Genomic DNA, 103,751 nt, shown 5'->3' with positions numbered 1-103,751 from the left:
GCCGGGTGCATTCGGAGCCGCCGATCAGGAACGTGGCCTCCTTGTCTTCCCAGCACTCGAAGATGTTGGGGCAGCCGGCCTCCTCACAGACGGTGTGGAGGCCCTCTTTCTTGACGAGGTTCTTGAGCTGGACGAACTCCGGGCCCATCTGGACCTTGGCCTTGATCCACTCCGGCTTGCGCTCCACCGGGGTGGCCGCATTACGCTGCTCAATGCGCAGCATCTTCCGGCCTTCTGGTGCCAGTGTCACAGTAGAACTCCTTCGGGGGTTGCAACTAGGGCGTCTTCATTCTTGCGCAGCTCTTCGATGATCCGCGAAACGAGATCAGCCGGTGCCACGTCGCGGCCGGTCTCCTGGGCAATGGTGGTCACGCCGGCATCGGTGATTCCGCAGGCGATGATCTGGCCGTAAGGGGCGAGGTCGTTGTTGCAGTTGATGGCGAAGCCGTGCATGGTTACGCCCTGGCTGACCCTGATGCCGATCGCCGCGATCTTCCGGGCGGGGCCCTTGTGGTCTTCGTCGATCCACACGCCGGCGCGGCCCCTGATGCGGACGGCCGTAATTCCGAAGTCGGCCAGGACGGCGATGATCACTGCCTCGAGACGCTCGACGTAGTCGCGGATCCCGGCTTTGTTTTTCAGCTTGATGATGGGGTAACCCACCAGCTGGCCGGGTCCGTGCCACGTCAGCTTGCCACCGCGGTCCACGGCTACAACGGGCGTGCCGTCGAAGGGACGCTCGTGGTCCTCGGTGAGCTTGCCGGCGGTGTAGACGGCGGAGTGTTCGAGCAGGAGAACTGTGCTGGGGGCCATGCCGGCCAGGACGTTCTCGTGGATTTCGCGCTGGAGGTCCCAGGCACGCGTGTAATCCACGAGATCCGGGGCAAGACCCAGCTGTGTGAACTCAAGAGTCATGGCATCCAGCTTAGACCCCGGCCGGCGTCCTGCCCGATTGTGTGCCCAAGCTCTCACCCGGCCCGCGGGTCATGTGCCGGCCCCCGCCCCCTGTGGATAACTTCTGCAGGATGTGTCGATTTCCGGTACTCCTTAAGCCATGGACGATGTGAGGCAGGACGCCGACCATTCCGCAGGGCGCGAGCCGAAGGTTCCGGGCTACCAGGTCTGCCGTTGGTTGGGCAGCGGGGCGAGCGCCGCCGTGTGGCTGGTGACGGAAGAGGCTACCGGGCGGAAGCTGGCCCTGAAGTGTTTCGGCGCGGCGTCCGGGAACCACGCCGCGGGGACTGCCGAAGAGGATGTACGCCGGGAGATTCTGATCATGTCCGTCCTTGACCACGGGCATCTGGTCAAGGCGCACGACGTCGTGAGGTTGGGCGAGGCCGCCGAAAGCCCGTTGGGGATCGTGATGGACTACGCACCAGGCGGTTCACTGGGCCAGCTCATCGCCGCCCGGGGCAAGCTGGGCGTGGGGGAGACCGTGACTGTGCTGACGCCCATTGCGCAGGTCCTCGGATACCTCCACGGCAAGGGATTCACCCACTCGGATGTGTCACCGGGAAACGTTCTCTTTTCCGGACACGGAAAGCCTCTGCTCGCTGACCTCGGGGTGGCGCGAATGGTCGGCGATCCCGGCGCCGTTCCCGGCCTCGGGACTGAAGGGTTCAGGGATCCTTCGCCGGTGGACGCCGTACGGGCAGGACTGCAGCCCGGACGCGACGTCTATGCCGCGGCTGCGCTTGGCTGGTACTGCCTCACCGGAGCCCCGCCCCGGCCCACGGCAGACAGGCCACCCCTTTCGCTGTTGGTTCCGGACGTGCCCCGCGAACTTGCCGCCGCCCTGGAGGCAGGCCTGAGTGATGACCGGCGGCGACGGCCGGATGCAGCGGAGCTTGCCACCGCCATCTACCGGAGCGCCGCCGCAGTTCCCGTCGACCTATCTCGCTCTGCGCATCCGACCGTCCTGCCGGAGCTGCTGACACGCAGGCCGGAGCCGCCGTCGTGCGGCAGGCGGCGCGAGCGGATCCGTGCCTGGGGCAGGCGGCTGTCCACGTCCCCGCCCGTCACGGCGTTTCGGCAGCGCAGGACCTCCTACGACCAGGCCTTGCCCGGCCAGACGCTGCCGGACCAGCCGAGGCTGCACTCGCGGCGGGCCGCGACGGCAGCCGCGCCTCGACGTCGTCGTACTGCCGCATGGACCGGGCTTTTCACAGTTCCCGTTCTTGCAAGCGCGTGGCTGCTGCTCGGTGCGCCGGGGACGCCGCTCTGGAACCAGCCTCCGGGCATCGCAGCCACGCTGCCGTCCCTGGTCCGTGGCTTTCCGGGGCCCGGAACCGTTCCGGTTCCGGCGCCGAGGGGGCCGCAGCCGGCAACGGTACTGGATTCCGCGAGGGTTCCGGACGCTGTCCGGAACCAGCTCCGGGCGGGAAATCCCGCCGAGGCTGTCAAAGGGCTGGCCTGGCTGCGCTCGAAGGCCCTGAGTGAGGGCAGGCTGGAATTGCTCGGCGAGGTTAACGCCGGGAACTCCCCGGCCGCGGCCGCGGACCGCAGGATCAGCGCCCGGTTGCAGGACTCCGGGAACATCCTGGCCGGCTTCACCACAAGCCTCACGGCCATCCGGAACATGCCCGAAAGCACTGGGGCGCGGGCCGTGGTCGCCGTGACGGCTTCGACGTCCGGTTACAAGGAGAGATCTGCCGCCGGTGCCGTAGTCGCCACCGGCGCACCTCAGCCAGGCCGCGCTCTGCGGCTGGTCCTGGTTAGAGTGAACGGCAAGTGGCTGATTTCGGACATCCTTCCGGCCCCATGATCGCCCACGTGCCGTCAGGCGCCGCTGACCACCCATGCGGCGGCACGCCGAAGGCTTGGATGCTGCCATTCAAAGCCCGCTTCCTTCAGCAGGGCGGGTTCCACCCGCTGGCTCGCGAGCAGGAGTTCGTCGGCCAGCTTGCCCATGGCCAGCCGCAGCGCTGGCGCCGGAACGCGGAGCAGCGCGGGCCTGTGCAGGGCAGCGGCGAGCTCAGCAACCAGCGTGTTGACGTTGGCGGCTTCGGGGGCGGAGACGATGACGGGGCCGGAGAGCTGGGCCGTCAGGAGGAATCCAAAAGCAGCGGACAGGTCCGGCAACGTGATCCAGGGCCAGTACTGGCGGCCGTTGCCGAGCGGACCGCCAACGCCGAGCCGCAGCAGCGGCAGCAGCCTGCCCAGGGCCCCTCCGGATCTGCTCAGCACCACCGCAGTCCGCGGGGTTACCACCCGGACACCCGGCGGAGCTTCGTGGGCGGCTGCTTCCCACTCAACGCAGATCCGGGCCATGATGCCAGTCCCGGCGGGCGACCCCTCCCGGAGGGCGGCCGACCCGGCGTCGCCGTAGTAGCCGGCTCCGGACTGGCTGATGAAGGTCCTCGGCGGTGTGTCAAGATGCTTCATTGCTGTGGCGAGGGTCCGCGTGGGATCGAGGCGCGAGCGGAACAGCTCATCGATCCGTCGGCGCGTCCATGGCCTGTCGCCGATGCCGGCTCCGGACAGATTGATAACGGCGTCCGCGCCCTCAAGGCAGGCCGGGTCCAGCTGGCCGGCGGACGGATCCCAGCGGACTTCAGCCGGGGAAGCCGGCGTCCTCCTAACCAGCCGCGTGACGTCGTGTCCGTCCGAAACGAGACGGGTGGAAAGATCGGTTCCGATGAGCCCGGAGGCGCCGGCCATGACGATTCGCATGATCCATCTCACCATGTCCCGGCACGGTACGGCACCTCCCAGCCACCCCTGTTGACTTTGACTATGATCGAACGATGACCTCTTCGAGCTACTTCCGATTCCCGCATGTTCACGGCGATCTGGTCACATTTGTGGCCGAGGACGACGTCTGGATCGCGCCTGTCGGCGGCGGCCGCGCCTGGCGGGTTTCCTCCCTGCAACTCCCGGCCCGTAATCCGCGCTTCACGCCTGATGGCAAGAAGCTCGTCTGGACGGTCGTGCAGGGCACGGCGCCCGAGGTTGTCATCGCCGACGTCGACGGCGGCGGATACCGGCAACTGACCTACTTCGGGCACAGCACCACCAAGGTCAAAGGCTTCACTGCCGCGGGCGAAGTAGTGGTCACGAGCGCGTTCCGGCAGGCGGAGAGCCGCCACACGCACGCCTACCGCCTTTCCACCGAGGGTGGCTGGGCCGAGGAACTGCCCTTCGGTCCCGTCGAATCCGTGGCGTTCGGCCCCGAGGTCGGAGACGAGAAGCCCGTAGTCGTGGCCAGCGTCCTGTCCCGCGAACCGGCCTGGTGGAAGCGCTACCGCGGCGGCACTGCCGGCAAACTCTGGATTGACGCCGACGGCAACGGCGAGTTTGAACGGCTGCTCCCGGACCTTGACGGCAACCTGGCGGACCCCATGTGGGTGGACGGACGCATCGCCTTCCTCTCGGACCACGAGGGGTACGGGAACCTGTACTCAGTCCCGCCCAACGGCGGAGACCTCCGCCGCCACACGGACCACGAAGACTTCTACGTCCGCCACGCGTCCACTGACGGGAAGCGTGTCATCTTCGAGTCCGCCGGTGAGCTGTGGATTCTGCATGATCTTGCCTCCGACGCCGTCAGGCTTGAGATCTCGCTCGGCTCGGCCTCCCAGGGCCGCCGCCCGTCGCTGCTGAAGGTTTCCAAGCACCTCGGAGACGTCCGGCCGGACTGCACCGGATCGGCCAGCGCCGTGGAGGCGCACGGGACCATCCACTGGCTGCGGCACAAGGACGGGCCCTCCCGCGTTGTCGAAGGCACTCCGGGTGTCCGGGCAAGACTTCCGCGTCCCCTGACGGATGGCCGCATCGCCTATGTTGCGGACCACGACGGCACGGAGGCCCTGGTTATGGCGGAGATCGCCCCGCGGCTCGAAACCCCGGCTGCCCCGGCAGAGCCCGTCAAGGGACACCAGGAATCCGAGACTCCCGCGGCCCCCCAGCCCAGCCCTGCGCTGCCGAGCCCGGTCTCAGCGGCCGGCCTGGTGGGTCCGGGCGTCGACGTCGCCGTTTCCGACGACTCCCAGGCGGACGTCGCTCCCGCAGCGGGGATAGAGAAACAGCACGGCACGGTGGCGGGCGCGGGGGCTGTCTCGGCACCTGCCGGTTCGGCATCCAGGCGGATCGCCTTCCCGAAGCCGTCGCGCGCCAGCGCCCTGGAGACCAGCCCCGACGGCCGCTGGATCGCCGTCGGCACCGCCTTCGGCGACGTCTACGTGGCCGACACGCGGGACGGAACCATCACGTCGGTGACGAGCATCGGCGAAGGCAGCATCGAAGCCCTGTGCTGGTCGCCGGACTCCGCCTGGCTGGCCTGGTCGGAACCCGTCACGTCCCTCGGCTCCCGCAGCCGCCTGAGGCTGACCCGCGTCCACACGGTGGAGTCCGGGGCAGGGAAGCCAGGCGCCGGGGACCCCGACATCGTCGAGGTGACCGATGGTCGCTTCCGTGACCAGTCGCCGTCGTTCACGCCGGACGGCAAGTTCCTCGCGTTCCTCTCCAACCGCAGCTTCGATCCTGTCTACGACGGGCATTCCTTCGACCTCTCGTTCCCGAGCCCCATCAAGCCGTACCTTGTGGCCTTGGCAGCGGAAACGGCGTCGCCCTTCGGCCCCAACGTGGATCTCTCCGTCGAGACGGAGACGGCGGCAGACCGGGACGCCGACGCCGGACAGCCCGGTAGGCCTGCGCCGGTCCGTGTCGACGCCGAGGGGCTCGCGCACCGGGTCATCAGCGTTCCGGTCCCGCAGGGCAACTATTCCTCGCTGGCCGCGGTCGACGGCGCGCTGCTGTGGCTGGACAGCCCCCTCGCCGGGGTGACCGGCGACGGCAAAGCCAGCTTGGAGGACAAGAACACTGCGCCAACACTGGTCCGGTTTGATCTTGCCAAGCGCAAGGCCGCGACCATTGTGGACGCGCTCGACAGCTACGTCGTGTCCGGTGACGGCAAGAAGGTTGTGCTCGTCCACGACAAACAGGTCCGGGTGGTGCCGTCCGACGCGAAGGCCGACGAGGAATCCGGCCAGCTGGTCAAGGTGGACCTCACACGCATCCGGGTGCTCATGGACCCGCTCAGCGTCTGGGGCCAGGCGTTCGATGAAGCCTGGCGGCTGCAGCGCGATTTCTTCTGGACCGAGGACATGGCCGGCCAGGACTGGGAGTCCATCCACAAGCGCTACCGGCCGCTGGTTGACCGGCTCGGTTCGCACGATGACCTCGTGGACCTGCTGTGGGAACTCCACGGCGAGCTCGGCACGTCCCATGCCTACGTCCGGCCGGCTGCGGCCACCGAGAACGGCAGTAATGGCCAGGGCCGCCTGGGCGCCGACCTGGCATTCACGGGGGAGGGCTGGGAGATCATCCGCATCCTCGCCGGCGAATCCTCCGACCCCCTCGCGACCTCACCGCTGGCCCGCCCCGGCGCCGCCGCCAAGGCCGGGGATGTCCTGCTCGCGGTCGACGGCGTGCCGCTCACCGAGGCCCTGACGCCCGCCATGCAGCTGGTTGGCGCTGCCGGCCGGGCGGTGGAACTGACCATCCGCAACGGTGCCGCCCACGGTCCGGCCGCGGGCGCCCAGCGCCGCATTGCGGTGGTCCCGATCAAGGATGAGGAGCGCCTCCGCTACCAGGACTGGGTGGCCGCTAACCGCCGCACCGTCCGGCAGGCCTCTGAAGGAAGCTTCGGCTACCTGCACGTTCCCGACATGATGGCCAACGGCTGGGCGCAGCTGCACCGTGACCTGGACACCGAAACCGCGCTGGACGGCCTGATCGTTGACGTTCGCCGCAACCGCGGCGGGCACACGTCCCAGCTGGTGGCCGAGCTGATCGGACGCAAGGTGACAGGCTGGAGCATGCCGCGCGGCGAGAAGCCCCGGACCTACCCGCACCACGCACCGCGCGGCCCGGTCATCATCCTCGCCGATGAGTTTGCCGGTTCCGACGGCGACATCATCACCCAGGTCTCGAAGCTTCGGGGAATCGGTCCCGTGATCGGGACCCGGACCTGGGGCGGCGTGGTGGGCATCGACAGCCGTTTCACGCTGGCGGACGGCACCGGGGTTACCCAGCCGCGCTACGCCACCTGGTTCGGCGGCGGCGTGGGCTGGAGCGTCGAAAACCACGGCGTTGCTCCGGACATCGAGGTGACGTTCCCGCCGCACGCCTATGCTGCGGGACGGGACCCGCAGCTGGAGTACGGCATCGGGGCGCTGAAGGAAATGGTTCAGGAGCTTCCCACGGACCGGCCGCCGGCCCGTGAAGGCTACCGCCGACTCCGGCCGGAGCCACTGCCTGCCCGCCGAAACACGGGCGGCTGACCCGGGCTGAGCCTGCGAACCGCTGACCCACAGTCCGGCCCGCGGCAGTCCTGCTCACGGAGAGCCCGGCTCACTGCGCAAAAAGGCCCTGTGCCCCGATGGATCTTCCAGTCCGGGTACAGGGCCTTTTCTGTGTGCCCCTGCTGCGCCGCAGCCGGGGCCAGAAATCAGGAAGCCGCGAGCGTTGCGTCCAGGGTGATGTCGATGCTGGCCAGAGCACCGGAGACAGGGCAGCCGACCTTGGCCTCCGCTGCGATCTTCTGGAACTCGTCTTCGGAGATGCCGGGGACCTTGGCGTTCAGGGTCAGGTGGCTGCCGGTGATGCCCGTGCCCGGCTTAAAGGTGACGTCCGCCTTCGTGTGGACCTCTTCGGGGGTGTGGCCGGCCTGGGCGAGCGCGTGGCTGAAAGCCATGGAGAAACAGGCGGAGTGTGCGGCGGCGATCAGCTCTTCAGGGCTGGTCTTGCCTTCCGAGGCCTCGGTGCGGGCCTTCCAGGTGACCTCATACGTGCCCAGCCCGGAGCTGTCGAGCGTTGTGTTGCCGGCACCCGTCATCAGGTCGCCGTTCCATACCGTGTGTGCGGTGCGTGTTGCTGCCATGTCCACTCCTTAGCTTGGGTTCAGTCAAGGATCCGGCTGACGCCCGATCCTTCCTGCCTAATCCTATGGATTCCCCGTGGTGGACGCACGGGTTGTCCGCTGTCAGAGGATTATGACCGGCCCCCGGAGTGCGCCAGGCAGCCCAACGCAAGAGACGACGACGGCGACGCACCCGCGAGGGGTGCGTCGCCGTCGTCGTTCATTCGATAAGCGGCTCAGTGCCAGATCGTGGCGATGGCAATGTTGATCAGCGCCAGGCCGCCGACACCGTGTGCCAGGCCGGTCGAGATGTCTTCGCCCCTCTTGACCTTGCGCGAGCCGATCACGGCCAGAACGGCAACGGCGAGCCCGATCGCGAACTTAATGCCGAGCTTGAAGTAGTTGGGATCTGAATCCGGCATGAGCGGCAGCAGTCCCATCATCGCAATACCCGTGAGCAGCTGAACGAACGCGCCGTCGCGCTGGCGCGGGTGGATGGTYGGCTGCCTCAGGGTGGCGATCCAGTAACCCACGATCATGGCGGCGCCAACGATGTGCAGGAACAGCAGGATGTCAAAAAGAATTCGCATGGCAACAGTCTAGCCAGATACTTCTACACTCCGTAGTACGAGCGGCCCGCGCGTCCGGCAGGACCCGGTGGTACGAAAAAAGCGGCGGCCACCCCGGGTGCCGGTGGTTATCCACCGACGCCCGGGTTGGCCGCCGCCCTCACAGCGTGCGGAGCCTAGAGTCCCAGGTCCGCTTCGAAGGCGCCCTCTTCGAGGCGGGCCTTGAGCGTCTGCACGAAGCGTCCTGCATCCGCGCCGTCAACCAGGCGGTGATCGTAGGTCAGGGCGAGGTACATCATGGACCGGACGGCGATCGAGTCGTCACCGTTCTCATCGGCCACCACCACGGGGCGCTTGACGATCGCGCCGATGCCGAGGATGCCCACCTGCGGCTGATTGATGATGGGGGTGTCGAACAGCGCACCGACGGAACCGAAGTTGGTGATGCTGAACGTGCCGCCGGAGAGCTCGTCCGGGCCGATCTTGCCGTTGCGGGTGCGGTCAGCGACGTCGGCGATCTTGCCGGCGAGGCCTGCAAGGTTCAGGTTGCCGGCATCGGAGATGACCGGCACCAGCAGGCCCTTGTCCGTGTCCACAGCGATCGCCAGGTGCTCGGCGTTGTGGTACGTGATTTCCTGCTTGTCCTCGTCGTACGCAGCGTTCAGCTTCGGGTGCTGCTTCAGTGCTTCGGCGACAGCTTTGGTGATGAAGGGCAGGAACGTCAGCTTGACGCCGTTCTGGGCCTGGAACGGGTTCTTAGCCTTCAGGCGCAGCTTGGCGATCTTGGTCATGTCCACTTCGTGGACCTGCGTGAGCTGGGTGGAGGTGTCGAGGGACTCGCGCATCCGGCGGGCAATGACCTGGCGGATGCGGGGGGCTTTCTGCACGGTACCGCGCAGGGAGGAAACCGCAGCCGAAGCCGGAGCAGCGGAAGCTGCTGCCGGAGCGGGCTTCGCCTCGGCCGCAGCCAGGACGTCCTGCTTGCGGATGCGGCCGCCAACTCCGGTGCCCGACAGGGAGGAGATGTCCACACCGCGCTGGTTGGCCAGCTTGCGGACCAGGGGAGTAACGTACCCCGACTCGGCGCCGGCAGCCGGTGCCTGTGCTGCGGGAGCCGGTGCAGCGGCGGGGGCCGCCGGTGCCGGAGCTTCTTCTTTGGCCTCGGCCGGAGCAGCCGGTGCTTCTGCCGGCTTCTCCGGGGCAGCAGCCGGCGCGGGGGCAGGAGCCTCGGCCGGCTTCTCGGGAGCCGCGGCAGGTGCCGGCGCGGCAGCGCCGGAGCCGATGACAGCGAGGACGGAACCGACCTCGGCCGTTTCGTCTTCGTTGACGCGGATTTCCTGGAGCGTGCCGGCCACCGGGGACGGGATCTCGGTGTCGACCTTGTCGGTGGAGACCTCGAGGAGCGGCTCATCCACTGCAACGGTGTCGCCAATGGCCTTGAGCCAGCGGGTCACGGTGCCTTCGGTGACGCTCTCGCCCAGGGCGGGGAGAGTGACTTCGTGGCCCTCGCCGGATGCGGCAGGGGCTGCGGCGGGTGTCTCAGCGGCGGGCGCTTCTTCAGCGGGTGCCTCGGCCGCCGGAGCTTCTTCAGCGGGTGCCTCCGCCGCGGGTGCTTCCTCGGCGGGAGCGGCCTCGGGGGCTGATCCTCCACCGGAGCCATCACCGATGCGGACCAGGGGAGCACCAACTTCTGCGGTTTCGTCTTCGGCAACGAGGATTTCCTCGATGACGCCGGCGATCGGAGAGGGGATTTCGGTGTCTACTTTGTCGGTGGAAACTTCGAGCAGCGGCTCGTCCACCTCTACCCGGTCACCTACCTGCTTGAGCCAGCGGGTGACGGTTCCTTCGGTGACGCTCTCACCGAGGGCGGGCAAGTTAACGGATTCAGACATGTCGTCCCCGTTCTCCTTATTGATCTTTTGTGCGGATGATTGCTGGCTTGTTCGAGCTTAGTGCACCCTGCGGATCATGCCGGGTGCACTAAGCCCTGTTGTATTGCGGAGCTGCTTTAGCCGTGGAGGGCTTTGCCCGCGAGGGCGAGATGGGCTTCGCCCAGCGCCTCGTTCTGGGTCGGGTGGGCGTGCACCAGCTGGGCCACATCCTCCGGGTAGGCTTCCCAGTTCACGATCAGCTGGGCTTCGCCGATCTGCTCGCCCATGCGGGAGCCGATCATGTGGACGCCGACGACGGGGCCGTCCTTCTGGCGGACCAGCTTGACGAGGCCGCCGGTGCCCAGGATGGAGCTCTTGCCGTTGCCGGCGAGGTTGTATTCCTGGATCTCGACCTGGTCGTCGCCGAACTTGTCCTTGGCGCCCTTTTCCGTGTAGCCCACAGTGGCGATCTCAGGCTCGGAGTAAGTGACCTTGGGGATGTTGACGTCTTCAACAACGACCGGCTTCAGGCCGGCGATTTCCTCGGCCACGAAAATGCCCTGCTGGTAGCCGCGGTGGGCAAGCTGGACGCCCGGGACGATGTCGCCGACGGCGTAGACGTTGCCGACGCCGGTGTGCAGGCGTTCGTTGGTGATGACGAAACCGCGGTCGATCGTGACGCCGGCCTCTTCGTAGCCAAGGTTGGCCGTGACCGGTCCGCGGCCGACGGCCACGAGGAGAAGGTCGGCTTCGAAGGTCTTGCCGTCCACCAGCGTGACCTTGACGCCGTTCTCGTTCTGCTCGACGCCCTGGAAGAAGACGCCGGTGGAGAACTTGATGCCGCGCTTCTTGAAGGCGCGCTCAAAGTTCTTGACGATCGCGGCGTCCTCGTTCGGGACCAGCGACGGCAGGCCTTCGACGATGGTGACGTCTACGCCGAAGGACTTCCAGACCGAGGCGAACTCGACGCCGATGACGCCGCCGCCCAGGATGATCGCGCTCTTGGGGATGTAGTCCATGGTGAGGGCTTCGTCGGAGGTGATGACCTTGCCGCCGATTTCCAGGCCAGGCAGCGTGCGGGAGTAGGAACCCGTGGCGAGAACGATGTTCTTGCCCTTGTAGGCCGTGCCGTTCACGACGACGGTGTCCGTGCCCTGGAGCTTGCCCTCACCTTCGATGACGGTGATGCCCTTGGACTTGATCAGGCCCTGCAGGCCCTTGAACTTGCCGGCGATGATGCCGTCTTTGTAAGCGTTGACAGCGCTGATGTCGATGCTGTCCAGGGTGACGTTGACGCCGTACTTCGCGGAATCGCGGGCGTGGTCGGCCAGTTCGGCAGAGTGCAGCAGCGCCTTGGTGGGAATACAGCCGTTGTGCAGGCAGGTTCCACCGAGTTTGCCCTTCTCCACGAGGCCGACGGTGAAGCCAAGCTGAACGGCCCGGAGGGCCGTGGCGTATCCGCCGCTGCCGCCACCGAGTACCAGGATGTCGAATTCTTGCGCAGTTGCCTGATCGGCCACTTAGACGCTCCCTCGCGTGAACGATGACACGAGAGTACGCATCATCTGGTCTTGGAACTTGCTCTGCCGTGATTATGCCAGCAGGCCGGTTCCCTTTCATTTGTGACTACCGAGGTTCACCTTAGCGAACCACTTATCCATGCTCCACCTTGCCGCGACTTTTGTGGAGCGCTTGTGTCCAGTGTCACGCGGCAGTGTGGCGGGCGGATCACACCGCCCGCCACACTGCCGCGGCGCCGGTCAGGCTGAGGCCAGGAGATCCTCGACATACGCCACGAGCGTGCGGACCGTGCAGCCAGTGCCCTGCTTGGGCGTGTAGCCGTACGGTGCGCCGTTGTTAAAGGACGGACCTGCAATGTCGATGTGCGCCCAGGGGATCGGCTGGCCGTCCTTGCCGTTGCCCACGAATTCGCGCAGGAACACGGCGGCCGTCATCATGCCGCCGTGACGTTCGCCGATGTTTGCCAGGTCCGCGACCTGCGAGTCCAGGCTCGGCCTCAGCTCCTCGGGCAGGGGCATGGGCCAGACCAGCTCACCGGCGCGGTCCGCGGCGTCCTTGAGCGGCCCCGTCACGCTGTCGGCGCCCATGACGCCCGCGGTGCGGTTGCCGAGCGCGATCAGCTGCGCCCCCGTGAGCGTGGCGACGTCGATGATCGCGTCCGGGAACTCCTGGCTCGCGGCGACGATGCCGTCGGCCATGACCAGACGGCCTTCAGCGTCGGTGTTGAGCACCTCGACGGTCTTTCCACCGAACATCGTCAGGACGTCCGCCGGGCGTGAGGCGGCACCGGACGGCATGTTTTCCGCGATGCAGAGCCAGGCGGTCGCCTTGACCGGCAGGCCCAGGCCCGCCAGGGCGAGCACCGTATTAAGGACGACGGCGGCGCCCGCCATGTCGCTCTTCATGTCGCCCATGCCGAGTGCCGGCTTAATGGAGATGCCGCCCGTGTCGAACGTGATGCCCTTGCCCACGAGTGCGATCTTCTTGGTGGCCTTCGCCGGCGCGTATTCCACCTTTACGAGGCGGGGCTGGCGTGAGGAGCCCTTGCCGACGCCCATGATGCCGCCGAAGCCCTCCTTCTCGAGGCGTTTCTCGTCCCACACTGTCACCTTGACGGGCAGGCCCTTCGACAGTTCCTTGGCGGCATCCGCGAAGGACTCGGGGAACAGGTGGCTCGGCGGCTGGTTCACCAGGGAACGCGTGGCGTTGACGGCCTTGCCAAGCAGGCCTGCGCGCTTCAGGGCCGGCTCAAGTTCCTTGTCGGCGGCAAAGTCCGTGAAGATGACCACGTTGCTGACAGGGTCCTTAAGGCCGTCCTTCGAGGAACGGTATTCCGTAAATGAATAGGAGCCCAGTGCCGCGCCCTCGGCGACGGCGGCGACATCGGCGACGTCCGCCGTCGGGAAGGCCAGCGTTACCGTGGCCAGTCCGGCCAGCTGGCGGACGGCCGAACCGGCGGCGCGGCGCAGCGCCTCGCGGGTCAGCGGCTGGCCGCCGATGACCTTGCCGACGCCAGCCAGCACAATCACGGAGGCGCCGGTTTCGGGAAGTCCGGGGAGGCGGACGGCCTGGTCCGCCGCCCCCGTGATGCCAAGAACCTTCAACGATTCGGCCAGCGCTTCGGCCGACTTGGCCGTCAGCGGGTTCTCGAGGAGGACCGGACCGTTCGCGCCCTGTCCTACACCGATGACGACCGCGTCGCTGGCAGCCTTCTTGAGGTCGCGCGCAATGGCACTAATGTTGATTTCACTATTCTTGACCACGAGGATCAGTCCTCAATTCTCTGTGACGGTTCGGGCAGGAAGTCCATGTGAGGCGCCCTGCCATGGGTACCCGGACGCCGTCCGAATGGGAGGCCGCCGGAAAACACTGGCCCTCAGCAAAGGCCAGTTCCGATCGTAGTCTCTCGGCCGCCGCGCAGCCGGATTAATTGAGAGCCGCGCCACTTCCGTGCAAGGAATGCTGCGGAGATCCACAGCGTTATGGACATTAACCCCGACCACGAAAGGAACTCGCCGTGTTTGAACGGATTTCCGGCTCGCTGCTGGACCCCGATGCGCTCTATGCCAAAAACATTGAGCTGTTCCACAGCCCCGAACTCCGCGGGCTGAATCTGGTGATGGGCTTCACCGGTTTTGCCGACGCCGGCCACGTGGTCAAGCAGATCACGGCCGAACTGCTGGACACGCTCGATTCCGAGCGCGTGGCCGTGTTCGACGCCGACCAGCTGATCGACTACAGGTCCCGGAGGCCGCACGTGTCCTTTGTGGAGGACCACCTGGAGGATTACCAGGCCCCGAGCCTTGCGCTGTACCGGCTGGTCGACGGCCTGGGTAAACCATTTCTCTTCCTCGCAGGATTCGAGCCGGACCTGCAGTGGGAACGCTTCGCCCGCGCCGTGGTGCAGATCGTCGACGCCCTCGACGTCAACCTTGTCACGTGGATCCACTCCATTCCGATGCCCGTGCCGCACACCCGCCCGGTTGGCGTGACGGTGCACGGAAACCGTCCCGAACTGATCGAAGGCATCTCTGCCTGGAAGCCCACCGTCGAAGTGCCGGCAGCCGTGGGCCATGTGTTGGAACTCCGCCTGATGGAAGCGGAGCGCAACGTGGCGGGCTACGTCATCCACGTGCCGCATTACCTGGCCGAGGCCGAATATCCGACGGCGGCCGTCGCCGGGCTGGAGTACCTGGGCGCCGCGACGTCCCTCATGCTTCCCGCCGACAGGCTCCGGGAGTCGGGTCGTGAGGTCGGACGGCAGATCGCCGAACAGATCGAGGCCTCGGCGGATGTCCAGCAGGTGGTTTCGAAGCTGGAGGCCCGCTACGACGAGAAAGCCGAGGGCACCGTCCGGCGGTCCCTGCTGGCCGACGAAAATGACGAACTGCCCGACGGCGATGCCCTGGGTGCCGCTGTTGAGGCCTACTTGGCGCGAGAGACTCCAGGTCAATAATCCTCGTCACTAAACCTGACGATAAAATAGGATTTTTGCTGACGGCGGGCATAATAAAAAGGTGACTGCACCCCGCGCCTGGCTCATTTGGTCCATCGGTATTTTCTCTTACCTGGTGGCTGTGACCCAGCGTACGTCGTTTGGCGTGGTGGGCCTCGAGGCCACCGAGCGGTTCCATGCCAGCGCCTCGGCAATTTCGTTTTTCACGGTGCTGCAGCTGCTGGTCTACGCCTCGCTCCAGATCCCCGTGGGCGTCCTCGTGGACAGGTTCGGGTCCCGGGCCATGATTGCCGGCGGCGCCGTGCTCATGGGGCTCGGCCAGCTCCAGCTCGCCTTCGCGGAAAGCGTCCCTGCCGGCGCGCTCGGCCGGGTGCTGGTGGGCGCCGGCGACGCCATGACGTTCATCTCCGTCATCCGGCTGATCCCGCTCTGGTTTGCCCCAGCCCGGGTGCCGCTGCTGACCCAGCTCACCGGGATGTCGGGGCAACTCGGGCAGCTGCTCAGTGTGGTGCCGTTCGCCTTCATTCTGCATACTGCCGGCTGGAGCCCCGCCTTTCTGTCATTGGCGGGGCTGTCCGGCGTCGCAGTGGTCTTCGTCACTCTGTTGCTGCAGGACGCACCGCCAGGTACTCCCCAGCAGCAGTCAACAAAGGGTCTGCGGGCCACCGGCGTCTCGCTGTCCCGGGCCTGGAAGCAGCCCGGCACCCGGCTTGGCATGTGGAGTCACTTCACTATCCAGTTCAGCGGCACCGTGTTCGCCATGACCTGGGGATATCCCTTCCTGATTTCGGCGCAGGGCCTGGACGCCGGCACCGTGGCCGCGCTCATGTCCCTCTACGTGGCCGGTGCCATCGGCGCCGGGCCGCTGATCGGGCGGTTTGTGTCACGGCACCCCCTCCGGCGCTCCACCATGGTTCTCCTCCTGGTCGCGGCTACGGCCGCGGCCTGGGCGGCGGTGCTCCTCTACCCAGGCCGCTCACCCTTGTGGCTGCTTGCCGGGCTTGTGGTGGTGCTGGCCATCGGAGGGCCAGGGTCCATGATCGGCTTCGATTTCGCCCGCACCTTTAATCCGGCGCACCGCATCGGTACCGCCACCGGCATCGTCAATGTGGGCGGTTTCGTCGCCGCCCTCGTCGCCATCTTCCTGATCGGCGCCGTCCTGGACATCCTGTACTCCACCGGGTTCTCCCACGGGGTGCTGTATGGCCTCGAACCGTTCCGCGTCGCCCTGTCCGTGCACTTCCTGATCCTTGGCATCGGGTCCGTCGCCATGCTGGCGGTCCGCCGCAAGGTGCGCCGGCAGATGGCAGCCCAGGGGGTGGTGGTTCCGCCGCTGCTCCAGGCCATGGCCGAGCAGCGCAGGGCGCGGAACGCCCGGCGCAAGTCCTCGTCTCCCGGCTAGCATTTCGGTCCGCTGCCGGGCGGACCGCCGCCTCGCAGTTCCGCGGCTGACGGCTGACACTATCCCTCCACATCCGGCATTGATCCACATGCCGAAAGCCGGACCTACCGGGCGGTAATGGACTGCTGGAGGCTGGAGGCATGACCGCACCCCAGCACCTGACCATTAACGGCCCCGAAGACATCCTCGGATATGTACCGCACACGCTGGGGTACTGGCCATCCCGCAGCCTTGTGGCCATGACCATGCAGGGAAAGCGGCTTGGGGCCACGCTCCGGGTCGACCTGCCGGAGGCGGCGGCATCCAGGCGCGGACGGGAAGACTTCGCCCGCGCCGTGGCCGACTACCTTCTCGCGGACAACGACGCCGACGGCACGCTGCTGATGTTCTTCACGAACGTCGGCTGGGCGGAGGACGCCGGGCCCCGCGTCAACCGGGCACTGTTGGCAGATCTCGAATCCGCTCTTGGACTGGCCGGAATGCCGGTGCGGGACGCCTGGTACGTAGGCGAGCAGTACTGGCGGAACGTGTACTGCACTGACACCGGCTGCTGCCCCCTGCCGGGACGTCCCGTAGCCGAGATCCGCGACAGCCGCCTCAACGCAGAGATGGTGTATCTGGGCAGCAGCGTCGGGTCGCCGCCCGGAGACGATCCAGCCGGCGGCGGCGCCTCGGGACCGCATCCTGCGGTGCTGGCATCTGAACGGCACTGGGCGGCCGAGCTCTGCACCCGGCGGACCAGCCGTCCCCAGTTCGACAGGGTGCTGGACGCCTGGGAACTGGCGCTGGGTGCCAAATCCGGCGCCGAACTGCCGGACGACCTTGCAGGCTTCCTGCGCGCGACCCTTGGCGTACCCTCCTGGCGCGACGCAGTCCTGGTGATGGCGGCGGCGGGGCGACCTGCAGCCGTGGCCGGTGCCGAGCAATTCGGCATCTTCTCGGGCCGGCCGGGCCCCCCGGCGATGGGTCCGTCATTTGCGGGACTGCCGGAGGCCGAACGGCCTGGAGGACTGGCGGCCTCAGCCCCGGGGGCGTCGGGCGCGGCCGATGATGCGACTTCCGGCGGGAAGCCCGAGCCGGCCACCATTCCCGGCTATGGCGAGGTCCTCTTGGGCCTGAGCCCGGATCTGCCGGACTGGAGCAGGATGAAATGTCTTGAGGATGTGATGCTGCAGCTCGTGTCCTGCGGCCCCGGCGAGGCGCAGGCAGCGGCATGGACCGCCAAGGGGTGGATCGAATGGTGCCGGGGGAGGGGCTCCTTTGCCCACGCCTCGCTGGACCGGGCACTGGAGGCGACCCCCGGATACAGGCTGGCGGAACTTCTTTCCGAGGTGGTCCGCCGGGGAACCATCTGCGGCTGGGCGGCCAGGCGGGAGGCGGCCTGGCAGAAATTCGGAACGGACGCCGCCTAGCGCAGCCGCTCCCGCGGAGGGTTGCCCGTCGGCTGCCCTTACGGTCGCATCGGCCCCTGATTGGGAAAATCATGAGACAATGGTTGCCGAGACCCGGTTGGGTCCGTGAATCAGTGCTTGCAGTGGAACCGGAAACGGGAACATTGCGGCCGCTCCGGCAGTTCTACTTAATGGCTCTGTCGGTCGTGGTTGCACCTGATGTCAATCACGGACTTGACAGGGTCATAGTGGTGTTGCCCGTATGGTGATTCCACAGACCGCCGCTAGAAAGGTTTTCTGTGACCCCGTCTTCCGCGAAGAAGGAACCCGCCGCCCAGGCCGATGTGTCTGCCGAGGACAAGAAGGCGGCAACCAACGCCAAGCGTGCAGCTACCCGTGCCGCCAATAAGGCCGTCAAGGATGCTGCCGTCGCCGGTGGCGACGTAACGTCCGCCGCTAAGCCCGAACCGAAGAAGCGTGGCCCCAAGCCCGGCGCCAAGGCCGCAGCCGAAGCTGCCGGAAGCCGTTCGACATCGGACGATGACGTCGATGAAGCCGACGAAGATCTCGAGGATGCATCGCCTGACGCCGCCGACCTTGTTGAAGAAGGCGACGAGACCGGCAAGGCTGCTGCTGCGCCGACAGGTTCAGGATTTGTCTACTCCGATGCCGACGACGACGACGCTCCTGTCCAGCAGGTCATGTCGGCAGGTGCGACCGCCGACCCCGTCAAGGACTACCTGAAGCAGATCGGCAAGGTTGCACTCCTTAACGCCGAACAGGAGGTTGACCTCGCTCTCCGCATTGAGGCCGGCCTGTTCGCCGAAGAGAAGATCAACGCCGACGACGGCTCCATGGATCCGAAGTTCAAGCGCGAGCTCGAATTCATCATCCACGACGGCAAGCGCGCCAAGAACCACCTCCTCGAAGCCAACCTCCGCCTCGTGGTGTCCCTGGCCAAGCGCTACACCGGCCGCGGCATGCTGTTCCTGGACCTCATCCAGGAAGGCAACCTGGGCCTCATCCGTGCGGTCGAGAAGTTCGACTACACCAAGGGCTTCAAGTTCTCGACCTACGCCACCTGGTGGATCCGCCAGGCCATCACCCGCGCCATGGCGGACCAGGCCCGCACCATCCGCATCCCGGTGCACATGGTGGAAGTCATCAACAAGCTTGCCCGCGTGCAGCGCCAGATGCTGCAGGACCTCGGCCGCGAACCCACGCCGGAGGAGCTGGCCCTTGAGCTGGACATGACCCCCGAAAAGGTTGTCGAAGTCCAGAAGTACGGCCGCGAGCCGATCTCCCTGCACACCCCGCTCGGCGAGGACGGCGACTCCGAGTTCGGCGACCTTATCGAGGACTCCGAAGCCGTGGTTCCGGCCGACGCCGTGAGCTTTACACTGCTGCAGGAACAGCTCCACTCGGTGCTGGATACGCTCTCCGAGCGCGAAGCCGGCGTGGTTGCCATGCGCTTTGGCCTCACGGACGGCCAGCCGAAGACTTTAGACGAAATCGGCAAGGTCTACGGCGTCACCCGTGAGCGCATCCGCCAGATCGAATCCAAGACCATGTCCAAGCTGCGGCACCCGTCGCGGTCCCAGGTCCTGCGGGATTACCTGGACTAGGACATTCTGGACCAGTAGCTCCAAGGCGAGGGCCGCCGCCGGACAAACCGGCGGCGGCCCTGGCTTTCGCTTTTCAGCCGGAGGGCGCTGATCCCGTTCCTGATTCCGGACAGAAAAAAGCCAGGGTCCCTTTCGGGAACCCTGGCTTTTTTGCTTCGAGCTTTTCAGCTGCGTGGTCTAGTCGACTCAGCTGCGTGGTCTAGTCGACCGGTACCGGTGCTTTCTCATGAAGCCGGCCCGTCTCGTCGTGCCAGTCCGAACTCAGCGGCTTGAGCGTCGCTTCGACGGCACGTGAATGGTGAGCGCAGAAGAGCAGCTCACCTCCGGAGGACTCGAGTACAACCCGGACGTATGCCTGTGCACCGCAACGGTCGCACCGGTCAGCTGCGGTGAGTGTGCGGTCGGCAACTGCTGTTGTCATGTCGGCCTCCTTAGTAGATCTGTACATCTATATAACCAGTATTCGGCGCCAAAGCATGGCAAGGATGTGTCACTTTCGCTGTGCGCGTATCACGTCTGCGTAACGAACCAGGGCCGCCGGGTGCTCCGGCGGGAGTGGCAGCCGGGGGCAAAGGGGCCGCGGGACTAGGCTGGAAGGAGTCGTTTTATGCCTTAGCCGGCCCGCCGCTGAAGGAGTGCACCACCTGTGACACCGAGTTCTGATTACACCGCACGCCACCTTTCGGTGCTGGAGGGCCTGGAGGCCGTCCGCAAGCGTCCGGGCATGTACATCGGTTCCACGGACTCCAGGGGCCTCATGCACTGCCTCTGGGAGATTATCGACAACTCGGTGGATGAGGCCCTGGCCGGTTTTGGCCACGACATCAAGATCATCCTTCACGCCGACAACTCCGTGGAGATCCACGACGACGGCCGCGGCATCCCGGTCGACATGGAACCCAAGACCGGCCTGACCGGCGTGGAGGTCGTCTTTACCAAGCTGCACGCCGGCGGCAAGTTCGGCGGCGGCTCGTACACTGCCTCGGGCGGCCTGCACGGCGTGGGCGCGTCGGTGGTCAACGCGCTGTCCGCCCGGCTCGATGTGGAAGTGGACCGCGGAGGAAAGACGTACAAGATGTCCTTCCGACGGGGCGAGCCCGGGCGGTTTAAGGACAGCGGCCCCCGGCCCGATCCGGCGGCCGATTTCACCCCCTTTGTGGACGATTCGGTGCTTGACATCGTAGGCAAGGCCAAGCGCGGCGTCACCGGAACGCGGATCCGGTATTGGGCCGACCGGCAGATCTTCACCACGGACGCCAAGTTCTCCTACGAGGAACTGGCCGCCCGAGCCCGCCAGACCTCCTTCCTGGTTCCTGGTCTGAAGTTGACCGTCCGCGACGAACGCAAAGTTCCCGGTACCCCGGGGGAACACGGTCCCCATGAGGAGGTGTTCCACCACGACGGCGGCATCTCCGAATTCGTGGAATTCCTCGCCATTGACTCGGGGGTCACTGACGTGTGGCGGCTGCACGGGGCCGGCAAGTTCAAGGAAACCGTCCCGGTGCTGGACGACAAAGGCCACAGCAAGCTGGCCGAAGTGGAACGTGACTGTGAGGTGGACGTCGCCCTGCGCTGGGGGATCGGCTACGACACCGCCGTCCGCAGCTTCGTCAACATCATCTCCACCCCCAAGGGAGGCACGCACCAGGCAGGCTTCGAGCAGGCACTGGTCAAGACATTCCGCAAGGCCGTGGAGACCAACGCCAGGAAACTGAAGGCCGGCAACGACAAAATCGAGAAAGACGACATCTTCGCCGGCCTCACCGCCGTCCTGACTGTCAGGCTCGCCGAACCGCAGTTCGAGGGCCAGACCAAGGAAATCCTGGGTACGTCGGCGGTCAAGGCGATCGTGGCCAGGGTGGTGGAGCGGGAGATCTCCGCCAAACTCAACTCCGCAAACCGCAACGACAAGGCGCAGTCAGCGCTGCTGCTTGAGAAGATCGTCAGCGAGATGAAGTCGCGCATCTCGGCCCGCGTCCATAAGGAGACGCAGCGCCGCAAGACCGCGCTTGAGACGTCGTCAATGCCCACCAAGCTGGCGGACTGCCGGACCGACGACGTTGCCCGCTCCGAACTGTTCATCGTTGAGGGCGACTCCGCCCTGGGCACGGCGAAGCTGGCACGGTCCTCCGACTTCCAGGCGCTGCTGCCCATCCGCGGAAAGATCCTCAACGTCCAGAAGGCCTCGGTGGGCGACATGCTGTCCAACGCCGAATGTGCCGCGCTGATCCAGGTGGTCGGGGCGGGCTCGGGCCGCAGCTTCGCGATCGAGGCGGCCCGCTACGGGAAAGTCATCCTGATGACCGACGCCGACGTCGACGGCGCCCACATCCGCACTCTGCTGCTCACGCTGTTCTTCCGCTACATGCGCCCCATGGTAGAGGAGGGCAGAGTCTTCGCAGCCGTGCCGCCGCTGCACCGGGTGGAAGTCATCAACCCCGGCCAGAAGGCCAACGAGATGATCTACACCTACTCGGAGGCCGAGCTTCACACACTGCTGGCCAGGCTCGCCAAGGAGGGCAAGCGGTACAAGGAACCGATCCAGCGCTACAAGGGCCTGGGGGAGATGGACGCAGAACAGCTCGCCGAAACCACCATGGATCCCCGGCACCGGATGCTCCGCAAGGTGAACATCGAGAACGCCCAGCGCGCGGAGGCCACCTTCGACCTGCTGATGGGATCGGACGTGGCGCCGCGGAAGGACTTCATCATAGCGGGGGCAGCCAGCCTGGACCGGGAGCGCATCGACGCCTGACCGCGGCGAAGCGGCCCGGCGGGCCGGCTCAGCCCAGCAGGCCGGGCACTATCAGCAGAGCGGTGGGCATCGCCAGCAGCAGGATGCACACGGCCAGCACCGCAGCCCGGAGGGTACCCGGAAGCGGCGGACGCGGTGAGAGAAGTCGGCTGACGCGGGACGCCGTCGTGCCGGCCGGGCCGGCGCCGCCGGCACCCTCGGGAAACTGCAGGCCGGAATCGGAAAGTCCGGCCGGTCCCATGACCGGGGCCGCCTGCGGGACGGCGGATCCGCTGGCCACGATTGCTATGGCTTTGATCAGCGTGGCTTTGCTCTCCGACTTGAGGGCAACGTCATCCGCGAGCATCTCGATCAGGGAATTGACGGCTTCCTGTGCCAGGCGCGTCGTGGGCAGCCAGGGAAGGGCCTGGCGCCAGGCAGCGAACGCCCACAGCAGGAGGTGGTGCCGCTGGTTCAGGTGGGCGTTCTCATGAATCAGCACCGCCCGCAGTTCGGCGGGTTCCAGGGCCGCCAATAGCCCGTCGGAGAGCACCGTGACGGACCGTGCTCCGCCCGGCAGGCAATAAGCCACGGGAGAATCGTGGTTGATCACCATGGTGCCCGTGCCGTCAGCGGACGGCGAGGCCAACAGTGCCAGCAGTTCGCGGTGCCGCCGGCGCTGCCGCCCGATCTTAAAATACGTCAGCAGCAGCGTGAACACGAGATGCGCCGTCAGCAGCGCCGCCGCCGACAGTGCGAAGAGGTGCCAGAAGCCGAGTGCGGTGGTGGGAGCGTTCTGGAGCACCATTCCGGCCAGTGCCCGCAACCCGGCGATCAGATTGTCGCCGACAGGCTCCAGACCGTACACCAGCATGGCGCCGATCATCGACAGGCCGCCGGCGAGGCCGATGGCCTGCCACAGCAGCATGGCGGTAAACGGATCCCGGGCCGGCCACTGGGCGCGGGAAAGAAGGATAGGTACCGGCCAGGCCAGTACTATCGCCAGGACCGCCAGGAAGTATGAGGTCCAGAACATCGTCCGCTAGCTGTGGCCAAGCAGTTTGCGCAGCGTCTCAGCTTCACTTTCCGTCACGGAACCGATAAACCGGGCAAGTACGGCCTCGCGGTCCGGAGCCGATCCCAGGACTTCGTGCATGAGCTCGGCGGTATGGTCTTCGCGGCTCGACACCGCCTGATACCGGTGGGGCCGTGTGCCGCGTTCGCGTTCAACCAGGCCCTTCTTTTCGAGGCGGGAGAGCACCGTCAGGACCGTGGTGACCGCAAGGTCTTTGCCCACGTGTCCTGCCGCGCCGCCGTGTGCTGCCGTGCTCAGCGCGAGCATGTCGCGCAGAGTGTTGGCAGTCGCTGCTTCCTGGCCAGCCCAGAGCAGGTCCATCACTGCCCGTTCCAGTTCCCCAAGACTTGCCATTTGTACATCCTTCTGACAACGCATCGCCGGCGGCCGGCTGGCCGCCCCGTGCTCCGATTACGATTCTTCACCTCCAAATCTAGCGCGTTTGCGCCGTTCTTTCTACATGAGGTAGAACATCCGGCGCGCCGCTGCTCGTTGCAGGCTGCCGGCGGCGGTGTAACGATGTTTACAGCGTCGGAGCAGTGTTCTACACTCTGTAGAAGTTGATGTTCTACGCTACGTAGAAAACAGCGCTTGAGAGCTTGAGACCTAGCAAAAAAGTAGGGACCGCCTTGGAAGCCTTGGAAATCGCACGCTGGCAATTCGGCATCACCACCGTCTACCACTTCATGATGGTGCCACTGACGATCGGGCTGGGCCTCGTCGTGGCGGTGATCCAGACAATCTGGTTCCGCACGGAGAACCCGGCCTACCTGCGCATGACCAAGTTCTGGGGAAAGCTGTTCCTCATCAACTTCATCATGGGCGTGGCCACCGGAATCGTCCAGGAGTTCCAGTTCGGCATGGCGTGGAGCGAGTACAGCCGCTTTGTGGGGGATGTCTTCGGGGCACCACTGGCACTCGAGGCACTGCTCGCGTTTTTCGTCGAATCCACCTTTCTGGGCCTCTGGATTTTCGGCTGGAAGCAGCTCAAGAAAGGCGTGCACCTGGCCTGCCTCTGGATCGCCGTGATTGGTTCCGTCTTTTCGGCGTACTTCATCATCGTGGCCAACAGCTGGATGCAGCACCCCGTGGGCGTGAGGATGGTCGACGGCAGGCCCCACATGACCGATGCCTGGGCCGTCTTCACCAACAACACGGCCCTCGTGGCCGTCCCGCATACCCTCTTCGGCGCCCTTGCCGTGGCCGGCGGGTTCCTGCTCGGCATTGCGTGGTACCACCTCTGGCGGCGCCGCCGTGACGGCATCGACACCGTCGGGCCTGACGGCCGCGTGATCCCGGGCGAAGCGGCCATTGCCGGGCGTGACCGTGCCGACCACACCGTCTGGATCCGCTCCCTGCGGATCGGGGCCGTCGTCGCCATGATCTCCTTCGCGGGCACCGCCCTTACCGGCGACCTGCAGGGCAAGCTGATGTTCGAGCAGCAGCCCATGAAAATGGCCGCCGCCGAAGCCGCCTGCCATGACGGCACCGGGTTCTCCGTGCTGAGCGTGGGCAACCTCGGCTCGAAGAACTGCGATGAGATCAAAGCCGTGATCGAGGTCCCGGGCATACTCTCGTACCTCGCCAAGGGGGACTTCACCACCGAGGTCAAGGGCGTCAACAGCCTGCTGGAACAGTACAAGGCGGACTACGGCACCACGCTCCCGGACAACCCCATCTACGGCGAACGGGCCGGCCAGGAGATCCAGTACGTTCCGGTCATGGAGGTCACCTACTGGGGCTTCCGTGCCATGATCGGCTTCGGCGGGCTGGCAGCCTTGGCAGCACTCGTGGCATTGTGGCTCACCCGCAAGGGCACCGTCACTGAGTCGCGCTGGCTCATGCGCCTGGCAGTTTTCGGAATCCTCGCCCCGTTCGGTGCCAACGCGACAGGCTGGATCTTCACGGAGATGGGCCGCCAGCCGTTCGTCGTCGCCCCCAACCCTGACCTCAACGGAATTGACCAAGTGTTCATGTTCACCGCCGCCGCGGTCTCCCCGGGCGTCTCCGCCGGTGAACTCCTGACGTCGCTCATTGTCCTTACGGCCGTGTACGCCGTGCTGCTGGTTGTAGAGGTGAAACTGCTCGTCAAGTACATCCGCGGCGGCGTCGTTTCTGCCATGCCGGAACTCGTGCACGCACCCATCGACGAAAACGAGGACGCCACGCCCGGTCCAGGCGGCAAGCCCGGATCCTCCGACGACGTCCTGGCATTCGCCTACTAAGAGCTGAGGATACCGACCATGGAACTTCTGCCCACGATCTGGTTCATCGCCATCGCCGTCCTTTGGACCGGCTACCTGTTCCTTGAGGGTTTCGACCTCGGCGTGGGGATGCTCATGAAGCTCTTCGCCCGCAACAACACCGAGCGCCGGGTGCTGCTCAACACGATCGGGCCAGTGTGGGACGGGAATGAAGTCTGGCTCCTGACCGCGGGCGGCGCCACCTTCGCCGCCTTCCCGTTCTGGTATGCCTCCCTGTTCTCAGCCCTCTATCTGCCGCTGCTCCTCGTCCTGGTGGCACTGATCTTCCGGGCCGTTGCCTTCGAGTACCGGGGCAAGGTGGACACCGACCGGTGGCGCAACACCTGGGACTGGGCCATCGCCGGCGGGTCCTTCCTCGCTGCCTTCGGGGTCGGCGCGGCGCTGGCACTGACCACCACTGGCCTGCCTCTGAACAGCAACGGCGACCGCGACGGCGGCCCCTTCTCCTGGTTCAGCGGGTATGCGCTGCTCGGCGGCTTCGCGGTGGCAGGCTTCGCCCTGCTGCACGCCCTCGCGTTCCTGGCACTGAAGACCGACGGCGACGTCCGCCACCGCGCCCGCCGCTGGTTTGTGCGGCTCCTTCCCGTCCTGCTCCTTCCCATGGCCGGCTGGGCCATCAGCGTGCAGCTCCTGAGCGGGGAGCTGTGGACCGTGGCCATCCTCGCCGTCGCCGTGGGTGCCGCGGCAACCGCCTGGCTCCAGGGGCGAAAGGGCAACGAAGGGCTGGCCTTCCTGGCCGTCGGAGTGTTCCTGCTGTGCGGAGCAGCTTCGATCTTCGGGGCCGTGTTCCCGGTAGTCCTTCCGTCCACTATCGATCCTGCGTTCAGCCTCACCGTCACCAACGCCTCGTCCTCGGACTACACCCTGGGGCTGATGAGCATCGTGGCGTGCGTCGGGCTCCCGCTGGTGATCGCCTACCAGGCTTGGACCTACTGGGTGTTCCGCCGCCGGGTCAGTGCCGCCCATATCCCGGAGGCGCACAGCTTCCTTCCCGCGATCGCCGCCAAGGCCCTGGCCCGGAACGACTGAGGACCCGTGAAACAGCAGTTCCCCGGCGGCCCTTCAACGCGCACCGCCCTTTACGGTCTTGGCCTGCTCGCGGCGTTGAAGGCCCTCGCGCTGGTGCTCATGGGCCAGGCAGTGGCCTCCGTCCTGGCCGGCCTCATAGTGCGGGATCCCGCCTGGGCTGACCAGCTGGGCTGGGGACTGGCCGGTGTTGTCCTCCGGGCGGCTGCTGTCTGGGCCCAGGGTGTCGCTTCCCGCCGGGCCGCCCTCGGCGTCAAGGAGGAGCTCCGCTCGCAGCTCCTGGAGAAAGCCCTGCGGAACGGTGTCCGGTCTGCGGGCCCCGCGGACGGCGGCCTGGCCGTGCTGGCGACCCGGGGCCTCGATGCCCTGGACAGCTACTACACGCAGTTCCTTCCTGCTCTGGTGAACTGCGCGGCCATCCCGCTGCTGCTCGGCGCCCGGATCCTTTTTGCCGACTGGGTCAGTGCGGTGGTGATTGTGCTGACGGTGCCGCTCGTGCCGCTGTTCATGGTGCTGATCGGCCGCTACACGGAAGACAGAGTGCGGGACGCGCAGGCGTCGTTGTCCCGGCTGTCCGGGCACATGCTGGAGCTGGCCAAAGGCCTGCCCGTCCTGGTTGGGCTGGGCCGGGCCTCGGCGCAGCGCCGGGCTCTTGAAGACATCTCCGAGGAGTACCGGTCCCGCACCATGGGAACACTCCGGACCGCGTTCCTCTCTGCCCTGGCACTCGAGCTGATCGCGACGATTTCGGTGGCGGTGGTCGCCGTGTTCATCGGCGTGCGGCTGGTACACGGTGAGATGGCACTGGAAGCCGGACTCCTCGCGCTGATCCTGGCTCCTGACTGCTATCTTCCGCTCCGGGAGCTGGGAACGGCCCACCATGCGAGCGACGACGGCCGCGCGGCCCTCGCCGAAACCACGGCGGTGCTTGATTCACCGGAGCAGCAGCGGCTCGAACCCGGGCCTGCCGCGGCTGGGGGACGGCAGCGGCTTATTGACCTGACAGTCAGCAGACTCTCCGTCAGTTACGCCGGCAGGGAGGGTACCGCCGTCGGGCCCGTCAGCTTTTCCGCGCGGGCCGGCAGCGTGACGGCGCTGGACGGCCCCAGCGGCGCGGGCAAGAGCAGCATTCTCGGTGTCCTCGCGGGCATCATCGGCTCGGGAGGCGGCACCGAAGTCAGCGGCACTGTCGACGGCTTCTCCCCGAATGAGGTGGCGTGGGTGCCACAGCACCCGGTCATGGTTGCGGACACGGTGCGGGAGGAGATGCTGCTGTACCTGTCAGCCCGCCCGTTGACGGGCAGTCGCGTGGATGACGGCCACCGGGCCGGCGCAGTCCAGCGGTGCCTCGCCGCAGCCGGTGCGGCACACCTGGCAGGTAAGCATGCCGCCGAACTGAGTCCCGGGGAACTGCGCCGCGTTGCGCTGGCCCGGGGCCTGGCCCGGATCGAAGCGGGGGCCACCGTGCTGCTGCTCGACGAGCCCACCGCGCACCTGGACCGGGCGTCCGCCGACGTGGTCCACGACGCCATCCGGCACCTCCGTGGCCGGGCGACGGTGATCCTCGTAGCCCACGACCGGCAGACGCGCGAGCTGGCGGACCATATCGTTCCGCTTGCCGGCTCTGCAGACATCCCCGGGGACTCCCACACCGCGGCGGCCCGCGCCGGAACTGCCGTCGCCATCGAGGCGCCCGCGCCGGTGCGAGCCGGGACCGGCACGGACACGCCGCCGGCCATCCCTGCCACGGAGCTGACGGCGTCCACGCAGCACCTGCAGACGGTGCCGCCTGTTGCGGCGCCGCCGACGGCCGGTTTGCTGGCCAGGTTGCTCGCGCCGGTGCGCGGCAGGTTCGCCGGAGCCGGAGTCGTGGGAACCCTGGCTTCGCTCTTTGCCATTGCCCTCTCCGGGCTGTCCGGCTGGCTGATCCTGAGGGCAAGCGAACAGCCTCCCATCCTGTACCTGCTTTCGGCCATCGTGGGCGTCAGGTTCTTCGGAATCGGCCGGGCCGTCCTGCGCTACTGCGAACGGCTGGTGCTCCATGAAGCGGTCTTTGCGTCACTGACCATGCTGCGCGGCCGGCTGTGGGAGTCCCTCAGCCGGCGGGCCCTGTCACTGCGGCGCCTGCTCCAGGGCGGCAACGTCCTCGGAGTGGTCATTGACGACGTCGACACCGTCCGGGACCTGCTGCCGCGGGTGGTCCTTCCGCCCGTTACCGCCGTGGCGGTGGCCGCAGTCGCGGCCGGCACATCGGCCTGGCTGGTGCCGGCTGCCCTGCCTGCGGTCCTGGCCTCGGCGGCCGTCAGCCTTGTCGTGGCGCCCGCGGCTGCGCTGTTTGCCGACCGGATGTCGGCCGGCACAGAACAGCGTCTCCGGTCGGGGGTCCTCCGCCGGGTCGCGGCGGCCCTCGACGCACGGGCGGAACTTCACGCCAACGGTGCGGCAGCGCCGGTGCTCCACGACATCCGCGCCGAGGACCGCGCGGCAACCCGCGCTTCCCAGCGCTCGGCATGGGCCGAGGGGCTCGGCCAGGCCATTACGGTGGCAGCCTGCGGCGCGGGGGCCCTTGCCGGCTCCGTGCTGGCAGCACCACAGGTCCTGGCGGGCGCCGCCGCGGCCCCCACGGTCGCCGTCGTGGTTCTTCTGCAGTTGGCGCTCGTGGAACCTTTTGCCGCCATGACGACGGCGGTACGCCAGTTTCCGGCGCTGCGCGCGGTGCTGCGCCGCGTCAGCGAGTCGGGTGTACTCGGTGCCGGGGGACCGGACACGGACGCACTAGTCCTGCCGGACGCCCGCACGGGCTGCCGTCCGGGCATCGAACTGGCCGGGCTGTCGGCCGCGTGGCCCGGCGGTGCCCCCGTGTTCAGCGACCTGTCCGCAGCGGCGGAACCTGGCCGCTGGCTGGCCGTCACCGGCCCCTCGGGGGCAGGCAAGTCCACGCTGCTGGCGGTCATGCTCGGCTTCCTGCCGGCCCGTGGAGGAAGCATCGCGGTCACGGGGGCCGCGGCCTGGTGCCCTCAGGAGGCACACCTCTTCGACTCGACCATCAGGGGCAATCTGTTGCTGGCACGCCCGGAAAAGCAAGTCTCGGCGGCTGACGCCGAACGGGACATGCGCGAGGCGGTCGCGGCAGTGGGCCTGGACCCGCTGCTGGGCCGGCTGGACGCCGGCCTCGACACCAGGATCGGACCGGGTGGCGCGTTTCTCAGCGGCGGCGAACGGCAGCGGCTGGCCGTGGCCCGCACCCTGATGACCAAAGCCGAGGTAATCCTGCTGGATGAGCCCACGGCCCACCTCGACGCCGAATCCGGCCGTGCGCTGATGGCTGACCTCCGCGCCGGGCTCCGTTCCCGCACGGTGGTGCTGGTGACACACAACCCCGCCGACATCAGTCCCGGGGACGCACTCCTGGCCCTTCGCCAGAGCGGCAATTCCACCGATGCTGAGGTGATGGCGCCGTCGCTGGCGTCCGGCTAGCCTGTTCCCATGACGCGATCAGACGTAGCCGCCGGCTGCACCGTTGACTTTCCAGGGCTGCGGTGGAGGAGCGCCGGGGCCCGGGACCTTGATGCGTGGGCGGCGCTCATCGCCCGGACGGCGGCAGTCGAGAAACCGGTGTGGTTTGAGCACCGGCCGGACCTCGAGCAGCTCATGGAGTCCCGGAAGAATCCGCCGGAGGACAACACCGTGCTGGGATTTGATCCGGAGGGTGTTCCACGGGCGTACGCGCGCATTACCAAGAACACGTCCAGCGATAAGTCGTACGGCTTCGGCTGCGTGGATCCGCGGTGGCAGCGACGCGGCGTCGGCTCTGCGCTGCTCGGGTGGCTTGAGGCCAGGGCGTGGCAGCGCTTTTTGGAGGACGTCGCCGTGGGCGGCCGCGTCACAGCCAGGCTGCGGATCCACAACGAGCAGCAGCACGAGCACCAGGCGGCGCTCTTCACCGCGCGCGGTTACGAGGTGGTCCGCTACTTCAACGAGATGCACCGGCCGCTGACCCCGCCATTGCCGGAGGCGGTCCTCGGCCCGGACCTTGAGCTCGTGACCATGGATCCCGAACTCAGCGAAGCCGTACGGCTCGCGCACAACGACGCTTTCCGCGACCATTGGGGCAGCGAACCCAAGGACGAAGAATCCTGGGGATATGTCGTCAACGACCCGCAGGCCCGCCCCGACCTCAGCGCCGTGGTGCTGGAACGCAGCACCGGCAAGGTGGCGGGCTACCAGCTGGCCGCCCATGACCAGGAAAGTGCCGTGACGCGCGGGTTCAGCGAGGGTTACACCGATCTGCTCGGCGTGCGCCGGAAATTCCGCGGCCGCGGCATTGCACGCGCGCTGCTGGCGGATGCGATGCGGCGGTTCGCTGCGGCTGGGCTCGACGTGGCGTCACTGGATGTCGACTCCGAAAATCCCACGGGAGCGCTGGCACTGTACCTCAAGATGGGCTACCAGCCGGTCAACAGAAGCCTGGCGTGGGACAAGGTTCTCTAGGCCCGTCATGCGCATATTTCCTCACAGAACTGCCAGGCCGCCGGCAGTTACCGCGCCCGGTGCCGGCTACAAGAGGCCGAGGCGCTGGTTGCGGGTCACCGGCATCGTGGCACTCATCGCCGTGGTGTTGGGACTCGCCTCGACGGCAGCCAACGTGCTTTTTGAGCGGGCAGAGAAATCCAGCATCGCGGCGTATGGCGAAAGAATCCAGATCAGCAGCGGCGCCCTCAACGTGTACCGGAACGGACACACCGGCCAACCGCTCGTTCTCCTCAGCGGCCTCGGGACGGCGGCACCCGCCCTCGACTTCGCACCCCTGATCCGGGAACTTGGCAACTTCGACGTCACCGTGGTGGAGGGATTCGGCTACGGCTACAGCGACATGAGCGCCCGGGAGCGCAGCACCGAGAACATCAGCAAGGAGCTCCACGAGGTGCTCACCAAACTCAACATCAAGCGGCCCTATGTCCTGGCAGGACACTCGATCGCCGGCTTCTACACGCTGGATTACGCGAACCGCTACCCGAAGGAAGTGTCGGCGGTGATCGGAATCGATGCCACCATACCGAAAGCGGAGAGCGGACCCGTCGAGCTGCCGCTGCAGGATGCCAGTTGGGAACGGATCCCCTCTGTCACGGGGCTGGTCCGCATCGTGGGTTCAGTGGCCCCCGGCCTTGTCAACCCCGACGGCGACGCCTACACGGCAGACGAACTGGAGCGGATGCGCCTGATGCAGAGCTGGAACTTCGGGAACCAAGCTGTGGTCGACGAAACGGCCCGAATCGGAAACAACGCTGCCGCCCTCAGGGGCGTCAAGTATCCCGATGGGCTGCCCGTACTTGCCTTCATCTCAGACGAAAAGACACCCGAAACACAAACCAAACAGCGCGCTGCGGAAAAGCTGCTGAACAACGTGAGGCGCCACGAGATCGTGACGCTCGACGGCGGACACTACCTGCATTGGACCCAGTCCAAGCGCATGGCGGAACTGATCACCACGTTCCTCGCCAAAGATCACTGACCAATACCCGAAGCGCAGGGCCAGCGGGAGGCCCGGCCTAATTCAGGCTAGCCCTCCACATCCGACAGGTGGTGGGTAACGTCGTGCAGGAAATACTGCGCGAGCGTCAGCACCGTGAATTCCGAACCGTTGCTGCGGAGCCCGGTCCTGCCCCATTGGGATTCCCTGACCCGGGCAAAGGAGGCGGCCACCTGTTCGCCCTCGGCCGTCAGCTCGGCACTGACCGCGGCGGGATCTGACCCGGCGTAATCGCTCTCCACGGCCGTCCGGTCCTGGTCCCAGTTTTCAAAGCGGGCGTTGTCATCGGTGAGCATCAGGTTCAGGCGCCGGTCGAAGAGACTGAAAACATCGCGTACGTGGCAGGCATATTCGAGGGTCGACCAGGTGCTGTCATCGGGGCGCTCAGCAGCGCCCGGACGGCGCAGAACAGCGCGCCACCGGGGGAGCATGTTTTCCACGCTGCCAGGCAGCGTGGACGGCGTGACCGTCGAGGCGTCGAAGCCGCATTCGCTGCACGGGCGGGAGAGGACCCAGGTCCAGTCTTTTTCATCCGGGATGATAGGCATGGCAGTAGTCTAGGCCCGCCGGCAGCGCGGTCAGCCCGGCTGCTCCGCCTCAGGCCACGTCATGCTGGGCCCGATCGCCTCCACAGCCTGCGAGAGCGGAATGCCGGAACCGTCCCGGCGCCCGTGTTCCTGGGGAAGGGAACGGGCCACCCCGGCCAAGGACGAGGCCTTTGCCGGGCCGTGGCCGGCCCAGGCCAGCAGCAGCGTGTCCTCGCCCTTCAGGAACCGGTGTGCCCGGACCCCGGCGGTGGCCCTGCCCTTGGCCGGGTACTCGGACAACGCCGTGACCTTCGCGGCGCCCGGCGCCGTGCCCGGCAGGGCGCCGTCGGTCCCGGAAATCGTGACGACGACGGCGGCCTCGTCGCCGGGGGCGGCGGAACCAAAGAAAATCACCTGGTCGCCGGACGCAAGCTTGATGCCGGCCATGCCACCGGCGGTCCGCCCCTGGGGGCGGACACTTGCCGCGTTGAACCGCAAAAGCTGGGCCTGGCGCGTCAGGAACACGAGGTCGGCGTCGTCGGAACCCGCGGGCGCCACACCCACCACTGCGTCCTTGTCCTTGAGCGCGATGACCTCCCAGTCTTCCCGGTTCAGCGGGTAGTCAGGCTGCACGCGCTTGATGACCCCCTGCGCGGTCCCGATGGCCAGGACCTCATCCAGCGGCGCAAAAGCGACGAGTGTTTCGCCCTTCAGCAGCGTGATGAAGTCCTTGGCCGGGACGCCGCCGGCGAGGTTCGGCAGGCCGGACATCGGCGGGAGGACGGGCATGTCCATGACCTGGATGCGCAGCATGCGCCCCTGCGACGTGACTGCGGCGATCTCACCCCGGGCCGAGGTCTTGATGACGGAGCGGAACACATCATGCTTGGAGCGCGGCCCGGCTTCCGCGAGGCTGTCCTGGTTGGACGTCCTGGCTATCTGGCCCGATGCCGTAAGGATGGCCCAGCAGGGATCATCCGCTATCTCCAAGGCCAGCGGCGCGGCCTTGCCCTTGACGCCGGGGGCGGCCGCCGCAGCGACGGTGGGGGAGACGGCCTCGGATTCCAGCAATACCGTGCGCCGGGGAGTGCCGTATTTCTCCGCAATTTCCGCGAGTTCCCCGGAAACCAGTTCACGCAGCAGCGCGTCGGAACCAAGAATGGCTTCGAGGTCCTCGATCTCGCGGCGGAGCTGGTCCTGCTCCTTCTCGAGTTCGATCCGGGAGTACTTGGTCAGCTGGCGCAGCCGGAGTTCCAGGATGTAGTTGGCCTGGACCTCGGAGAGGTCGTAGATGGACATCAGGCGCTCCCTCGCCGCTGACGCCTCATCCGAGGACCGGATGATCTGGATGACTTCATCGATGTCCACGATGGCAATCAGGAGGCCCTCCACCAGGTGCAGGCGGTCCTTCTTCTTGCCCAGCCGGAACGCGGTCCGGCGGCGGACCACGTTGAGGCGGTGGTCGACATAGACCGTCAGCAGTTTCAGCAGGCCCAGGGTCTGCGGCTGCCCGTCCACCAAAGTGACGTTGTTGATGCCGAAGGAATCTTCCATGGGCGAGTACCGGTAGAGCTGCTGGAGCACCGCGTTTGGGTTGAAACCATTTTTCAGCTCGATCACCAGGCGCAGGCCGTGCTTGCGGTCGGTGAGGTCAATGATGTCGCTGATTCCGGCAAGCTTCTTGCCGTTGACGGCGTCCTTGATCTTCTCGATCACCTTCTCCGGGCCCACCATGTAGGGGAGTTCGGTCACGACGATGCCCGTCCGCCGGGCAGACAGCTGCTCCACCTCCACCTTGGCGCGGGTCTTGAAGGATCCGCGGCCGGTGGCGTACGCGTCCCGGATGCCGTCCAGGCCCACGATCCGGCCGCCCGTGGGGAGATCGGGACCCGGGATGAACCTCATGATGTCTTCCAGGGTGGCGTCCGGGTTGGCGATCAGGTGCCGGGCAGCGGAGATGACCTCCACGAGGTTGTGCGGCGCCATGTTGGTGGCCATGCCCACAGCAATGCCCGTGGCGCCGTTGACCAGCAGGTTGGGGAACGCGGCCGGCAGGACATCCGGCTGGGTGAGCTGGTTGTCATAGTTCGGGACAAAGTCCACCACGTCTTCATCGAGGTGGTCGGTCAGCGTCAGGGCCGCCGCCGCGAGGCGGGCCTCCGTGTAGCGCGGCGCCGCAGGGCCGTCGTCGAGCGACCCGAAGTTGCCGTGTCCGTCGATGAGCGGAAGCCGCAGCGAGAAATCCTGGGCCATCCGGACCATCGCATCGTAGATGGCGGTGTCGCCGTGCGGGTGGAGCTTGCCCATGACCTCGCCCACCACACGGGCGCTCTTGACGTGGCCGCGGTCCGGCCGCAGGCCCATGTCGCTCATCATGTACAGAATGCGCCGCTGGACCGGTTTGAGGCCGTCGCGGGCATCGGGCAGTGCCCGGGAGTAGATGACTGAGTAGGCATACTCCAGGAAGGAGCCTTCCATCTCGGAAGTGACGTCAATGTCTACGATGTTTTCGGTGTAGTCCTGGGCGGTTTCCCCTGACGGGGCTGAAGTCTGGCGGCGGGCCATGGGGCTGGTAAATCCTTTTGGGGTGCACTTCGGGAGTCTTAGCTAGGCTAAGCCTATGGTGGATCAGCCCGGGGACGGCGTATATCCGGAATATTGGGAAGCCGATGTCGTCCTGCGGGACGGCGGGACGGCACACTTGCGGCCCATTCATCCCTCGGATGCTGACGCCGTTCAAGCCTTTCATGCCGGACAGTCGCAGAACTCAATCTACATGCGGTTCTTCGCGTTCAAGGCCCGGCTCTCGAGCAAGGAGCTCAAGCGGTTCACGGAGGTCGACTACCGCAACCGGGTGGCATTCGTGATCACCATCGGCGGGGAAATCATCGGGATCGGCCGCTACGACCGGCTCGACGATCCGGCCGAAGCCGAGGTGGCCTTCAACATCGCCGATGCCCACCAGGGCCGCGGCATCGGCTCCATCCTGCTCGAGCACCTGGCAGCCGCCGCCCGCGAAAACGGAATCCGGAGGTTCGCCGCGGAGGTTCTGCCGGAGAACCGAAAAATGCTGATGGTCTTTTCCGACGCAGGCTATGACGTCAAACGCCATTTTGACGACGGAGTCGTCAGCCTGGAGTTCAACATCGATCCCACCGACAAGTCGCGGGCGGTGATGGAAGCCCGGGAACACCGTGCGGAGGCGAGGAGCGTGCAGGACCTGCTGGCGCCGTCGTCGGTTGCGGTCATCGGGGCCAGCCGCAAGTGGGGCACCGTGGGGTACCAACTGCTGGAACACATCATTGAGGCAGGCTTCACCGGCCCGGTCTATGCCATCAACCCCGAAGCGCTGGAGCTCGCTGGGATGCTGTCCTTCGGCAGCCTCTCGGAGGTACCCGGGCCCGTGCAGCTCGCCATTGTGGCCGTGCCCTACGAGGAAGTCCCCAAAGTGGTGGACGAGTGTGCGGCCGCCGGCGTCAAGGGGATCGTCGTGGCGTCGGCGGGGTTTGCCGAGGACGGCGACCGCGGCCTGGTGCGCCAGCAGGCTTTGGTACGGCAAGCCCGGGCCAACGGCATGCGCGTGATCGGCCCCGCATCGCTGGGCATGGTGAACACGCATCCCGCGGTGTCGTTGAACGCCTCGATGGCCCCCAGCCTGGCCAGGCGCGGCGGCCTTGGCCTCTTCAGCCAGTCCGCCGCGATCGGGGTCGCCGTCTATGCCGCGTCCAGCCGCCGCCGCGTCGGCATTTCCACGTTCCTCTCGGCCGGCAACCGGGCAGATGTCTCCGGCAACGACATGATGCAGTACTGGGAGGACGACGCCGATACCACCGCCGTGGGTCTGTACCTGGAGTCGATCGGCAACCCGCGCAAGTTCTCGCGGCTGGCCCGCCGTCTGGCCCGCATCAAGCCCGTCATCGTTGCCAAGTCCAGCTCCATGGGCCTGCAGCTGCCTCCCGGGCATGCGGTGCGCACCACGCAGGCGCCCGCCGGCGCCGTGGACGCCATGATGCGCCAGGCCGGCGTCATCCGCGTGGAGACCATCGAACAGCTCATGGATGTTGCGCAGATTGTCTCCGCCCAGCCGCTCCCCAAGGGTGCCGGCGTCGCGGTCTTCAGCAACTCCAAGGCGCTGGGAAAGGTGGTGGCGGACAGTGCGGCGGCCCACGGCCTCGGCGTGGAAGAGATCGCGGCCGACCTGGATCTTGACACCGGCATGTCGCGTGCGCTGCCTGCCCTGCAGGGCCGCCTGCGCGAGATCCTGTCGCAGGACGCCGTGCACGCGGCTGTGGTGGCTTTCCTGCCGGCAAGGGGCCTGACAGTGGAGAAGATCGCGGCCGCGCTCGCCGCCTGTTCGGCCGAGGCCGGTAAACCCGTGGTGGCAGCGTTCACCGGCATTCTGGACCCCTCTGTCTATGTGGAGGGCATGGTGGGGGAGGATGCCCGGGCGGAACCGGTCCCGTGCTACTCAAACCCGGGGGCGGCCGTCGCCGCGCTCTCCGCGGTGGTGCGGTACGCCGAGTGGGCGAACCGTGACCAGGGGCTCTTCGCAGACCCGGAGGGCTGTGACCCCGAAGCCGCCCACGCCGACCTGGAACTGATGCTCACGGATGTCAAAGGCGAACAGCTGAAGGAGCTTGCCCCGGCGGACGCTGCGCGCCTGCTGGGGCACTACGGCGTCGAGGTGTTGCCCTCCGCCGGATTCGAAACGGCAGAGGAAGCCGTAGAAGCCGCGGACCGGCTGGGCTGGCCGGTGGCGCTGAAGACCACCGATCCGATGCTGCGGCACCGGCTCGACCTTGGCGGCGTGAGGCTGGACATCCAGGACCCAGAGTCCCTCCGGCTGAACATTCAGCAGATGCGGCGCGCACTCGAGCCTTACGGTTCCTCGTCGCTGGAGGTGCAGACAATGGCGCCGGTGGGCCAGGCCTGCACATTCCGCGCCATCGAGGACCCGCTGCTGGGGCCGGTTGTCTCGTTCGGGCTCGCGGGCGATGCCGTCAACCTGCTGGACGACTGGGCACACCGGGTGCCGCCGCTGTACGGTGCGGATCTCCGGGACTTCATCCGGAGCCCCAGGGCGTCCCGCAAGCTCTTCGGCTACCAGGGGCTTCCGGCCGTCGACGTTGCCGCGCTTGAAGACCTCGCCGCGCGTCTTTCCCGGCTCAAGGACACCCATCCGGAAATTGCCCTTGTGGAGTTCAACCCGGTCCTGGCCACACCGCGGGGCGCCTTCATACTGGGCGCGGACGTCCGGATCGGCAACGCTGCCCAGCGCACGGACAGTGCCCGCCGTGCCATGAGCAGCTGACCCCGGGTTAGCATGTGCCAAGCCGATCTGTGAAAATGGGGAAATGAGCTCCCAGCCTCCCACCTCGAAGCCTCAAGCGCCCGACCACAGCCCCCAGGCTTCCGTTCACCACAGCTCACACAACCACACGGCCCAGGGCCAGAGCCTGGACGGGGCCCTTCAGCAGGCCGGCTTCTACCCGCGACTGGTGGCCGACGTCGTGGATGACGCACTTGACGGACGGGACTGCGTGGCGCACCTTGTGCACCTCGAAACGCATTTCGACCGCGCCGAAGTCCGGCGGCACATCACCGTGCTGGTGCTTACCGACGACATGCTGGTGATCACGCATGTGGACGACCAGCAGCTCGATGACGCGGGCGAACAGATCGTGGCGCAGATTTCCACGGAGTCCGTACCCGTGACGCAGATCCGTTCCGTGGTGCTGAGCTACATGTACGCGCAGCCGCAGAACTACAAGCCCTCGGACCCCGTGCGTGAAGTCACGCTGGCCATCGCCTGGTCCGGCGGCCAGAGGCTCGAGATGGGCCCGGCAAGCTGCGGCGACCCTCAGTGCGAGGCAGACCACGGCTACAGCGGAACCATTGCCCAGGAGGACATCGTCCTGCGCATCAGCGCCGAGGCCGACGGACTCCAGGCGGTCCAGGACGCCAAGCTTTTTGCCCGGGCATTGCGGGCCGTCAACACGGCGTCCGCTGCCCCCGTTCCGCACGGGCTCCCTGCATCGCAGCCGCGCCCCCGGATGGGCGTCTTCTCGAACCGCCTAAGCCGCGGACACCAGCGCTGAAATGGGGCCCGACCACGACCTCCCCACCCCCGCCGCCCCGTTGACACTTTCCGCAGCACCGTCGCTTCCGCCCGCACCCGCCTACGGCCGGCGTTCCGTTGCCGAGGTGCTGGGCAGCGCCGCGGCGAGCCTCGGGGTCGACGGCTTCGAAAACAGGCTCGGCCTGCCACCGGCCAAGCGAATCTGCGTTGTCCTCGCCGACGGGCTGGGCCGCAGCCTCCTGAAACAAAAGTCCGCCCACACACCCTTCCTTCGCGACGTCATGCAGCAGGGCCAGGGGGCGGTGCCGGTGTGGCTGGACTCCGCGTTCCCGTCCACCACGGCGGCCTCCCTCGCGAGCCTTGGCACGGGCCTGGCTCCCGGCCAGCACGGACTCGTGGGATACGACGTCCTTGATCCGTCCCAGGACAAGGTGGTCAACATGCTGGGAAACTGGGACGCCGACGTGGACCCCCATGACTGGCAGCCTTTCCCCACAGTTTTTGAACGCGCCGCGGAGCAGGTCGACGTCACCACCGTCAGCCTTCCCCAATTCGGCGACTCGCCCATGACAAGGGCTGCCCTCCGGGGCGGCACGTTCGTTTCGGCGACCACCTCGCACGCCCGGACCGCTGCCGCGGCCGAGGTGATGGCGGGCTCCGACGCTTCCCTCATGTACTTCTACGTGAACGACCTCGACAAGGCCGGCCATCGCTACGGGTCCCAATCGCCGCAGTGGGAGCACCAGCTCGAGGAGCTGGACGCCACGGTCAAGCGCCTCCACGCGACTCTTCCGGCCGGAACCACTGTGCTGGTCACGGCCGACCACGGCATGCTCGATGTGGCCGAAGCCCAGCGGATCGACTACTCCGCCGACCCGGCGCTCGTGGCCGGTGTCAGGCACACTGCAGGGGAGCCGCGAATGCTCCACCTGTACCTTGAGGACGATGCCTGGAACGGCGACGGCGGTACCACCCGGCAGCGCTTGCTTGACGCCTGGCGCGGCCGGTTCGGTGACCGGATCTGGGCCTTTACCCGGGAAGAGGCGATTGCCGCCGGCCTGTTCGGGCAGGTCAGGCCGGCCGTGGAACGGCGGGTCGGAGACGTCATGATCGCCGCCCGCGATGCGCTGGCTTTCTACGACACACGCCGCGTGCGCCCCACGGCCATGGAAGTGGTGGGGCAGCACGGCTCCCTGACCAAGGCGGAACGCGAAGTGCCGCTGCTATGCTTCCAGGCTGCGGGCAAGGCCCCCGGCCGCAGGGGAGCCCGTGGCTGAGCTCGTCTTCTTCTCGGGAACCATGGACTGCGGAAAGTCCACCCTTGCCCTTCAGATGGACTACAACCACCGTGCCCGCGGACGCGGCGGGGTCCGCTTCAGCTGCAATGACCGCGCCGGCGGCTCCCGGATCTCAAGCCGTCTGGGGCTCGAAACGGACGCCGTGGAGGTCGTGGACACCACGGACTTCTGGGACGAAGTGGTACTCCGCCGGACCCAGGGGATCCGCGTCGACTACCTCATCTGCGACGAAGCACAGTTCTACTCGCCTGGGCAGGTGGAGCAGTTGGCACGTGTCGTGGACGAGATCGATGTTGACGTCTTCGCCTTTGGAATCACCGCGGACTTCCGGACCCGGCTGTTCCCCGGTTCACAGCGGCTTATTGAACTGGCGGACCGCGTGCAGGTCCTCCAGGTGGAGGCCCTCTGCTGGTGCGGGCGGCGTGCCACGCACAATGCCCGGACGGTAGACGGCGTCATGGTCATGAAGGGTGCCCAGGTGGTGGTGGGCGACGTCGAGATGGGCGGCGATATGGCGGTTTCCGGTGCGGAGACCGATTCCACAAGTTCGAGTCAGGTGCCGGTCGTTGGCTACGAGACGCTCTGCCGTCGCCACTTCATGCGCCGCGTCACCGCCCACGGCGCCAACATCATGGCCCAGCAGGACCAGCTGCTTCCGTTCGACGTCGACGCCTGCTTGTGGCAGGGAGCCAGCAGCCGTGCCGGCAGGACGGCTGCCGACGGCTGAACGCGACCTAGTCGCCCCTGGTGCCGAAGACTATTTCGTCCCAGCTCGGCACGCTGGAGCGCTTCGGCCTTGACGGCTGGCGCTCAGGTTCGTCCCGGTCCGGTTCCGGACGCGCGGATGAACCCTGGTCCGTTGCGGACCTGCCGGCGTCCAGCCGGCGCCGGGGGGTTCCCCCGCCGAGCAGCTCGTCAAGACCGACGTTACCGCCGGCAGGTCGGTCCGGACTGTCCGCCGGCGGGTTCATTGGCTTGTCCGTGGCCGCCGGGGCGGCCGGACCTTCCTTGCCCGCAGTGCCGGCCGGGCGAAGAGGGGACGGGACGATGGTGATTTCCCGCGTATCAGTGCTGACGCCGTCGTGAAGCTTGAGGGAATCGTCGGCTGAATCCTGGTGCTGGGGTGCGAGGCTGAGGCGGGACAGCATGGAGGGCCGGCCGTCACGCCGTCGGGTCAGCGGACCAAACTGGGCTGCCGGCGAATCGGATGATTCCGCTTCCGCGGCCTCCGGTTCTGGTTCTTCCGCATCCGCGCCGGATCCGTGAGGAATTTCCGGCAGCCTCGGGTGGGCCGCCGGGACCCCGTTGGTCAGCAGGAGCGCCAGGGCGTCGTCGCTGTTCTCATCCAAGCCAAGCCGCTGCCCCCTCCGGGAGCGCAGCATGTCCAGCAGGCCGTCGGCCTCCTTCTGCTGCTCTGCTCCGTTCCGGGCGGCAGTTTCGGCGTCCGTTTCAAAATCGAAGGGGCGGTCTGAAACCGCTGACAGGCGGCGTGCGGGAACCGGACCGTCCAGGGGTTCAAGCTCACTGAGCTGCTGCGCCCAACGGTTGGCATTCTGCAGCGACTTGCGGGAGGGATTGAACGTCCACATGGCCGGAGGCTCTTCGCCGATGCTGGAATGGCCGCCCGGCTGGGCATCGAACCTCGCCACGACCGTCCAGGTTCCGTCCGGGCGCCGCCAGGAATCCCATTCCAGCGTGGAGGACTCAATGCCGTGGGCGGTCAGGCGGTGGGCCACCATGTCCGCCAAAGTGGCCGGATGATCGCCGAAGGCCGCCCGGTAGATGTCGTGGCCGGGAGCGGGAGTCGCGACCTCCACTTTGCGGGCCTGCTGGGCTACGTACTCGCGTTCGGCCAAGACCGGTCCCTCGTACCGTTCAACCTTTTCCAGCGGCATTCCGGACGCAGCCGCAACCTCGGCGGCCGTTGAGCCGCTCCGGATCCTGGCCTGGATATCGCGCGGGGACATGGCCACAACCGGCGCGGCCGATGCCCGCACGGCAGGCCGGCTTGCCGCCAGCCGTAAAGCTTCATTGATCGGCAGCTGGAACATCTCGCCGCCGGTGCCGCACAACAGGAGATGCTCCCCGTCGTCGTGGACGCCTACAAGCCGTAGATCCTGCATACAATCCTCCACCCTGGCATTACTATCAATCGAAACTCTGCCACCCAAGCCTGTCTTTTCCTGTTAGGACGAAGGGCGCGCCGCGAAATTCCGGGACTTTCGGCCACAGGGACGGCATTGCCGCCGGCGGTGGGAAGCCGCTGAAGACTGCTTGGGCGCAGGTATGGCTTTTCCCTGCAGCTTAGGGAAAAATGTGCCCCGGACCGGGCACAAACTGGCGGCGTCCGGCGTTGTGCACGTTGAATTACCCACCCGAGTCAACGGAGTGTGAGCAGCAGGCCATGGCGACAGACTATGACGCGCCGAGGAAGTCGGAAGAGGACCTCAACGAGGACTCGATTGAGGAGCTGAAGACCCGCCGTGCCGACAAACCGACGGCAGTGGTTGAAGAAGACGAAACCGACCTCGCTGAGGGGTATGAGCTGCCCGGCGCAGACCTGTCCGGTGAGGAACTGCTGGTCCGCGTCATGCCCGCCCAGGCCGACGAATTCACATGTTCCTCATGCTTCCTGGTCCGGCACCGTTCGCAGATCGCCCGTGAAAAGGACGGCCACCTGTACTGCCGCGACTGCGAAGGCTGAGGCCCGGCGAGCTACCTTGCGTTGAGTGCTGCCACCAGTTCATCCGGGCGGCGGGTGGAGGTCAGCCAGTACGGGGTGGGATCCGAGGTGTCGTTGATTTCAATGCGGACCACCGGATCTATCCAGCCGCGGATGCACAGGTAAGCGAGGCCGTTGAGGCGCGTGCCGCGTTCGGCCGTGGCTTCCTTGCCGCGGAACGCCTCCGCAGGCCCGGTGAGCCCGCGTTCAATGCTGGCCCGGCCCACCTGAAGCGTCCGGGCCGTCACTGTCAGCGCAGGCGTGGACAGTACCAGCAGGGCCGTCTCGACGGCGAACAGGACTACGGCCGCCGTGATTCCCGCGGTCATGCTGATGGGGGCGAACACCAGAATGCCGGCGCTGGCCAAGCCCGCAGCGACCAGCCAGATCCAGGCTCCCGGCCACAGCTTTTCGGTGAAAAGTACGGTGTCATCCTGTGAAGGCTGGTGGTGTGCAGGCACGGCTGCGCTTGATTCGGGCATGCACCCAGCTTTCCATCTTTGCCGTGCCATTTCATCCCGGCCGGTTCGGTCCTGCCAGGGCGCCGGGCCGGTAGGACTATGGCGCCCCCGGGCGATAGAGTGAGGAACTGTGACTGACGAAATAACAGCCATTACGCCTCCGCTGCAGCATGCGGCACCTGGAGCTGCGTCACCCGCAACAGCGGAAGCGCCGCCCGCAGCAGAATATGGAGCCCCAACTGTGCAGGTTCAACTGAAAATGCTCGACGCCGGCCTGGCGGCGCCGTCCTACGCCCACCCCGGTGACGCCGGGGCAGACCTGCGCGCCCGCGAGGATGTGGTCCTGGAACCGGGGGAGCGGCGCCTGGTGCCCACCGGGGTGTCGATCGCCCTGCCGGACGGCTTTGTGGCACTGATCCACCCGCGCTCTGGCCTTGCCACGAAACACGGGCTGACGGTGGTCAACGCGCCGGGAACTGTCGATGCGGGCTACCGCGGTGAAATCGCGGTGACGCTGCTGAACACGGACAAGGACAAGGCCATAGAACTCCGGCGCGGCGATAGAATTGCACAGATGGTCATCCAGCGTGTGGAGTACGCGCAGTTCGTTGCCGTGGGGGAGTTGAGCGACTCTGTCCGCGGTGCCGGAGGCTTCGGCTCCACGGGCGGCTTCGCCGTTCCTGGCGCCTAGTTCCGCAGCGGAAACGGCCCACGCCGGAAACCCTGAGCGTTTCCGGCGGGCGAAGCCTCCCGGACAGCGCGCCCGGCGGTCAGCGAAGACAAGATGCGGCGCCCGCGCGGCCGGCGCGACAAGATCACAACTAAGGAGACAACCCCATGGTTTTTGGGCGTGGCAGGAAAGCCAAGAAGGAAGAGGCCACAGAGCCGGCGGAAGTCCGCGAGGGCAACGCCGCCGATGCCGCTGACGACGCCACGGAAACATCCGGACGCAGCGCCACCGGCCCCTTCGATGTCTCAGAGATCAGCAACAGGGACGGCTATGTGGATCTGGGTGCCCTGCTCATTGCACCCCGGGACGGGCTACAGCTGCGGCTTGAGGTCGAGGAGGCCACCCAGCGGGTGGTGGCAGTAACCATGGACCTGGAGGGGTCGAGCCTGCAGTTGCAGGCCTTCGCCGCACCGCGTTCCGAAGGCCTGTGGGACGAGATCCGCGAGCAGATCGGCCAGTCGGTGGGCGGCCAGGGCGGCCAGGTGGAAGAGATCCAGGGCGGCTTCGGCACGGAGCTCGTGGCCAAGCTCCCCTCTGGCATCAGCGACGGCAGCCAGGGATACCGCGTTGCCCGCTTTATCGGCGTTGACGGTCCGCGCTGGTTCCTCCGCGGCGTGTTCGGCGGCGAAGCGGCACTGAACCGCGACGCCGCGGCCGGTCTCGAGGAGCTTTTCCGCAAGATTGTGGTGATCCGCGGCGACAACCCCATGCCCCCACGGGATCTCCTGCAGCTGCGTCTGCCCAAGGACGCCACGGGATCCGTGCCTCCCGGGGCCCCGGAGTTCCAGCAGCCTGAGCGCGGTCCGGAGATCACCCAGATTGGTTGATGCCGGCAGCCACCCGCAGGTCGAGCCGGTGCCCATCAGGGGGCTGCCGGAGCGGGGCCACGTGCTGTGTCACGGATTCATCGAATCGGTGACCTATGTGCCCGCCACCCAGGTGGCGGCATTCACCGTCATGGTGACAGACCACGACATTCCTGCCGGGGCGACGCGGGCGCGAATTTCACCGTCCACGGCAACGGCGGTCCCGGCACTGCCGGCGGAATCCTCTGCGGCGCCGTCGGCGGGCACGGGCAGGAACCGGCTGTCAATGACCCAGCGCGGCCGGCTGCGGGTCATTTGGCTGGGGCGCCGCCGGGTTCCCGGCATCGACGCCGGGACGGAAGTCCGGCTGGAGGGCATGCTGACCGTGCGGGACGGTGTGCCAACCATGTTCAATCCCCGCTACGAGATATTGTCCCGCCAGGAGAACCAATGACATCGCCTGAAAACCCTGAACCGGGAACCGAACGGCCGGAACCCAAGTCCGTGCCGGACGCTCCGGGCCTTGCGGGACTTGCCGAGGGCTACGCATCCAAGGCAGGTTTGCACCGCACGGATGATGGCCGCATTGACGTCCTGAAGAGCGCCGGCGGCTACCAGGGGATCGCAGAGAGCATTCTTCCTGGCCTGGTGTTCCTTATCAGCTTCACGCTCACGGCTGCTTTGACGCCCTCGCTCATTGCAGCCCTCGCTGCTGCCGCTGTGTTTACCGTGGTGCGGCTCGTCCAACGCCGCCCGCTGACCCAGGCCCTGGCCGGAGTCGTCGGCGTCGGCATATCCGCCTGGCTTGCCAACAGCACCGGCAAGGCGGAGGATTTCTACCTTCCCGGATTCCTGACCAACGCGGCGTACATCCTCGCGATGGTCATCTCGATCGCCGTCAGGTGGCCCATTGCCGGGCTGCTCTTCGGCTTCATCAGAAACGAAGGCCTTGACTGGCGTCAAAGCCCGGCACGGGTACGCGCCTACCGGCTGGGCACGTGGATCATCGTCGGGGTGCTGGCGCTTCGCCTTCTGGTGCAGGTGCCGCTGTACCTCATGGGCCAGGACGGTCTCGCGGCGCTGGCTACCACGAGGCTCATCATGGGGGCGCCGCTGTACATCCTGGGCGTGTGGCTGGCCTGGCTGATCACCAGGCCGGCCACCGTGCCCGGGACTCAGCCGTCGAAGCCGTCGTCCTCTACCGACTGATCCAGCCCCGTCCGCTGGACGGCCGCCCCGGCGGGAACGTCGGCTGACTCTGCCGTTTCCGGCTCGTCGGCATGGTTCGGCTCGTCGCGTGATCCAGGCGAGAGCAGTTCACGCAACTGGTCTTCCGCGGCAATCGTGGTGACGAAGAACAGCTCGTCGCCGCCGTCAATGACGTCGTCCCGGCTGGGCGTAATAGGTGCCTGGTCGCGGAGGATGGCCACGAGCGTTGAGTCCTCCGGCCAGTCAATGTCACCCACGGTGAGCCCGATGGCGTGCGAGTCGTGCGGCACCGTGAACTCCACGAGGGACGAAACGCCGGTCTGCAGCGTGAGCAGGCGGACGAGGTCACCGATCTCCACCGCTTCCTCGACCAGCGCCGTCATGAGCTGCGGCGTGTTAACCGCGACGTCGACGCCCCAGGAATCATTGAACATCCAGTCATTCTTCGGGTTGTTGACCCGCCCGACCGTGCGGCCGACGCCGAATTCGGTCTTGGCCAGCAGCGACACGACGAGGTTGACCTTGTCATCACCGGTGGCCGAGACCACCACGTCAGCGTCGTCGAGCTTCGCGTCCTGCAGGGTGCTCAGTTCGCAGGCGTCGCCGACCAGCCAATGCGCTCCCCGCAGCCCGCTCCGGCCAATGACTTCCGGCTTGAGATCGATCAGCAGAATCTCGTGCTTGTGGGCCAGCAGCTCACGGGCGATCGAGGAACCGACGCTTCCGGCTCCGACGATGACGACTTTCACTTAAGACTCCTTGGCGGGTGCTTTGGCCAGAATATGGGCTACTTCGGCGCTGCGGTCCAGGCGCAGCATGGCGTGGACCGTATCGCCGTCCTGGTACGAGGTGCCCGGAGAGGGAAGCATCCCTTCGCCGAACCGCGTCAGGTACGCGATGCGCATATCGGCGGCCTTTTCGATGGCGGACACGGCATGGCCGATCCAGCCCGGATCGAGGTCGATTTCGGCCAGGACGAGCCTGCCGGACGGTTCGCGGAAGTCGCCGGCGAGGTGCTGTTCCGGCAGGATCCGGCGCAGGACCTGGTCCGCGCTCCAGCGCACGGCGGCCACCGTGGGGATGCCAAGCCGCTGGTAGATTTCGGCCCGGCCCGGGTCATAGATCCTGGCAACCACATGAGGCACATGGAAGGTCTCGCGTGCCACGCGGGTGGCAAGGATGTTGGAGTTGTCACCGCTGGAGACCGCTGCGAAAGCGTACGCCTCGGCAACTCCGGCCTGCTTCAGCGTGTCCCGGTCGAATCCGACGCCGGTGACTTTCCTGCCGGTGAAGCCCGAACGGAGCCGGCGGAAGGCCCTGTCATCCTGGTCGATAATGGCCACTGAATGGCCTGCGTCCTCCAGCGTGTGCGCCAAGGTAGCCCCCACGCGCCCACAACCCATGATCACGAAGTGCGCCACCCGTGTCTCCTCAACTTCTCGCCGACTGCTCCGTAAGACTCTACCGCCGGAATCCCGCCATGACATCGCGTGCGAATCAGACTAACTTTGTGTGGTGCTGACAATTCTGAATGCCGTGAAGCGGGTGCTGGTGGGGAGGCCCTTCCGGAACGACCGGCTGGCCCACACGCTCCTGCCGAAGCGGATCGCGCTCCCCATCTTCGCCTCGGACGCGTTATCGTCGGTTGCCTATGCGCCGGACGAAATCCTGCTCACCCTGGCCCTGGCGGGCGTAAGCGCGGTGGCGCTGTCCCCGCTGGTTGGCCTGGCCGTCATGGTGGTGCTCCTGACGGTCGTGGCGTCCTACCGGCAGAACGTGCACGCCTACCCCTCCGGCGGCGGCGACTACGAGATCGCCAACGTGAACCTGGGAAAGTATGCCGGGCTGACCGTTGCCTCTGCCCTGCTCGTTGACTACGTGCTGACCGTGGCCGTGTCAATGTCGTCAGCGGCCGCGTACCTCACCACGGCGATACCCTCGCTCCACGGCCAGCAGGCCATGATCGCGACCATCGGTGTGGTGGTGCTGGCGCTCGTGAACCTGCGCGGCATCAAGGAAGCGGGCAGCGTTTTTGCAGTCCCCACCTATATCTTCATGGCATCAATCCTGGGCATGACCATCGTCGGGGTCTTCCAGGCTGTCACAGGGCAGCTGCGCCAGGCGCCGTCGGCGGCGTTCACGATTGTTCCGGACCCCGGTTTCGACCAGGGCCTCGTCGGCCTGGCCGGGGCCTTCCTGCTGCTGCGTGCATTTTCCTCCGGAGCTGCAGCCCTGACCGGCGTGGAAGCCATCAGTAACGGCGTGCCGAACTTCCAAAAGCCCAAGAGCAAGAACGCGGCCACCACGCTGCTGCTGCTCGGAGTCATCGGTTCGGCCATGCTGGCGGGCATCATCTATCTTGCCAACGCCACGAAGGTCCACATTGTTCTGGACCCGGCCAAGGAATTCCTGCTGAACGGCAAGCCGCTGCCGGAGGACTACATCCAGAACCCGGCCATCAGCCAGATTGCGCAGACCATTTTCGGGGCCGGCTCGATCCCGTTCTACATCGTGGTGGCCGCCACCGGCGTCATCCTCGTCTTTGCCTCCAACACGGCCTTCAACGGCTTTCCGGTCCTGGGATCCATCCTGGCCCAGGACGGCTACCTTCCCCGCCAGCTCCGCACCCGCGGCGACAGGCTGGCGTTCAGCAACGGCGTCCTCGCGCTGGCCGCCGGCGCGCTCGTGCTGATCCTCGCCTTCAACGCGGACGTCACCAAGCTCATCCAGCTCTACATCGTCGGCGTCTTCATATCCTTCACAGCCAGCCAGATCGGCATGGTCCGGCACTGGGGCCGCGAGTTGAAACTGGCCAAGGACAAGGCACTGCGGCGCCGCATGATCAAGTCCCGCACCATCAACATGATCGGCTTCGGCATGACGGCCCTCGTGCTGGTGATCGTGCTCATCACCAAGTTCGAACAGGGCGCATGGATTGCCCTGCTGGCCATGTTTGTCCTGTTCCTCATCATGTGGAGCATCCGCGCCCATTACGACAACGTGGCGAAGGAACTGGCCGTGGACGAGGACTCCTCACCGCGAGCACTGCCCACGCGGGTCCACGCCGTGCTGCTCGTGTCCCACGTCCGCAAGCCCGTTCTGCGGGCCCTGGCCTATGCCCGTGCCTCGCGTCCGTCCCGGCTGGATGCGATCACGGTGGACATCAACGCCGAGGAAACCGCGCACACGCTTGCCGACTGGGAAAAGCTCGAAATCCCGGTGCCGCTGACCGTGCTCGCGAGCCCCTATCGCGAGACCATCACGCCCATCATGGACTACATCAAGAGCATGCGAAGGGACTCGCCCCGCGACCTCATCGTCGTGTACATCCCCGAGTATGTGGTGGGCAAATGGTGGGAGCAGCTGGTCCACAACCAGACTGCCCTGCGGATCAAGACCAGGCTCCACTTTGAACCCGGCGTCATGGTGGCCAGTGTCCCGTGGCAGCTCAAATCCTCCGAAGAAGCAAAGAAACTGCAGGACATCCAATGAACCCCGACACCATGACCTCCTCAGCCGGCGTGGAACTGGTGGTGGACATCGGCCCCGTGGCCCACGGCGGCCATTGCGTCGCGCGGCACGAGGGGCGCGTTGTTTTCGTCCGCCACGGCGTCCCCGGCGAGAAAGCACGAATCCGGCTGACGGACGCGGGGGAGTCGGCCAAGTTCTGGCGCGGCGACGTCGTGGAGGTCCTGGAGCCGTCACCGGACCGTGTGCCGCACTTCTGGCGGGTGGCGGATTCACTCACGTCGTGGGAGCACGGGCGGCCGCCGGTCGGCGGCGCCGAACTGGGACACATCTCCCTCGAGCGCCAGAGGCGCCTCAAGTCCGACGTGCTGGCCGAACAGCTCAAGCGGCTGGCCGGCGTCGAACTTTCTCCCGAGGTGGAAGCTGTGGGCGCCGCGGCCGCGGACAGCGGTGATACGAACGACGGCGGTGCGGGCCTCGCGTGGCGGACCCGGGCAGGTTTTGCAGTCACCGCCGGCGGCAAGCTGGGCATGCACGCCCACCGTTCGGAGCAGGTTATTCCGGTCAGGGAGATGCCGCTGGCGGTCGCGGCCGTGAACGACCTGCGTCTGTGGGACATCGACCTGCAGGGCATCGAGCGCGTTGAAGTGGCTGCACCGGCCAACGGTTCGCGGCCGCTCGTGCTCCTCGCTCCAGCGCCCGGCACCCGCGCCAAACGGCTCAGCACCATCCTGGCACAGCTTCCGGCGGAGGTCTCAGTAGCCAGCTACGACCCCACTAATGACGAGACGCTGCAGCTGCGAGGCCGGACGTGGGTGCAGGAGTCAGCGGCGGGACACGACTACAGGGTCACGGGTGCCGGCTTCTGGCAGATCCACCGCGACGCCCCTGAAACGCTGGTGGGGGCCGTGACCGGCTTCCTGCACGACGGCGGGTTCCTGGAGCCGGGTGCGGCGGTCGCCGACCTCTATGCCGGGGCCGGGCTGTTCACGGCACCGCTTGCCGACGCCGTTGGTGAGACGGGTTCGGTGCTGTCGGTGGAAGGTGCACCCGGAACGAGCCGGGACGCGCGGAAAAACCTGCACAGTGCCCCACAGGTGGAAATTGTGCAGGGCCGCGTGGAGCGCGTGCTGCGCCAGAACCCCCGCAGCTTTGACGCCCTCCTGCTGGATCCGCCGCGTGCCGGTGCAGGCAAGGCAGTGGTCAGCCAGCTGATGGCCGCAAACCCGCGTGCCATCGCCTACGTGTCCTGCGACCCTGCATCGTTTGCCCGAGACATCGGGTACTTCCAGCAGGGCGGCTGGTCCCTCTCGGCGCTTCGGGCGTTCGACCTGTACCCGCACACGCACCATCTGGAGACCGTGGCTCTGCTGACTCCCCGCGGCTGATGTGACTAGGATGGGCCTAGTAGTCCCACGTCGCGCGCCGTATTCTCGGCTGACCCCATGCTCTTTTGTAAGACCTTGTACTAATTAGGATGACCTAACTAGCAAGCGGTCTACCGCGCGACAAAGATGAAACTGTTGCGAGAGGAGTCCTGCGATGAGCATTGTGGACAGCTTCGGTTCAAAAGGCAAACTTAATGTAGCCGGTACCGAATACGAAATTTTCCGGTTGAACTCCGTTGAAGGTGCAGAAAACCTTCCGTTCAGCCTCAAGGTATTGCTTGAAAACCTGTTGAGGACCGAGGACGGCGCGAACATCACGGCCGATCACGTCCGAGCACTGGCCGGCTGGGATCCCAGCGCCGAGCCCGACACTGAAATCCAGTTCACGCCGGCGCGCGTGATCATGCAGGACTTCACTGGCGTGCCCTGCGTAGTGGACCTGGCCACCATGCGTGAGGCGGTCAAGGAGCTTGGCGGCGATCCGAAGAGGGTGAACCCGCTGGCACCTGCCGAGATGGTGATTGACCACTCAGTGCAGATCGACGTCTTCGGTAACTCCGGCGCACTGGAGCGCAACATGGAGATCGAATACCAGCGTAATGGTGAGCGCTACCAGTTCCTGCGCTGGGGCCAGACCGCGTTTGACGACTTCAAGGTTGTCCCGCCGGGAACCGGCATCGTGCACCAGGTCAACATCGAGTACCTGGCCCGCACCGTCATGACCCGCGAGGTTGATGGCGCACTGCGCGCCTACCCCGACACCTGCGTCGGCACCGACTCGCACACCACCATGGTCAACGGCCTCGGTGTGCTCGGCTGGGGCGTCGGCGGCATTGAAGCCGAGGCGGCCATGCTGGGCCAGCCCGTGTCGATGCTCATCCCGCGCGTCGTCGGTTTCAAGCTGACCGGCTCCATCCCGGCCGGCGCCACCGCCACGGACGTCGTGCTGACCATCACGGAACAGCTGCGCAAGCACGGTGTGGTGGGCAAGTTCGTGGAGTTCTACGGCGAAGGTGTGGCGGCAGTGCCGCTGGCCAACCGCGCCACGATCGGCAACATGAGCCCGGAGTTCGGCTCCACGGCCGCAATGTTCCCGATCGACGACGTCACGTTGGACTACCTGCGCCTCACCGGCCGCTCGGACGAGAACGTCGCCCTGGTTGAGTCCTACGCGAAGGAACAGGGCCTCTGGCACGATCCTTCCCGCGAGATCAAGTTCTCCGAGTACCTCGAGCTGGACCTGTCCACGGTTGTTCCCTCCATCTCCGGCCCGAAGCGTCCCCAGGACCGCATCGAGCTCACGGACGCGAAGGAGCAGTTCCGCAAGGACATCCACAACTACGTCAGCATCGAAGACGGCAGCGTGGACGAGTCCCTGGAAGAGTCCTTCCCGGCCTCCGATCCGCCCTCCTTCACCCACGCTGATTCCCACACCACGGAAACTGCACGCGTTGAGTCGGCCGCCAACGGCGCCGAAGGCCGTCCGTCCAGCCCCGTCCACGTGGTCACCGAAGATGGCCGCGAGTTCGAGCTGGACCACGGTGCCGTGTCGATCGCCTCGATCACGTCCTGCACCAACACGTCCAACCCGTCCGTGATGCTTGCGGCCGCACTGTTGGCACGCAACGCCGTCGACAAGGGCCTGGCCTCCAAGCCGTGGGTCAAGACCTCCGTAGCCCCTGGCTCTAAGGTTGTCACCGACTACTACGAGAAGTCCGGCCTGACCCCCTACTTGGAGAAGCTCGGCTTCTACATCGTGGGCTACGGCTGCGCCACCTGCATCGGTAACTCCGGCCCGCTGGACGCGGAAATCTCCGAGGCCATCCAGGCCAACGACCTTTCCGTCACCGCTGTGCTCTCGGGCAACCGCAACTTCGAAGGCCGCATCAACCCGGACGTGAAGATGAACTACTTGGCGTCCCCGCCGCTGGTCATCGCCTACGCCTTGGCCGGTTCCATGGACTTCGACTTCGACACCGACGCCCTGGGCCAGGACGAGGCCGGCAACGACGTCTTCCTGAAGGACATCTGGCCGAACCCGGTCGAGGTCCAGCAGGTCATCGATTCCTCGATTGACAAGGAAATGTTTGCCCGCGGCTACGAGGGCGTCTTCGACGGCGACGACCGCTGGAAAGCACTCGACACCCCGGCTGGCGACACTTTCGCCTGGGACGAGAAATCCACGTACGTCCGGAAGCCCCCGTACTTCGAGGGCATGAAGGCACAGCCGGAGCCCGTCACTGACATCTCCGGCGCCCGCGTGCTGCTCAAGCTCGGCGATTCGGTCACCACCGACCACATCTCCCCGGCTGGTTCGTTCAAGTCGGACACCCCTGCCGGCCAGTACCTGCTGGCCAACGGTGTGGAGCGCAAGGACTTCAACTCCTACGGCTCGCGCCGTGGCAACCACGAGGTCATGATCCGCGGCACGTTCGCCAACATCCGCATCAAGAACCAGCTGCTTGACGGCGTCGAGGGTGGCTTCACCCGCGACTTCAGCCAGGCAGACGGTCCGCAGGCGTACGTTTACGACGCAGCCCAGAACTACCAGGCAGCCGGCACCCCGCTGGTGGTCCTGGCGGGCAAGGAGTACGGCTCCGGCTCATCCCGTGACTGGGCCGCCAAGGGCACCGCCCTGCTGGGCGTCAAGGCCGTCGTCGCCGAGAGCTACGAGCGCATCCACCGCTCCAACCTGATCGGCATGGGCGTCCTTCCGCTGCAGTTCCCGGCAGGCGAGTCCGCTGCCACGCTCGGACTGACCGGTACGGAGACCTTCGCGGTTGAGGGCGTGACAGCCCTGAACGAAGGCACCACGCCGAAGACGCTCAAGGTGACCGCCACGGCTGAAGACGGCACCGCCAAGTCCTTCGATGCGGTTCTCCGCATCGATACCCCGGGCGAGGCCGACTACTACCGCAACGGCGGCATCCTGCAGTACGTGCTTCGGCAAATTAGCGGTTCTTGAGCTGATCGGCTCGGATACCAGAGCATCTGGTCGCTGACTCGCTGTCACCGGCGGTCACACTAGAGTCCCGCATAATCGCCCCGTCAGGCTTCGGCCTGGCGGGGCACTTGCTGTTGGTGAGCTCCTGTTGGCGTCCCCTCTGCTACGGGCGAAAGTGCCGACCACATCACGCAATTTCCACCTTGGGGGAGTGTGAGCACCGGGCGGTTCCTCAACTTCCAGGACGTTTCCCATAAATGCGGGTCGGCGCGTCTTAGGGGGCGAACCCGGGTGTTAACTGCCACCCAAAGCCGACGTACGTCTGGCCGCACCGCGAGTCGGCCCCCACCAAAAACGCCCTTGAAGGTCAGAGAGGTTTCTCTTTGGGGGAGCGCCGCTGCACGCTACCTTTGGTGCGGTGAAGCCGCCGCGTCGTCATCGAAATCAGGACGGCAATTTTCAGCCCGAACACGCAGGCAAGCTCAGCTTCAATATCGCCCTCTCCAACGGCACTCGTGCCTGAACCCGCTGCCGAATCTTGAACGTAGCATTCCAGCCTCTTCTTCCCCAGGGCGCAAGAAAGCCCACCGATGGGGGACCGGCGGGCTTTCAAGATCCGACAGTACCGGTGGGCGTTTCGGACATCGAATGGAGGATCTTCCATTTCAGAGTCTCGGGATGATGGAATACGGGCCCTGGGGCCAGTCCGCTGCCCTCCTTGTCACCTCGCCCGCCCGCAGCGCTCGACATCATTTGTGCGGTCCTGCGTTCCGGACGGATGAGACGACGTCGAGGATCGCTTGCGCCGTCGTGGAGGCGTCGTCTTCCTCAGCAATGAGCGATCCATGGGAGGCTCCGTCGATGGTGCGGTGCACGCTGTTTGTTGACAAGTTGGCAGCTCGTTTTGTGATGCCAGGTGTTTGCTGTCGCTGCCGATGCCCTGTCATGACGATCAGGGGCCTGTCGGTGAAGTCACGCAATGACGCAGCTTCCTCCATCGAAGTGTCCGCTTGGACATATTCGTCGACAGTGCTGCGCAGGTTGCCTGGGGTCGCGATGTTGGCGCGGACCTCGTCCCGGGACGCCGGCGGCAGGCTGAAGGCCTCGAACGGGGCGCAACGGGCGTGCGCGACAAGGGCCGAACTCACGGAGCCGAGCAGCAGGCCTCCAAATCCTCCCCGGCCACGCCGTCCTACGACGATCATGTCCGCGTCATGGCCGGCCTTAATCAGCGATTCCCGCGGATGGCCACGGATGAGCCGGGCGTGGACATTTTCAGGCAGCACCGCCCCAAAGCCTCCTGCAGCGCTGTTTGGGGGGTTTCTTCGGCGCGTTCCTCAAAATCACCGATACCCATCGCGGCATAGCCCTCGGCGATCCGGGGTTCCTCCCAGAATGCCGAGGCCAGTACTTTCGCGCGCAGGGGCTCCGCGAGACGCTGGGCAAGGCGCAGGGCTTCGATGGATGCTTCCGATCCGTCGACCCCGACGATTATCCTGCTGATGCTCGTACCTGCGTCCATGCCCTCATCCGCCTCCATGACTTCGTCCTGGAGGCCTCGGGTCGCTTCTCCTGCCAGCCTGGACCGGAACCAGCGCACTTATAAGGCCGTGTCACGGTGCGGGTCCGGACCGGAATGTCCGGGTTCGGCGAAGGGAGACGGTCAGTTGTCTCGCGTAGGCCGACCCCCGGACCTCGGACGCCAAGCGGGTGCGCGGAAATCACTCCGGCTGGCATGAAGGCCCCGTGGCTGCCAGAGGTGTGGCTCCGTGCGGCCATGCCTAGTCGGAGGAGGACTGCGCCGCTCAGCTGCGTCCACCACGTGAGCGGCGGCGTTGCCTGAAAGCGCCTGCCGGTGATCGTGTCCGGGGTAATCCGGATAAAGTGGTACCTCTGCCCGCCTGCCACGGGAAGAGGTAGAGGGCGGCTGAATCGAGGATTTCCTCTGTCCCGGTGACGGCCGCGGCTTTGCCCTTGACCACCACGCTCCAGGCCAGTCCAGAAACCGCGTCTACGCCGTCGGCCTCCAGGGCCACGGGAGTTTCCCCCAGGGCGCGCCAAGTTTGGTCCCCTCGTCTGTCGGGAACACCACGATGCCGTGGTCCAGCGTGTAATTGCGCGGGAAAATATCCGGGTGGTCATCATTTCAGACGGCCAGCCTGCCGACGGATACCTGCCGCAAGAGCTCCCAACACTGCCGGGACTCAAGGTGTTCCACCTGTGCCGGGGAACCGGAAGCAGCGGCCTCGTTCGTCATGGACCAGAGCCTGCGCCCGCACCCTCACCCGCGCCAGAGCGCTGCTGGGGTGCGCCCGTCGTAATGGGCAGGAGCTACTCGAAGGACGCGCGGCGCTGATCGTTGAGACGGCTGTTCCACACATCCGGAGCATTAACCTTGAACCGCCGGCCTGTCAGGGCGTCCGGCGACAGCCGCACGTAGTGGGATTTTGTTCCTGGTTCCCATGGTTCCAGGCCGAGGGCGTCCGCGGCGGATTGTTCCTCCGGGTTCTCGATCAAGGCCGTGCCGCCCCTTGCCACGACGCTCCATGCTTCCTCGGTCGTGGGCTCGTAGCCGTCGATCTCGAAGGCAGCGGGCTCCTCCCTCATGGATTCCCACAGCTTTGTCCCTGCGGCTGTGCGGAAGACGATGCTCCGGCGTTCCAGCACGAAGTTCACCGGAAAGATCTCGGGGTGGCCGTCCACGATAAGAGCGAGTCTTCCCACAATGGAAGATGCCAACAGCTCCCAGCACTCGTCGAAAGTGAGTTTGCGGTCCTTCGGTGCACCGTTCATGAACACAAATGCTACTGCCCGTGGACGCCTCTCTCCACGACTTGTCATGAAACATGCGTTCGTCATGCCACGACTTCGAGCGTCCGCCCTGGCGTTATGTTCCGCCAGCCCATAATCAGGCTGGCTGTGCGGGGTCTTCCACTTCATCGAACGCACACAGACCTATGAATCACTTGTGCCCGGGTCTACCGTCAACTCATGAGGATCTTAGGATTCCTTGTCACAGTCCTCTACGGAAATGCCTTGGTCATACAGAAGGCAGCCTGGCCCCTCCAGTACGCAAATCCATCAGCCCTGGCACCGCAGCCTTCGTCGGGTAAGCGTGCACAGGCGTGCAGGGCAGAAACGCAACGGCGGCCGGTCTCAACAGGGTTCACGTATCAGATCGGCTCCCGGAAGGTCCTAATCATGAGTCTCCTGCTTCCCCGCAGACTGGTTTCGCGCGTACTCGTCTCCCTCCTGTTTTTTGGGGCGGTGTCATCCTTCGGCGGGGCCGTTTTGGCCATCGTCTTCAACGGAGCGGGAGTGCCGCTGGACCAGCTGGCAGGTACCTGGTTCTCGTCCGTCCTGGTCCTGGGGCTCATCCTCGGCATCATCGTCGGCGGAACGCAGTTGGTCGCCGCCTTTGCGCTACTGAAGCGACATTGGGGGCTGCTGGCGGCCGCGGTTGCCGGCTTCGCAATGCTCATCTGGATCTTCACTGAACTTGCAGTCCTCGGATACTCCTGGCTGCAGAGCGTCTATTTCGGGCTGGGCATGTTGGAACTGATACTCGTTCTTGCTCTCCTTGGGATTGCCCCCGGAGTCGTTTCTCCCGCGCAGGGCAGCCCAGAAAGGTTGCCGGCCCCATGAAGCCAGCCACCGAATGAACCAACACCCCTGCCGTCCGGCAGGGGTAACTGGAACGGCGCACTAATTCAAGTTGCCGCCTTGGTACCCGGAGGAAAAATGGAACAGCTGATTCCCTGGCTTGTATTCTGCACGGCATTCCTTGCCCTGAGCCTGTGGAGGCCAGGGGCTGCCCGGATCTTCCTAGGACTCTTCTTTATCCTCATGGCCGTGGCTGTAAACCTTGTGCTGAGCTTTGTGGCACCGGAGCGGTTCCTGTCGCTCGGCACGGATGATCCGCTGGTGCCCTTCTACGTGTGGGCGTTCCAAAATGTCGTGGCCCTTGCCCCGCAAGCTGTCGGTGCGCTGGCAGCGGCAGGGGAGCTTGCCGTGGGCCTGCTCATTCTTAGCCAAGGACGGAGAGTCAAGACCGGCCTCGCCTTGGCAATCGCGTTCCTGGTGCTCATCACACCTGTGGGGACCTGGACCTTACCCAATCCTGTGATGGCAGCTGCCGCGGCCTGGCTGATGACCAAGAACTTCCCTCGAAGCCTGGCCCAAATGCTGCGTGCGAGGCGCCAACCTGCGAAGGCGGACGTACCAGAGGGCACCGCGTGAACCGGCACAGCATGGTTCTACCGCCGAACGGGTCTCCGCCGGTCCCCCTCGATGCACAGGCCGCATCCATCGAGCAACCCTGCGTGAGAGGGCTCATTCAGCCCCTACCGGAAAGGTCACCATGCTGACTCATACGAACTTTCACCGGGCCTTATGGGCTTTGATCGGACTCCTGAGGCTCACAGTTGCAGCGATAGGGCTGTGGCGACCAGCGATCTACGCCCGGATTGTCAGCGAGGAGCTCCTCCCCGGGGCATATTCTCAGGACCTGCTCTCCGTGGCCGCTGCGCTCTGCCTCCTGTACCTGGCCCTCACAGCCCACAGCGAGCGGCTGAAACGCCAGATCATAGCTCTGGGCCTTCTTGGATACCTGTTCTACGCCTATGGCATTTACGTCATCGAGCGCGCCTACAACGGCCTATACCTCGTCTACATGGCAATTTTCTCCCTGGCCCTCTGGGCAATGGTCCTTGCCGGAGCCCACCTTCGCCGCGACCTGCGCACACCGACCCTCCCAAAAACGATCCGACTGGTCTCGGCGTCCGGCGCCATGCTTCAGCCCCTCATTTTTTACCCGCTCTGGATTGGAATGCTCCTACCACTGATGCGCACCGGTGAGCAGATCGACTCCCTGTACTCGATCTTCATCCTGGACCTCTGCTTCGTCATGCCCGCGTTTCTGATCCTTTCCGTCCTCACGTACAGGTCTCATGGGACCGGAATACTTCTGCTGCCATCCATCTACGTTCTGGGCTTCACTCTCATCTTCTCCCTGGCGGTGGGCGAACTGGTCAAACCACTTTTTGCTTCCGCCTTGAGCCCGGCGGCCTTCTGGCCGGCACTCGCACTGTCCATGCTGTTCCTTGTCCTTGGAACACTGCATCTGACTAAACTGCGACTTGGCGAGAACCAGGACGGCGCCCCACCTTTCCCGTTGCACGGGCGGTCAGCCCGACGTCCCCACAGGAGCAATGGGCCCCGGGAATGATGGCGGCGTTGGAAGAACTGCAGCAGGATCTGGCCGAGGACGGCTGGGGGCAGATTTCTCGGGGTAAGGACCCGTGGTCGCTCGCGTATGAGCGGCTGAGCCCCGAGTCGTGACCCGGCGATGCCCGATGCGACATGAACCGCCATCCTTGGCTAACAGTCGCAGAAGACTGAAGTAGCTATGGCCGGAGGGGCGTGGTTACCCCCGGCACGGCTGTTCGTGACCCGCCACGCGCCGGAGCCGGCCAAACTACCCGTCCGGGCCTTCGACGTAGGGATGGCTGTCCAAACTGCGATTTCGGTGGCAACGCAGTCTGCGTCCTCAGCGAAGATCGGCCTTGGCTGTTCCTGCGGTGTTGGCAGCCGACTGGGCTTACAAGAAGCTAAGGTGGCCCGGAAAGACCGGATGGCCGGCCTCCCGTCCCGGGAATTCGCAGGACCAAAGCCTCTGCTGCTGCTGCCGCATGCCCGGGAGGATCGAGCCATGAATGCAAGGACGACGGTGACTGACGTTCACGTGGTGTGGCTGGAAGACGTGGGCATGGGTGACGTGTCGGCCGTCGGCGGCAAGAACGCATCACTGGGTGAGTTGATCCGCTCCCTGATAAGTTCAGGCATCCGTGTACCGGAGGGCTTTGCCACCACCGCCTCCGCGTACCGTGGGTTCGTCGCTGCCAACGGCATCGAACCGGGGATACGCGCCGCAATCGGTGATTACCGCGCGGGCCGGACAACCCTGCGGGAAGCCGGCGAAGCCGTCCGGGAACTCATCCTGGAAGGGGAGTTTCCGCCGGACATCGCCGCGGACATCAGGGAACATTACAGAGCATTGTCCATACGGACAGGGCAGGCCCGGGCCTCGGTGGCTGTGCGCAGCAGCGCAACGGCAGAGGACCTTCCGGACGCGAGTTTCGCCGGTCAGCAGGAAACCTTCCTTAACGTCGCCGGCGAGCGGGAGCTGATGGAGGCCTGTAGGCGTTGTTATGCCTCCCTGTTTACCGACCGGGCCATCAGCTACCGGGAAATCAAGGGGTTCGATCATCTGGACGTTGCCCTGTCTATCGGCGTGCAGAGGATGGTGCGTTCAGACCTTGGGGCATCCGGGGTGATGTTTTCCATCGACACAGAGTCAGGTTTTCCGCGGAGCGTCCTGATCAGCGCCGCGTGGGGACTGGGCGAAACGGTGGTCCAGGGCACAATCAACCCTGACAAGTACCAGGTATTCAAGCCGCTGCTGTCCACCACTGAATTTGCACCCATCATCGAGAAAACGGTCGGGTCGAAGGAGCGGAAGATGATCTACAGCCGCGGCGGGCACGCACGCACGCGGACAGTCGACACGACAGAACAGGAGAGGCGCTCCTTTGTACTCAACGATTCCGAGATTTTGACCCTCGCGCGCTGGGCTGTGGCCGTGGAGGACCACTACGGGTGTCCGATGGACATGGAGTGGGCCAGGGACGGGTCCACCGGGGAGCTCTTCATGGTCCAGGCCCGGCCGGAGACTGTCCAGGCACGGCGCAGCGGTTCCGTGTTCAGCGTCTATCACCTCCGCGAATCGGGCCGGCGGCTTGCCTCCGGTGCCGCAGTCGGTGAATCGATCGCCCACGGCGTTGCGTGTGTGGTGCGGGACACCCGGGACATCGACAACTTCCGGGATGGCGCCATCCTGGTAACCCGGATGACCGATCCTGACTGGGTTCCCATCATGCAACGCGCCGCCGGCATCGTCACCGACCACGGTGGCCCGACAAGCCATGCCGCGATTGTGAGCAGGGAACTGGGCGTGCCCGCCGTGGTGGGCACCGGCAACGCCACTTCTGTCCTTGAGGTGGGAACGTCCATCACGCTTTCCTGCGCCGGCGGTGAGGATGGGGAGGTTTACGAGGGCACTCTTGCTTTCGATGTCGAAGAGGTTGACCTCGGGGCGCTGCCTGAAACCCGGACGGCCGTCATGGTCAACATCGCGAGCCCTTCGGCCGCCTTCCAGTGGTGGCGCCTCCCTGCGGCCGGAGTGGGGTTGGCAAGGATGGAATTCATCATCAGCAACCTCATCCGGATCCATCCGATGGCGCTGGTCCACCCGGAACGCGTCAGGGACTCCGGCGAGGCTGAACGCATCAGGGAACTCACCTACGGCTACAGCGACCTGCAGGAATACTTCGTTGACGTTCTCGCCACGGGCATCGGGAAGATCGCGGCGCCCTACCACCCGCACCCCGTGATCGTCAGGCTCAGCGACTTCAAGAGCAATGAGTACGCCCACCTGATCGGAGGCGGCTCCTTCGAAGTTGCCGAAGAGAATCCCATGCTGGGCTTCCGCGGGGCTTCGCGTTACTACAACGAGCGTTACCGGGAAGGTTTCGCCTTGGAGTGCCGGGCGCTGAAACGGGTGCGCGAGCGGCTCGGATTCGCCAACGTCATAGTCATGATTCCGTTCTGCCGCACCCTCCACGAAGCAGACCTGGTGATCAAGGTGATGGCAGAAAACGGGCTAGTCCGCGGCGAGGAGAGTCTGCAGATCTACATGATGTGCGAGATCCCTTCCAACGTCATCCTCGCGGCCGAGTTCGCCCAGCGCTTCGACGGGTTCTCCATAGGGTCCAATGACCTGACACAGCTCGTCCTGGGGGTTGACCGCGACTCCGAACAACTGGCCGGGCTTTTCGACGAGAGGGACGAGGCGGTCACCTCGATGATCGCGCAAGTCATCGACAAGGCACACTCAGCCGGAATCAAGATCGGCATATGCGGCCAAGGCCCGAGCAATCATCCGGATTTCGCGGAGTTCTTGGTCAGGGAGGGCATCGATTCCATTTCGCTCAACCCGGACACTTACCTCAAGACGGTTCCGGTGATCGCCGCGGCCGAGAACCATGAACGATGAGAAAGCTTGGCGTCCCGACCAGTGGAGGAGACTTCCCGGACTGAATGCGGTGATCCCCCGCGCAGTGCTGTATGGCGTCATTTCCCACGGTATGACTTTGCCGGTTGCCGGGACGGGGGCGAGGAGGGCTTGATGGGGACGTGGTGCGTTGCCTCGGCAGGCCGTGCGCGGACTTGCCCGTCTTGGCAGGACCATCCTTGCTGCCGCGCGGACCGGCCCCGCTCAAGGAAGGACGGAGTCGAAGCGGTTGGTGCGAGTCACCGCCGTCTGGGCGTCGACTGCCTCGTTGCCACCGGGGCAGAGGCCACTGCCTTTGATTCCGCTGCAAGCGGCCGTTGGGGAACCCATGGTCTCGCTGTGCGGCACCGGCATCGTGAACGTCGGCGTCGAGGCTGCGCTGGGCTGGCTCAAGACCGTGCTGAGGACCGTTACCGGGAGGCAGCGGTCCCTGTTCGGCTGATCCCGAGAGGGGCCGTTCTTTCAGCCGCGGGTTATCTCGATCTTCCTCGTCGGGGGTTGCTGGGCTATCTCCGGTACCGGGGTCCGGACCTCCAGCACCCCGTCCTTATAGGAGGCGGTGATGTCGTCCGGTTGAACGCCGTCGGGCAGAGCGAGCCTACGCACGAAAGAACCGTAGCGGAACTCCGACCGGTAGCTGTTCTTGTCCTTCTGCTCGGACTTTTCCCGGCGCTCTGCCTTGATCTGCAGAGCGCCGTCAACGATGGATACGCTGACGTCCTTTTCCGGATCGATCCCTGGCAGTTCGGCACGGACTACCAGCGTGCTACCTTCCACCGATTCTTCAACACGGATCCCCGAGGCCACGGTGTCACCTTCGAAGAGTCTTTCAATCATCTCGACGGGGGTGCGCCGGGTGTCAAACCATTTCATCAAATCAGCCATGTCTTCCTCCTTGCTCAACTGACCATCGGGCCATGGGATGTGCCCGACTCCTTAAGGGTCGGGCAAAGGGCCGGGAGGACCCAGAGGCTTTGGTCCTGACCGCCTGGGAAATAGGAGGTTGCATGAGCGCTGGGACCGGAGGGCTAGGATCAGTTGCATGAGCAGCTCCCCTTCAGAGTCTCAAACGGAAGTCCTCGCCCCGGCTGACTGCTGGAAGTATCTTCGGTCCTCTTACATCGGGAGGTTGGCGGTGATCAGCGGCGCCGCCCCCGAAATCTTTCCCGTGAACTTCATGACGGTCGGAAGAACCCTGGTGTTCCGCACCGCACCGGGTACAAAACTCCGCGCCCTGCTCACCGGCGCCGCCGTCGCGTTTGAGGCAGACGGGATGAACGCCTACTCCACCGAAGTGTGGAGCGTTGTGGTCAAGGGAGTGCCAGGAGCGTTTGACGGGGATCCGGCGGTCCTCCAGGAAGCCGGTCCTGACCGCGAACCCTGGCAGACCGGGCTCAAGGAGCATCTGGTGCAGATCGACCCCACGGAGGTCTCCGGGCGGAGGTTTGCGGTATCGCCGCGTACGCGATGGTGGCCGCCGCAGGATCTTTCGGCCGACTGGATCTAGGGCCGCGCCACTTAGCTCCGCGTCACTGTTGCCGGTCGGTCGACCGGGTACCGCCGCGCGTGGACCCGGCTTAGTGCGAGCACCGCAAGGATGGCAACGACTGCGGCGGCGAGGGAGGCAGCTGAGAGTTCAGGCGGAGGCCATTCGAGCATAAAGAAATCCTGCAGCATGGGGACGGTCATCAACAGGACAAGCCCCGCGCACATGGCAGCAATGATGGCCAGACGCAGGAGGCTGACCGGACGGCTGGCCGCCGCCAAAACGCTGAGCGCAACCAAGGACAGCGTCACCACAGAGGCTGTGCGGTTGGCTGCGGCGGTAAAGCCCCCGGCGGCCAGGGCATACACCTGCACGGCCAGGACCGCCGTGGCGATGATGATCCCGGCCGGGACGGCCATGGCCAGTGATCGCTTCAGGAACCCCGGGTTGTAGCGGCGGCTGTTGCTCATCAGGGCCAGGAAGAACGCGGGGATGCCGATGGTGAGGCCGTCAGTAGCGGAGAGTTGCCGGGGCAGGAACGGAAAGCTCCACATGAATGCTCCGAACGCCACGGACAGGGCTACGGCGTACATTGTTTTGCTAAGGAACAAGACCGAGACCCGCTCAATGTTGGCGATGACTTGGCGGCCTTCCGCAAGGACGGCCGGAAGCCGGTCGAAGCGCCCGTCCAACAGCACCAGGCGGGCCACCGCTTTGGTGGCTGGTGCCGCGGTGTCCATGGCGATGCCGATGTCAGCCTCCTTCAGTGCCAGCGCGTCATTGACGCCATCGCCAGTCATGGCGACTGTGTGGCCCATTCTTTGCAGCGCCAGGACCATGTCTTTTTTCTGGGCGGGCGTGACGCGGCCGAACACGGAAAAGTTGTCCAGATCTTCTTCCATCTGATGTGGGTCTGAGGGCAGGTGCCGTGCGTCGTAGCCGTCGCCGACGTCGAGCCCCACCTCTCGTGCCACCGCCGTGACCGTCCGGTGGTCATCACCTGAGAGGATTTTCACGGCAACGCCCTGTTGACGGAAGTAGGACAGAGTCTGCGCTGCATCCGGGCGGACCTTTTCCCGGAACGTCAACAGTGTGGCGGCCGCAAGCCCGGTGGGCAGGAGCACATCGTCCGGGTCCCTTTCGCGCATGACGTCCGGCGTGAATGCCAGTACCAGGGTGCGCAGACCGGCCGACGCAAAGCGGCGGGCCTGCATCAAGTCTTCTCCACTGGATGCGCTGCTTCCCTGCAACACCATCTCGGGTGCACCAAGAACCCAGGTTCCCGCGGCAGCATGAGGCGTATGGAAACTTGCTGCGCTCCACTTCCTGGCGGAAGAGAAAGGAACGACGCAGGCCGGGCACCGGTTGCCATCATAAGCGAAGGCGCCCGCCAGGCAGCGGGCGGTGGCGTTGGCGTGAGGGTCGGCCCCGAACCACCCCAGCGCCTCCTTCCAGCCTGGGGGAGAGGGCCGGCCGGCAGGGTGGACGCCGTCGAAAACCACTTTGCCCTCCGTCAGGGTGCCGGTCTTGTCAGTGCATAGAACGTCCACACGGGCCAGAACCTCCACAGCGGCGAGCTCCTGAGCCAGCACGTTCTGGCGGGCCAGCCGCACACCACCGACCGCGAACGCAACGCTGGTCATGAGCACGAGGCCCAAGGGAATCATGGCTATGGCCCCCGCCACTGCTCCAACGAGCGCCTCGACCCACGCCCCGGTGGTGAAAGCCAGATCCCAGCCGCCCTTCGCCTGCATCTGGCCGTTGGTGACGATCACCACGACGGGGAAGAGGGCCCAGCTGATCCAGCGAAGGACGCGGTCGATCCCGTTACGTATCTCCGAATTGATCAGTGAAAACCGTTTGGCTTCGGCGGTGAGCTGGCTGGCATAGGAGCCGGTCCCCACACCAACCACCCGCGCCTCACCCTGCCCCGCCGTTATAGTGGAACCCGACCACAGGATCGAGCCCCTGCCTTTGGCCACGGGATCCGATTCGCCGGTAAGGAGGGACTCGTCAATTTCCAGGCCATCTCCGCTGATGATGAGGGCGTCTGCCACTACTTGGTCGCCGGCCTGCAGTATCGTGACGTCGTCCAGGACGACGTCGGAAACTGCAACTTCCTGGACCTGGCCTTCCCGGAGCACCCTGGCCCGAGGGGCATCAAGGACAGCCAGCCGGTCCAGTAACCTCTTGGCGCGGTACTCCTGGACCACCCCGATGATGGCGTTGCTGACCGCCGCGAAGCCGAAGAGCGCGTCCTTCCACTGCCCTAGCAACAGCAACAGCAGGAAGCAGCCGCCAACAATTCCGTTAAGCAGTGTCAGCACATTCGCGCGAACAATTTGCCACAGGCTTCTGCTCGAATTGTCTGGAACTCCGTTGGCCAGGCCCGCCAGCGTTCGTTTCCTCACATCCTCGGCGGAGAGACCTGATCCTGCGGGAGCATCAGCCCCCGGAGGATACGCCGCCGCTGCCATGCTCACGCGGCGCCCTCAGGTTGTCGCAGAGATGGCTGTGCCGAGCGTCTTTCCCCATTCCCGTGCCCGGTCGAGTTCGCCGGGCAAAAGCTGGTTGGTGGCATCGACGAGGAAGCTTGCAGGCTCGGCTATGAGCTCAAGCCCATGTTGCCTGAGTCGTTTCGCGATGCCTTTGGAGGCGTGACCGGTCAGTAACTCATTGCCCTCCAGACGGGTATCGAAGGCGGCCGCTTTCCCGGTTGTCTTGTCCAGGGACTCGAACCATGCCCGCAAGCCCGGTCCTCCCGCGGTGGCGGCGGGGACCAGTCCCTTCTCCGGGTGTTCAAGGGCGTCTTTGACTGCCAGTTCCCACATCGGCTTCCTGCTCATGCCGTGTATATGGGTCGGCCCTCCCACGACCAGGAGATCCGTGGCCGTCGGCTGGGCCTGGCCTGCCTCTTCGACGGACATTACGTGGGGTTCGGCAATGCCCTCCAGCCCTTGCGCTATGGCGTTGGCGATCGCGTGTGTGTTGCCGTAGAGGGACTCGTAAACAATGGCTGCTTTCATGGTGTTGCCTTCCGCTCAAGTGCCGAGGCCAGGCTCTTGGCCTAACTGGCTGCATTTTCCAGTTGCCCGCTGCGGAAGGTCCTCAGCTGACAGGTTCCCGGGTTCGGAGTCCGCCACTGAAACAGCGGCAGTGTGGAGAGCTTCGGGGCCGGTTGCGATCGCCTCTGCAATGGCTCTTGAGTTCCCATACGCGGAGTCGTAAATGACGTGGCCTTTCATGCGGTGATCACTACTTTCAGGGCGTTTGTTTCCCCGGCCCGGGCGAAAGTGTCATAGGCGTCCATGAACTGGTCGAAACGGAAGTGGTGCGTGGCGAACTTTTCTGCCGGGAGCTTCTTCTGGGCGACGAGTTTCAGCAGCATGGGAGTGGTGTTGGCGTTCACGAGTCCCATGCTGATGTTGATGTTCTGGATCCAGAGGTTCTCCACATGGAGTTCGACGGATTTGCCGTGTACGCCGACGTTGGCTACGTTGCCGCCCGGACGGACAATCTCCGTGCACATGCTAAAAGTCGCGGGAATGCCCACTGCCTCGATGGCCACATCCACTCCTTGGCCGTCGGTCAGGGCCAGCACATGGTTCTTCCAGTCAGGTTCGCCTGAGAGGACGATGTCGGTCGCGCCGAACTCGCGGGACTTCTCCAGACGGTTCCGGTCAAGGTCGATGGCAATGATGGTGGCGGCGCCATAGAGTCCGGCGGTGGCGATTGCCGCCAGCCCAACCGGACCCGCCCCGACCACCGCTACCGTGTCTCCGGGCTTGACCCGGCCGTACTGGACGCCAATTTCGAAGCCCGTAGGGAGGATGTCGGACAGCATGACGGCCTGCTCGTCGCTGACTCCGTCGGGCAGCAGGTGCAGGGAGTTTTCGGCATAGGGGACCCGGACGTATTCGGCCTGCGTGCCGTCGATCAGGTGGCCGAAGACCCAGCCGATCCCTGGAGCGCCCTCGTCACCCATGCAATGGGAGTAGAGCCCGGTCTTACAGTTGGCGCAGTGGCCGCAGGACTTGATGCATGAAATAATCACCCGGTCGCCGGGTTTCAGGCTGGTCACGGATGTACCGACCTCAGTGATGGAGCCCACGCCTTCGTGGCCCAGGATTCTTCCTTCCGTCACTGCCGGTACATCACCCCTGAGGATGTGTAGATCCGTCCCGCAGATGGTGGTGGTATCGACCTTGACGATGGCGTCGCCGGGATTGCGGATTGCCGGGTCCGGCACATCGGTCCAGGACTTCTTTCCTGGGCCGCCGTAGACAATGGCTTTCATTGCTTTTCCTTGCTGTCGGTGATGATCATCGGGTCTGACACACGGAGAGGTCCTGGACCTCGGGCCCAAGCTCGCGGACCCGGGGAGTGCCAAGCGCTCCCGCTGCCGCTTCAACCTCCACAATGAGCGATGGCCGTGCCGGCGGAAAGGGTCCTTAGTCCCGGTGCACCACGCCGGATCCTGCAGGGCCGGGGCCGGGTACGGTCCGCGGGGAAACCCGCCCCGGCTGGCCCATAACCGGGGCTGAGGCCCCTGCACTGGAGTTCGAGGGAAGTCAAAGATGTACGGTATGCGGCTCATCCGCTGAGAACCGGGAGGACAGGATATGCGTGCCAGGGATGAAAAGAGGGGCTTCCGTGTACACCAGCGTCCCGTGTGCGCCGCGCACACGGGACGCTCAGGAAGGTAACCGGTGGGCTCTTCCTCTACACAAGAGGTATCCACCTCGGCATTGTGACCGCCGGCCCTCAGCTATATGGGCCTTTCGCGAATGAGGCCGCTATTGCGCACGCACGAAGGAAGCTGGTGGGGCCCGCCGGGCCCGAAGGGACCGGACCCGCGTAAAGGTAGGCGAGCCTTCAGGAAACGGGCCCGGCGGGTTCCTCCGCGGCATGACGTGCAACCACGACAGGGCACCTGGCGTGGTGCAGCACAGCGTGGGCTGTCGAGCCCACCGTTCCTCTGATGAGGCCTCTGCCCTCGCTCCCGACGACGATCACGGCGGCGGACCGGGCGGCGTTCAGCAGGGCCCGTGGAACGGAGGTGTCCTGCGCCAGCTCTGTCTCTACAGCCGCTGTGGGGGCGATGGCGCGGGCATTGCCTGCCGCCGTTTCCAGTACCCGTTCCGCGGCTCCCCGGGTTCCGCTGGAGGCTAGCCCCGGTTTCCCGACGCCGAAATGAATTCTGAGGACATGAATAATCTTCAGAGCCGCCCCCGTTGCCATTGCCATCTCGCATGCCTGGCCCAGAGCTGCCGCAGACCCGGACGAATCCACTCCGACAACGACAGGGCCGACACGGTTCTCATCGGAACGGATCACAGCAACCGGGCAGTCCGCGGTTGCTGCAAGCTCCAAACTTACAGACCCCACCAGCAGACCCATGAATCCCCCGATACCGCGGCTTCCCAAGACAAGCATCCTCGACCCGGCGGAGACCCTGCGGAGATTATCGGCAGGCCATCCATACAAAAGACTGGTTCGGATTCTCAGCCCAGGGACCTCGTTTGCTGCTTGGGCTGCGCCTTCGTCACGGATAGTCTCAGCGTAGTGCTGCAGCCCGCTGTCAGCGACTCCCTCGACGGGTCCGAGATCGTGGGTCAGCAGCGGCCACAACGAACAGTGCACCAGATGCAGTTCGCACTCCCGGAGCCCGGCCTGCCATGCCGCCCAGCGGATCGCCACACCCGCTTCAGCGGATCCATCGCAGCCGACTACGATGCCGTCAGGCTTCTGCACCAGGTCCTCCGTCATTGGCCTTGGTCCTGCTACGGGAAGGCCCGAAAGCCAGGGACAGCTCGGGCGGCAGCTCGGTGCCGTGTGCAATCAGGACCGAGCATCTTGCGTGCGCGGCGACCGCGGCGCTGACCGCCCCCAGCAGCAGCCCTTCGAAGCCGCCATGGCCGCGGCTACCCACATTGAGGAGCCGTGCGTGTTGGCTCTCTTCGATCAGGATCTTCGCGGCCGGTCCGAGCCGGAGCATCATTTCCAGGCCCTCCGGAGATGCCCCGCCAAAGGCCCTTGCCACTGCCTCCGCGCAGCGGATCCGGGCCTCCTCCTCGGGGTTCCACACAACGGGGGTAAAGGTGCCCGCGGCGATCTGGAACTGCCATGCGGTCACGGCCTTGATGGGGGTTTGGAACAGCGGCGCCAGCGAGCCGGCCCAGCGCAGGGCCAGTATCGAAGGAGCGCTTCCGTCGACGCCAACGATCACGGCCGGAGCTTGGGGGCTCTGATGCATGATTGTCAGCCTCCAGATTGCGCCGGCCACAGGCGGCTGGCTGGGTGTTCTGCCGACGGTCCCCGGCGGGATGCTCGGAAGGATGAGCCGGCATCTGGGTGAAGACTACGGAATCCCGGACCGCCGGCCTAGGGTCATAGGTCCCCCGGCTGCGGTCGTCGCCGTCTCGGGCCGGACCAAGTCCCGGGCGAGGAGCGGGCGCCCGGAAGAGGGCTCCCTGGGCCCAGCTGACTTGGGGGAGGATCGGGAAGGACCGCCGTAACGGAAAGCGCGGGACGCAGGTGCACTTGTCCCGGCGCAGGCGGCTGCGGCGTGGGAGTGACGATGGCTGACCTACGCCCGTCGCCCCACCAAGGCGGGGAACACGATCAGATCCTGGGCTCCTTGGGGTGTGATTCCGGCAGGGCCTCGGAGTCCTGGCCGACGACCAGCACGGGGCAGTGAGCGTGCGCGGCGCAGGCTGCACTTACCGAACCCATGACCTGACCAAGGAGACCGCCATGTCCGCGGCGGCCGACGACGAGAAGTTGGGCGTCCCGGCTCTCTTCGACGAGGACCTTCGCCGGTGATCCGGTCTTCACGACAGTTGACAGGTTGGGTGGACGGTTCTGTCCATATGCCCTTTCAAGCGCCTCTTCCATGAGACGCTTGGCGATCGCTTCCAACTGTGCCGTGACTTCCAGGTTCCCCGGCGGTAGGTGGGAAGGAAGATAGAAGTCGGACCATCCGAGGCAAGAGATGACCTCAATCGGGGCTTTCAGCGCCGATGCGATCCGCCCGGCAAGCTGCAGCGCCGCCGGGGAGTATTCGGAACCGTCAATACCGACAACAATGCGTTGGCTATCATTCATGCAATTCACCCTGCCCCGGACCACGGGGCGGGTCTAGGGCCGAAGGTCACCCCCCGCACCGGGACCGGGCCGGGTCCAAGGCCCCTGTCCTTACCGGTCGCAGCGGCGTAGCACTGAAATAGCCCGCTTGGGCCCGGCAACACCGCAAGGTCCGCTCAGAAAGGAATGATGCATGGCGCCCGCGCAGCACAACTGGAGTTCATCCCCGACGGCGGCATCAGCCCTGTCCCCGTTTGATGCCGTCATATTTGACCTCGACGGCGTCGTCACCGACACGGCCGACATCCATGCCTTGGCTTGGAAGGAGCTTTTCGATGCGGTCCTTAAGGATCCCCGGGCGCACAGCACGGCCAGCCAGGTCCCCTTCACGGACAGCGATTACCGCCGCTTCGTTGATGGGCGTCCCCGGGAAGAAGGGGTCCGGGTCTTCCTCCAGTCGCGCGGGATCACCGCCCCTGACGGCCATCCTTCCGATCCTCCGGGTACGTGGTCCGTCTCCGGGCTCGGTGCCCGAAAGAACGAGATCTTCAACCGTCGGCTCAAGAACGGCCACATCCACGTGTTTCCCGGAACTGTTGACCTGGTTAAAAGGCTTCGCTCGGGAGGCGTCCCGGCAATACTCGCAACGTCGAGCCGCAATGCCAGGGCCGTTCTTCAGGCGGCGCAGCTGCTGGATGTGTTCGACCTCATTGTGGACGGAGAGACCGCGGCAGCCTTGCGGCTGCCGGGGAAACCTGACCCTGCCCTGTTCCTCGAAGCCGCCCGTGCCATGGGTGTGTCGGCTGCCCGTGTGGCCGTCATTGAAGATGCCGTTGCCGGTGTGCAGGCCGCCCGGGCCGGTGGATTCGGGCTGGTTGTGGGTATAGACCGGGCCGACCGCCGGGCGGACCTGGAAACTGCGGGCGCGGACATCGTCCTGCATGATGTGAGCGAGTTCGACATCGGGCTCGTTCTCACCCATCCGTGGCTTCTCGTCTACGAAGGGATGGATCCTGCTCACGAGGGCCATCGCGAGGCCCTGACCACTCTCGGTAACGGGTACATGGCTGTCAGGGGAGCCGCGCCTGAAAGCGCGTCCGATGGTCTTCACTACCCGGGAACCTACATGGCCGGAATCTATAACCGGCTCACGAGCAAAGTCCACGGCCAGCAGAGCGAGGACGAGCACATGGTGAATGTGCCCAATTGGTTGCCAGTGGACATTGCCGTGGAAGAGGGCCGCTGGTGGTCAAGCGGCGGGCTTCGGTTATGCAGCGAACACCGCGAATTGGACATGAGGCGTGCAGTTCTGTCCCGGCATGTCGTGCTGGCGGCCGATGACGGTCGCCAGCTGGACGTTGTGCAGCGCCGTGTGGTCTCCGCGGCGCAAGCCCACTTGGCGGCGCTGGAGACGACACTTACCGCACGGGGCTGGAGCGGGCAGGCGGTGGTGCGCATCGGTTTGGACGCAGGCATCACCAACTCCAATATTCCCGCTGAGGCGCTTCTTGCACACAGGCATCTGCGCATCGTCTCCTTCGGGACGACAGCCGACGGCGTTGACTCGGTAGAGGTCGAGACCAGCAGCAGCCGCATCCGGATTGCCACGGCTGCCCGTATCCCTGGCCATGAAGGAGGCGTGAACGGAGGTCCCGCCACCCGGCAGGACAGCCGCGTCTTCCGCGACGTCGTGCTTGACCTGCAGGACAGCATTCCGGCCATCATGTGCAAGGTCGTTTCTATGGTGTCCTCGCGGGACACGGCCATATCATCACCGCTGGCAGCGGCCCTGGCTGTCCAGGAACGGGCACCGGCCGAATTCGACCAGATCCTGGCCGCCCATGAGGCCGCCTGGCAGGGGTTGCTGGACGCCTTTGCGCTGGAACTGGACACCGACCGGCAGACCCAGCTGATCCTCAACCTGCACATATTTCATCTGCTGCAGACCCTAACGCCGCACACGTCAGAGGTGGATGCAGGCGTGCCGGCCCGGGGGCTGCACGGAGAGGGATACCGCGGACACGTGTTCTGGGATGAGCTCTTCGTCCTGCCCGTTCTCACCTCCCGCCTGCCGGTGGTTGCGAGATCGGTCCTTGACTACCGCTGGCGCAGGTTGGACGCGGCCCGGGACGCCGCCAGAAAAGCCGGGCTGCTCGGGGCGATGTTTCCCTGGCAGAGCGGAAGTGACGGGCGGGAAGAAACGCCACACTGGACTTTCAATCCCCGCATCGGGGACTGGGCACCAGATTATTCCAGTCTTCAGCGTCACTCCGGACTTGCTGTTGCGTTCAACACCTGGCAGTACTTTGAGGCCACCGGCGACCGTGCCTGGCTGATCCGGCGGGGAGCCGAAATCCTTGTCGAGGTCGCACGGCTGTTCACGTCCATGGCCGTGCATGACGCCGAAACGGACAGATTCCATATCCACGGCGTGATGGGGCCCGATGAATACCACACGGGATACCCCGACGGGCCGGGGCACGGTCTCGATGACAATGCCTATACCAACGTGATGGCAGGATGGCTCTGCGCCACCGCTCTGCATTTGGTGAGATCCGTGCTGCAGGGGCCAGAGCAGCAGGAGCTGTCGAACCGATTGGGGATCCGGCCGGAGGAGCTGGACAAATGGGAGCAGGTCAGCCACCGGATGTACGTACCGTTCCACGGGGACGGCATCATCAGCCAGTTCGAGGGGTACGGCCAACTCATGGAACTTGACTGGGAGCACTACCGCCAAACCTACGGGAACATCGAACGCCTCGATCTGATTCTGGAAGCAGAACACGATACGCCCAATCGGTACATGCTGGCCAAGCAAGCCGACGTCCTGATGCTGTTCTATTTGCTGGGAGAGGAACAGCTGACCAAATTTCTGGGAACTCTCGGCTACGCCGTGGATTCAGCGGCGCTTTCCCGGACGGTTGATTTTTACCTGTCGCGGACCGCCCACGGGTCGACTCTCAGCCGCATGGCCCATGCATCCGTGTTGGCCGCCATGGACCCGGAACGGGCCTGGAGCACATTCCGGGAGGCCCTCGATGCCGACCTGGACGACACCCAGGGCGGCACAACCCGTGCCGGTATCCATCTTGGCGCCATGGCTGGCAGTATCGACACCGTTCAGAGGACCTTCGCGGGCCTGCGGATGGCCCAGGACGAGCTGATCTTCGCCCCCCGCCTGCCCACAGGCCTGCACCGGGTCAGGTTCACCGTGAATTACCGGGGCCAGCTGCTGGAGGTGGCTCTTGACCATGAACGGTTGACGGTAACAGCTGCCCCGGGCGTCGCGGCTCCTGTCCGGGTGCGTCTGGGGCTCGACACTGTGATGTTGCATGCGGGGCAGTCGCACGGCTTCCTCGTCCGCCGTTCACCGTGAAAGCCGCCCGTGCCGCAAGGTCTTGTACACGAAGTCCGCGGTCAGCACCGCCGGTATCGCCAGGAGCGCGATGCCCCACCCCAGCGGTGGCGGCAGGGCGTGCCCCAGCAGCGCCGCGACCGGTCCCGCGCCGAGAAACACTACCATTGCGAGGAGTTCAATCAGGACCGACCACAGAAGCAGGCGGTTGCGGAACCAGCCCAGCCGCCAGGGGGGCCTGGTGGAACTGCGGCAGGCGTAGGCGTTGGCCAGCTGCCCCAGAACGACGGCGGCGAAGGCCGCCCCGGAGGCCGGAAGCAACACGGCCGAGGCAGGGGGCGAATCCCCGGGGTGCCAGCCGGCTGCGGCCAGCACGGCGACAAAGGCTGACATCTCGATGAAGGCCTCCACGGGGCCCAGCACGGCGAAGACCCGGACCATCAGGGCACCGTCCATCAGGTGCCGGCGCTCAGGCGGGCGCCGCATGACGCCCTTGCCCGGCTGCTCACCTCCCAAGGCGAGTGCCGGCAGCAGGTCCGTCCCGATGTCGAGAAACAGGATCTGCAGCACGCCAAGGGCGAGCGGAAAGGAACCTCCCGAGAGCGCCCAGATCATGAACGGAGTGAGCTCCGCCACGTTGTCGGTCAGATGGTAGGTGAGGAAACGGCGGATATTGGCATACGTCGCCCGGCCCTGCTCGATTGCTTTCACGATGGTGGCGAAGTCGTCATCGAGCAGGACAAGATCCGCGGCCTCTCGCGCGACATCGGTGCCACTGAGACCCATGGCAACGCCCACGTCCGCCTCCTGCAGGGCAGGGCCGTCATTCACGCCATCACCGGTCATGGCTACCACGTGTCCGCGTGACTGCAGGGCTCGGGCGACGCGAAGCTTCTGTTCGGGGGAAACCCTGCTGATGACCACGCCGTCGTGGTCCAGCAGCGCGCCGAGGGCCCCTTCGTCGTCGGGCAGGTCAGTGCCCTCGACCACCCGCTCCTCCTCCAGTATTAGGCCCACCTCGCGGGCGATTGCCGCCGCTGTCGACGGATGGTCCCCGGTGACCATGGCGACTTTCACGCCGGCTTCCCGGGCCGTACGCAGAGCCGGCGCCACGGAAGGGCGCGGCGGGTCATGGAGACCGATAAGGCCCAAAAGGGTGAGGCYGGACTCAGCCTGGTCCGCCCCGAGGGAACCCGCAGCCGCGGCGCTGAGCTCCCCCGCCGATAGGGTTCGCCCGGCGACAGCCAGCAGACGCAAGCCCTGACCGGCCATCCGTTGTATCTCCTGCCGGACGCCAGAGTCGCCGGCGTTCCTGAACGCCGTCGGCGAACATAGCGGAAGGACGGCCTCCGGCGCCCCCTTCATCGAGACCGTGGTCCCCACGATCACCGATTCGCGCCGCCGCCCCGGGCTGAAACTGAACCGGAGCACCGAAGGCGCTTCAGGCCGTTCTGCTGCGCCGCCGAGCCGGCGCAGCAATGTATCCAAGGCCGCCTCCATGGGGTCCCCCTCCGGCTGCCAGGCCCCGTCACGCATCACGATCCTTCCCCGGGATGCCAGGGCGGCCGCAACACTGACCCTGCCTGCCTGCGCGACCGCCTCCCGGCTACCGGAGACGGAGCCTGCAGGTTCGTAGCCTTCACCGGCCACCGTCACGGCGCCTTCCGACGTCCACACCTCGACCGCGCTCATCCTGTTCTGAGTCAGCGTCCCGGTCTTGTCGGTACAGATGAACGTTGTCGAACCAAGGGTCTCGACTGCCTGCAGGTGCCTGACCAGGGCCTTCCGGCGCGCCATGCGCTGGGCGCCCATTGCCAACGACAGCGTGACTGTGGGCAGAAGTCCTTCCGGGATCAGGGCTACAGAGACCCCGATGGCGAAAAGAAACGCATCCTGCCAGGAGATGCCGATCAATGCCGACAACAAGAAGAACAACAGTCCCACGCCCAGGGCCACAGCGGCGATGGTCCGGACGATCCGGCGCAGTTCCATCGTCAGCGGGCTCGGGGGCGGTTTCACAGTCGTGGTCAGCGCCGCAATTTCCGCGAGCCGGGTCCGTTGTCCGGTGGCAATGACGATGCCCTCGGCTTCGCCGTTGACCAGGAAGGTACCTCCGATCCCGGCATCCGCGGATTGCTTCGGCACCGGGTCGCTTTCACCGGTCAGCATTGACTCGTCAACGGTGCAACTGCTTGTTGTGCCGAACCTCACGTCCGCCGGGACGCGGTCCCCCGCTGCGAGGATGACCAGGTCTCCGGGCACCAGGTCTGCTGCGTCCACGCGGGACGCGCGACCATCCCGGCGGACCAGGACCTGCGTTGGCAGCAACGCCCGGAGCTGCGTCGCAGCGTGTTCGGCCCGTTCTGCCTGCACATAGGAGAACAGGCCGTTAATGACGACCACTGCCACCACCGCCACGCCGAGCTGCGGCATGCCGGCGACGAATGCCAGCGCGGCGGCACCCCAGAGCAGCGCGGCAAAGAAATGCGTGAATTCGGCCAGGAACCTGCGCCAGAGCGGAACGGCAGCAGCTTCGGGGATCCGGTTGGGTCCGTTCTCAGCGAGCCGGGACAGGGCCTGCCCGGTGGTCAGCCCAGAAGCGGCCACAGCGCGCTCGGCCATGCTCAGTCCCGCCGGGCGGCATCCCTGAGCAATACCGCTGCTCCGGTGAAGCTGTCCGTGGATAGGTCCAGAAGTGCCCGGTCGGCCTCCTCAAACGGGTAGGGCACGGTGGTCACGTGTAAGGGCATCCGGGCGGCCAGATCGAAAACCTCCTCACCATCGGCCCTGGTATTGGCCGTCACGCTGCGGAGCTGACGTTCCTGGAAAAGGTCGGTTTCATAGTTCAGGGCCGGGATGTCGCTCAGATGGATCCCGGCGATGGCCAGTGTGCCGCCGCGATCCAGCGCGCGCAGAGCCTGCGGCACCACCTCCCCTGCAGGTGCGAAGAGAATTGCGGCGTCCAAGGGTACCGGGGGCCGGTCCTCAGCTCCCCCGGCAAACGTTGCCCCCAACTCGAGAGCGAGCCGCTGCGCTGCCACGGACCGTGTCATCACGTACAGGCTCGCGCCCTCATATAAGGCCATCTGCGCCGCCAGGTGTGCCGAGCCGCCAAAGCCGTAGATGCCGAGCCTGCCCCCCGGCGGAAGGTTGGCCCGCCGAAGGGCCCGATAGCCGATAATGCCCGAGCAGAGCAAGGGGGCAGCCTGCTCGTCCCTGAAGCCTTCAGGTATCCGGTACGCGTAGTCCTCGTGAACGGTCATCAGTTCGGCATAACCGCCGTCCTTGTCCCAGCCGTTGAAGGCGGGTGAGAGGCACAGGTTTTCGGCCGCGCGCCGGCAGAACCGGCATGAACCGCACGTGCGGGCCAGCCAAGCCGCACCTGCACGCTCACCCACCCGGAACCTGCTGCATTGCGGTCCCGTCCCTATGACTTCGCCGACAGCCTCGTGCCCCGGGATCCTCCCAACGGCCCGGGGTGGGAGGTCTCCTTCGGCAAGGTGCAGATCGGTGCGGCACACACCGCATGCATGCACTGAAATCAGGATTTCCCCTGTCCCGGGTGAAGGATCGGGCCGCTCACCCCGCCGCAGTGGTCCCGATGCGATAGGTCCAGGAGTTTCAACCCACCATGCGCGCATGACCGTCTCCGTATCCTCGTGCAAGAAAAGGACTGCCGTAAGTCCCTTTCCGGCCAGCAGTTCCTCCATCCAGCATTGGATGAGCCGCGCGCAAATGACAGGGCCGAAAGCCCCGGCACTCAATGGGAGGAAACCGGATCTGAACTGTGCTTCGAATGTTGGACATGAAATGGGGATGCTCCTTCGCAGCCGTGCAGTTGCCGTCAGGCAGAGAGTCCAATGTCCAGACCTACCGACGGGCGATGGGACTCTTGGTTGGTGGATCCGGCTCAGGCCGGTCGCCAAGCACCCATGAACCCCGCTCTGAGGGACGGGGCCGCCAACGAGAACAGCTGCTAACGGGGTCACCATGAACAAGGAAAGTACGCTTCGGTTCGTAGAGTCCGGTCACAGCGACTTCGGAGGGTGCTCACCTCACAGGGCCAGCGAGTGCGACAGCGGGGTGCTGAGCCGTCCTAAAAGAGCTGACTCTGGCGCATGTCGGCAGCACGGTCGGCAGGAGCGCCGCTCGTCGATCTGCCCGGTTTGAGTGCCCGGAGTGCGTTCAGGATCGTGGCGAGGTCCACGACCTCCTGCAGAAGGGCGCCGGCGACGGCGGGGATGAAGCCGAAGGCTGCGGCGAACATCAGTCCGATGCTCAGCCCGATCCCTATCCAGATGCTTTCCAGGGCCATGAGCGTGGTGTGCCGGCCAATATCCACTGCCAGTGCAGTCTTTGAGAGGTCATCAACCATGATGACGACGTCGGCCGATTCGCTGGCGGCGGTTGAACCTTTGGCGCCCATTGCGACTCCAACATCGGCGGCCGCCAGGACGGGGGCGTCATTGACACCGTCGCCCACCATCATTACCGGCCGGCTGCCCAGCGCCGCGACCTCTGCGACCTTGTCCGCGGGCAGGCACTCGGCACGAACGCTCGTGATTCCGGCTTCAGCGGCGATATGCATCGCCGTTGACCGGGAGTCGCCGGTCAGGAGCATGGTCTCCCGGACGCCGAGCCGGTGCAGTTCCTCCAAGGTGCGTATGGCATTGTCCCGCAGCGGATCGCTCATGATCAGGGTTCCGGCGAACCGACCGTCAACACCGACATAGACGCCGAGCTGGCCGCCGGCCAGGTCCGCCTCTTCAAATCCCGACGTGCTGGAGCTGATGAACGACGGTTTGCCCACGGCCACCGCGTGGCCATCACAGACTGCGGTCACGCCCTGGGTGGCATGCTCCTGCGCCAGGTGCCCTGCCGGCAGCGCGAGGCCCCGCGCCCGTGCGGCGTCCATGACCGAGGCGGCCAGCACATGGGATGAGTATTGCTCGGCGGAAGCTGCGAGCTGCAGCAGCCGCCCGGGAGTCATCGTTGCATTCTTGGAGACCAGGATTTCCCTGAGTACCGGACGGCCTTGGGTGAGGGTACCGGTTTTATCAAAGACCGCGGTCCTGACCCGGGCGAGCCGTTCGAGCGTTCCGCCGTTCTTGACGATGATTCCGGCGTGTGCCGCACGGCTCATGCCGCCGAGGAAAGCTACCGGGGCGGCCAAGAGCAGCGGGCACGGTGTTGCCACAACGAGGACCTGCGCGAACCGACCGGCGTCCTGGCTCAGGTACCAGGCGGTCCCGGCAAGCAGGAACGCCAAGGCGGTGAACGGCACCGCGTACCTGTCAGCCAGCCGGACCACCGGTGCGCGGCTGGCCGACGCCTCCTGCACGAGCGCCACGATGAGGCTGTACTGGGAGTCCTCAGCAGTCGTGACCGCCTGCATCCGCACCGCAGCATCGCCGTTCACTGAGCCGCTGAGCAGAGTATCGCCGCTGCGGTGTTCCACCGGAAGACTTTCACCGGTGAGGGCAGACTCATCAAACACGCCCGCTGTGGAGATCAGCCGCCCATCAACGGGGACTACTTCGGAAGGCCTGATGACCAGCACGTCGCCAACACGAACCTGTTCGACGGGTATGTCTTCCAGGATTGCATCCCTTCCCTCGCGGCGGGCGCTTCGAGGCGCCCGTTCGAGCAGCGAACGCAGCTCCCGGACGGCCCTGCCCTCGGCATAGGTCTCCAGCGCGTTGCCGCCGGCCAGCATCAGCACGATGATCAGCGAAGCGACGTATTCGCCGACCGCGACCGTGCTGATGATGGCTGTCACCGCGAGCAGATCAATGCCCCATCGCCCGTGAAGGATTTCCTTCACCATCAGGACCGAACGGTACGCCGCGGCGGCCAAAGCGTAGAGACTCGCCAACCACTGCGCTGCACCCTCCTGTCCAAAGGCAAGGAGCGCTGCTGCGCCGGCGCCTGCCAGAACGGCCGTTGTAAGCAGCGCGAAACGGCGAACGGGCTTCACGGTTTCGTACCTGCCGGGCCGAGGCGCGTCCGAGCGCGCACGGGCATCGTGGGCGAACTTCGGCATCGGTCGTCATGGCGAAGGGGACAGCAGCCGGCACCCGAAGGCTGCCTTACCTCCTGGCGCGGTCGTGCGTCCGCTTCCCGACCGACCGTGGCCTCATTCCAGCCCGGCACGTGTGGCGTCGTCCAGCGGGCTCCACCAGGTCAGCGGCGGGGCGATCGTGAAGCGTCTCCCGCTCAGGGTGTCCGGGACGATCCGTATGAAGTGGTCTTTGCGTCCGGTCTCCCACGGAAACAGGAGCAGTCCGACGGTGTCCAGAAGCCCTTGCGTCCGTTCGACGGCCGCGGCTTGGCCCTTGACGACGACGCTCCATGCGACGCCCGCATCCGCATCGACGCCGTCGGCTTCCAGCGCAACCGGCATCTCCGCCAGTGCTGCCGAGAGTTTGGTTCCCGCACCGGTACGGAAGACCAGTGTTCCGTGATCAACCTTGTAGTTGATGGGGAAAATATCCGGGTGGTCATTCACCCAGACAGCAAGGCGACCCACCGAAACGCTGCGCAACAGCCGCCAGCACTCGTGGGTTGCGAGGACTTCCGCCTCCGGTACTGATGCTTCGTTCATCATGGGGCCGAGCGTACGCCGTCGTACCGCCCTTAAACAGGGCCCAAAGACCCTCGAAGCGAAAGCCCCCGGCATGGATGTTTCGCCCCTTGGAGGGGTAGTCTGACTGCACCGGCTACTGGACGGGGGAGCGGCAAGCCGTCCGCATGCATAACCTTCCGTCGGGAGGCGGTGTCCTTGAATGAACCTCTTCAGCCATCCGATCAGGTAACCCTCCAGCCGGTTGCCGGGGCTCGGATGGAGGAGCTCTTAACCGACTTTGTCGACAGGGCCGGGGAACTTCTGCATGCCCAGCAACGCATGCGGGGACTCCTGGAGGCTGTTGTAGGAGTAGCGGAGGACCTGAGCCTGGAATCCGTCCTGCACCGCGTCGTCAGTTCAGCCCGCCGTCTCCTGCAGGCTGAGTACGGGGCCTTGGGGGTCCTCGGGGATGACAAGGCTTTGAGCCATTTCATCACGGTGGGCATCGACGATGAACTGGCCCGGCGGATCGGACCTCTGCCTACAGGGCACGGGGTTCTCGGGCTGCTGATACGTGACCCAAAACCGTTGAGGCTCCATGACCTGCAGCAGCACGCCGAAGCTTATGGATTCCCTGAGAACCACCCGCCGATGAAGTCTTTTCTGGGTGTACCAATCCGGGTCCGGGACGTGGTGTTCGGCAACCTCTATCTGACACAGAAAGAGGGGGGCGGGGACTTCACCGCTGAAGACGAGGACCTGGCCGTCGCTCTCGCGGCGGCTGCGGGGGTTGCGATTGAAAACGCCCGGCTCTATAACGATGCGCGCCGCAGAGCCAGCTGGCTTCAGGCGTGCATGGACGTGACCGGAAAAATGATGGGGGATGAGAGCACCCCGGAAGGGCAAAGCGGGGGATTGGACATGATCGCCGCCCGTGCGCTGAGGGAGGCTGATTCCGAGCTGGCACTTATCCTCGTTCCGGAGAATCCCTCCGGGCCGTTCAGGGTCGCCGGAGCGGCAGGAGACAGCGCAGCGGCGTGGGTGGGCCGGGTCCTGGCCCTGGAGTCGACCAAAATCAGTGCCATCGTCACTACAGGGAACGCCGCCGTCCTCGATGGCGCCCCGCTCGTCCTTAGGGGCGGCGAGGATCCAGGACCGGGCTGTGTGCTGGTGGTAGCCCTCAATTCCCCAAGTGGCCACCACGGGCTCCTGATGCTCGTGCGAGGGCGCGGAAACGGGGTGTTCAGCCGGACGGATGTCGAGATGGGTACCGTGTTCGGCTCCCACGTGGCCCTTGGCCTCGAACTAGCCCGGGCACACCGGTTGCGGGAACAAATAGCGGTGTTCAGCGACAGGGACAGGATCGCCCGTGATCTTCATGACGTCGTCATCCAGCGGCTCTTCGCAGCCGGGCTGAGCATTCAGAGCGTTCGCAGACTCATTACCGACAGTTCCGCCGCCCAGACAATCCAGAGTGTGACCGCTGAACTTGACGAGATCATTCGGGATCTTCGCAACACAATCTACTCGCTGCGTGCCACGTCCGGTGAGAAGGAGCTCCTTAGCAGCCGCATCATCCAGACCGTCCGGAGCACGGGAGCGTCCCTCCCATTCGCCCCGGTTTTGACACTCACCGGGCCTATCGACGCGGTGCACGATGAAGAAACGATTTCGAACATGCTGGCTGTCATCTCGGAAGGTCTGAGCAACGCCGTCCGTCATTCAGGGGCGGATTCCATTAGCGTATCCGTCTCCGTGGACAACGGAAGCGCCGTCGTCCAAATCGAGGACAACGGTTCAGGCTTCGCCGAGCCGGCTCCGGGAAACGGGCTTGCAAACATGGACCACCGCGCCCGCGCCCTGGCCGGCTTCCTGGCGGTCACGTCCTCCCCGGAATCAGGCACAGCCCTCACCTGGTGCGTCCCCGTCTATTGAATGTCACTGGCTGAATATCACTGGCCGGATGCCGGTTCATGTGCCATGTGCACGGCTGCCTGTGTCCTCCGTTCAAAGCCCAGCTTTGCAAGCAGGGATGACACGTAGTTCTTGACCGTCTTTTCCGCCAGAAGCATCCGGTCTCCGATCTGACGGTTGGTCAGGCCTTGTCCGACAAGTTCCAGAACACGACGTTCCTGCGGCGTCAGCGAAGCCACTCTGGGATCCACCCGCTTGGGCTCGGCCAGTCCCTGAATAATTCTTGCTTTCAGGCCCGCGTCAAATAGCGATTCCCCGCGCGCGGCCCTGTGCAGGGCGCCGATGAGGTCCGAACCGCCGATCTCCTTGAGCACATACCCGGCGGCCCCGGCCAGCACCGCGCCCCGGAGGGCCTGTTCGTCGTCGTAGCTCGTCAGGATCAGACACTTAAGCGTCTCATCCACGGACCGTACGTCCCGGCAGACCTCGATGCCGGTGCCATCCGGCAGTCGGGCGTCCAGCACAGAGACGTCCGGGTGCAGAGCGGGAATCCGACGCGTGGCTTCCGCGGCCGAGCCGGACATGCCCACGACAAGGAAACCTTCGCTCTCCAGCAGGTCCTGAAGCCCCCGACGCACCAATTCATGGTCATCAAGAATGAACACCCGGATGCGGGTAGGAGAAGAAACGTCACCGACCCCGACCGATGATGCTGGTCCGTCCATGTTCATCTCCTCTCGTGCCGTGCGTCCTGGCTGCGACGGGACCGGCGGGTTGTGTGTGACTAATTCTTTAGGAACCATGGTGGGCTCACAAGGGTCCAACGGCCCGGGAACGTGAGGCTCTCCGCGGGGACTTGTGACTAATGGCCCTACTCTTGTCGGCGTGCCCGGCAGAGGGTGGTGGCAACGGCTCGATGACGAAACGGGAGACCCACGATGGCCAGGGTGGACGATGCGTTCAAGATTGTGGTGGGCGTCGACGGCTCGGAAGCCTCCGTCGAAGCGTTACGGCAGGCGCAGCGTTTTGCGGTGCCGCTGGGGGCGGAGATTGAGGCCGTGGCGTGCTGGGAGTACCCGAACATGTACGACACCTACGTGGCCGTGGGCATCGGAGGGTTCAAGGAGCGCGCCGAGGAACTGCTTCAGGAGGCCGTCACCATGGCCTTTGGCGCCAAACGGCCGCGGAATGTGCATACCCGGCTCGTAGAAGGACTCGCCCGCTCGGTGCTAGTCGATGCCAGCAAGGAGGCGAACCTCCTCGTGGTCGGACGGAGAGGGCACGGCGGGTTCGCCGGGTTGCTGCTCGGGTCGGTCAGCTCAGCCTGCGTCGCCCACGCCCATTGCCCTGTCCTCGTCGTCCGGGGCGATGCCAAAGAGGACTCGGCACGTTGGGCAGTTCCGTTTCCGCTTCTTCTCTGAAATTAGTGGGCCATGAAAGACAGGACCATTCCTTCGCTTCGCTTCTGCGGAGCGACCGACACTGTAACAGGCTCACGTCACCTGGTGGAGTCCAAGGGAACACGCATCCTGATCGACTGCGGGCTCTTCCAAGGCTTCAAACGTATCCGTGACCGGAATCGCTCGCCGTTTCCCGTCCCGCCCGGATCCATTGACGCGGTGCTGCTTACCCATGCACACCTGGACCACAGCGGTTACATTCCGGCGCTGGTCAGGGATGGCTTCAACGGTGCTGTTTACGCCACCCCCGGCACCGTAGAACTGAGCACCCTGCTCCTGCCTGACAGCGGCCACCTGCAGGAAGAGGAAGCGCGCTATGCCGACCGCCGCGGTTACTCCGGGCATCACCCGCCCGTGCCGCTCTATTCAGCCGCTGACGCCGTCAGGTCCTTGAACAGATTCCGGGAGCAGGACTTCGACACTGCTTTCGGCCTCGGGGGAGGAATCGAGGCGACTTTCCTGCCGGCAGGACATATCCTGGGCGCCTCCCAGATCCTGCTGACGGTGCAAGGCACGCGGGTGCAGTTTACGGGCGACCTGGGCCGGCCGAATGACCCGCTGATGTATCCGCCCCGTGATCTTGGTGCCGTGGACGTTCTGGTGACCGAGTCAACGTATGGCAACCGGACCCACCCGACCACGAACCCGGAGACAGAACTCGGTGAGATCATCACTCGTACAGCGAAGCGAGGAGGCGTGGTCCTCATCGCCGCCTTCGCTGTCGGACGGGCCGAAACATTGATGCTTCATCTTTCCCGGCTACGGCGCCGGAAGGCGATTCCGGACATCCCCATCTACCTCAATAGCCCCATGGCCATTGATGCATCAGGCATGTACCAGCGGCACCCGGATGAGCACCGCCTGGAGCCTCAGGATTACCAGGACATGTACCGTGTAGCCACCATGACGCGGAGCGTCGATGAGTCAAAGCTGCTCAACCTCCGGGGAGGACCAATGATCGTCATCTCGGCGAGCGGCATGCTGACCGGCGGTCGGGTCCTGCACCATCTGCAGGCGTATGGTCCCGATCCCAAGAACGCCGTGGTGCTGAGCGGCTATCAGGCGGCAGGAACCCGTGGTGCCGCCCTCGCCGAAGGCGTCAAAAACCTGAGGATCTACGGCGAGGATGTCCCCATAAAGGCCGAGGTGGTGCCGATGGACGAATTGTCAGCTCACGCTGATTCCAATGAAATCATCGAATGGATGCGAGCCGCCCCTCAGATGCCTCGCATGACTTACATCACCCACGGAGAGCCTGACGCCGCGGACGCTCTGCGGGTAAGAATCAAAAGAGAGCTGGGCTGGAGGGCCCGGGTCCCGGAACACCTCGAAACCGTATCTCTCCAGCACCCTGCCTAACTGCCGCAGCACGCTGCTGCCTGAGCGCTGCCGGTTCCGCCGCGCGGATCCGTCACCAGGGCAAATGGTCCCGAAGTGCCGCGCCTGCCCATGGGCCAGAACGTCCTGGCCGGAAAGGGCGCTCCTTGCCGACGTAGCCCCAATGCCGCGGATTTCGACGAGCCGTCTAGGATCGGAGGGGTCGCTTCCCTATGCTGGTGCGCATGGAAGCCTCACCGGCAACGAGCGCGAAACCGATTCTTACTCTCACGGTGAACCCTGCTCTGGACGTCAGCACCTCTACTGAACGGGTCACCAGCGGTCATAAACTCCGGTGCGGCACGAGCCGTCTCGATCCGGGCGGCGGAGGCGTGAACGTGGCAAGGGTGGTTCAGAGACTCGGGGGTCAAACCCTCGCGGTGTACACCGCAGGCGGTCCCACAGGAGATGCCTATCGGCGGCTCATTGAAGCCGAGCGCATCCCAACCCTGGCCGTACCGATTCAGGGTAGTACCCGCCAGGACTTCACTGTTGATGAGACTGATACCGGAAAGCAGTTCCGTTTCGTGCTCCAAGGTCCCGAACTCAGCGAAGAGGAGTGGCGGGCCTTTCTGGCCGTTGTTGCGGCCTCGATTCCCGCGGGAGGGTTCGTAGTTGCCAGCGGCAGTCTGCCGCCGGGAGTACCGGAAGATTTCTATGCCCGGGTCGCCCGCCTATCACGCGAGGGCGGTGCCCGCTGCGTAGTGGATGCCTCCGGCCCGGCCCTCTCCGCAGCGCTTGCCGAAGGCGTCTTTCTGATCAAACCCAGCCTGCGCGAGCTGGGCGAGGAGCTAGGCGGCGCGGCGCTCGACACCGAGCCGAGCCAGATCGGGGCGATCTCGAGACTGGTCGCGGAGCGCTCCGCCGAATACGTCGCATTGACCCTCGGTGAAGCGGGCGCGGTACTTGCCTCGAAGTCCGGCACTATCAGAATTCCTGTGCCAGCGGTGCGCGTGATCAGCACCGTCGGGGCTGGTGACAGTTTTCTCGGCGCGTTTGTACTCCGACTCGCGCAGGGTCACCCTGTGGAGACGGCCTTCCGGGCTGCCGTTGCCGCTGGAAGCGCAACAGCGATGACGCCTGCGACCGAACTCTGCCACCGTGACGACGTCGAACGGCTCGAGGCGGAACTCGCGGCGGCGCTGCTTTAATCGCCTGGAGAGTCAAAGCGCCCGAGCCTGGGGTTGCACGCCAAGTGTTCGATGCTGGTGACGACTTGTCTGGCCTAAGCACGCTCCTTTCCCAGTGCCGTGACAGGGCTATCGAAGGGAAGCGCGCCGGCGGTCACGCAGTTTCGTCGTCCTGTCCGCGGACCAGTGTTCGCTTCTGATATTCCGTCATGCCCGCCCCCTTTGTTTCCTTCTCCTGGGTTTACCTGACGGTTTTATGCGCCGCTGGGAGCCAGCCTGGCGAAACGGCCGGTGGTGTTGCCCGGTCAGGTCCGGACGTTCACGTTGCCCGAGACGAGCGTGCCGAGGCGGGCGGCCGGGTCCAGGTCAATCCCGTCTTCGGTGAAGTTCAGGTTGTCCCCGCTGATGACCAGGACGGTGCCTTCGCGGGCCGCTGCCATCCAGCAGGCATCGCCGGGATCCGTAAGGTCAAGTTGCCGGGAAAATATCGACTCCCCGTCGATGTCAAAACTCACAAAACCCTGCTCGGTCACGGTGCAGCTGCAGCTGTCCTTCACACCAGTGGTGTGCTCGACGATGTCGCCGTAGTCCGCGCTCAGGGATAGCTGGAAGCCGTGGGTGAGCAGGACCGAGACCAGAGCGGAGATCAGTTCTCCGCCGAATCCGCGCAGAGCCATGTTCGGGAACAGGGTAAAGGCCAACGCGGGGACCGTTCTGGTCCCGGTCTCATCCCGATGGTCGAGGGTAAGCCGGGCCCCCAGAGGCGTGAGCTCCTCGATCGGGCCGGCTGACTCGCGGACCGTCAGACCGGGTTCCTGACAGTCACGGTGGCAGATCCAGGGATCGAACGTGACGTGCTCGGTCCCGTCCGGGGCCGTGCCTTCAGTGACGTCCACGCTCAGTGAGAGCGCTTCGCCGGGCTGCAAGGGCAGCCCGCAGGAAGCGCAGGTCCGGGCCGTAGCCGCGGTCGTGGTGACGAAATGGCTGGCGTCGCGGCCCTTGAAGGCTTCCAGGCGGCCGTCCCAGGCGACATTGCTTGTGATGGGCATCATGGCAGTCTAATACCCGGGCGGCGATACCGGCCGGCATCTCGGCTGTCTCCCGTCGACGCGGCAGCAGCGAAGTACTGGGGAACCATGGTCTCCCTTCGCGGGACCGTTATCCCTGTCGACCTTGAGCTGGCCTTAGGCCGCCTCAAGACAGTGCCCGAACAGCGCCATCAGGAAGCGGCTGCTCTGTTCGGCTAAAAGCCGCCGCACTGGAGGCCAGCATTGGCCAGCATCCTTGCGCCCCTGGACGCCTGCCGGAACAGAAAATCACCAGCGTTGTCAGTTCCGGCCCACTCTGGCCGACGGCGAAGCCGGCACAGGAGCGCTAATCGCCGAGCCCTGGGCCTGTACCTGACATTGTTCAAAAGGATGCCCACGCCGACACCGCACGCGTCCAGCCAAGCCGCCGTCGCGCGTTCCGGGACTGCCGTCCCGTATTGTCCTCAGCCTGTCAGCCATGCACACCGCCCGCGGCCCCAAGAGAAGTGCGGCACGCACGAATGAATCTTGCGGAAGCAGCTGGTGCGGTTGTTCGCCCCGGACATTTCGCCCCTTCCCGGCGAGCCATCCACGTCCGCCGCTCCCGCCTCATGCAAGCTCAGCACGGCAGGTACCAAGCCGCAGTCCGCTTGACGGGGACTTACGGCACTGGCATCCAGCGCCGGGGCCTGCGAAATTTAACCACATTAGGGGCGGGCAGGGGATGGAGCGCAAGGATGCGTGTCAGGGAGGTACTGGCAGGGGTCGATGACTCAATTGCGGGGCGAAATGCGGTGGACTGGGCCGCGCAGCGCGCCAGTGAGCGGGCGCTGCGGCTGAACCTTGTCCGCGTTGTTCCAGGTCCCTGGGTTTACCAACGCGCGTCCCAGTATCGTCAGGCGATGGCACAAGCCCGAGAGCTGTTGGAGGCAGAGTCCTCCCGGCTATCGGCGCTGATGCCCGAATTGGAGGTCGTAACCACCCGTCGTACCGGAGAAACGGCCGTGGTGCTTCGGCAGCTATCCGATGCCTCTGAGACTGTGGTCGTTGGGTCGGACCGTGCCCCCGATAGTCATGGAGAAGGATCCGGGGCGGTCAGCTTCCAGGTCGCCGTCGTCAGCCGCAGTCCCGTTGCGGTCATTCCAGCGTTTATCTCAACGGACAGCTCCGGCGTACTTGTCGGCGTTGACGGTTCGGCGGACTCCGCAGTGGCTGTGGACTTCGCGTGCCGGGAAGCGCTGCGGCTGGGCGAAGACTTAACCGTCGTGCATGTTGAGCCAACAGCAGGCGTATCCGCAGCCACGGTGAAGATTCAACCGGGCGGGCATGAAACAGAACCAAAGAGCAGGAGGCTGCTTTCGGCAGCCAGTCTAACGGCAAGGGATCTGTACCCGGGACTGGACATCCATGAGGCCCTTGAAACAGATGATTCGCCCGCCTTCGCGCTTATCCACGCCGCACGTCACGCCCGATTACTGGTTATCGGTTGCCGTGGCCGGGGCGGGATAAGGAAACCCGTTGGCACCGTAGCCGAAAAAATCCTTCAGCACCTCCCGTGCCCCACAATCGTCACCCGCCCAGCAAACGGACACGAGTAGCGGCTATCGGGGCAGGGAGGGCCGACGGAACCTCCCCGATTCCTGCAGCACGGACAAATCGGCAGATTGCATGTGGCGCTGCAGATGCGGAGATGACGCGGGACGGAAGTCTCTGCCGCTTCTAGAGGGAAGCGGCGACACCCAATCTGGCGAGGTAAAGCCGAAGCGTTACCGTGACGGAAGGAACGCAGGATGTATTGGAACGATGGGATGGGGCTTGGGGATATCCCCTGATGGGCCCGAGCTTCCTAATGTTCTGGGCCGCCGTTATTGCTGCCCTCATGTTTGTTCTTCCGTTCAATGGCAGCGAAGAACGTCAAGTCCGAACAGGCCCGGGAGGAAACTCCGGAGCGTCTGCTGGCCGAGCGCTTTGCCCGCGGCGAGATCGATGAGAGCGAATACACGGCCCGCCCGGACGTCCTCCGCCGCAACCTCGGTCGATAACGTAACCCAGTGGCTCTGCCGCCCAGAAGCAACAAACGCGGTCCGAACCCGGAACCCAACCGCAGTTTGCGGTGGCCGGTGTCGCAGGCATGCAAGCATGCAGGCGTCACGGGATGCACCCTGTAGAATCCGGCGCGGCGCAGCAACGGCCAGAGGCCGTGCCCACCGAAGCTGGTTCAGGAGTCCAGCGGACCGCCAGCGGAAGCGTGGTCGCGGGGCTGCCACCAGTGGGTGGGTGCGCTGGTTACGACGAAGCGGCGCCCCGTGACTTCCGTGGGCGTGATGCGCACAAGAGTATCTTTGACACCCTCCTCCCAAGGAGAGAGGTCACGGTCCAGGGCCAGCCCGGCCGATTCAACGGTTTCAGGCTTTCCCTTAAGGACGACACTCCAGGCTATCGTCCCATAGGAATTCAGTCCGTCGGCTTCAAAGGCGACCATACCCCCAGCAATGAGAGCTTCCAGCTTGGTACCGGGACCCGTCCGGAAGATCAGGGTTCCGTCTTCCGGCAGATAATTTACGGGAAAGATTTCCGGACCGGTGTCGATAACGACAGCCAACCTGCCAACTGAAGTTGAACGGAGGTATCCCCAGCAGTCGTGAACGCCAAGGATTTCCGTCGTGGGCTCTGCGTTCGGGTTATCCATGTTGCGAGGCTATGTCAGTTGCTGCCGCCCCGGTAGGGCAGAAGGTCCCGAACCCTGCACCCGGGGACAGAGTGCACTCCATCCAGTGCGCCCGCCTGCTGTCGCAGCGCAACTGAGCCGCAGGGCCGTAAGTTCTACCCCGAGATTCCGTGGAGCAGAGCAATGACTGTCAGTCGAAAACGGCGGAGGAACGGGACCTACTCATTGTCTGACCCCATGTCGGGACTTATGGCACGTCCGCGCAGGTACGGGTTCCATAAGACTGGAGATAGGAAGACAGGAGGCTTCGTCATGACTGTTCTTGTTGCCTATGCAAGTTCCTTGGGATCGACTCGGGAGATAGCTCAACATATGGCATCCCGTATGGCGGTTGCACTCGGCGAGGTCGAGTGCCGGTCCGTGCAGGAAGTCGAGGCTGTCTCCAGCTATGAGGCTGTCGTGGTCGGCAGCGCAATCCACAACCAGGCGTGGCTGCCCCCGGCTTTGCTGTTCTTCACCCGCCATGCCCACGAGCTGGCCAAACGACCCGTCTGGGCCTTCAGCGTAGGGATGGCTGACGCGCTGCCAAAGCCGTTTCGCAAGCGCGGTGCGGCACTGCAACAGGAACGTCTTTCACGGGTCCTGGTCAAGGAATGTCCGCTTCGCGGCCACAAAATCTTCTCCGGTGTCTACAAGGCTGGCCAGATGCCGGCACCGCTCCGGATGTTGTTCCGGCTCGTCGGCGGGCGTTTTGGGGACTTGCGGGACTGGGCGGTCGTCGACGGCTGGACGGATCAGATTACGGACCAACTAGCTAAACCCGCTTCATCCACGTCTTCAGGCAGCATCCCTGCATAATGCGATCGAGACTGCACGGCCCGCGGTCCAACCGCCCGGCGGGGTGGACGTGATGCCGGGGAGGCCCTATGACGGATGTGAGCATACGCACTGAACGAGGGGACATGCCTGCCTACGCAGCGACACCGGCCGGCGCGGGTACGTGGCCCGGGGTCCTCGTCATCCATGACGCACTCGGCCTGAGCCGCGATACCCGCGGCCAAGCCGACTGGCTGGCCAGCGAGGGATTCTTGGCCGTGGCACCTGACCTGTTCTACTGGGGCAGCAGGGCGACTTGCTTGTGGTCCCTCATCCGCGGCTGGCGGCCCCTCGGCGACCTTGACGTCACCCGCGCCTGGCTAGCCGCACAGGACGGGTGCAACGGCCGGATCGGGGTGATCGGCTCTGCATGGGCGGCGGGTTTGCCCTCATGCTGGCCCCGGACCATGACTTCGCCGCGGCAAGCGTGAACTACGGCGGACTCGATGACGAGACCGCCCGCGCATTGCCCCGGGCCTGCCCGATCGTGGGCAGCTACGGCGGCAGGGACCGCTGGCCGGGAGTGCGGAAGGTCCTGGCCCGTCTGGATCCGCTGCTCGCCGGCGCCGGGATAGACCATGACATCAAGGTCTATCCCGGTGCCGGGCACGGCTTCCTCAACAATCATGGCCCGTCCGAGCTCACCTTCGGGGACAGGTTGCTCGCGAAGCTGGTTGCAGCCGGCTATCACGAGCCCTCCGCCGAGGACGCGCGCAGGCGCATCCTCGCCTTCTTCCGGGAACACCTGAGCCCTGAGCCCTAGGAGGAAGCGCGATGACACACCGCACACCGAGGGGAGTGCTACTGGCGGCGGGTGCCGCGGCCGGTTTCACCGCCGGCTATCTGTCACTTGTACGGCCACGCCTGCTCCACTGGGGTGCGACCGCTGACGAAGTGAAGGGACCCTACCCGGGCGCCGAGCTGATTCCGGACAGCACCCGAAGCGCGACCATGGCCGTGACCATCGATGCGCCCCCTTCCCGCGTGTGGCCCTGGCTGGTCCAGATGGGAACCGATCGCGCCGGCTGGTACAGCTGGGACCGTCTCGATAACTTCGGGCACCGCAGCGCTGACAGGATCCATCCCGAGTGGCAGGAAATCTCCCTTGGGGACCATCTGGCGGCAAAGCCCGACAGCAGCCAGTGGTGGGAGGTCGCGGCGCTTGAACCCGGGCGGTTCTTGGGCCTCCGTATGTCGCTCGATCTCCGGGGGCGTCCCTTCGACCCAGCACGAACGCGGCCGCGCCATTACACCGACTCGATCTGGGGATTCGAGCTGCACGAATGGCCGGGTCAGAAAAGCCGGCTGGTAGTCAGCGGGTGCTGGTCGCTACAGCCTAAATGGCTTCAACCCATCCTGAGCATTGCCATGCTGGAGCCCTCGCACTGGATCATGCAGACCCGTCAGTTCTCGAATCTAAAGCGCCTCGCCGAATCAACAAGGGCCTGACCTTTCCTCCGTCCGGAACCGGGCCGGCCCTTGAGAACGGGCCGGCGACCGTTGGGAGACGGGCCCGGCCGGGGCCGACAGCGCGAGGCCAAGCGTCCAGGGGAGGGAAGGACGCCGACGGACGGTATAGCCCCATGGGCGCTGCGGTCTGAACAGGCCACCGGTCGCCAGGCGCGAGGCTTAGGCGCGGAGGAGTCTTGTTCGTGCCCGGTCCGGGACCAAGGCTCTGGCCCGTTTTCATGGCACGGCGCACCGTGCACTTACGGCCACCGCCCAAGTCAGTGAGATTTCGGAAGGTTCTATATCCAGTGCCCGATCCATGCGCAAAGCGCCTGAGGCCACCAATGGGGCGTAGGGTGCTGTTCGTCGGCGGAATTGTGTCTTCGCTGCTCTGGCCGCTCGCCAGTGAGGTGCTGGGAAGGACAACCGACTCTCCTGAAGCCTATTGAGCGTCCGGCACCTGCTGTAGGGCCGAAGGCCCGGCGTTATCTGCCCCGTCACCCGACTCTGGAAATGAAACCAGGGGCACGCATGGCGCCTGGCGGAGCGCCGGATTTGAAGCGGGCGTGGCCGACTCAAAGAAGAGTGGTCGGCTTGTGACTAAATGCCCTGTGGCAGGGACCGGAATCAAGCGACACTGGACGCCGGCACGCAAGCCAGGCTGAAGGGAATTGGTCATGATGTACGGATGGGATGGAAGCTGGGGCATCGGCGGCTGGATCGCAATGGGTCTAATGATGTTGCTGTTCTGGGGAGGCCTGGTCACGGTGGTGATCCTCTTGCTTCGCGGGAGCCGCTCGGGAGGACGGGGTTTCTACGGGCCACTGCACGATGATTCCGAGCGTATCCTCAATGAGCGCTTCGCCCGGGGCGAGATCGACGAAACGGAGTTCAACGCGCGCCGCGACGCTCTGAGGCGCCGACCGTGAACAGGCTTTCCCTCGGGGCCCTGGTCCTGTTCGGAATCGTTGCGACCGTGATCCTGGCGGGCGTGTCCTTGGTCGCCTTGGCGCTCGTGGGCGGCGGCACGACTCCCCTCGGGTTCGGGTTCCCGGCTGCCGCGCGATGCACGACCCCGGCACTGCCGGGCACTCTTATCGACGTCACCGCCACCGATATGGGAGGCCCGATGATGGGCGGCCCCCGGAGGATGGGAGGTATGCGCCTGACCGCGGACCGGGCAACCGTTCAGCACGGTGAGGTGTCATTCCTGGTCACCAACGCAGGACGTCTGGCCCATGAAATGATCATCCTTCCGATGCCAGGCACACAGATCGCAGGCACGCGCGTCACGGGCCGTGATGGGAAGATTGATGAAACGGGAAGCCTGGGTGAAGCTGCCGCCACTTGCGCCGAAGGTGAAGGGCAAGCAATCCTCCCCGGTGCTGGCGGGTGGGTGACGGTCACTCTTCCCCCCGGCCGCTATGAACTCATCTGCAACCTTCCCGGGCACTATGTCGCAGGGATGTACACGCAGCTCACAGTCACCTGAGCCGCCTCGTCGCACCAACGAGTCGGACCCTGAGGCGCATACGGTGAACTTGTCCGCCCGCCGCGCTCCGGCCAAGGACGAAAGCTGGCCGTTGGGTCACACGTTCCGCACTCTTTGATGGTCACTGCTTCGTCCCCAGGGGCCAGGTATCCCGAACCGAGATAAAGAGAAGGCACGCCGCGCCTCCTCCTCCTGTGTTGGCGTTAGGGAATGGGTGGTGTCCAGACCCATTCCTGGATTTCCGGGAGATCTTCGAAGTGTTCGCGGATATACCGCGTGTGTGCGTCCAGTTGTCTGCGGCAGAACTCCACAAGTTCATCCGCGCCCGGGACCCGCCGGCAAACGCGACGCAATGCTTCCAGGACCAGGTGGTAGCGGCTCAATTTGTTCAGGACCACCATGTCAAAGGGTGTGGTGGTGGTTCCTTGTTCGTTGTAGCCGCGGACGTGGAACTGTTCCGGGCGGGGCCTTCCGTGCAGGAGCTGGTGCAGGGCAYGGGCGTAGCCGTGCCAGGCAATGATGACTTCCCCGTCGGCTGTGAATAGTTCTTCGAACTTCTCCCCGGACAGACCGTGGGGGTGGGTGTCGCGGGGCGGAAGGACCATCGCATCCATGACGTTGACAACGCGGACCGTCAGTTCAGGGAGATGCGTTTGCAGCAGCCAGGCGGCGGCCAGCGTCTCTTGGGTGGGGATGTCCCCGGCACAGGCCATGACGACGTCAGGCCTGGCCCCGGCACGGGCAGGCTCCTCGTTACCGGCCCAGGACCAGACGGACGCTCCCGCTGCGGCGTGCTGTCTGGCTTCCTCGAGCGTCAGGTACTGCGGGTGGGGCTGCTTGTCCACGACCACCAGGTTCACGTAGTCCTTGCTGCGCAGGATGTGTTCGGCGGTGACGAGGAGGGTGTTTGCATCCGGAGGCAGGTAGACGCGGGTGACGGTCCCTGACAGGGACAACACCGTGTCGATCAGCCCGGGTCCTTGGTGGCTGAATCCGTTGTGGTCGTTGCGCCAGCAGGTGGAGGTCAGCAGGATGTTCAGGCTCGGTACGGGTACGCGCCATTCAAGTTCCCGTGCGTGCTGAAGCCATTTGGCATGTTGGATGGTCATCGAGGCGCTGACCATCGCGAAGGCCTCATAGGTGGCAAAGAGCCCATGGCGGCCCGTGAGTAGGTATCCTTCCAGCCAGCCCTGGCACAGATGCTCGGAAAGGACTTCCATGACCCTGCCTCCGGGCGAGACATGGTCTACAGCCAAGGCACGCTCCCCGTCCTTGGTAGGTTCCAGGAGGCAGCGGTCGGTGGCTTGGAAGACAGCCCCGAGCCGGTTGCTGTTGGTTTCGTCGGGGCAGAAGAGCCGGAACCGGGGGTTTATGGCTGTATCGATGTAGATGTCCCGGAGCAGTTCGCCCAGAGGCCTGGTGGTCTCATGGATGACCGATCCTCGGGGGGTGTCCCTATGCTTTTGGTCAAGCGGCCTGGGCGGGTTTCTCTTCGTAGAAGGTGCCGTGTCGGAGCATGGAATAGATGACGTCGCAGCGGCGCCGGGCCAGGCAGATGACGGCGGCGTTGTGTTTCTTTCCTTGTGCCCGTTTCTTTTGGTAGTAGGCCTTCGACGCGGGGTGGTGGCAGCTGGCGATCCAGGCGGATCTGAAGAGGGCGTTCTTGAGCTGTTTGTTCCCGGAGCGTGCGGGGAATTCACCGCGGATCGAGGTTCCGGAGCGCCGTGTCACCGGGGCGATGCCGGCGTAGGCGGCGAGGTGTCCGGCGGAGGTGAAGGTGCCGGCGTCGCCGATGGTCAGGAGTATCGTCGCTGCGGTCTTGATGCCGACTCCCGGCATGGACATCAAGACCTGGGAAAGAGGGAAGTCATCGAGGAGTTTTTCGACTTCTTCGGCCACGATGGCGCGTTGGTGTTTGAGTTCCTTGATCTGGGCGGCGACCCGCGGGATGACCAGTTCGACTGCTTCGGTGCCGATCACGGTGACGGTCTGCTCGCCCAGTGCCGAAAAGACCGCGTCGATCAGGTTCATCGGATCCTTGCGGCTGTGGTTTCTGGCCCAGCGCAGCACGTTGGAGCGCCCGGCTGCCCGCAGTCCGGTGGGTCCGGAGTACTTGATGAACAGTTCCAGGACCAGGGACCTGGTCAGTACGGTGCCGGGGAAGACGCGCTCCAGGGCGGGGAAATTGCAGCAGCAGGGACCGCATGCGGTTGATCGCCCTGGTGCATTCGTGGGTCAGGTCGGCGTCGAATCCGGAGAGCACTTTCAGCGCGGCGAGGACCTCGCTGTCCCGGTCAACGGCCCGCAGTGTGTGCGGCATTGCCCGGGCCGTTTCGGCGATAATGAACGCGTCTCTGGCATCTGTTTTTGACTTGCCGGGGTACAGGTCCGCGGCTTTGCGCATTGCCAGGCCGGGCAGGTATGCCACGGTGCAGCCGCTGTCACGGGCCACGGCTATCGGCAGTGCGCCGATGGTGTTGGGCTGGTCGACGATCACAAGCACGCGGCCGTGCTGCTGCAGGCCGGTGAAGAGCTCGCGCAGCCGCGCTTCGTCCTGCGGCAGCGGCTTGTCAAAGACGCGTTCGGCGGCGGCGTTGAATGCGGCGGCGTGATGTTCGGATTTGCCGACATCGAGTCCGCAGTAGACCTCGTATCCTTCGTCCATCCGGCGCTCCTTTGCACCACAATCGGCCGCAGTCACGACACCCGATGCTGTCACCCACGTTACAAAGAGACCTGGCCCCGTTGGAAGGAGCCGGCCGTGTCCCTATCAGCAGTCAACGCGTGTCTCCGAACCCGGCGACAACACCCCCCGGATCATCAATGACAGGGCGAGAAAGTCATACCGGGCCCAGCGACCAACCCCCGACCTTCGGGGACCCAATAAATGTAACGGGGCGGCGGCATGGCGTACCGTTCCAGGGCGGGGATTTCGAGGGCAGTGCCGGCGCCGCCCCGGCTCGCACGTGCGGCGCCTATGCGAAGACTGCGCTCCGGGGCAAGTGCGGCCAGTTCGGGGATGAGCCGGCCTGCGTTGTCGAAGAGGGTTTCCGGCCGGGAGGAGCGCATCCAGGTCTCCAGCTGGGCCAAGTGTTCAGGGTTCTCGCGAACACCGCCAGGGGCACTTGGTGGGAACGAAAGGTTCCCTCGGACGGGGAGGCCACCGACGGTGGCCGGCCCGGTCCACCCTTTGGGCGTTCGCAGGATGATGGCAGGCCATTTCGCGGGACCGTGGACACCTTGGCCGAGCGCCTGGGATTGCAGCTCGCGGATGCTCGCATACGCCGCGTCCATGGCGGTGGCCAGCTCGCGATGGACAAGCCGGGGATCGTCGCCGGAGACGGTCACCGGGTTCCAGCCATGGGCCTTGAGCAGCGCCTCCACGTCCTCGTGGGATCTGCGGCCCAGGACGGTTGGGCCGGAGATTTTGTGCCCGTTCAGATGCAGTATCGGCAGTACGGCACCGTCCCGTGCCGGGTTGAGGAAGGATGGCGCCTTCCAGGATGCTTCCAGTGGCCCGGTCTCGGCTTCGCCGTCGCCGATGAAGCAGGCGACGATCAGCCCGGGGTTGTCCATGGCGGCGACGGCGGGACCACAGTGTCCAGGACCCGCAACGGACAGCACTTCGGCTGCGGTTCGTTTGATCAGCCGGTTCAGGTGGGCATAGATCAACGACAATCCAGGGCTGGTCCCCCAATCTCCCAGAAGGCGGGGTTTGATGTTGCTTGGCAGCAGCGGCTCTCGCAGCAGCGGGTCTTGGTGAGATAGTTGGCCGCGGACCAATACTGGTTCAGCAGCTCAAAGTCCTCATCCGCAGTTTCCGGGACGGCGGTTGCTGTTTCATGGGTTTGCCTCTTCCGGGGCCGGCGGCGTGCCGATGACGTTTCTGGCCGCTGGACTGCCTAGTCTTCACGGTGTCAGAGACCCGGCGAGGCGGTTAGGGCCATAGGGCCACAGACTGCGCGGCAGCGGCACTTCACTCACAACTCCACCTAGAACGTGGTGGTTCTCGCCGAGCAGTGGTTTGTCAGCCAAGGCAGCCAGTTATCCGTTGGTGCCGCCACGGGATCCAGCGACACTTGCTAAGCCGTTCGGGGAGGTCGTCCGTGGTATTGAGTTCGACGTCGTCGGCCGTTTCCAACCGCTCGACGCAACCCGAACCACAATATCCTTCCGCGGATCACAAGTGACCCTCCCAAGGTCGTACCCTTGTCCCAAGGTCGACTCAATCAGGCAACGCATTCGAACGGATACGGCATGTCAGATCCCAACGTCCAGGAGCGTCACTCCACACAGTTTCCGATCACCGAGGCCGCGTGCCTTCCCCCGGACCAAGTGCTCGAACAGCTAGCGTCCAGTCCGGCGGGGCTATCGAATGAAGAAGCCGCTACGCGCCTTACCCAACTCGGCCCGAACGCCGTGCGGACGCACCGGGCGAATGGATGGGCGGTGTTGGGCCGGCAGTTCGCCAGCCCCATCCTCATCCTGCTGATCATCACGGCCGGGCTGTCCCTCTTCCTGGGCGATGCCACGAATTCGATCGTGATCGCCATGATCCTCCTGGTCAGCGTGGGATTGGGCTTCATCAACGAATTCCGCGCCGAACGAGCCTCCGAAGCCCTGCACTCCCGCGTCATCCACCGCGCCATCGTGCTCCGCGACGGAACCACAGAAAACGTGGACGTCACCGCGCTGGTGCCCGGCGACGTCGTGCATCTGGGTTTGGGGGCCATCATCCCCGCCGACATCCGCCTCCTGGGCACCCAGAACCTCCTCTGCGACGAAAGCATCCTGACGGGGGAGTCCCTCCCGGCCGGCAAGGATCCGGCCCCCGTGCCGCCCGGATCGGCGCTGGGCGACCTCTCATCCTGCGTCTTCATGGGAACCGTCATCCAGTCCGGCGGCTGCACCGGAGTAGTGGTGGCCACCGGCGGCCGCGCCGAATTCGGCCGGATCGCGCTGGGCCTGGGGGAACGGCAGCCCCAAACCGAATTCCAGCTCGGGCTGAAGCGGTTCTCGTTCCTGCTCTTGCAGGTGGCCACCGGGCTCACCACGCTGATCTTCATCGCGAACCTGCTGCTGCACCGCCCGCTGATCGAGTCGTTGCTGTTCTCCCTGGCAATCGCCGTCGGCATCACACCGCAGCTGCTGCCCGCCGTCGTGAGTACCAGCCTCGCCACGGGCACGCGCCAGCTGGCCCGACGGAAAGTCCTGGTCAAACGATTGGTCTGCATCGAGGACCTGGGCGACATGGACATCCTGGTCACCGACAAAACAGGCACCCTCACGGAGGGCCGGATCAGCTTCACCGGCGCGCTGCCCGCCTCCCCGGGCGTGTCCGGCGTCGAACTTCTCACCTTGGGTTTGTTGGCCACCGAAACCGACTACGCCGAGGCCAAACTATCCACGGCCGGGCAAAACCCGCTGGACGCCGCACTGTGGGAGAGCTCCGGGGCAGCCGCCTTCGATCCCGCCCGCTTTGAGCGCCTCGACCTGATCGGCTTCGACCACCAGCGCCGGCGGACCAGCGTGCTGGTGCGTGAGGCCGGCGGCCTGGCACGCCTGGTCACCAAGGGTGCCCCCGAGGGCGTCCTCGCCCTCTGCGGGCCGACGTCACCCAAGGTGAAGGCAATGCTGGACGGACAGTTCGACGCCGGATCGCGCGTCGTGGCGGTAGCCACCCGCCCAGCGGTCGGGATGAGCAAGATCAGTCCTGACGACGAAAAGGACCTCGTCCTGGTTGGCTTCCTCGTCTTCCTCGACCGGCCCAAGGCAAACGCGAAAGCGTCCCTCGAACGGTTGGCCACGCTGGGCATCTCCGTGAAAATCGCCACCGGAGACAACGCCAAAGTCGCCGAAAAAGTATGCTCCGAGCTCGGGGTGCTTTCCTGGGGAACGCTCACCGGCGCGGACGTCGACGCACTGTCCGATGCCGAGCTGGCCGCCACCGCCCGGGAAGCCACCATCTTCGCCCGCGTCTCGCCCGAGCAGAAAGCACGGATAATCACTCTGCTGCGCCAAAGCGGCGGGGCAGTGGGTTTCATGGGCGACGGCGTCAACGACGCCCTGGCCCTGCACCGCGCGGACATCGGTATCTCCGTGGACAGCGCCACCGACGTCGCCAAAGACGCAGCCGATGTGGTGCTTATGGACAAGGACCTGGGCGTTCTGGCCGACGGCGTGATGGAGGGCCGGAGGATCTTTGCGAACACCATCAAATACGTGCTGATGGGAACATCGAGCAACTTCGGCAACATGTTCAGCGCGGCCACGGCGTCGGTGGTGCTGAGCTTCCTGCCGATGCTGCCAGGGCAGATACTGCTCAACAACCTGCTCTACGACAGCGGCCAGTTGGCCATCCCGGGCGACCGCGTGGACAAGGAACAGCTGTTGGCACCGTCGCATTGGAACATCGGTTTCATCCGGCGGTTCATGTTCCTCTTCGGGCCGATTAGCTCGATCTTCGATTTTGCGACCTTCGGGCTCATGCTGTTTGTCTTTGAGGCGGTCCCGGGGGAGTTCCGGGCGGGTTGGTTTATCGAATCCATCGCCACGCAGACCCTTATCATTTTTGCCATCAGGACCCGGCGGGTTCCGTTCGTGCGAAGCCGTCCCTCCGCTGGCCTCTTGGGTGCATCCTTGGGCGTGGTGGCCGCGGGTATCTTCCTGCCGTTGTCACCGCTGGCGGCCCTGCTGGGCTTTGATCCGTTGCCGGTGCCGTTCTTCCTGACGCTGCTGGGAATGATCGTTGTCTACATGGTCCTGGTGGAATTCGCCAAGAGCTGGTTCTTCGCCCGGGCCGCACAGCAGTTGCCGGAGATTCCGACGACTGTCCGCCGTCGGCCGGATACCCACCACATCTCCCGCCGCGCCTCCCGCTTCAGCGCGCCGGTTGCCGCGGTAGTCCCTGGGCGTCCGGTGCGTAGGCGGCGCAAGGAGCAGTAGCTGCGCCCTGTTGGAGTTAGCGGGGGAGGGCGAACACGTTTAGCATGTCGGACAAGAGTGCCACAAGAGCTCCGACGGATGATCAGTCTGCAATCGTTCTTATCGCTGGCAGAGGGTACAGTGCCGGCCCCGCTTCCCGATTCCAGCTGGATAGCCCGTCTCCCGACGGCATCCGCCTCTATTGGTTGAGGCTCCGATTCGCTGGATCATCCGAAATAACGACGACGGCTGTCGCTTCCGCGATTGCCCGTTCCTCGTCATAAGGGACGACTAGGACAGGACACCTTGACCCGTCGGTGCTGATGGTGCGGATAGTTGTGTCCTCCGTTTGGTTCCTGTCCTCGTCGATGAAGAGGCCAAGAGGCTTGAGCAGAGGCATCACCCGCGACCTGAACTGACTGGAATGCTCACCGACACCACCGGTAAGGACCAGGTCTCGGCGCCGCCTGCACCCGGACGACCCCAATGATCCGTACGTTTTCCGCGTCGACATGTCCGACGTCGGCTTGGGCACCCTGCCAGTCGTGTTCACCGGCGCCCCGGACACCGGCAAGAGGCAACTCTTAATTGGACGTGATGGCATTCGAGAAGCGCCCCGACGCACAAAATCCCAGGCGACTGGCCACCGGAACCCTCGCCGCAGGTGCAGCCACGTTCGCGGTCCGCCGTGGCTTGCGCCGTTCACACCCGGCAGCCGGATCCCGCGCATTGAGCACCCATACAACTGATGTCACCCCGCAAACTAAAGGAGATCGGCAACACGGCAAGAGCTCTGATTCCATACGGGACAACCGAAGGACAAACCGCGAAGATCGTCGACGTCATTGCGGACGTTATCCGGGACAGGGGTCACACGGCCGACGCCGTCGACATCAACGGACCGTCCAGCACCCTGCCCGCCGGCTACGACGCTGTGATCGTCGGCGCGTCCATCCACATGGGCAAGCACGACAAACACGTAGTCGAGTTCGTGCAGAAAAACCACGACACGTTGGAGCAGCTCCCTTCGGCCTTCTTCTCCGTCAGCCTCGCCGCCCACGGCGACACCGGGCAGGCCGAGACGTACGTCGACCAGTTCGAAGAAGAGACTGGGTGGCGCCCCGACCAGGTCGCCTTGTTCGGCGGTGCCCTCCTCTGCACCGACTACGGCTTCATCAAGCGGCACATGATGAAAAAGATCGCGCAGGACAAGCCAGGCAACCTCGGACTCGACATGTCTCGCGACTACGTCTACACCCAGTGGGACGCGGTCAAACGATTCGCAGAGCACTTCGCGGACAGGCTCAAGTCCACCTCCCCGTGACGCTCACCAGGCCACGGCCGGGAAGAGGCGGTGATGATGGACAGGCTCACCGCGGATGACCAGCTGGTCCTTTGGTCCGACGACACATGGCCGCAGGACATCGGCGCACTCATGTTTTTGGACGGCAGCAACCTGCTCGACGCCGACGGGCAACTGCGGATCCATGCGGTGCAGGAAGCACTCAAACGCCGCCTGCACATTCTGCCCCGGCTTCGCCAAGTGCTCTACTTCCCCCGTTGCGGTCTCGGCCGGCCTCTTCATCCGCCTGCATCACGTCATGGGAGATGGAATGGCCAGCGTGACTGCCCTGGCGGCGTTACTGGACACCACCCGGAGGCCGGCACGGAACACCCGTGCCCGAGTGGACTCCGTCGCGGTGGCCGTCCACGGCTGCCCTCCTGGTCGACAACCTGCAGGACGTCGGCCACGACCTCGCTCAGGTGCTGGCTGCGATCACACATCCCGTGCGGACGGTCCGCGGCGCTGTCAGCGCGTGGCCCACCTTCCAAGGGTTGCTCGCCGCCGAGCCCGGACCGAGCACCAGCCTGAACCGGCTGGCCAGCCGGGGATAGCGCATTGAGGGCATGTCCGTGCCGATCTACGTGCCCATGTCGCTCCGGGCAACAAGTCCCAAAGCGCGCGATTACCAGGCGGAGAACTTCATCAGCCAATTCGCCGTGCCAGTTCCGTTGGCGGACATGGATCCTGACTCCAGGCTAAACAGATCGCCGGGGAGACCACAAGACGCAAGGCCATGCCCCACACTCCCCTCGGCGCCATGTTCGGCAACAGGCTCATCAGCGGCATCATGATCAAGTTCGTTGCACGGCGCCGGGTTAACGTTCTCAGCGCGGACCTGCCGGGGCCAAGAGACCCGTTGTACTTCTGCGGTGCGCGGATCCTGGAGGTGTTCCCGCTGTTGAACCTCATCGGGAACGTCTCCCTCGGCGTAGGAGCAATATCCTGCGCAGGAAGTTTTTGCATGTTGGTGGTCTCCGATGCAGACGCCTATCCCGACCTCGATGTCTTTACCGACAAGTGCATGCCGAGACCTCGAGGCGCTCCTCCGGGTCACCCAGAAACGACAGGTCAGGCTCAATACGCTAGAGGAGGAGTAACAGAAACCAGACTCTCGGCCCGTTGCCGGATTCCCTGGAGCATCTTGCGCTCCATCATGAACCAGCACACGTCGATCAGCGGCGCCAGAATCCAGAGGGCAGCCCTTGTGTAAATCCGGATGCGCACCCGGCTCACCAGCCGCGTGGTGTCCCCGTTCGCGTATAGGGCGAAGCACCAACTGACGCGGCCGGGCACGGGTTCCAGCACCATGGCTTGTTCGGGGCGGAGGACCGCAACCGGCCAGTCCGGGCCTTTGCCCAGAGGGATCACGTCCCCCGCGGCCAGCGCCTGGAACTCGGGAAGCACCCTTTCGCTGCTTGGGCCGCTGAGGATCCCGAAAGCCTGATCCAGGAAGTCGTAGCTGTACAGGCCCCCGCGACCGTTACCCATTTGCACGAGCCATGGCCAGATGCTGTCCGGGGCCGCCTTGATGGACACGGCACGGGTTGTTGTCAGGTAGGGAGCGTCCACGATCCCGTCACCCGGCATTGCACGGTTTGCCTCCTTCCTGCTGGCTCCCCAGTGGAGATGGAGCGGTCGCAGGAAACGATGATAGGCAGCCGTTGCGGCCAGAAATCCACCGGCACTGCCAACGACTCGCGGAAGCAATTGAGCTGAATGCCCGGAAACGTTCATGATTGAGTCTTTCACAGCGGTGAATCGGAAAGGCGTCCTCTTGTGGTCACCAGGAATGAAGTTCGCGGGTGGTGTCCGACGGACAGAAATCCTCAGCGTCAGTTCGTGCCACCCGCGAACGGTTGTTGTCGGGTCAAAGCTCATGAAGGTCCGGTCGTGGTCAGGGTATGTATCGCTCTGACAAGTTCCTCACGCAGTCTTGACAAGTCAGGGCATGTCTCGGGGTCGGCGATTGCTGTGATGGTCAGTGTTCCGGCCCAGCAGGTTCGTGACG

Annotated in this window: 85 protein-coding genes and 4 pseudogenes (1 of these 89 running past the window's edge); 47 read left to right on the top strand and 42 right to left on the bottom strand. The window is 65.3% G+C overall.

Annotated elements, in window-relative coordinates:
- Nucleotides 1–250, bottom strand: a pseudogene (locus tag AC1D14_RS05500) (lipoyl synthase); the annotation flags it as partial.
- Nucleotides 247–915 (bottom strand): lipoyl(octanoyl) transferase LipB, encoded by a 669-nt coding sequence (gene lipB / locus AC1D14_RS05495; RefSeq protein ID WP_230116778.1) that lies wholly within the window; start codon nt 913–915, stop codon nt 247–249. The gene lipB and the pseudogene AC1D14_RS05500, both read right to left, overlap by 4 nt.
- A gap of 139 nt (nt 916–1,054) precedes the next feature.
- Here lipB and AC1D14_RS05490 point away from each other — a divergent pair, with 139 nt between their 5' ends.
- A complete protein-coding gene (locus tag AC1D14_RS05490) occupies nt 1,055–2,764 on the top strand; it encodes a protein kinase domain-containing protein (RefSeq protein ID WP_230116777.1) in 1,710 nt (569 codons plus the stop codon).
- Nucleotides 2,765–2,778: 14 nt separating this feature from the next.
- Here AC1D14_RS05490 and AC1D14_RS05485 read toward each other — a convergent pair whose 3' ends face one another.
- Nucleotides 2,779–3,672: a TIGR01777 family oxidoreductase gene (locus AC1D14_RS05485; protein WP_230116789.1), complete on the bottom strand. Its 894-nt coding sequence runs from the start codon at nt 3,670–3,672 to the stop codon at nt 2,779–2,781.
- A gap of 74 nt (nt 3,673–3,746) precedes the next feature.
- On the opposite strand from AC1D14_RS05485, the gene AC1D14_RS05480 reads away from it, so the two are divergent.
- On the top strand, nt 3,747–7,283 hold the full coding sequence (locus AC1D14_RS05480) for a S41 family peptidase (protein ID WP_230116776.1): 3,537 nt from the start codon (nt 3,747–3,749) through the stop codon (nt 7,281–7,283).
- Nucleotides 7,284–7,450: 167 nt separating this feature from the next.
- Here the strand turns inward: AC1D14_RS05480 and AC1D14_RS05475 are convergent, their stop codons facing one another.
- The 5 genes from AC1D14_RS05475 to AC1D14_RS05455 form a co-directional block, all read right to left on the bottom strand.
- Nucleotides 7,451–7,882: an OsmC family protein gene (locus AC1D14_RS05475; RefSeq protein ID WP_476875963.1), complete on the bottom strand. Its 432-nt coding sequence runs from the start codon at nt 7,880–7,882 to the stop codon at nt 7,451–7,453.
- A 215-nt stretch (nt 7,883–8,097) separates the two neighbouring features.
- Nucleotides 8,098–8,451: a hypothetical protein gene (locus AC1D14_RS05470; protein ID WP_230116774.1), complete on the bottom strand. Its 354-nt coding sequence runs from the start codon at nt 8,449–8,451 to the stop codon at nt 8,098–8,100.
- Between the two features lie 155 nt (nt 8,452–8,606).
- On the bottom strand, nt 8,607–10,322 hold the full coding sequence (gene sucB / locus AC1D14_RS05465) for a 2-oxoglutarate dehydrogenase, E2 component, dihydrolipoamide succinyltransferase (RefSeq protein ID WP_476968178.1): 1,716 nt from the start codon (nt 10,320–10,322) through the stop codon (nt 8,607–8,609).
- A 116-nt stretch (nt 10,323–10,438) separates the two neighbouring features.
- The gene (lpdA, locus tag AC1D14_RS05460; RefSeq protein WP_230116772.1) at nt 10,439–11,821 is read right to left on the bottom strand and encodes a dihydrolipoyl dehydrogenase; all 1,383 of its coding nucleotides are present in this window, start codon (nt 11,819–11,821) and stop codon (nt 10,439–10,441) included.
- 240 nt (nt 11,822–12,061) lie between these two features.
- Nucleotides 12,062–13,585, bottom strand: a complete 1,524-nt coding sequence (locus AC1D14_RS05455) for a leucyl aminopeptidase (protein ID WP_230116771.1) — start codon at nt 13,583–13,585, stop codon at nt 12,062–12,064.
- A 254-nt stretch (nt 13,586–13,839) separates the two neighbouring features.
- Between AC1D14_RS05455 and AC1D14_RS05450 the strand changes: the two genes are divergently transcribed.
- From AC1D14_RS05450 to AC1D14_RS05435, 4 genes are all read left to right on the top strand, one after another.
- Nucleotides 13,840–14,778, top strand: coding sequence for a proteasome assembly chaperone family protein (locus AC1D14_RS05450; protein WP_230116770.1), 939 nt, complete (start codon nt 13,840–13,842; stop codon nt 14,776–14,778).
- Between the two features lie 61 nt (nt 14,779–14,839).
- Nucleotides 14,840–16,180: an MFS transporter gene (locus AC1D14_RS05445; protein ID WP_230116769.1), complete on the top strand. Its 1,341-nt coding sequence runs from the start codon at nt 14,840–14,842 to the stop codon at nt 16,178–16,180.
- A gap of 140 nt (nt 16,181–16,320) precedes the next feature.
- Complete coding sequence (locus AC1D14_RS05440) at nt 16,321–17,592, top strand: DUF4192 domain-containing protein (protein ID WP_230116768.1); 1,272 nt, start codon at nt 16,321–16,323, stop codon at nt 17,590–17,592.
- 278 nt (nt 17,593–17,870) lie between these two features.
- Nucleotides 17,871–19,196: an RNA polymerase sigma factor gene (locus AC1D14_RS05435; protein WP_230116767.1), complete on the top strand. Its 1,326-nt coding sequence runs from the start codon at nt 17,871–17,873 to the stop codon at nt 19,194–19,196.
- 199 nt (nt 19,197–19,395) lie between these two features.
- On the opposite strand, the gene AC1D14_RS05430 is transcribed toward AC1D14_RS05435, so the two are convergent.
- The gene (locus AC1D14_RS05430) at nt 19,396–19,617 is read right to left on the bottom strand and encodes a DUF7455 domain-containing protein (RefSeq protein WP_056628651.1); all 222 of its coding nucleotides are present in this window, start codon (nt 19,615–19,617) and stop codon (nt 19,396–19,398) included.
- 225 nt (nt 19,618–19,842) lie between these two features.
- On the opposite strand from AC1D14_RS05430, the gene AC1D14_RS05425 reads away from it, so the two are divergent.
- Nucleotides 19,843–21,951 carry a DNA gyrase/topoisomerase IV subunit B gene (locus AC1D14_RS05425; protein ID WP_230116766.1) on the top strand — a complete coding sequence of 703 codons (2,109 nt, stop codon included), beginning with the start codon at nt 19,843–19,845 and terminating at the stop codon, nt 21,949–21,951.
- 28 nt (nt 21,952–21,979) lie between these two features.
- Here the strand turns inward: AC1D14_RS05425 and AC1D14_RS05420 are convergent, their stop codons facing one another.
- A complete protein-coding gene (locus AC1D14_RS05420) occupies nt 21,980–22,966 on the bottom strand; it encodes a M56 family metallopeptidase (RefSeq protein ID WP_230116765.1) in 987 nt (328 codons plus the stop codon).
- A 6-nt stretch (nt 22,967–22,972) separates the two neighbouring features.
- On the bottom strand, nt 22,973–23,359 hold the full coding sequence (locus AC1D14_RS05415; protein ID WP_230116764.1) for a BlaI/MecI/CopY family transcriptional regulator: 387 nt from the start codon (nt 23,357–23,359) through the stop codon (nt 22,973–22,975).
- Between the two features lie 275 nt (nt 23,360–23,634).
- Between AC1D14_RS05415 and AC1D14_RS05410 the strand changes: the two genes are divergently transcribed.
- The 5 genes from AC1D14_RS05410 to AC1D14_RS05390 are packed head-to-tail and all read left to right on the top strand — an operon-like array spanning nt 23,635 to nt 31,807.
- On the top strand, nt 23,635–25,230 hold the full coding sequence (locus AC1D14_RS05410) for a cytochrome ubiquinol oxidase subunit I (protein ID WP_476968177.1): 1,596 nt from the start codon (nt 23,635–23,637) through the stop codon (nt 25,228–25,230).
- 18 nt (nt 25,231–25,248) lie between these two features.
- On the top strand, nt 25,249–26,298 hold the full coding sequence (gene cydB / locus AC1D14_RS05405; protein ID WP_230116762.1) for a cytochrome d ubiquinol oxidase subunit II: 1,050 nt from the start codon (nt 25,249–25,251) through the stop codon (nt 26,296–26,298).
- A 6-nt stretch (nt 26,299–26,304) separates the two neighbouring features.
- Complete coding sequence (cydD, locus tag AC1D14_RS05400; RefSeq protein ID WP_476968176.1) at nt 26,305–29,772, top strand: thiol reductant ABC exporter subunit CydD; 3,468 nt, start codon at nt 26,305–26,307, stop codon at nt 29,770–29,772.
- A 9-nt stretch (nt 29,773–29,781) separates the two neighbouring features.
- A complete protein-coding gene (locus AC1D14_RS05395; RefSeq protein WP_476881119.1) occupies nt 29,782–30,786 on the top strand; it encodes a GNAT family N-acetyltransferase in 1,005 nt (334 codons plus the stop codon).
- A gap of 7 nt (nt 30,787–30,793) precedes the next feature.
- Nucleotides 30,794–31,807 carry an alpha/beta fold hydrolase gene (locus AC1D14_RS05390; protein WP_476968175.1) on the top strand — a complete coding sequence of 338 codons (1,014 nt, stop codon included), beginning with the start codon at nt 30,794–30,796 and terminating at the stop codon, nt 31,805–31,807.
- Between the two features lie 47 nt (nt 31,808–31,854).
- Here AC1D14_RS05390 and AC1D14_RS05385 read toward each other — a convergent pair whose 3' ends face one another.
- Together AC1D14_RS05385 and AC1D14_RS05380 are read right to left on the bottom strand one after the other, a co-directional pair.
- Nucleotides 31,855–32,373 (bottom strand): DinB family protein, encoded by a 519-nt coding sequence (locus tag AC1D14_RS05385; RefSeq protein WP_476968174.1) that lies wholly within the window; start codon nt 32,371–32,373, stop codon nt 31,855–31,857.
- Between the two features lie 30 nt (nt 32,374–32,403).
- Nucleotides 32,404–34,917 carry a DNA gyrase/topoisomerase IV subunit A gene (locus AC1D14_RS05380; RefSeq protein WP_476968173.1) on the bottom strand — a complete coding sequence of 838 codons (2,514 nt, stop codon included), beginning with the start codon at nt 34,915–34,917 and terminating at the stop codon, nt 32,404–32,406.
- 55 nt (nt 34,918–34,972) lie between these two features.
- Between AC1D14_RS05380 and AC1D14_RS05375 the strand changes: the two genes are divergently transcribed.
- The 4 genes from AC1D14_RS05375 to AC1D14_RS05360 are packed head-to-tail and all read left to right on the top strand — an operon-like array spanning nt 34,973 to nt 40,456.
- Nucleotides 34,973–37,663, top strand: a complete 2,691-nt coding sequence (locus tag AC1D14_RS05375; protein WP_230116756.1) for a bifunctional acetate--CoA ligase family protein/GNAT family N-acetyltransferase — start codon at nt 34,973–34,975, stop codon at nt 37,661–37,663.
- 43 nt (nt 37,664–37,706) lie between these two features.
- Complete coding sequence (locus tag AC1D14_RS05370; RefSeq protein ID WP_230116755.1) at nt 37,707–38,450, top strand: DUF5998 family protein; 744 nt, start codon at nt 37,707–37,709, stop codon at nt 38,448–38,450.
- A 1-nt stretch (nt 38,451) separates the two neighbouring features.
- Nucleotides 38,452–39,708 (top strand): alkaline phosphatase family protein, encoded by a 1,257-nt coding sequence (locus AC1D14_RS05365; RefSeq protein WP_230116754.1) that lies wholly within the window; start codon nt 38,452–38,454, stop codon nt 39,706–39,708.
- A complete protein-coding gene (locus tag AC1D14_RS05360; protein ID WP_476881117.1) occupies nt 39,701–40,456 on the top strand; it encodes a thymidine kinase in 756 nt (251 codons plus the stop codon). The genes AC1D14_RS05365 and AC1D14_RS05360 overlap by 8 nt, the downstream gene beginning before the upstream one ends.
- A 7-nt stretch (nt 40,457–40,463) precedes the next feature.
- Here AC1D14_RS05360 and sepH read toward each other — a convergent pair whose 3' ends face one another.
- Nucleotides 40,464–41,852, bottom strand: a complete 1,389-nt coding sequence (sepH, locus tag AC1D14_RS05355; protein WP_230116752.1) for a septation protein SepH — start codon at nt 41,850–41,852, stop codon at nt 40,464–40,466.
- Nucleotides 41,853–42,133: 281 nt separating this feature from the next.
- Between sepH and AC1D14_RS05350 the strand changes: the two genes are divergently transcribed.
- Nucleotides 42,134–42,433 carry a DUF4193 domain-containing protein gene (locus tag AC1D14_RS05350; RefSeq protein WP_230116751.1) on the top strand — a complete coding sequence of 100 codons (300 nt, stop codon included), beginning with the start codon at nt 42,134–42,136 and terminating at the stop codon, nt 42,431–42,433.
- 11 nt (nt 42,434–42,444) lie between these two features.
- On the opposite strand, the gene AC1D14_RS05345 is transcribed toward AC1D14_RS05350, so the two are convergent.
- Complete coding sequence (locus AC1D14_RS05345; RefSeq protein WP_230116750.1) at nt 42,445–42,933, bottom strand: DUF3093 domain-containing protein; 489 nt, start codon at nt 42,931–42,933, stop codon at nt 42,445–42,447.
- Between the two features lie 142 nt (nt 42,934–43,075).
- Here AC1D14_RS05345 and dut point away from each other — a divergent pair, with 142 nt between their 5' ends.
- The 4 genes from dut (at nt 43,076) to AC1D14_RS05325 (ending at nt 45,657) form a co-directional block, all read left to right on the top strand.
- A complete protein-coding gene (gene dut / locus AC1D14_RS05340; protein WP_476876034.1) occupies nt 43,076–43,603 on the top strand; it encodes a dUTP diphosphatase in 528 nt (175 codons plus the stop codon).
- A 146-nt stretch (nt 43,604–43,749) separates the two neighbouring features.
- On the top strand, nt 43,750–44,469 hold the full coding sequence (locus tag AC1D14_RS05335; protein ID WP_230116749.1) for a DUF3710 domain-containing protein: 720 nt from the start codon (nt 43,750–43,752) through the stop codon (nt 44,467–44,469).
- A gap of 34 nt (nt 44,470–44,503) precedes the next feature.
- The gene (locus AC1D14_RS05330; RefSeq protein ID WP_476968184.1) at nt 44,504–44,902 is read left to right on the top strand and encodes a single stranded DNA-binding domain-containing protein; all 399 of its coding nucleotides are present in this window, start codon (nt 44,504–44,506) and stop codon (nt 44,900–44,902) included.
- Nucleotides 44,899–45,657 carry a DUF3159 domain-containing protein gene (locus AC1D14_RS05325; protein ID WP_476881116.1) on the top strand — a complete coding sequence of 253 codons (759 nt, stop codon included), beginning with the start codon at nt 44,899–44,901 and terminating at the stop codon, nt 45,655–45,657. The genes AC1D14_RS05330 and AC1D14_RS05325 overlap by 4 nt, the downstream gene beginning before the upstream one ends.
- Here the strand turns inward: AC1D14_RS05325 and AC1D14_RS05320 are convergent.
- Together AC1D14_RS05320 and AC1D14_RS05315 are read right to left on the bottom strand one after the other, a co-directional pair.
- Nucleotides 45,624–46,406, bottom strand: coding sequence for a potassium channel family protein (locus tag AC1D14_RS05320; RefSeq protein ID WP_230116746.1), 783 nt, complete (start codon nt 46,404–46,406; stop codon nt 45,624–45,626). The genes AC1D14_RS05325 and AC1D14_RS05320 overlap by 34 nt on opposite strands.
- Complete coding sequence (locus tag AC1D14_RS05315) at nt 46,407–47,078, bottom strand: potassium channel family protein (RefSeq protein WP_230116745.1); 672 nt, start codon at nt 47,076–47,078, stop codon at nt 46,407–46,409. It abuts the gene before it with no gap.
- Between the two features lie 94 nt (nt 47,079–47,172).
- On the opposite strand from AC1D14_RS05315, the gene AC1D14_RS05310 reads away from it, so the two are divergent.
- The 3 genes from AC1D14_RS05310 to acnA all read left to right on the top strand — a co-directional run bounded on the left by AC1D14_RS05310 (nt 47,173) and on the right by acnA (nt 53,478).
- Complete coding sequence (locus tag AC1D14_RS05310; RefSeq protein ID WP_230116787.1) at nt 47,173–49,149, top strand: APC family permease; 1,977 nt, start codon at nt 47,173–47,175, stop codon at nt 49,147–49,149.
- Nucleotides 49,146–50,513: a class I SAM-dependent RNA methyltransferase gene (locus AC1D14_RS05305; RefSeq protein ID WP_230116744.1), complete on the top strand. Its 1,368-nt coding sequence runs from the start codon at nt 49,146–49,148 to the stop codon at nt 50,511–50,513. The genes AC1D14_RS05310 and AC1D14_RS05305 overlap by 4 nt, the downstream gene beginning before the upstream one ends.
- 154 nt (nt 50,514–50,667) lie before the next feature.
- Nucleotides 50,668–53,478 (top strand): aconitate hydratase AcnA, encoded by a 2,811-nt coding sequence (acnA, locus tag AC1D14_RS05300; protein ID WP_230116743.1) that lies wholly within the window; start codon nt 50,668–50,670, stop codon nt 53,476–53,478.
- A 728-nt stretch (nt 53,479–54,206) separates the two neighbouring features.
- On the opposite strand, the gene AC1D14_RS05295 is transcribed toward acnA, so the two are convergent.
- From AC1D14_RS05295 to AC1D14_RS05280, 4 genes and pseudogenes are all read right to left on the bottom strand, one after another.
- Complete coding sequence (locus AC1D14_RS05295) at nt 54,207–54,743, bottom strand: universal stress protein (protein WP_476968172.1); 537 nt, start codon at nt 54,741–54,743, stop codon at nt 54,207–54,209.
- On the bottom strand, nt 54,686–54,997 hold the full coding sequence (locus AC1D14_RS05290; protein WP_476968171.1) for a universal stress protein: 312 nt from the start codon (nt 54,995–54,997) through the stop codon (nt 54,686–54,688). The genes AC1D14_RS05295 and AC1D14_RS05290 overlap by 58 nt, the downstream gene beginning before the upstream one ends.
- A 254-nt stretch (nt 54,998–55,251) precedes the next feature.
- A pseudogene (locus tag AC1D14_RS05285) lies at nt 55,252–55,714 on the bottom strand (pyridoxamine 5'-phosphate oxidase family protein); the annotation flags it as partial.
- A 74-nt stretch (nt 55,715–55,788) separates the two neighbouring features.
- Nucleotides 55,789–56,250 (bottom strand): pyridoxamine 5'-phosphate oxidase family protein, encoded by a 462-nt coding sequence (locus AC1D14_RS05280; protein ID WP_230116742.1) that lies wholly within the window; start codon nt 56,248–56,250, stop codon nt 55,789–55,791.
- Nucleotides 56,251–56,658: 408 nt separating this feature from the next.
- Here AC1D14_RS05280 and AC1D14_RS05275 point away from each other — a divergent pair, with 408 nt between their 5' ends.
- The 5 genes from AC1D14_RS05275 (at nt 56,659) to AC1D14_RS05255 (ending at nt 62,030) form a co-directional block, all read left to right on the top strand.
- Nucleotides 56,659–57,102: a hypothetical protein gene (locus AC1D14_RS05275; protein ID WP_476968170.1), complete on the top strand. Its 444-nt coding sequence runs from the start codon at nt 56,659–56,661 to the stop codon at nt 57,100–57,102.
- Between the two features lie 96 nt (nt 57,103–57,198).
- Complete coding sequence (locus AC1D14_RS05270) at nt 57,199–57,696, top strand: hypothetical protein (protein WP_476968169.1); 498 nt, start codon at nt 57,199–57,201, stop codon at nt 57,694–57,696.
- Between the two features lie 121 nt (nt 57,697–57,817).
- On the top strand, nt 57,818–58,684 hold the full coding sequence (locus AC1D14_RS05265) for a hypothetical protein (RefSeq protein ID WP_476968168.1): 867 nt from the start codon (nt 57,818–57,820) through the stop codon (nt 58,682–58,684).
- A gap of 483 nt (nt 58,685–59,167) precedes the next feature.
- A complete protein-coding gene (gene ppsA / locus AC1D14_RS05260) occupies nt 59,168–61,570 on the top strand; it encodes a phosphoenolpyruvate synthase (protein ID WP_476968167.1) in 2,403 nt (800 codons plus the stop codon).
- Between the two features lie 313 nt (nt 61,571–61,883).
- Complete coding sequence (locus AC1D14_RS05255; RefSeq protein WP_476968166.1) at nt 61,884–62,030, top strand: hypothetical protein; 147 nt, start codon at nt 61,884–61,886, stop codon at nt 62,028–62,030.
- Nucleotides 62,031–62,050: 20 nt separating this feature from the next.
- Here AC1D14_RS05255 and AC1D14_RS05250 read toward each other — a convergent pair whose 3' ends face one another.
- Nucleotides 62,051–62,473, bottom strand: a complete 423-nt coding sequence (locus AC1D14_RS05250) for an Hsp20/alpha crystallin family protein (RefSeq protein ID WP_230116737.1) — start codon at nt 62,471–62,473, stop codon at nt 62,051–62,053.
- A 157-nt stretch (nt 62,474–62,630) separates the two neighbouring features.
- Between AC1D14_RS05250 and AC1D14_RS05245 the strand changes: the two genes are divergently transcribed.
- On the top strand, nt 62,631–63,095 hold the full coding sequence (locus AC1D14_RS05245) for a pyridoxamine 5'-phosphate oxidase family protein (RefSeq protein ID WP_476968165.1): 465 nt from the start codon (nt 62,631–62,633) through the stop codon (nt 63,093–63,095).
- Nucleotides 63,096–63,106: 11 nt separating this feature from the next.
- Here AC1D14_RS05245 and AC1D14_RS05240 read toward each other — a convergent pair whose 3' ends face one another.
- From AC1D14_RS05240 to AC1D14_RS05215, 6 genes are all read right to left on the bottom strand, one after another.
- The gene (locus tag AC1D14_RS05240) at nt 63,107–65,401 is read right to left on the bottom strand and encodes an HAD-IC family P-type ATPase (RefSeq protein ID WP_476968164.1); all 2,295 of its coding nucleotides are present in this window, start codon (nt 65,399–65,401) and stop codon (nt 63,107–63,109) included.
- Between the two features lie 165 nt (nt 65,402–65,566).
- Entirely contained in the window at nt 65,567–66,100 is a 534-nt protein-coding gene (locus tag AC1D14_RS05235; RefSeq protein WP_230116734.1) for a flavodoxin family protein, read from the bottom strand.
- A gap of 215 nt (nt 66,101–66,315) precedes the next feature.
- A complete protein-coding gene (locus AC1D14_RS05230) occupies nt 66,316–67,371 on the bottom strand; it encodes a zinc-dependent alcohol dehydrogenase family protein (protein ID WP_476968163.1) in 1,056 nt (351 codons plus the stop codon).
- Nucleotides 67,372–67,949: 578 nt separating this feature from the next.
- Complete coding sequence (locus tag AC1D14_RS05225; protein WP_476968162.1) at nt 67,950–68,843, bottom strand: universal stress protein; 894 nt, start codon at nt 68,841–68,843, stop codon at nt 67,950–67,952.
- Nucleotides 68,815–69,330, bottom strand: coding sequence for a universal stress protein (locus AC1D14_RS05220; protein WP_230116731.1), 516 nt, complete (start codon nt 69,328–69,330; stop codon nt 68,815–68,817). Before AC1D14_RS05220 ends, AC1D14_RS05225 begins: the two co-directional genes overlap by 29 nt.
- A gap of 368 nt (nt 69,331–69,698) precedes the next feature.
- Nucleotides 69,699–70,181, bottom strand: a complete 483-nt coding sequence (locus AC1D14_RS05215; protein ID WP_476968161.1) for a universal stress protein — start codon at nt 70,179–70,181, stop codon at nt 69,699–69,701.
- 172 nt (nt 70,182–70,353) lie between these two features.
- Here AC1D14_RS05215 and AC1D14_RS05210 point away from each other — a divergent pair, with 172 nt between their 5' ends.
- Complete coding sequence (locus AC1D14_RS05210) at nt 70,354–73,536, top strand: beta-phosphoglucomutase family hydrolase (protein ID WP_230116729.1); 3,183 nt, start codon at nt 70,354–70,356, stop codon at nt 73,534–73,536.
- On the opposite strand, the gene AC1D14_RS05205 is transcribed toward AC1D14_RS05210, so the two are convergent.
- The 4 genes from AC1D14_RS05205 to AC1D14_RS05190 form a co-directional block, all read right to left on the bottom strand.
- On the bottom strand, nt 73,528–76,137 hold the full coding sequence (locus tag AC1D14_RS05205; protein WP_476968160.1) for a cation-translocating P-type ATPase: 2,610 nt from the start codon (nt 76,135–76,137) through the stop codon (nt 73,528–73,530). The two genes, AC1D14_RS05210 and AC1D14_RS05205, sit on opposite strands and share 9 nt — an antisense overlap.
- Nucleotides 76,138–76,139: 2 nt before the next feature.
- Nucleotides 76,140–77,156 (bottom strand): zinc-dependent alcohol dehydrogenase family protein, encoded by a 1,017-nt coding sequence (locus AC1D14_RS05200; protein ID WP_476968159.1) that lies wholly within the window; start codon nt 77,154–77,156, stop codon nt 76,140–76,142.
- 455 nt (nt 77,157–77,611) lie between these two features.
- Entirely contained in the window at nt 77,612–79,492 is a 1,881-nt protein-coding gene (locus tag AC1D14_RS05195) for a heavy metal translocating P-type ATPase (protein WP_476968158.1), read from the bottom strand.
- Between the two features lie 159 nt (nt 79,493–79,651).
- Complete coding sequence (locus AC1D14_RS05190; protein WP_230116726.1) at nt 79,652–80,122, bottom strand: pyridoxamine 5'-phosphate oxidase family protein; 471 nt, start codon at nt 80,120–80,122, stop codon at nt 79,652–79,654.
- A gap of 234 nt (nt 80,123–80,356) precedes the next feature.
- Here AC1D14_RS05190 and AC1D14_RS05185 point away from each other — a divergent pair, with 234 nt between their 5' ends.
- Nucleotides 80,357–82,015: a GAF domain-containing sensor histidine kinase gene (locus tag AC1D14_RS05185; RefSeq protein ID WP_476968157.1), complete on the top strand. Its 1,659-nt coding sequence runs from the start codon at nt 80,357–80,359 to the stop codon at nt 82,013–82,015.
- Nucleotides 82,016–82,032: 17 nt separating this feature from the next.
- On the opposite strand, the gene AC1D14_RS05180 is transcribed toward AC1D14_RS05185, so the two are convergent.
- Nucleotides 82,033–82,719 (bottom strand): response regulator, encoded by a 687-nt coding sequence (locus AC1D14_RS05180; protein ID WP_230116724.1) that lies wholly within the window; start codon nt 82,717–82,719, stop codon nt 82,033–82,035.
- A 213-nt stretch (nt 82,720–82,932) separates the two neighbouring features.
- Here AC1D14_RS05180 and AC1D14_RS05175 point away from each other — a divergent pair, with 213 nt between their 5' ends.
- The 3 genes from AC1D14_RS05175 (at nt 82,933) to AC1D14_RS05165 (ending at nt 85,982) form a co-directional block, all read left to right on the top strand.
- Nucleotides 82,933–83,415 (top strand): universal stress protein, encoded by a 483-nt coding sequence (locus AC1D14_RS05175; protein WP_230116723.1) that lies wholly within the window; start codon nt 82,933–82,935, stop codon nt 83,413–83,415.
- A 12-nt stretch (nt 83,416–83,427) separates the two neighbouring features.
- Nucleotides 83,428–84,813 (top strand): MBL fold metallo-hydrolase RNA specificity domain-containing protein, encoded by a 1,386-nt coding sequence (locus tag AC1D14_RS05170; RefSeq protein WP_230116722.1) that lies wholly within the window; start codon nt 83,428–83,430, stop codon nt 84,811–84,813.
- Between the two features lie 203 nt (nt 84,814–85,016).
- Complete coding sequence (locus AC1D14_RS05165; protein WP_476968156.1) at nt 85,017–85,982, top strand: 1-phosphofructokinase family hexose kinase; 966 nt, start codon at nt 85,017–85,019, stop codon at nt 85,980–85,982.
- A 284-nt stretch (nt 85,983–86,266) separates the two neighbouring features.
- On the opposite strand, the gene AC1D14_RS05160 is transcribed toward AC1D14_RS05165, so the two are convergent.
- A complete protein-coding gene (locus AC1D14_RS05160) occupies nt 86,267–87,013 on the bottom strand; it encodes a hypothetical protein (protein ID WP_476968155.1) in 747 nt (248 codons plus the stop codon).
- A gap of 497 nt (nt 87,014–87,510) precedes the next feature.
- Between AC1D14_RS05160 and AC1D14_RS05155 the strand changes: the two genes are divergently transcribed.
- The gene (locus AC1D14_RS05155) at nt 87,511–88,587 is read left to right on the top strand and encodes a universal stress protein (protein ID WP_354962092.1); all 1,077 of its coding nucleotides are present in this window, start codon (nt 87,511–87,513) and stop codon (nt 88,585–88,587) included.
- Nucleotides 88,588–88,887: 300 nt separating this feature from the next.
- Complete coding sequence (locus tag AC1D14_RS05150; RefSeq protein WP_230116718.1) at nt 88,888–89,031, top strand: SHOCT domain-containing protein; 144 nt, start codon at nt 88,888–88,890, stop codon at nt 89,029–89,031.
- A 176-nt stretch (nt 89,032–89,207) separates the two neighbouring features.
- Here the strand turns inward: AC1D14_RS05150 and AC1D14_RS05145 are convergent, their stop codons facing one another.
- A complete protein-coding gene (locus AC1D14_RS05145) occupies nt 89,208–89,678 on the bottom strand; it encodes a pyridoxamine 5'-phosphate oxidase family protein (protein WP_230116717.1) in 471 nt (156 codons plus the stop codon).
- Between the two features lie 291 nt (nt 89,679–89,969).
- Between AC1D14_RS05145 and AC1D14_RS05140 the strand changes: the two genes are divergently transcribed.
- The 6 genes from AC1D14_RS05140 (at nt 89,970) to AC1D14_RS05115 (ending at nt 93,474) form a co-directional block, all read left to right on the top strand.
- On the top strand, nt 89,970–90,515 hold the full coding sequence (locus AC1D14_RS05140) for a flavodoxin domain-containing protein (protein ID WP_230116716.1): 546 nt from the start codon (nt 89,970–89,972) through the stop codon (nt 90,513–90,515).
- A 68-nt stretch (nt 90,516–90,583) separates the two neighbouring features.
- Entirely contained in the window at nt 90,584–90,964 is a 381-nt protein-coding gene (locus tag AC1D14_RS05135; protein WP_253073893.1) for a dienelactone hydrolase family protein, read from the top strand.
- Nucleotides 90,904–91,296: a dienelactone hydrolase family protein gene (locus AC1D14_RS05130; RefSeq protein WP_253073892.1), complete on the top strand. Its 393-nt coding sequence runs from the start codon at nt 90,904–90,906 to the stop codon at nt 91,294–91,296. The genes AC1D14_RS05135 and AC1D14_RS05130 overlap by 61 nt, the downstream gene beginning before the upstream one ends.
- Nucleotides 91,297–91,307: 11 nt before the next feature.
- Complete coding sequence (locus AC1D14_RS05125; RefSeq protein WP_230116715.1) at nt 91,308–91,982, top strand: hypothetical protein; 675 nt, start codon at nt 91,308–91,310, stop codon at nt 91,980–91,982.
- Nucleotides 91,983–92,659: 677 nt separating this feature from the next.
- Nucleotides 92,660–92,911, top strand: coding sequence for an SHOCT domain-containing protein (locus AC1D14_RS05120; RefSeq protein ID WP_230116714.1), 252 nt, complete (start codon nt 92,660–92,662; stop codon nt 92,909–92,911).
- Nucleotides 92,908–93,474: a sulfocyanin-like copper-binding protein gene (locus tag AC1D14_RS05115; RefSeq protein ID WP_230116713.1), complete on the top strand. Its 567-nt coding sequence runs from the start codon at nt 92,908–92,910 to the stop codon at nt 93,472–93,474. The genes AC1D14_RS05120 and AC1D14_RS05115 overlap by 4 nt, the downstream gene beginning before the upstream one ends.
- 203 nt (nt 93,475–93,677) lie before the next feature.
- On the opposite strand, the gene AC1D14_RS05110 is transcribed toward AC1D14_RS05115, so the two are convergent.
- The 3 genes and pseudogenes from AC1D14_RS05110 to AC1D14_RS05100 form a co-directional block, all read right to left on the bottom strand.
- Nucleotides 93,678–94,877 (bottom strand): phosphoketolase family protein, encoded by a 1,200-nt coding sequence (locus AC1D14_RS05110; RefSeq protein ID WP_476968183.1) that lies wholly within the window; start codon nt 94,875–94,877, stop codon nt 93,678–93,680.
- Between the two features lie 64 nt (nt 94,878–94,941).
- Nucleotides 94,942–96,139: pseudogene (locus tag AC1D14_RS05105) on the bottom strand (IS110 family RNA-guided transposase).
- 155 nt (nt 96,140–96,294) lie between these two features.
- Nucleotides 96,295–97,257, bottom strand: a complete 963-nt coding sequence (locus AC1D14_RS05100) for a phosphoketolase family protein (RefSeq protein ID WP_476968154.1) — start codon at nt 97,255–97,257, stop codon at nt 96,295–96,297.
- A 474-nt stretch (nt 97,258–97,731) separates the two neighbouring features.
- On the opposite strand from AC1D14_RS05100, the gene mgtA reads away from it, so the two are divergent.
- Nucleotides 97,732–100,419: a magnesium-translocating P-type ATPase gene (gene mgtA / locus AC1D14_RS05095; RefSeq protein ID WP_230116711.1), complete on the top strand. Its 2,688-nt coding sequence runs from the start codon at nt 97,732–97,734 to the stop codon at nt 100,417–100,419.
- A gap of 178 nt (nt 100,420–100,597) precedes the next feature.
- Here the strand turns inward: mgtA and AC1D14_RS05090 are convergent, their stop codons facing one another.
- A complete protein-coding gene (locus AC1D14_RS05090; protein ID WP_476968153.1) occupies nt 100,598–100,912 on the bottom strand; it encodes a hypothetical protein in 315 nt (104 codons plus the stop codon).
- Nucleotides 100,913–101,146: 234 nt separating this feature from the next.
- On the opposite strand from AC1D14_RS05090, the gene AC1D14_RS05085 reads away from it, so the two are divergent.
- Nucleotides 101,147–101,722, top strand: coding sequence for a flavodoxin domain-containing protein (locus AC1D14_RS05085; protein ID WP_230116710.1), 576 nt, complete (start codon nt 101,147–101,149; stop codon nt 101,720–101,722).
- A gap of 3 nt (nt 101,723–101,725) precedes the next feature.
- Here the strand turns inward: AC1D14_RS05085 and AC1D14_RS05080 are convergent, their stop codons facing one another.
- The gene (locus AC1D14_RS05080; protein ID WP_230116709.1) at nt 101,726–101,983 is read right to left on the bottom strand and encodes a hypothetical protein; all 258 of its coding nucleotides are present in this window, start codon (nt 101,981–101,983) and stop codon (nt 101,726–101,728) included.
- Nucleotides 101,984–102,075: 92 nt separating this feature from the next.
- Here AC1D14_RS05080 and AC1D14_RS05075 point away from each other — a divergent pair, with 92 nt between their 5' ends.
- Entirely contained in the window at nt 102,076–102,294 is a 219-nt protein-coding gene (locus AC1D14_RS05075; RefSeq protein WP_230116708.1) for a hypothetical protein, read from the top strand.
- Nucleotides 102,295–102,476: 182 nt separating this feature from the next.
- Nucleotides 102,477–102,749 (top strand): annotated as a pseudogene (locus tag AC1D14_RS05070) (WS/DGAT domain-containing protein); the annotation flags it as partial.
- A gap of 68 nt (nt 102,750–102,817) precedes the next feature.
- Here AC1D14_RS05070 and AC1D14_RS05065 read toward each other — a convergent pair.
- On the bottom strand, nt 102,818–103,330 hold the full coding sequence (locus AC1D14_RS05065) for an SRPBCC family protein (RefSeq protein WP_230116707.1): 513 nt from the start codon (nt 103,328–103,330) through the stop codon (nt 102,818–102,820).
- A gap of 354 nt (nt 103,331–103,684) precedes the next feature.
- Nucleotides 103,685–103,751, bottom strand: partial view of a wax ester/triacylglycerol synthase domain-containing protein gene (locus AC1D14_RS05060; protein WP_230116706.1) — the 3' portion only. Its footprint extends 368 nt past the window's final position; the window shows 67 of its 435 coding nt (coding positions 369–435); its start codon lies beyond the right edge, outside the window — the gene reads right to left on this strand; it ends in the stop codon at nt 103,685–103,687.

Source organism: Arthrobacter sp. P1_B11 (assembly GCF_056406715.1).
This window is presented reverse-complemented; position numbering and strand designations above follow the sequence as displayed.

Excerpts from the sequence above, each read along its gene's own strand:
- AC1D14_RS05190 (WP_230116726.1), bottom strand. The coding sequence starts at position 80,122 with ATGATGAACGAAGCATCAGTACCGGAGGCGGAAGTCCTCGCAACCCAC.
- ppsA (WP_476968167.1), top strand. The coding sequence starts at position 59,168 with ATGAATGCAAGGACGACGGTGACTGACGTTCACGTGGTGTGGCTGGAA.
- AC1D14_RS05135 (WP_253073893.1), top strand. The coding sequence starts at position 90,584 with ATGACGGATGTGAGCATACGCACTGAACGAGGGGACATGCCTGCCTAC.
- AC1D14_RS05120 (WP_230116714.1), top strand. The coding sequence starts at position 92,660 with ATGATGTACGGATGGGATGGAAGCTGGGGCATCGGCGGCTGGATCGCA.
- AC1D14_RS05480 (WP_230116776.1), top strand. The coding sequence starts at position 3,747 with ATGACCTCTTCGAGCTACTTCCGATTCCCGCATGTTCACGGCGATCTG.
- AC1D14_RS05215 (WP_476968161.1), bottom strand. The coding sequence starts at position 70,181 with ATGAATGATAGCCAACGCATTGTTGTCGGTATTGACGGTTCCGAATAC.
- AC1D14_RS05430 (WP_056628651.1), bottom strand. The coding sequence starts at position 19,617 with ATGACAACAGCAGTTGCCGACCGCACACTCACCGCAGCTGACCGGTGC.
- AC1D14_RS05200 (WP_476968159.1), bottom strand. The coding sequence starts at position 77,156 with ATGCGCGCATGGTGGGTTGAAACTCCTGGACCTATCGCATCGGGACCA.
- sucB (WP_476968178.1), bottom strand. The coding sequence starts at position 10,322 with ATGTCTGAATCCGTTAACTTGCCCGCCCTCGGTGAGAGCGTCACCGAA.
- AC1D14_RS05235 (WP_230116734.1), bottom strand. The coding sequence starts at position 66,100 with ATGAAAGCAGCCATTGTTTACGAGTCCCTCTACGGCAACACACACGCG.
- AC1D14_RS05440 (WP_230116768.1), top strand. The coding sequence starts at position 16,321 with ATGACCGCACCCCAGCACCTGACCATTAACGGCCCCGAAGACATCCTC.
- AC1D14_RS05140 (WP_230116716.1), top strand. The coding sequence starts at position 89,970 with ATGACTGTTCTTGTTGCCTATGCAAGTTCCTTGGGATCGACTCGGGAG.
- AC1D14_RS05325 (WP_476881116.1), top strand. The coding sequence starts at position 44,899 with ATGACATCGCCTGAAAACCCTGAACCGGGAACCGAACGGCCGGAACCC.
- AC1D14_RS05125 (WP_230116715.1), top strand. The coding sequence starts at position 91,308 with ATGACACACCGCACACCGAGGGGAGTGCTACTGGCGGCGGGTGCCGCG.
- AC1D14_RS05415 (WP_230116764.1), bottom strand. The coding sequence starts at position 23,359 with ATGGCAAGTCTTGGGGAACTGGAACGGGCAGTGATGGACCTGCTCTGG.
- AC1D14_RS05210 (WP_230116729.1), top strand. The coding sequence starts at position 70,354 with ATGGCGCCCGCGCAGCACAACTGGAGTTCATCCCCGACGGCGGCATCA.
- AC1D14_RS05180 (WP_230116724.1), bottom strand. The coding sequence starts at position 82,719 with ATGGACGGACCAGCATCATCGGTCGGGGTCGGTGACGTTTCTTCTCCT.
- AC1D14_RS05160 (WP_476968155.1), bottom strand. The coding sequence starts at position 87,013 with ATGATGCCCATCACAAGCAATGTCGCCTGGGACGGCCGCCTGGAAGCC.
- AC1D14_RS05130 (WP_253073892.1), top strand. The coding sequence starts at position 90,904 with ATGGGCGGCGGGTTTGCCCTCATGCTGGCCCCGGACCATGACTTCGCC.
- AC1D14_RS05175 (WP_230116723.1), top strand. The coding sequence starts at position 82,933 with ATGGCCAGGGTGGACGATGCGTTCAAGATTGTGGTGGGCGTCGACGGC.
- AC1D14_RS05165 (WP_476968156.1), top strand. The coding sequence starts at position 85,017 with ATGGAAGCCTCACCGGCAACGAGCGCGAAACCGATTCTTACTCTCACG.
- AC1D14_RS05080 (WP_230116709.1), bottom strand. The coding sequence starts at position 101,983 with ATGAAGAGGCCGGCCGAGACCGCAACGGGGGAAGTAGAGCACTTGGCG.
- AC1D14_RS05275 (WP_476968170.1), top strand. The coding sequence starts at position 56,659 with ATGAGTCTCCTGCTTCCCCGCAGACTGGTTTCGCGCGTACTCGTCTCC.
- AC1D14_RS05305 (WP_230116744.1), top strand. The coding sequence starts at position 49,146 with ATGAACCCCGACACCATGACCTCCTCAGCCGGCGTGGAACTGGTGGTG.
- AC1D14_RS05090 (WP_476968153.1), bottom strand. The coding sequence starts at position 100,912 with ATGTCGACGCGGAAAACGTACGGATCATTGGGGTCGTCCGGGTGCAGG.
- AC1D14_RS05220 (WP_230116731.1), bottom strand. The coding sequence starts at position 69,330 with ATGCATCAGAGCCCCCAAGCTCCGGCCGTGATCGTTGGCGTCGACGGA.
- AC1D14_RS05085 (WP_230116710.1), top strand. The coding sequence starts at position 101,147 with ATGTCACCCCGCAAACTAAAGGAGATCGGCAACACGGCAAGAGCTCTG.
- AC1D14_RS05230 (WP_476968163.1), bottom strand. The coding sequence starts at position 67,371 with ATGAAAGCCATTGTCTACGGCGGCCCAGGAAAGAAGTCCTGGACCGAT.
- acnA (WP_230116743.1), top strand. The coding sequence starts at position 50,668 with ATGAGCATTGTGGACAGCTTCGGTTCAAAAGGCAAACTTAATGTAGCC.
- AC1D14_RS05185 (WP_476968157.1), top strand. The coding sequence starts at position 80,357 with ATGGAGGAGCTCTTAACCGACTTTGTCGACAGGGCCGGGGAACTTCTG.
- AC1D14_RS05225 (WP_476968162.1), bottom strand. The coding sequence starts at position 68,843 with ATGACGGAGGACCTGGTGCAGAAGCCTGACGGCATCGTAGTCGGCTGC.
- AC1D14_RS05270 (WP_476968169.1), top strand. The coding sequence starts at position 57,199 with ATGGAACAGCTGATTCCCTGGCTTGTATTCTGCACGGCATTCCTTGCC.
- AC1D14_RS05280 (WP_230116742.1), bottom strand. The coding sequence starts at position 56,250 with ATGAACGGTGCACCGAAGGACCGCAAACTCACTTTCGACGAGTGCTGG.
- AC1D14_RS05150 (WP_230116718.1), top strand. The coding sequence starts at position 88,888 with ATGGCAGCGAAGAACGTCAAGTCCGAACAGGCCCGGGAGGAAACTCCG.
- AC1D14_RS05065 (WP_230116707.1), bottom strand. The coding sequence starts at position 103,330 with ATGCCGGGTGACGGGATCGTGGACGCTCCCTACCTGACAACAACCCGT.
- AC1D14_RS05290 (WP_476968171.1), bottom strand. The coding sequence starts at position 54,997 with ATGGAGGCGGATGAGGGCATGGACGCAGGTACGAGCATCAGCAGGATA.
- AC1D14_RS05245 (WP_476968165.1), top strand. The coding sequence starts at position 62,631 with ATGAGCAGCTCCCCTTCAGAGTCTCAAACGGAAGTCCTCGCCCCGGCT.
- AC1D14_RS05485 (WP_230116789.1), bottom strand. The coding sequence starts at position 3,672 with ATGCGAATCGTCATGGCCGGCGCCTCCGGGCTCATCGGAACCGATCTT.
- AC1D14_RS05370 (WP_230116755.1), top strand. The coding sequence starts at position 37,707 with ATGAGCTCCCAGCCTCCCACCTCGAAGCCTCAAGCGCCCGACCACAGC.
- sepH (WP_230116752.1), bottom strand. The coding sequence starts at position 41,852 with ATGCAGGATCTACGGCTTGTAGGCGTCCACGACGACGGGGAGCATCTC.
- AC1D14_RS05380 (WP_476968173.1), bottom strand. The coding sequence starts at position 34,917 with ATGGCCCGCCGCCAGACTTCAGCCCCGTCAGGGGAAACCGCCCAGGAC.
- AC1D14_RS05170 (WP_230116722.1), top strand. The coding sequence starts at position 83,428 with ATGAAAGACAGGACCATTCCTTCGCTTCGCTTCTGCGGAGCGACCGAC.
- AC1D14_RS05250 (WP_230116737.1), bottom strand. The coding sequence starts at position 62,473 with ATGGCTGATTTGATGAAATGGTTTGACACCCGGCGCACCCCCGTCGAG.
- AC1D14_RS05365 (WP_230116754.1), top strand. The coding sequence starts at position 38,452 with ATGGGGCCCGACCACGACCTCCCCACCCCCGCCGCCCCGTTGACACTT.
- AC1D14_RS05385 (WP_476968174.1), bottom strand. The coding sequence starts at position 32,373 with ATGCCTATCATCCCGGATGAAAAAGACTGGACCTGGGTCCTCTCCCGC.
- AC1D14_RS05155 (WP_354962092.1), top strand. The coding sequence starts at position 87,511 with ATGAATCTTGCGGAAGCAGCTGGTGCGGTTGTTCGCCCCGGACATTTC.
- AC1D14_RS05420 (WP_230116765.1), bottom strand. The coding sequence starts at position 22,966 with ATGTTCTGGACCTCATACTTCCTGGCGGTCCTGGCGATAGTACTGGCC.
- AC1D14_RS05375 (WP_230116756.1), top strand. The coding sequence starts at position 34,973 with ATGGTGGATCAGCCCGGGGACGGCGTATATCCGGAATATTGGGAAGCC.
- lipB (WP_230116778.1), bottom strand. The coding sequence starts at position 915 with ATGACTCTTGAGTTCACACAGCTGGGTCTTGCCCCGGATCTCGTGGAT.
- mgtA (WP_230116711.1), top strand. The coding sequence starts at position 97,732 with ATGTCAGATCCCAACGTCCAGGAGCGTCACTCCACACAGTTTCCGATC.
- AC1D14_RS05335 (WP_230116749.1), top strand. The coding sequence starts at position 43,750 with ATGGTTTTTGGGCGTGGCAGGAAAGCCAAGAAGGAAGAGGCCACAGAG.
- AC1D14_RS05395 (WP_476881119.1), top strand. The coding sequence starts at position 29,782 with ATGACGCGATCAGACGTAGCCGCCGGCTGCACCGTTGACTTTCCAGGG.
- AC1D14_RS05475 (WP_476875963.1), bottom strand. The coding sequence starts at position 7,882 with ATGGCAGCAACACGCACCGCACACACGGTATGGAACGGCGACCTGATG.
- AC1D14_RS05490 (WP_230116777.1), top strand. The coding sequence starts at position 1,055 with ATGGACGATGTGAGGCAGGACGCCGACCATTCCGCAGGGCGCGAGCCG.
- AC1D14_RS05145 (WP_230116717.1), bottom strand. The coding sequence starts at position 89,678 with ATGGATAACCCGAACGCAGAGCCCACGACGGAAATCCTTGGCGTTCAC.
- AC1D14_RS05390 (WP_476968175.1), top strand. The coding sequence starts at position 30,794 with ATGCGCATATTTCCTCACAGAACTGCCAGGCCGCCGGCAGTTACCGCG.
- cydB (WP_230116762.1), top strand. The coding sequence starts at position 25,249 with ATGGAACTTCTGCCCACGATCTGGTTCATCGCCATCGCCGTCCTTTGG.
- AC1D14_RS05345 (WP_230116750.1), bottom strand. The coding sequence starts at position 42,933 with ATGCCCGAATCAAGCGCAGCCGTGCCTGCACACCACCAGCCTTCACAG.
- AC1D14_RS05265 (WP_476968168.1), top strand. The coding sequence starts at position 57,818 with ATGCTGACTCATACGAACTTTCACCGGGCCTTATGGGCTTTGATCGGA.
- AC1D14_RS05350 (WP_230116751.1), top strand. The coding sequence starts at position 42,134 with ATGGCGACAGACTATGACGCGCCGAGGAAGTCGGAAGAGGACCTCAAC.